Genomic DNA, 110,075 nt, shown 5'->3' with positions numbered 1-110,075 from the left:
TTCGCCCTGAGCTTGTCGAAGGGCGGTTCTTTCTCGACAGCGCCGAAAACAAGAACGGTGCTTCGACAAGCTCAGCACGAACGGAATTTGTTGGTTCTGCCGCCTTACCGGAAATTGTCGGCGTAAGCCTGTATCTTCAACGTCCGCACCGGCGGCGCGACCACCTCGGCGTCGATGCCGTTGCGTTCCGCATAAGCGACCGCCTCGGCCTGGCTGGCAAAGCCGAGCCGGATCTGGCGCTGGGTATCACCGCTGCCCGCCCAGCCCATCAACGGGTCGGCGCGGCGCGCTTCGGCAGGGGCGAATTCCAGCGTCCAGCGCTGGGTTCCGGCACGCCCCGACTGCATCGCATTTTTGGGTTTCTGGAAAATGCGCGCTTTCATCGGGAATGTCCTGCGTTGGTTGGGCTGCCCGTGCCTTAGCGGCTTGGCGGGCCGACGAAAAGAGCCAACCTTATGCCCCGTCGCGCCGCGCCTGCGCCGCCTTGGTCAGCAGGGTCGGACGCGCCGTCGCGGGATCATCGGGCCAGCTGTGTTTGGGATAACGGCCGCGCATCTCGCGCGCCACATCGTGCCAGCTGCCGCCCCAAAAGCTGACGAGATCGCGCGTCGTCTGGATCGGGCGGTGCGCGGGCGAGGTCAGCGCCAGCACCAATGGCACCGGCGGATCGCCAATCGCCGGATGCCGCGCCAGCCCGAACAGTTCCTGCACCCGCACCGCGACCGTCGGCCCGCCGTCGGCGCCATAATCGATCGGGTGACGGCTCCCGACCGGCGTGACATAGTCGGCGGGCGCATGTTTTTCGAGCAGCTGGCGCGCCGACCAGTCGAGCAATCCCAGCAGCGCGTCGGTCAGCTTGCGGTCGCCAATGTCGCGCAGGCCGCGGCAGCCCGCAAGCAGCGGCTCCAGCCAGATTTCTAGGCTGTCGGCAAGCGCGCCGGTCGACAAGGTATCCACCCCGGCAAAGGAAGCACGCTGGCGCAGCGCCTGCGCCGCCGGTCCCCAGCCGATCAGCCCGAGCCCCTTGGTGCGCACCGCCGCCAGCCGCAGCGCGACATCGTCATCGGCATTGTCGCTGCGCCCCGCCTGCCCGCTGGTCAGCGCGATCGCGCCGAGCCGCCGTTCGCGGCGGTGATCGACGCGGTCGCTCGCGGCGTCATAGCTGCTCGTGGCATGCGCGATGATCCGACCCGCAAAGATCGCTTCGACCTCGGCCTGGTCGATCGGCGCGGCAGCGAGGATGCGGACTCCGGCAGCATGGCCCTGTGCGTCGGCGATCGCGAGCCATTCGCAACCGCTAAGCGGTTCGACCGGGTCGATGCGATAGGCGCGGCCGCCGACGCTGAGATATTCACCGCGCTGGCCCGCGCGCTGCCGCGCCACCCGGTCGGGCCAGGCGGTCGCGATCCAGCCGCCGATCGAGCGCGGCGCCTCCTCGCCCGCGTCCACCGCCAGCTTGCCACCGATCCCCGCCAGCCGCCGTGCCAGCCGGACCGCGCCTTCGCTGCGGTCGCCGCGCTGGCCGCGCCAGCGCCCAAGCCGCGCCTCGACATCGACGCCGCGCCCGCCGAGCCCCGGTTCGGTGAGCAGCACCGCGAGCCGTCCCGCCATCTCGCCCTCGCCGGCGCGCGCCGCGTCGAGCAGCATATGCGCGAGCGGCACCGGCAGCGGGATCGCGGCGAGCGCCTTGCCATGCGCGGTGATCCGGCCGTCGTCGGCCAGCGCGCCGATCGACTGCAAGCGCATTTTGGCATCGGCGATCGCGGCGGGCGACGGCGGGTCGAGCCAGCCCAATTGGCGCGGATCGATGATCCCCCAGCTCGCGCAATCGAGTACCACGGGCATCAGGTCGTTTTCGTGGATTTCGGGCGGGTCGAATGGCGGCATGCCCGTCGTCGCCGCGCCTTCCCACAGGCGGTAAGCGACCCCCGGCCCCTGCCGCGCGGCGCGGCCGGCGCGCTGGGTCGCCGATGCCTGGCTGGCGCGTTCGGTGACCAGCCGGGCAATCCCAGCCGCCTTGTCGAAGCGCGGCCGCCGCGACAGTCCGGCATCGATAACGATCCGTACCCCGTCGATGGTCAGGCTGGTTTCGGCGATGCTCGTCGCGAGGATCAGCTTGCGCCCGCCATCGGGGTCGCGGACGAGCGCCTTGCGCTGGAGCATCGGGTCGATCTGGCCGTGCAGGCGGTGAACGACGAGCGGCAGCCCCGCCGCCTCGACCGCCACCGCGGCGCGTTCGATGTCGGCGGCGCCGGGCAGGAAGGCGAGCATGTCGCCCCCCCTCTCTTCGGCGCCCTCGTCGGCCATCGCCTGCCGCACCGCGACCAATACGCTTGCTTCCAGTCGATCCTCGGCACGGCGGCCAATATGGCGGAGGTCGAGCGGAAAAATCTTGCCCTCGCTTCGCACCACCGGCGCGTTGCCGAGCAGCGCCCCGAAGCGCGCGCCGTCGAGCGTCGCCGACATGGCGATCAACCGCAGATCGTCGCGCAGCCCCTGCTGGGCATCGATTGCCAGCGCGAGCGCGAAATCGCCATCGAGGCTGCGTTCGTGCACCTCGTCGAACAACACCGCCGACACACCGGTGAGTTCGGGATCGGCGAGGATGCGGTTGCGGAACAGCCCGGGGGTCATCACCAACAGCCGCGTCGCCGCCGATTGTTTGCTGTCGAGCCGTGTCGCATAGCCGACCTTGCCGCCGACCGGCTCGCCCATCTCGTCGGCGATCCGCTCGGCCGCGGCGCGCGCCGCCAGCCGACGGGGCGACAGCAGCCAGACATCGCCGCTGCACCATGGCTGAGCGAGCAGCGCGGGCGCGACGCGCGTCGTCTTGCCCGCCCCCGGCGGCGCCACGACGACGGCATTGGGTTTGAGCACCAGCGCCGCCATGATGTCGGGCAAGACCTGATCGATCGGGAGCGGCTGCATCACGCCCGCGCCGCGGGATTGCCCAGTTCGGCGTTGAGGCGATGCGCCGCGGCGGCGAGGTGCGCGACCTGTTCGGCGATGACCTCGGTCGCTTCGGTCAGCACCAGATTGCCGAGTTCATATTTGCCGCTCGCCTTGATCCGCGGCTCGATCGCTCGCAGCCGCTTGCCGCGCCAGAAGCCGAGCAGGACGCGCTGTTCCTCAGCGCGGATCAGGATGCACGGCCCGTTCGCCATGAAAACCAGGTTGGTCCATTTGATCGTTTCGGCGAACGGCGCGGTGCTCATGATTGCCGCGCGCATCATTTCGGCACGGTCGCGCTGCCAGCCCGACAGCGCGGCGATATAGGCATCGGGAGTTTCCGCGACCGGACCCATTCCCATTGCCATCGCGCGGCTCAATAGGCGCGCGCGACGGCGAAGGCGACCGCCTCGGTCAGCGCCGCCTTCGCGTGGCTGGCGCGAAAGCCGCCGATCGCATCGACCGCGCGCTGACCATAGTGGCGCGCCCGCGCCAGCGTATCGTCGATCGTGCCATGTTGACGGAGCAGCCGGGTCGCGTGGGCGAGATCTTCGTCCGACGTGCGATGGCCAGTGATCGCGAGCTTCCAAAAGTCGCGCTCCTCGGCGCTGCCACGCGCATAGGCGAGGATCACCGGCAGCGTGACCTTGCCGTCGCGGAAATCGTCGCCGACCCCCTTGCCCATCGTTTCGGCGTCCGAGACATAGTCGATCGCATCGTCGACCAGCTGGAACGCGATGCCGAGGTTGCGGCCATAGGCGTCGAGCGCGGCTTCGGTCGCCTCGTCGCGTTCGGCGACGACCGCGGCGATCTTGCACGCCGCAGCAAACAGCTCGGCGGTTTTGGCGTTGATGATCGCGAGATACTGGTCCTCGCTCGTTTCGATCCGGCGCTGCGCCGAGAGCTGGTTAACCTCGCCCTCGGCGATCACCGCCGAGGCGCGCGACAGGATTTTGAGCACCTTCAGCGACCCGTCCTCGACCATCACCTCGAACGCGCGGCTGAACAGGAAATCGCCGACCAGCACCGACGCGCTGTTGCCCCAGATCAGGTTCGCGGTCTTGCGGCCGCGGCGCAGGTCCGATTTGTCGACGACATCGTCGTGGAGCAAGGTCGCAGTGTGGATGAATTCGACCGCCGCTGCCAGTTTGCAGTGGCGGCGGCCCGGATAGTCGAGCAGCTTGCCGCACGCGAGCGTCAGCATCGGGCGCATGCGCTTGCCGCCGCCGGCGATCAGGTGGCCGGCGAGTTCGGGGATCAGCGGCACTTCGGATTGCATGCGGTCGAGAATGACCGAATTCACCTCGTTCATATCGGCGGCGACAAGCGCCATCATCGGGTCGAGCGAGGGGGGCCGTTCGCCGTAGAGCTGGTGGATTTCGGCAGTCATGATGCGGCGAGCCTTGGCCGCGCGGCCGCGATTTTGCAACGACTTTCGGCTTGCCAGCAGGCCCTTGCCGGTGCCAAGCGTGCCCCGAACGAGAGGAGCCGCGCATGGACGACCAACTGAGCCGTTATCGCCAAAGCATCGACAATATCGACGCGGCGCTTGTCTATATGCTGGCCGAGCGGTTCAAGGTGACCAAGGCGGTCGGCGAGTTGAAAGCGCGCGACGGCCTGCCCCCCGCCGATCCGGGCCGCGAGGAGCGGCAGATCGAGCGGCTGCGGTCGCTGGCGCGCGACGCCGACCTCGACCCCGAATTCAGCGAGAAGTTCCTGCGCTTCATCATCGAGGAAGTGATCCGCCATCACCAGCAGGTGCGCGAGGCAGGCACGTGAGCGCGCCGCATCCGATCTTCGCGCGCTGGCCGGCGCAATATCCTGATCGGCTCCAGCTGTTTTCCGCGCCGACGCCGAACGGCGTCAAAGCAGCGATCATGCTCGAGGAAACGGGGCTGCCCTATGAAGCGCACCGCATCGACATCATGGCGAACGAAAGCCATGATCCGGCCTTTCTGGCGCTCAATCCAAACGGCAAGATTCCGGCGATCTATGACCCCGGCGGCCCCGGCGGCGTTCCGCTGGCGCTATGGGAATCGGGAGCGATCCTGATCTATCTTGCCGACAAGAGCGGGCAGTTGCTGCCCGCCGATCCCGGCGCGCGTTACGAAACGATCCAGTGGGTGATGTGGCAGATGGGCGGCGTCGGCCCGATGTTCGGCCAGCTCGGCTTTTTCCACAAATTTGCCGGGCGCGCATATGAGGACAAGCGCCCGCGCGACCGTTATGCGGCGGAATCGGCGCGGCTGCTTGGCGTGCTCGATGCGCGGCTGGCCGATCGGCCGTGGGTCATGGGCAGAGATTACAGCATCGCCGACATTTCGCTGCTCGGCTGGGTGCGCAACCTGATCGGCTTTTACGAAGCCGCCGAGATCGTCGGTTTCGACCGTTTCACGCAGGTCCAGCGCTGGCTCGATGCCGGGCTGGCGCGGCCGGCGGTGCAGCGCGGACTGGTGGTCACCGCGGCCTGAGCGATCACTTAAGCCAAGAACCCGGGGGGCGGCGACCCTGCCCCCCGAGCGCTTTAACGCTTAAAGGCCATCGAGCCCCTTGCTGACGAGGATATTCACCGCCACGCGGCGGTTCTGCGCCTTGCCTTCGGGGGTCATATTGTCCGCCGCCGGGTCGGCTTCGGCCATCCCGGTGGGGGTCAGCATGCGATAGGGTTTCCAGCCGCAAGCCTGCTGGAGATGATTGACGACGCGGCCGGCGCGCTTTTCGCTCAGCTCCTGGTTAAGTTCCTGGCTGCCGGTGGAATCGGTGTAGCCGACGACGAGCAGCAGGGCGTTGTCCATCCCCTCGGCCTGATTTGCAGCGGTGCACAGATCGGCCTTGGCCTGTTCGGACAGCACCGCCTTGCCGGTGTCGAAATTCACGTTGGTCGTGGCTTTGACATTATATTGGTCGATGTCGCCGACGCGGCTGCGCAGCGCCTCGGTCGCCGCGGTCTGTTCGGCAAAGCGCTGGTCGGTGCCGGTATGGATCATCGACGCGGTGCGCAGATCCTTGCTCTTCAGATCGACCTGGCTAGCGACGAGGCCGCCGTCCCATTGCAGCGTGTCGACCGTCACCGGCAGGCCGTTGAGCAGCGAATCGGCGGCCAGCTTGTTGCTGCTCAGGCCCAGGAAGCCGCCCTTCGACTTGATCTTGGTATAATCGGCGATCGCGATCGTCGTATTGTTGCCGTCGGCGGTGCGGATCCGCATCCGACCGTCGCTGCGTGCCGCGATGATGCCTTCGACCTGCGGTCCCTTGGTCATCTGGTCGGGCGACGGCAGCGTGCCATAAACGGTCGCCATGACGTCACCGTCGGCCTGCTCCTGTGCCGGTTCTTGGGCCGGTTCCTGCGACTGGGCCGCAAGGCTGACGGGCGCTGCCCCGGCCAGCATGGCGAGCAACAACAAAGTTTTTGGATTTTTCGAAATGGTACGCATGACCCTACTCCTTCAATGAGCCGCCCCCGCGTATTCCCGCCGCCCCTTCTGGCAACTCGCCGCGCGCCGCAAGACGGGACTGTCGCTTGCGCGGACAATTGGAGCGGATTGTGCGGCGAACCGATGCCGAGCGCCCCAAAATGGCGACGATTTGGGGCCTTCGCCGGGTGTGATCGAGCGATTTGGGAGGTCTGGCCGAACCGCGGCTCCTCCCCGACGCGGCTAACCGGCGGGCAGCCGCAGCCGCACCAGCAACCCACCCAGATCCTCGCTCTCTTCCAGCGCGATGCTGCCGCCATAGATTTCGGCGACGTCGCGCACGATCGCGAGGCCCAGCCCGGTTCCCGGCTTGCCGCTGTCGAGCCGCACGCCGCGGTCGAAGATGCGGGTCCGGTCGGCGGGCGAGATGCCGGGGCCGTCGTCCTCGATCAGGATTTCGGCCATCGTGCCGTCGCGCTGAATCGTTACGAAAACGCTGCCCCCGCCATATTTGGCGGCATTTTCAAGCAAATTGCCGACGAGTTCGTCGAGATCCTGGCGTTCGACGCGCGCGACCAGCTGCTTGTCGCCCGCCGCGTCGAGCCGCGCCTGCGGATAGAGCAGCGCCACCGCGCGCGTCACGCTGTCGACGCTATCGCGGACGTTGGCGCGCGCCTGCGCCGCGCCGCGGCGTCCGACTGCGCGGGCGCGCGCCAGATGATGCTCGACCTGCCGCTGCATCGTCGCCGCCTCGCGCCGCACCGTGTCGGCCAGCGGCGACGTCTGGCTGGTCGCGCTGTTGAGCAGCACGGTCAGCGGGGTCTTGAGCGCGTGCGCCAGATTGCCCGCGTGCAGCCGCGCTTCCTCGGCCTGTTTTTCGTTATGCGCGAGTAGCGCGTTCAGTTCGTCGACCATCGGCTGCACTTCCAGCGGCAGCGGCGCATCGACGCGCCGGTTCTGCCCGCCGCGCATCGCCGCGATGGCGCGGCGGATATGGCGCAGCGGCCACAGCCCGTAAAAGGTCTGGAGCGCCGCAAGGATGATGAGGCCAAGGCCAAGCAGCGCGAGGCTGGGGATCAGCGTCGCGCGCACCGCGCCGACCTGTACATCCAGGGCCTCGCGCGATTGCGCGATCTGGTACCGCCAGCTGACTTTGCTGCCCGGCAGGATGACATTGCGTTCCAGCACGCGCAGTTCCTCGTCGGGAAACTGGTTGCTGTCATAGGTGTGGATCTGGTCGTCGATATGCGGGGTCGGCGCCTTCAGCGACCGTTCCCACAGCGAACGCGAGCGATACGGCTCCTGATTGCCGCCGCTGATCTGCCAGTACAGGCCGCTATACGGTTCAAGGAACCGCTGATCGCCCAGCGGTTCGACCAGCCGCACCTCGCCGTCGGGGCCGATTTCCGATGAACGAATCATCGCGATCAGCACATATTCCAGGCTGGAATCGAAATTGCGCGTGATCGCGCCGGTCAGCACCCGGTCGAGCGCGAAGCCGCCGCCGATCAGCAGCACCGAAATCCACAGCGCCGCGATCGCGATCATGCGGCGCGCCAGCGAGCCGGTGATGCGGCTGGTCAGCGCGGCGGGTTTTTCCGCTGCATCGGGCGCCGTCGCGGTTGCCGGGGCTGGGTCCATATCGGCCATGGCCGAGCGGTTCAGCCCTGCGGATCGTCGAGCTGGTAGCCCAGACCGCGGATCGTCGTGATGATGTCGGCACCCAGTTTCTTGCGGATACGCGTCACGAACACCTCGATCGTGTTCGAATCGCGGTCAAAATCCTGATCGTAGATATGTTCGATCAACTCGGTGCGCGACACGACCTTGCCCTTGTGGTGGAGCAGGTACGACAAGAGCTTATATTCCTGCGCGGTCAGCTTCACCGGTTCGCCCGCCAGCGTGACCCGGCCCGAGCGGGTGTCGAGCCGGACATCACCCGCGATCAGCTCGCTCGACGCATTACCCGCGGCGCGGCGGATGAGCGCGCGCAGCCGCGCGATCAGTTCCTCGGTCTGAAACGGCTTGGCCAGATAATCGTCAGCGCCCGCGTCGAGCCCTGCGACCTTGTCCGACCAGCTGTCGCGTGCAGTCAGGACCAGCACCGGGAAATTGCGCTTTTCGCGGCGCCAGCGGTCGAGCACGGTCAGCCCGTCGATTTCGGGCAGCCCCAGGTCGAGGATCGCAGCGTCGTAATTTTCGGTCGAACCGAGGAAATGGCCATCCTCGCCATCGGTCGCCAAATCGACGGCATAGCCGGTCGCTTCCAGCGTCGCCTTCAGCTGCGGACCCAGCGTGGGTTCGTCTTCGACAATCAAGATCCGCATTCAGACGCCTTTCCTTGGCGAACCGGACGGGACCGGCCGCATGTTTCGACTGTGTATCAAGTCCGAACGATCATCGCAAAATCTCGTTGCGATGAATCGTTGGCGCCGGGGTTCGGCAGGCTGGAATGTCAGGGTTTGCGGCCGATGATCCGGCCGGTGCGCGCGTCGACATAGACGACGACGACCTGGCTGCCGTCCATGAACTTCAGCGCATAGATCATCCGCCCGGCGTCGAACTGCGGCCCGCCCAGATAGGTCATGCCGCTGTACGGCGCACGCGAACGGACATCGGCGATCAGCCGGTTGAGCGGCACGACCTGTCCCTGCGCCGCCGCTTCGCGCAGATTGTCCTGGTCGCGATCGCTGCGCGCAGCCGCGGGTACCCCGGCGGTGAGCAGCAGGGCAGACGTGAGGGCAAGGGTCAGGGTACGGATCATGGCCGTTTCTCTAATCCAAAGGCATTGAATAGGCGATGAATGATCGCGTCAGCCCCTGTTTCGGTTTTCACCATGGCCAAGGGGCCATGGTGGGCGCGACAGGGATTGAACCTGTGACCCCACCCGTGTGAAGGGTGTGCTCTACCGCTGAGCTACGCGCCCGTTCGGTTGCTGGCCAAAGCCCGACGTCCGAAAGCCGGACGTCCATAGCCGCTGCCACGATGATTGCAACGGGCTTTTGCATGGATTTGACGGCACCGATGCAAATCGGGCCGCGGCTTGCGCCACGGCCCGACATATTCTCACCCAAAGGGAAAGGCCATCAGTTGACGGCGTCCTTGAGGGCCTTGCCGGCCTTGAACTTGGGCTGGTTCGACGCCGCGATGGTCATCGTTTCGCCGGTGCGCGGGTTGCGACCGGTCGACGCCTTGCGCTTGCTGACCGCGAACGTGCCGAAACCAACGAGACGGACTTCGCCGCCCTTCTTGAGCGAACCGGTGATTGCTTCGAAAACGGCTTCAACCGCTTTGCTGGCATCGCCCTTGGTCAGGCCGCTCGAGTCTGCGACGGCGGCGATCAGGTCTTGCTTGTTCATGCCTAAGGAACCCCTGCTTATGGTTGGTTGAATGATTCATGGCCGTGCCATGGCGCGTCACTAACGCCGTTTCGCCCTGCCTTGTCAAAGCAAAAAAGGGCGAAAACCGCCGCTAAACGACGTTTTTGCGACGAAAAGCAGGCGTGCCAGACCCGAAACGACCGGGCTCAGTGACGAATCGTCGTTTCGGGGTCCGCACCGGGCGCCAGCGGCGGCGAAGCGGCGAGTTCGTCGGCTTCGGTCCACTCGATCGGCACGACCGGAGCGACCAGTGCCTCGGCAAGCACCTGATCGACATGGCTGACCGGAATGATCTTGAGCCCGCCGGTGATATTCGCCGGGATTTCGACCAAATCCTTTTCATTTTCTTCCGGAATCAGCACCGTCGTGATGCCGCCGCGCAGCGCCGCGAGCAGCTTTTCCTTGAGCCCGCCGATGGCGAGCACGCGGCCGCGCAGCGTGACTTCGCCGGTCATCGCGACATCGCGGCGCACCGCAATCCCGGTCAGGGTCGAAATCATCGCGGTGACCATGCCGACGCCCGCCGACGGGCCGTCCTTTGGCACCGCACCCTCGGGCAGGTGGATATGGATGTCCTTGCGTGCGAACAGGCTGGGCTTGATGCCATAGCTTGGCGCGCGCGCTTTCACGAACGACAGCGCCGCCTGGACGGATTCGGTCATCACCTCGCCGAGCTTGCCGGTGGTGCGCACCTGGCCCTTGCCCGACGCGGTCACCGCCTCGATCGTCAGCAATTCGCCGCCGACCTCGGTCCACGCCAGGCCCGTGACGGCGCCGATCTGATCCTCCAGATCGCCCATGCCGTGACGATATTTGCGCACACCCGAAAAATCGCTGAGATTTTCGGGCGTGATCGTCACGCTTTCGGCCTTGCCTTCGAGGATGCGACGCAGCGCCTTGCGCGCAAGGCGCGCAATTTCACGTTCGAGGGTGCGGACGCCAGCCTCACGCGTGTAATAGCGGATCAGGTCGCGCAGCGCCTCGTCGGTCAGCGTGAATTCGCCGTCCTTCAGCCCATGCGCCTCGATCTGCTTGGCGATCAGGTGCAATTTGGCGATTTCGACCTTCTCATCCTCGGTATAGCCTTCGAGCCGGATGATTTCCATGCGGTCGAGCAGCGCCTGCGGCAGGTTGAGCGAGTTGGCGGTGGTGACGAACATGATGTCCGACAGGTCGACATCGACCTCCAGATAATGGTCCTGGAACTTGCCGTTCTGTTCGGGGTCGAGCACTTCGAGCAGCGCCGAGGCCGGATCGCCGCGGAAATCCTGACCGAGCTTGTCGATCTCGTCGAGCAGGAACAGCGGGTTCATCGTGCCGGCCTTTTTGAGGTTCGTCACGATCTTGCCCGGCAGCGAGCCGATGTACGTACGGCGGTGGCCGCGGATTTCGGCCTCGTCGCGCACGCCGCCCAGCGACTGGCGAATGAACTCGCGCCCGGTCGCCTTGGCGATCGACTTGCCGAGGCTGGTCTTGCCGACGCCCGGAGGGCCGACGAGGCAGAGGATCGGGCCCTTCAGCTTATTGGTGCGCGCCTGCACCGCCAGATATTCGACGATCCGGTCCTTGACCTTTTCGAGCGCATAATGGTCGTCATCGAGGACCTCCTGCGCCTTCGCGATATCCTTCTTGAGCTTCGACTTCTTGCCCCACGGCAGGCCGATCAGCGTGTCGAGATAGTTGCGGACAACGGTCGCCTCGGCCGACATCGGCGCCATCGCGCGCAGCTTTTTCATTTCAGCCTGCGCCTTGGCCTTGGCTTCCTTCGACATTTTGAGGCTGTCGATCTTGAGCTGCAGCTCGGCGAGGTCGTCGCCGCCCTCGCCATTGTCGTTGCCAAGCTCGCGCTGGATCGCCTTCAACTGTTCGTTGAGATAATATTCGCGCTGGCTCTTTTCCATCTGGCGCTTCACGCGGCCGCGGATCTTCTTTTCGACCTGCAGCACGCCAAGCTCGCCCTCCATGAAAGCGAAGACCATTTCGAGCCGCTTCGACGGCGCATCTTCGACGAGCAAAGCCTGCTTGTCCGAGACCTTGATGTTGAGGTTGCCGGCAACCGAATCGGCGAGGCGCGAGGCGTCCTCGATCTGCGACAACTGCACCGCGGTTTCGGCAGGCATCTTCTTGTTGAGCTTGGCGTAATTTTCGAACTGGTCGACGACCGAGCGCATCAGCGCGGCGGTGTCGACGCTGTCGTCGATCGTGTCGCCGACCGGCTTCACGCTCGCCATCACGGCCTTGTCTTCGTTGGTGAGCGCGAGCAGCTTCGCGCGTTCCTTGCCCTCGACGAGCACGCGGACGGTGCCGTCGGGCAGCTTCAGCAGCTGGAGCACGGTGGCGATCACGCCGACGTCGTACAGATCGTCGCGCTGCGGGTCGTCCTCGCCCGGATCGAGCTGCGCGACGAGGAAGATTTCCTTGTCGGATTCCATCGCGGTCTCGAGCGCGGCGACCGAACGGTCGCGGCCGACGAACAGCGGCACGATCATGTGCGGGAAAACGACGATGTCACGCAGCGGCAGCAGAGGAAAAGATTGCGTCATTACGGCTCCTGGGCGAGCGTCACGACCGGACGCACCGCCCTTCTTATAGGGTGTTCATCGCTAATATGGCGTAACTTGGTACGCATTCAATGTCGCTGCGCTGAACAGCGGGGGCAAAACCGCCTCAAAAGGGCAGCTTGAAGCCCGGCGGCAGGGGCAATCCGCTCGTCATCTTGCCCATTTCTTCGTTGCTGGCGCGGTCGGCCTTTTCGCGCGCGTCGTTGAACGCGGCGGCGAGCAGGTCTTCGAGCATCTGCTTTTCGGCGGGGACGATCAGGCTGTCGTCGATATTGATCGCCTTGATCCGCCCCTTCGCGCTGGCCAATATGCGCACCAGCCCGCCGCCCGACACGCCCTCGACCTCGACGCTGTCAAGCTTCGCCTGCGCCTCCTGCATCTGCGCCTGCACCGTGGCGGCGGCTTCTTGCGCCGCCTTCATCATCTCTTCGATCGATTTCATGGGTTGGACTTATGGCGATTGTCGGCGGGGTCTTCAAGGCTGGCGTCGGGAAAAGCCGCGAGCGCCGCTTTCACCACCGGCAGTTCGCGGATCCGCGCGTCATTGTCGGCCGCGGTGGCGGCGCGCACCTCGCCGAGGCTCGGTCGCGCCTCGCCCTCGCCGGTGCGGACATACCAGCGGCTGCCGGTCGCAGCGAACAAGGCGTCGCCAAGGTCGCGCGGAAAGGCCTCCGACAGCGCCGGGGTCGGGGCAAAGACCAGCTGTCCCGGTTCGAGGGTGATGACCCGCAGATGATCGTGAACCTCGACCGCCAGCCGGTGATGCCCGCTGCTTTCGAGCAATTGGTGGATCTGCGCGATCGTCAGCGACGCCGCCGGAACCTCGGCGGCGGGCGGTGCCGCTGCGACCGGCGCCGCTACGGCAGTCTCCTGCCCCGCCGCGGGCGGTACCGCGAGCGGCATCGTCGGCAGCCGTCCCGATTCGAGCAGTTTGGCGAGTTCGCCGGGGTCGGGCATCGCGGCGGCATAGATCACGCGCAGCAACAGCATTTCCAGATGCTCGAGCGGATTGTTCGCGCGCAGCACCTCGTCATGCCCCTTGAGCAGCAATTGCCACAGCCGATTCAGCGGCGCGAAGCCCAGCTTTTGGGCCCAGTCGCCAATGCGTTCGCGGTCGGCCTCGGCCAGCGCGGGGTCGTCATGCCGCGCCACCTTGGCGAGCGTCACCGCATGGGCCAGGTCCATCAACCCGCGCACCATCGCGACGGGCTCGATCCCGAGCGCATATTGCGCGCGCGCCAGATCGATCGCCGCGCCAGCATCGCCGCTCAGGATCGCTCCCATCAACTGCGTGATCGCCGAGCGGTCGGACAGCCCGAGCATGATCCGCACCTGGTCGGCGCTCACCCGGCCCCCGCCATCGAGGTCGGCGTGCGCGATCGCCTGGTCCAGGATCGACAGGCCGTCGCGCACCGATCCTTCGGCGGCATTGGCGATCAGCCAGATTGCCGGCGCCTCGGCCTCGACGCCTTCCTTTTGCAGGATCGCGCTGAAATGCGCGAACAGCATGTCGGGGGTGATGCGGCGCAGATCGAACCGCTGGCAGCGCGACAGCACCGTCACCGGCACCTTGTTGACCTCGGTCGTCGCGAACAGGAATTTGACGTGCGGCGGCGGCTCTTCGAGCGTTTTCAGAAGCGCATTGAAGGCGTTACGCGACAACATATGCACTTCGTCGATGATGTAGATCTTGTAGCGCGCCGACACCGCGGCATAGCGCACCGCCTCGATAATCTCGCGCACATCGTCGACGCCGGTGTTCGACGCGGCGTCCATTTCGATGACGTCGATGTGGCGCCCTTCGGTGATCGCACGGCAGGGTTCGCACACACCGCACGGATCGATCGTCGGCCCGCCCTGCCCGTCGGGTCCGATGCAGTTTAATGCCTTCGCGATCAAGCGCGCGGTCGAGGTCTTGCCGACCCCGCGCACGCCGGTCATCAGAAAGGCATGCGCCAGCCGGTCGCGCGCAATCGCATTGCCCAGCGTGCGCACCATCGCATCCTGGCCGATCAGTTCGGCAAAGGTTTGCGGGCGATATTTGCGGGCAAGTACGCGGTACGGGCCGACGGACGCCTGCGGCTTCACCTCGGGCAGGTCCATTCCCAGCATCGGGGGTTCGTCGTCGGCGGAATCGCTCATGGCATCGTCTTAGCCACGACCCGTCGAAAGACGAAGAGCTTAATCCAGCCCGACGCCCAATCGCGCCGCTTCCGCCGCCCAGACCGCGCTGAGGCGCTTCGACCGCTCGGTTCGTTGCAACAGATCGCTCGTCAGCAAGGCGGCGGTTTCGGCATAAGCTGCGCATATCTGGCGAGCATCATTAGATTTCCGGGCATCCTCGAGCTGCGGTATCGATATGATCAGCCCCAGCACCGCGGCGAGCGGGTCTGCCGGCGCGTCTTCGCGGCTCGCATCTTCCGCCGCAAACTGCAGTTCGTCGAGCTGCGCGGCATCGGCCTTGCCCGACTTTTCAAGGCGCCAGCGGAACCATCGTGCCAGCCGGTCCCAATAGGCGCGCTGGTCGGTCACCTGATCGACATAGGGGTCGGCGCCGCCGTTGAACACGGCCGTTGTCAGATCCCGTGTCGCGGCGTCCTTGCACTGGTCGGCGGTAATCGGCGTCGCCGTTATGGGCGACGGCGGTACGGGGCGCTGCGCCCCATCGGGCAGAACGCCTTCCGCTTCGCGTCGATCGAGCGCCAGCAAGTCCGCCCGCGCGCAAGCCAGCGTCAGCCGCCCACCACGCCAGCTCAGGCCCGCGTAGAGCAGCCCCGGCGCTCCGTCGCCGTCGATCGTCCTGCTGTAGAGACGGCTGGCGTCGGCAATTTCAGGGGCAGAGGGTGCGGGCTCGCGAGGCGCATCGCGGGCAATGGTCCAACCGGCCTTTTCGAGCGCCGATGCCACGCCCGCCTCGGCGGCAAGTCCGGCTTCCGCTTCAGCGATCTTGGCACGAAATTCGACCAGCATGACCGCATCGGACCAGCTCGTCGTAACGAGATTTGCGCCCGTGAAAGGGGCATATACGCGATCGAGCGTCACCCCCGCCGGACCTGGCCGCGCTTCGGCCCTTGGCGCGCCGAACCGGAATGGTCCCGCCTGTTCCCATCCGCACAGTCCGGGCAATGCCGATCCCGCAACGACGGGTTCGGCCGCGGCCGCCGACCCCGACGCCACCGTCAGCACCGCCGCTGCAACAAATCCCCACCGACGCATATCATCCCCCACCAAGTCCGACACGGAGTTGGCGGGCCATATGGGTCAAAGCAAGGCCCGTGATGTACCGGTCGGCTGGCGATGATTTTTGGGAGGGTGGAAGCCGGAACGACCCGCGGCGAATTCGTTGCGGCTGCTTCCTTCCGGACCTGACCGGGTTGGCGAAGACCACGTCCGCCCGACTTCCGCAGCGCATATGGCGGGGGATGGAGTGAAATGCAAGTTGTCATCCGAAAGCTCTCGCGTAGCTCAGCGCGGCCCCTGCATGTTGTGGCTTTCGCCCGGGATGTGCACGGTCAGGCCGTCCAGCGCCTCGGTGAGCAAAATCTGGCACGCGAGGCGGCTGGTGCGGCGCACGCCGGCGGCGAGGTCGAGCATATCCTCTTCCATCTCGCTTGCCGGCGGCAGGCGGTCGAAGTCCTCTTTCGCGACGATGACGTGGCAGGTCGAACAGGCCATCTGGCCTTCGCACGTTCCCTCCAGCGGCATCAGATGCGCCTGCGCGACGTCGAGCAGGATCGAGCCCGGTTCGGCGTCGGCATCGGTGCGGCCTTTGCCATCGGCGTGAATGAAGGTGACGCGCATCAATTGATCCCCTGTAACCGGGCCGCGGCCTTGATCGCGGTCAGCCCGTCGCGCAATTGCCCTTCGCTGGTGTAGCGGCCCCAGCCGAGGCGGATCGAGGCGCGGGCATCGGCTTCGCTGACGCCCATCGCGCGCAGTACATGGCTGACCTTGCCCGAGCCGCTGCCGCACGCGCTGCCGAGCGAAAAGGCGATGTCGCGCGCGTCGGACATCAGGCGAAGGCCGTTCACGCCCTCGCGGCGGATGTTGAGGTTGCCGTGATACCGCGCGCCCTCCGCGCCATTGAGCGTCCATTCGGGCAGCATGTCGCGGGCGAGCGACCAGAGGCGCTCGACGTGCTCGGCATCCTTGTCGAACCGCTCAGCCGCAAGCGCCGCGGCGGCACCAAACCCGGCGCACAGCGCGGGCGAGACGGTGCCCGAGCGCATCCCCTGCTCCTGCGCGCCGCCGAACATCAGCGGCGGCAGGTCGATGCCGTCCTTTACCCACAGCGCACCGATGCCCTTGGGACCGTGAATCTTGTGCGCCGAAATGGCGATCAGGTCGGCATCTTCCGGGATTGCGACGCGGCCATAGCCCTGCACCGCGTCGCAGAGCAGCAGGCTGTTCTTCGCATGCGCGGCGGCGGCGAAATCGGCGACCGGCTGGATCGTTCCGACCTCGTTGTTGACCAGCATCGCCGCGACGATGCCGCCTTCGGGGATCAGAGCGGGGTCGGGTGGCAACGCGACGCCATCGGCGTTCACCGGCAGGATCGTGGCGTGCAACCGTTCGAGGCATTGCAGCGACGCGGCATGTTCGATGCTCAGTCCCGCAACGCCGCCCGGCATCACCTCGGCGCCGCGCAGCAGCGCCCAATTGAGCGCCTCGGTCGCGCCCGAAGTGAAGAAGGTGCGTCCACCCTTCGGCAACAGCGCCGCGACCTGGTCGCGGGCAACCTCAACCGCGGCCGCCGCAGCGCGCCCGGCCTTGTGCGTGCTTGACGGGTTGGCAAAGCCCCCAAGGTCATTGGCGCCTTCCCCCTGCCCCGCCAGCCAGCGCAGCATCGCTTCGCGCGCCTCGGGAGCGAGCGGCGTTGTCGCTTGATAGTCGAGGTAGATCATGGGCGGCATCTGCCCCCTTATCCCGTTCGTGTCGAGCGAAGTCGAGACACGTTGGGTCGCGCACGTCTTCACGTGTCTCGACTTCGCTCGACACGAACGGACGAGAGGCAGCCTTTAGAACAAGTCTTATTGCGAACGATTCGCAAAAGTTGCAACATGCAACGCAATTTCTATATAGGCGCCATCTTCGCTTCGCCACCCCGCCAGCCCGGCGATTCGGCGGCCAGCCATAAAAGATAAGAGGTGCTCCCATGCCCGACGTGATTTTCCCCGGCCCTGAGGGCCGTATCGAAGGCCGCTTCTCGCCGCCGCCGCGCCCGCGCGCGCCGGTTGCGCTGATCCTGCACCCGCACCCGCAGGGCGGTGGCACGATGAACGACCGCATCACCCAGGCGATGTACAAAAGCTTTGTCGCGCGCGGCTTCGCCGTGCTCCGCTTCAACTTCCGCGGCGTCGGCCGCAGCCAGGGGACGTTCGACAATGGCATCGGCGAGCTCTCCGATGCCGCGTCGGCGCTCGACTGGGTCCAGTCGATCCATCCCGAGGCGCAGACGACGTGGATCGCAGGTTTCAGCTTCGGAGCGTGGATCGGCATGCAATTGCTGATGCGCCGCCCCGAAATCCGCGGCTTCCTGTCGGTCGCGCCGCCGGCGAACATGTACGACTTCAGCTTCCTCGCCCCCTGCCCCTCGTCGGGCATCATCGTCGCGGGCGGGCAGGACGAGATCGTGCCGCCGGTCGCGGTGCAAAAGCTGGTCGACAAGCTGCGCACCCAAAAGGGTATCACGATCCATCACGACGAAATCCCGCGCGCCAACCATTTCTTCGAGCATGAGCTCGACCAGTTGATGAAGTCGCTCGATAACTATCTGGATATGCGGCTCGCGCCCGATTCGCCGATCCGATGATATTGCCTGTAGCCCCCGCAAAAGCGGGGGCGACAAGAGCTATTTCACCGGCACCAGCCACACCGCCACATTGGCGAACATCACCAGCGCCGCGACCAGCATCAGCAGCGCGCGACGCTTGTCGCCGTTACGAAACACATAAGCAGCGCCGCCGGTCAGAACGACCCCGGTGAGCATCAGCACGGATATGACAGTGTCGGACATGCCGCGGCTTTATCGGCCGCGTCACAAATTTGCCACCTCGCTTATGGCCAATCCGCGCGGCTTCGCCTAAAGCGCGCTCATCGATTCCCTTGACCCAAGCGGGAGCCGCGCCGATGCGCATCGCGATTGCCTCTGACCATGCCGCTTACGAACTGAAGGCGCTGCTCGCCGACTGGCTGCGTGCCGAAGGTCATGCGGTCGAGGATCTGGGCACCAACGGGCCCGACAGCGTCGATTACCCCGATTATGGCTATGCGCTGGGCGAAGCGATGGCCGCGGGCCGCGCCGAGCGCGGCGTCGCGCTGTGCGGATCGGGGATCGGCATCTCGATCTCGGTCAACCGCAACCCCGCCGCGCGCTGCGCGCTGGTGTCCGAACCGCTGTCGGCCAAGCTGGCGCGCGAGCATAATGACGCCAATGTCATCGCGATGGGCGCGCGGCTGACCGGCATCGACATGGCCAAGGCGTGCCTCGCCGCCTTCCTGGCCACCGACTTCGCCGGCGATCGCCACGCGCGCCGCGTCGATAAACTATCGAATCCGCCTCAACTGGAGACCAGCCGATGACGACCAACACGCTCGACAAGCCCATCAAATCGGCCGGCTATTTCACCGACGGCGTCGGCACTGTGGACCCCGCGGTCGCCGCGGCGATGAAGCATGAGCTCGAACGCGAACAATATCAGATCGAACTGATCGCAAGCGAAAACATCGTCTCGAAAGCCGTGCTGGAAGCGCAGGGCAGCGTGTTCACCAACAAATATGCCGAGGGTTACCCCGGCCGCCGCTATTATCAGGGCTGCGCGCCGTCGGACGAGGTCGAAACGCTCGCCATCGACCGCGCCAAAAAGCTGTTCGATTGCGGCTTTGCCAATGTCCAGCCGCATTCGGGCGCGCAGGCGAACGGCGCGGTGATGCTGGCGCTGACCAAGCCCGGCGCGACGATCCTGGGGATGAGCCTCGACGCTGGCGGTCACCTGACCCATGGCGCGCCGCCTGCGATGTCGGGCAAATGGTTCAACGCGGTGCAATATGGCGTCCGCGCCGACGACCATCTGGTCGATTTCGACCAGGTCGAGGCGCTGGCCAAGGAACATCGCCCGGCGCTCATCATCGCGGGTGGCTCGGCCTATCCGCGCACCCTCGACTTCGCGCGCTTCCGCGCCATCGCCGACGATGTCGGCGCGCTGCTGATGGTCGACATGGCGCATTTCGCGGGCCTCGTCGCCGGCGGCGCGCATCCCTCGCCGATGGAGCATGCGCATGTCGTCACCACCACGACGCACAAGACGCTGCGCGGCCCGCGCGGCGGCATGATCCTGACCAATGACGAAGCGATCGCCAAGCGGATCAATTCGGCGGTGTTCCCCGGCCTGCAGGGCGGCCCGCTGATGCACGTCATCGCCGCGAAAGCGGTGGCGTTCGGCGAAGCGCTGCGCCCCGATTTCAAGGATTATGCCAAAGCCACCGTCGCCAACGCGCAGGCGCTGGCGGCGCGGCTGAAGGCGCGCGGCGCCGACATCGTCGCGGGCGGCACCGACACCCATCTGGCGCTCGTCGACCTCCGCCCGCTGGGCATTACCGGCCGCGATGCCGACGAGGCGCTGGAGCGCAGCGCGATCACCTGCAACAAGAATGGCGTGCCTTTCGATCCGCTGCCGCCGGTCAAGACCAGCGGCATCCGCGTCGGATCGCCCGCCGGCACGACGCGCGGCTTCGGCATCGCCGAGTTCGAGGAAATCGGCGACATGGTCGCCGACGTGCTCGAAGCGCTGCGCGACAAGGGCGAGCACGGCGATGCCGACGTCGAGGCCGATGTGCGCGGCCGCGTCCGCGCGCTGTGCGAACGCTTTCCGATCTATCAGGGCTGACGCCGATGGCCCGGCAACATCCCGAGGAACCGACGCTGGCCGAGCTGACGATCGAAGAGGTCAAGGCGATGGCCAAGCAGGGCATGGCGCATCCGTCGACCCGCCCGGTGCTGGTCGGCGGCGGCGTCGGCGCGGCGGTCGGCCTGCTGCTCGACGCGATCACTTGGCCGGTCGGACTGTTCGCAGGCGCCGCGATTGCGCTGCTGATGCGGGTGCGTCGCTAACCCATGCGCTGTCCCTATTGCGGCCATGAAGACAGCCAGGTGAAGGATAGCCGTCCGACCGAGGACGGCGCCGCGATTCGCCGCCGCCGCCAGTGCGAGGATTGCGGCGCGCGCTTCACGACATTCGAACGGATCCAGCTGCGCGACGTCGCGGTGCTCAAGGCCGGTGGCGGACGCGAGCCGTTCGATCGCGAAAAACTGATGCGCAGCGTCCAGATCGCGTGCCGCAAGCGCCCGATCGACGGGGCGCGGATCGAACGACTGGTGTCGGGCATCCAGCGCCAGCTCGAAACATCGGGCGACAATGAAGTGCAGGCGGCACAAATCGGCGCGATGGTAATGGAAGCGCTGAAGGGCTTCGACAATGTCGCCTATATCCGCTTTGCCAGCGTCTATCGGGACTTCACCGAGGCCAAGGATTTCGAGGAATTTGCTTCGTCGATCACCGAGGCGGCGCGGCCGTCGAAATGACGGCCGTCGCCCCTCTCCCGGTTATCGTCCTCGTCCGTCCGCAGCTGGGTGAAAATATCGGCAAGGCAGCGCGGGCGATGCTCAATTTCGGGCTGACCGAATTGCGGCTGGTCACCCCGCGCGATGGCTGGCCGAATCCCGATGCGGGGCCGGCGGCGGCGGGGGCCGATGTCGTGCTGGCCGAAGCCCGGGTGTTCGATAGCCTGGCCGAGGCGGTCGCCGATTGCACCACCATCTATGCCACCACGGTGCGGCGGCGCGGCGTCAACAAGCCGGTGCTGACCCCCGAAGCCGCAGCGCGCGCGGTGCATGCCGACGCCGGGCGCTCGGCCTATATCTTTGGTGCCGAACGATCGGGTCTCGACACCGACGATGTCGCGCTCGCGCACAATATCGTCACGGTGCCGATCAATCCGAAATTCGGATCGCTCAACCTGGCGCAGGCGGTGATCCTGCTCGCCTATGAATGGTCGAAGCATGCCCCGGGCGAAGCCGAGGGAGGCGTGGCATTGGCAAGCCCGCCGGAGGTGCCGCTGGATCCGGTGGCGCCGCATGCCGAGCTGGAGGAGCTGATCCAGCATCTGGTCCGCGACCTAGACGCCAGCGGCTATTTCACACCGCCCGAACGTACCGAGGCGACGCTCCGCACGCTGCGCACCGCGTTGACCAAGACCGGCTGGTCGCACAATGATATCAGGATGATGCACGGGATCATAACCAGTCTTGGCAGAAAGCCGCGAGCGCGATAACAGGCTCATCCCCTCCCTGGAGTCAAATCGTCCATGCTTACCCTGATGATGTCGCTGGCCCTTTCCGCAGCGACCGCCGAAACCCCCGCCGCACAGCCGACGACCGAAACCGCTGCCGAACCCGAAAAAACCAAGCCAAAGCTGGTCTGCCGCCGCATCGCCGACACCGGCAGCCGCCTGCCCCAGCGCGAATGCCGCACGCAGGAGGACTGGGACCGTCAGGCCGATTCGATCAGCAAGCGGCTGAACGGCGACAAATAATTCAGCTAACGCCGCCGCTGGCCAGGCCCGCGGCGGCGGCTCGATCGGGGCGTCAGCCGTCGGCGCGGATGCGATCCCACTCGGCCGCTTCATATGCGATCGATTGCTCGATCAGTTCGTCCCATACCGCGCGCAGCCGTGCGGGCGACAGCCCCGCGGCCGCGGCTTCGCGCGCGACATTGTCGAGCACCTCGGCCTTGCGCGCTTCGTCGCGGACGGTGGCGCGATCACTCTTGATGCGCGCGGCGGCGTCCATATAGCCAAACCGGCGGACCAGCAGCGCGACGAGCTGGCGGTCGACGTCGTCGACCCCGGCGCGCACGTCGGTCATGGTTTCGCAATGTTCGGGAGATTTGGCAGCAGTCATGCGCGCTGCCTTTAGCGGTTTTTGCGATGCTGTCGAGGCACCGTCCGGCCCGCGCCGTCACGCTTGACTTTGTGCCGCCTCCCGTCTAACCGCGCGCCTTCGCAATGGACCCCGCACCCCGGTGAAGCGGCGGTCGCATATGGCTCTTGCCCATATGGTGCGACCCGGGAACCGCCGAAATCCTTCGGCACACAGCATATTGGAGACGACATATGTCGAAGCGCCAGAGCGCCAAGTATAAACTCGACCGCCGGATGGGCGAAAACATCTGGGGTCGCCCGAAGAGCCCGGTCAACCGCCGCGAATATGGCCCCGGCCAGCACGGCCAGCGCCGCAAGGGCAAGGTGTCGGATTTCGGCATCCAGCTGCGCGCGAAGCAGAAGCTCAAGGGTTATTACGGCGACATCACCGAAAAGCAGTTCAAGAAGAATTATTTCGAAGCCAGCCGCATGAAGGGCGACACCGGCCAGAATCTGATCGGCCTGCTCGAACGCCGCCTCGACGCGGTGGTCTATCGCTCGAAATTCACCCCGACGATCTTCTCGGCGCGCCAGCTGGTCAGCCACGGTCACGTTTATGTGAACGGCGTGAAGTGCAACGTCGCCAGCCGCCTGGTGAAGCCGGGTGACGAAATCACCTTGGGCAAGAAGGCGCAGGAAATGGCGCTGGTCGCCGAAGCGCAGAGCCTGCCCGAGCGCGACCTGCCCGAATATCTGGCGATCGACGGCACCAAGGCGACCTACGTCCGCGTCCCGACGCTCGACGAAGTGCCCTATCCGGTGAAGATGGAACCGAATCTGGTCGTCGAATTCTATTCGCGCTGATCGGGGTTTTCCTCCACCATATCGCAAAGGGGCGGTCCGGCAACGGGCCGCCCTTTTTCGTTCGGGTATCGATGCGCCCTGGCGGTCTGGGCCGCCGCTGGAAAGTGGCGGAAATCTGTGCAACTTCACTCGCGATTTGATGTTCGAGGTGCGCGGCGAGCAGCCGACATCGCTTATCTCGTCACCCTGAACTTGTTTCAGGGTCCATGGCCTGCCTTTTCCTTCGACGCGGCGTAGAACAAGAGCTCGGGCCAGGGATGCTGAAACAAGGTCAGCATGACGAAATTGGGTGACCGCTTGCCACCGCAGAGCCGCCGTCCACGCCTGAATGCGCCCCGGCCTGTTCTGTTTGGCCTCGCTTCCCGGCGCAAAAACCGCGCAAAACTGCGCAACTTCACGCGCGATTCGTGGTGCGCGGGCGGCATTCCAGCGCAGTTCGCACGGTGCAGCGGGTAAACCGGCGGGAGCGCCGCGTGGATCGGGGAAACAGAAGGTCGTCATCCACCAGTTTGAAGCATGGCGGAAAATTATAGGAAAGCGCTTTTCACAGATCATCGACCTGCGCCGTAGTGGTGCAGTTCCCCGCTTGCAGTCGGCGCCGCCGCCCGCCACAAGACGGCATGACGAACCGGCTTTATTATGGTGACAATCTGGATGTGCTGCGCGATCATATCGGCAGCGAGACGATCGATCTGGTCTATCTGGACCCGCCGTTCAATTCGAACGCCAATTACAACATTCTCTTCAAGTGGGGGGGCCGCCCCCCCCCCCCCCGCAATGGATCACAAGCCATTGAATCTACGTCACAAATTGAAGCGTTCGAAGACACTTGGCATTGGAATGACAAGTCCGAACTGGCCTTTCATGATGTGATGACCAGCGGCAACACCGACGTTGCCGAACTGCTCCGCGCGATGCGCGGGTTTTTGAAAGAGAATGACATGATGGCCTATCTGGCCATGATGGCGGTGCGCCTGATCGAATTGCACCGGGTACTGAAACCGACGGGGTCGCTGTATCTGCACTGCGACCCGACCGCGAGCCATTATCTGAAGCTGTTGCTGGATGGGGTATTTGGCGGGGGCGCATTCCAGAATGAGATCATCTGGAGTTATCGTCGATGGCCGACGAAGGCAAACCGGTTCCAGCGGATGCACGATGTGATTCTATTCTATGCCAAATCCGACGGCACACAGACCTTCAATACCCTTCTGGAACCGCCAACTGCGAGTTCCATGAAGCGTTGGAAGGGAAAAGTTCAAAAGGTTACATTTGACGATGCAGGCAAACGAAATCCAACTTTAGAAGTCGATGAAGATTCAGCAGGCGTCGCTATGAACGCAGTTTGGTCTATTCCGATAATCGCGCCCGTCGCGAAAGAACGCCTCGGCTACCCTACCCAAAAACCTCTCGCGCTGCTCGAACGCATCATCGCCGCCTCATCGAACGAAGGCGATGTCGTGCTCGATCCCTTCTGCGGCTGCGGCACCGCGGTCGATGCGGCCCAGAAATTGGGGCGGCGATGGATCGGGATTGACGTCACCCATTTGTCGATCGGCCTGATCGAGCGGCGGATGCAGGATCGTTATGGCGACGCGCTCTATTATGAGGTGATCGGCACGCCGAACGACACCGACAGCGCGCTGCGGCTGGCGGCGGAGGAACCGCATCAGTTCCAATATTGGATCACCCAGGCGATCGGCGGCCAGCCGTTCCAGGGTGGGCGCAAGGGCATGGATCGCGGCATCGACGGTTATATCTATTTCACCAAGACGGGCGACACGCTGGGCAAATCATCGACCGAGGCGGCGATCATCTCGGTCAAGGCGGGGCAGCGCGTCGGGGTGGCGATGGTCCGCGACCTGAAAGGCGTGATGGAGCGCGAGAAGGCCGACATCGGCATTTTCGTGTGCGTGATCCAGCCGACGCGCGAGATGGAGCGCGAGGCGGCGGCGGCGGGGGTCTATACCGACCCCGGCACGCAGCAGACCTATCCGCGCCTGCAAATATACACGCTGGCAGAGTATTTCGCGGGCCTGCGGCCCAAGGTGCCGATGCTGGACCGGCAGGCGGGGTATAAGAAGGCTGGGCGCGCCGATGCGAACGAAGGGCGGCAGGGGAGTTTGCTGTAGCGGAGCGAGCGGCGGCGGCTTTGCCGTGATGTGCTGCCTTTCAAATCTCGTCATGCTGAACTTGTTTCAGCATCCATGACCTGATCTCTCGTCCGGCGCAGCGCCCAAGGAAACGGCGGACCATGGATCCTGAAACAAGTTCAGGATGACAATGCAATAAATGTCCTGTTTGGCCCGAGAGCGGCGTTTCCACAGTTCCGGACGCGCATCCCCCCACCCTTGCATCCCCTCCCCCGCGCTGGCACAAGCCCGTTCGTCGCAAATGAAACTTTCCGAGGACATTTTCCATGCTTCGCTTCCCCCGCGCCGCCGCGGCTTTCGCCGTCCTTCTTTCCGTCGCCGCGTGCAACGCGACCGACAAGGACGCGGCGACCGCCCCCGCGCTGCCCGATGTCCAGATCCCCGAACTGTCGCTCGCGACGTTGCAGGAGGTGACGAAGGAACTGTCGCTCGACGCCTATGAAGGCCGCGCCCCCGGCACCCCGGGCGAGGAAAAGACCGTCGCCTATATCATCAAGAAATATCAGGAAGCGGGGCTGAAACCCGGCAATAACGGCAGCTGGACGCAGGATGTGCCGCTGGTCGAAATTACCGCGAAAAATGCGACGCCGCTGACCTTTACCGGCGGCAAGGCGCCCGTCACCGCGCAATATGCCAAGGATTATGTGGCGTTCAGCTATCGCGTCCAGCCGACGACCGCGGTCAAGGACAGCGATGTCGTGTTTGTTGGCTATGGCATCAACGCCCCCGAAAAGGGCTGGAACGATTATGCGGGCCTTGATGTGAAGGGGAAGACGGTGGTCGTCCTCGTCAACGACCCCGACTGGCAGACACCCGAAGCCAAGGGCGAATTCAACGGCCGCGCGATGACCTATTACGGCCGCTGGTCGTATAAATATGAGGAAGCCGCGCGGCAGGGCGCCGCCGCGGTGCTGATCGTCCATGACACCGAACCCGCCGCTTATGGCTGGAACGTCGTCGAATCGAGCAACACCGGCACCAATTACCTCGCCGAAAGCAAGGATGGCGGCGCCGACCAGACCGTCGCCAACGGCTGGATCCAGCTTCCGAAAGCGAAAGAGCTATTTGCCAGCGCCGGGCAGGATTTCGACAAGCTGCGCGCCGCCGCGGGCAAAAAGGGCTTCAAACCCGTGGCATTCACGGGCGTGAAGGCGAATTTCGGCTTCGACAATCAGATTTCGAAGAAGATGTCGCGCAACGTCATCGGCGTGCTGCCGGGCGCCAAGCGGCCCGACGAATATGTCCTCTACACCGGCCATTGGGATCACCTCGGCCGCTGCACGCCGGTCGCTGGCGACGACATCTGCAACGGCGCGGTCGACAATGCGAGCGGCATCGCGGGCCTGGTGACGCTGGCGCAGGCCTTCCAAAAGGCGGGCGCGCCCGACCGCAGCATCGTGTTCCTGGCGGTCACCGCCGAGGAATCGGGGCTGCTCGGGTCGAAATATTATGCCGAAAACCCGGTCTTCCCGCTCGCGCAGACCGTCGGCGGGGTGAATATGGACGCGCTCAACGCGGTCGGCCCGGCGAAGGACATCGTCGTCGTTGGCCGCGGCAAGTCCGAACTCGACGCCTATCTGGCCAAGATCGCGGCCGCCGAAAAACGCACCGTCGTCGACGAACCGACCCCCGAGAAGGGCTTCTACTATCGCTCGGATCATTTCAGCTTTGCCAAGCTGGGTGTGCCGATGTTCAACTTCGGCAGCGGCGACGACCTGGTCGAGGGCGGGGTCGAGGCGGGCAAGAAGGCCGCCGAAGATTATGAAAAGAACCGCTATCACGCACCCGGCGACGAATATGAGGCGATCACCAACTGGGGCGGGATGATGGCCGACCTGCGCCTTTATTACGCCGCGGGCCGCATGCTGGCGATGACCGACGCCTGGCCGAACTGGATGGAAGGCGACGAATTCCGCGCCGCCCGCGACAAGTCGCGCGGCGCCGCGAAATAGAATATCGTCATCGCGAGCGAAGCGAAGCAATCCAGAGCGGCTTACGCTACCGCTGGATGGCCGCGTCGCTTCGCTCCTCGCGATGACGAGGTTTAAGAACTGAGGACGATCGACCCCATGACCCTACGCATGCCCGCCGAATGGGCACCGCACGAAGCGGTGTGGATCGGCTTTCCGCACCTTGCCGAAGAATGGTCGGGGCAGATCGACGCCGCGCGGCGCGATGTCGCTGCCTTTGCCAACGCCGTCCACGATGGCGGACGCGGCGAAGAGGTGCGGCTGGTGGTAAACGACGCGCGGCAGGCGGAGATCGCCGCCGCGCTCGTCGATCCAGGTGTGCGCATCCTCGTCCAACCACTCGGCGACATCTGGCTGCGCGATACCGGGCCGATCATCGCCGGAACCGGTGCGGCACGCCGCGCTCGCAATTTCGAATTCAACTGGTGGGGCGAGAAGTTCGTCATGCCGGGTGACCAAGAGGTTGGCGCCGCGCTCGCGGCCGAAAGCGGCCTTCCGGTCGACGATCAGGACTGGGTACTCGAAGGCGGCGGGATCGACGTCGATGGCACGGGGCTGTGCGTCACCACCGAAGAATGCCTGCTCAACAGCAACCGCAATCCCGCCCTGACGCGCGAGGACATATCGGTACGCCTGCACCAGTCGCTGGGCATCGACCGGCTGCTGTGGCTCGGTAACGGGCTGGTCGGTGACCATACCGACGGCCATGTCGACAATCTGGCGCGCTTCGTCGGCGAGGGCCGCCTCGCGCTGCCCATTGCGGCGGGCCATGACGATCCCAACGCGCATATCTATGCCGACGCGCGCGCGCGAACCGCGGCGTTCGGTGGGGTCGAGATCGTCGACCTCCCCTCGCCCGGCCGGATCGAGATCGACGGCGAGATCGCGGCGGCGAGCTATATGAATTTCTACATCGGCAACAGCGTCGTGGTCGTGCCGACCTATGACGCCGCGAACGATCAGGCCGCGGTCGATGCGCTGGCGACGCTTTTTCCGGGTCGCCGCGCCATCGGCGTCCCCGCACGCGGTATCATCGCCGGCGGCGGCAGCTTCCATTGCTCGAGCCAGCAGCTTCCGGCATAGCGCACCCATGACCCGCACGATCACCGTCGCCGCCCTGCAACTGCCCCTGCCCGGCCCCGTCCAGCCGAATATCGACGCGGTCACCGCGCTCGTCGAGGACGCCGCGGGACAAGGCGCGCAGATCATCCTGCCGCCCGAACTCTTCGAAGGCCCCTATTTCTGCCAAGTCGAGGATGAGGCCCTGTTCGCCTCGGCGCGCCCGACCGCCGAGCATCCGAGCGTCGTCGCAATGCGGGCGCTCGCCGCGAAGCTCAAGGTCGCGATCCCGACGAGCTTCTTCGAGAAGGACGGGCCGCATTATTACAACACGCTGGCGATGATCGGCGCCGACGGCGACATCATGGGGACGTATCGCAAGAGCCACATTCCCGACGGGCCGGGCTATGAAGAGAAATATTATTTCCGCCCCGGCAATACCGGATTCAAGGTGTGGGATGTCTTCGGCACACGCATCGGTGTCGGGGTGTGTTGGGACCAATGGTATCCCGAATGCGCGCGCGCGATGGCGCTGATGGGCGCCGAGCTCCTCTTCTATCCGACCGCGATCGGCAGCGAGCCCTATGACGCCGATCTCGACACCAGCCGCATGTGGCGGCGCGCGATGCAGGGGCATAGCGTGTCGAACTGCATGCCGGTGATCGCCGCCAACCGCATCGGGACCGAGGGCGACGCCAATTTCTATGGCCACAGCTTCATCAGCGACGAATGGGGCGATTTGACGCAGGCGTTCGGCGCTAGCGAAACCGGGGTGCTGGTCGAAACGATCGACCTTGATCGCACTGCGAAGCATCGCGCCGGCATGGGGTTTTTCCGCGACCGCCGCCCGCAGCTTTACGGACGGCTGGTCGAGGACATCTGATCGGGCGAAGCGGCGTCAGCTTTCGAAGCGGCGGATGCTTTCCAGATCGGCGCGATCGAGCGGCTGGGTCAGCCACAGCCCGCCGCGCCCGGCCCGCGACCAGCGCACGATGGCGCGGCGCTTGACCCCGCCCGCCAAGATCAGGTCGAGCTCCTTGCCGACGTCGAAATGGCCGTCGTGGAGGAAACCCGCGCCATGCTGCGACAGGTCGACAAGTTCGATATTGCCCGTGCCCTCGTCGGTCACCGCCTGCGCGCGGCTGTGCACCGGCAGGCGCGGCTGGCGATAGCCCGTCGCGCGCTGTTCGGCGGCGAGCTGCTTGAGCACGTCGGCGACGTCGACTTCCTTGTCGAACGCCACGCCGCAGCGCCCGTCATTCGACCACACCACACGGCCGCGCAGCGTAACCGTGTCGGATAGGGAAATTTCCAGTGCTTCGCCGACACGAACCGGGACATCGGCGGCGAGCATCATGCCGCGATCGGACATATTGCGGACGCGCCACAGTCCGGCATCGCCGTTGCGCACAACCTTGGCGATGCGCCACACCGTCCGGTAACGATCGGCGCCACGGCGATCGGTCGCGGCGGCGGCAATATCTTGCTCCTCCGCCGGGTCGGACAAGCGATGTTGATTCATGTCATCCACCTTATCGGAGCAGCGTGAGACGGAAACGACAAGTCGCGATCAATGCCGCAAATACGCAAATCAAGCTTGTCGCTCGTACCGGAAAACTCATTATTATTCAACGCTATTACAGATCATGGTTAATCCAAATCCAACGACTGTGGCTAAGTCTAACGCAAGCTTGATCGTCAACGGTGAATAAACTTCATATTTTGCACATTTTAACGGTGCCAGGATGGCGACATTAAGCGCCAAAGTGGGAGTATTGCGGGCAAAGACCCGCTATCGCGCGCGCCATCCGGCGTTGCGCGCCGCACGCTCGGCGTCGGCGTCGAGCGGCTCGCCGATCATCATCGCCGCGGCCGCGGCGGCGAGTTCGCCTGCCGACGCCTGCCGGTAATCGCCCCGCACCTGTCCGTGCTGGGTGCGTTCAAGCTGCCAGCGATCATCGTCGCGGCAACCGATGCCGTCGATCGTGGCGCTTTCGAAGCTTCTGCAATACCGTCCGTCGCGGTCGCGAAAGCTCAGCCCGATGCGCACCGCGGCATCGGCGGGCTGGTTCGACGCCAGCCGGGTGTCGAGCGCATCGGCCAGCGGCCCCGACGCGACGAGTACGCCATTGTCGCTCGCGACATCGGCGGCGGGCAGCCATGGCCGCAGCCCGATCGTCAGCCCGAGCACCAGCGAGGCCGCCAGCGCGCCCCAGTGGATGGGTTCAAAGCGCGCCCGCCTCGCCGCGCGGCGGTCGCTCAAACTGGTGTCGACCGTGTCCGCGCCGGCCAACAGCGCGCGCAGCCGTTCGGGCACCGCTTCCTCGGCGATCGGCGCATAATGCGCGGTCAGCTGGGCTTTCAGCGCGCGGTGGCGCGCGATTTCGGCCGCCAGTGCGGCGTCGTTTGCGGCCTCGCGTTCGATGCGGCGCGCGGTCAAATCGTCGAGTTCGCCATCGACAAAGGCCGCGATGGTGTCCGGGTCCACGCTCATGCTGCCTCTCCCAGATAGTGCATCAACGTCTCGCGCCCGCGCGCCAGCCGCGACGTGACGGTGCCGATCGGCACCTCCAATATGTCGGCGGCCTCGCGGTAGGCATAGCCTTCGACCAGGACGAGCATCACCACCTCGCGCTGTTCGTCGGGCAGCCGCGCCATCGCGCCGTCGACGTCGCCGCGCAGCGCGCCGGCCTCGACCTCGGCCGCGCCGTCGCCCGCGATCTGCGTCGCGGCGTCGTCGATCGGGCTATGAATGCCGCGGCGACCGGCGGCGCGGCGCTCGTCGATCCAAATATTTCGGGTGATGCGATACATCCAGCTATCCAGTCTCGTTCCCTCTTGCCACTGGCCGCGCGATTTCAGCGCGCGTTCGATGGCGGCCTGGCACAAATCGTCGGCGTCGCTCGGGTGGCGCGCCAGACCGCGCGCGAACCGGCGCAAGCGCGGTAACAATGCCACCAGTTCCTCTTCGAAGCGCATAATCGCCTTTTCATCGTTGCCGGGGAAGAAACGACACCACCCTATCGTTTCTTCCGCGACATGCTAAATTTTTCGAACAGTCCGGATCGCCGCCTACCGATCCGACCGAAACAAGGACACTCGATGCGCGTTCTGATCACCCTGACCCTGACAATATCGCTGCTGATTATCGGCATGGCGGCGCGCGTCGATGCGCAGATCGCGGTGCCGTCGGTCCAGCTGCCCGATGCGGCCCGCAACCTGCCGTCGCTGCCCGACATCGGCGCCGAGCCGTTGATCGCCGTCGGCGATACGCTGGCGCAGGCGCGCATCGATCGGATCACCGGCCTGCTGCGCGACCGCCGCGACCGTGTCGAGCCCGACCGCTATGGCCAGCCCGCGGTGCGCGGGGTGCTGGTCGCGACTGGCATAAACGACGCGATGATCGCCCGCGCGCAGCAAGACGGCTTCGCCCTGATCGACCGCGAGCGGATTGCCGGGCTCGATCTCGACATTGCGCGCTTTGCGGTGCCGCGGGGGCAAAGCCTGGCGCGCGCGCAAAAACGCCTCGCCAAGCGCCTGCCCGATGCCGCGATCGATGCAGACCATCTCTATTTTGCGAGCGGGCCGGGCGGCACGCTGCCCGCCGCAACGCTGGCCAGCGCGCCCGCGTCACCGGCTGGCGCGCCGCTCGGACTGATCGACGGCGGCGTCGCGGCGCACCCGTCGGTCGCCGGCCGCGTCGAACAGCGCGGCTTTGCCAGCGGCGCCCCCGCCGCTAGCCGCCATGGCACCGCGGTCGCATCGCTGCTGATCGGCGACGGCACCGTGCGCGGCGCCGCCCCCGGACGACGCCTCGCCGCCGCCGACGTCTATGGCAGCGATCCGGCGGGCGGCAACGCCAGCGCCATCGCGCGCGCGCTCGGCTGGCTGGCCGAGCGCGGGGTCGCGGTCACGACGATCAGCCTTGTCGGCCCCGACAATAAGCTGCTGGCGATCGCGGTATCGCGGGCACAGCAGCGGGGGATGCTGATCGTCGCGGCGGTCGGCAACGACGGCCCTGCTGCGCCGCCGGCCTATCCGGCATCCTACAAGGGCGTCTTCGCGGTGACCGGTGTCGATGCCCGCGATCGCGCGCTGCCCGAGGCTGGCCGCGCGCTGCATGTCGATTTCGCCGCCCCCGGCGCCGGGGTGCTCGCCGCCACCGGCGGCGCCAGCACCGATCGGCTGCGCGGCACCTCCTTTGCCGCGCCGCTGGTCGCTGGGCGGCTGGCGCAGCGCTATGCCGCGCCGGCAACCGGCCAGATCGCCGCCGCGGTTACCGCGCTGGTGCTGGAAGCGCGCGACCTGGGCAAAAAGGGCCGCGACAAAATCTATGGCCATGGCCTGATCTGCGGCACCTGCGGCGGCCGCTGACCCCGATCCGAAATTTCTCGGAAGAAATTCGCAAGCGCCATCGTTCTCTTGTCAGGCCCATCGCTTTGGGCCGCAAATTCAGGAGAAGAGCAATGGCTAAACATATCTTCATTTCGGCCCTCGCAATCGCTGCGTCGGCCATGACCTTTTCGGCGCCGGCTTCGGCGCAGCTGCTGGGCGGCAGCGGCGGGCTGGGTGGTGGCCTGGGCGGCGGGCTTGGTAGCGGTCTGGGCGGTACGCTCGGCAACCCCACCGGCCCGATCGGCGGCACCCTGGGTTCCGCTGGCGATCTCAGCGGCTCGGGCCGCGGCGACGCGAATGTCGATCGCCGTTCGGGCCGTGTGCAGGGCAAGGGCAGCGCCGACGCCAACGGCCGGGGTTCGGCCAACGGCAATGGCGACTTGCTGGGCAACAGCATCGGCGGCACCGCCAATGGGTCGGGTAGCGCCGCGGGCAGCGGCAGCATCGACGCCCAGGCGGTCGGCACCGATTTCGTCGGCCAGACCGCCCACGGCGCCGTCGGCACCGCACGGGGCACCGCTTCGACCGTATCCGGCACCGCACAGGGTGCGGTCGGGACTGTCCGCGATCGGACCGGCGGCGCGCTGTCAGGCGTCTCAGGCAGTGCCAGCGGCGCCGGATCGGTCGCGGGCAGCTTCCAGGGCAGCCTGGGCCAGCTTGCTGCCGCAGGCAGCGGCGCAGCGAATGGCAATGGCATGTTCGCGGTTGAACCCGGCATGCCCGTCACCGACCCGCGCGGCAAGGTGATCGGCCATGTCCAGGAGCTCCGCCAGACCGGACGCGGCGTCGTCCAGGCGGTGACCGTCGAAGTCGGCGACCGCGTCGCGACCCTTCCCGCCGCCAGCTTCGCCGGATCGGGCGACGTGCTGGTCACGGGGATGACCAAGGGTCAGCTGAAAAAAGCCGCGGAACAGCAGGAAACTGCCGAGTAAGCAATCGAACGGGGCGACCGGCGATGACCCCAAGCACGCCGGTCAAAACCTTGGCGGGCCGCAGCGCGGCTCGCCATTTTTTTGTCGTTCGCGGCAGCGAATGGATCGGTGATGGTGCCCCTGGCCGGACTCGAACCAGCACTCCTTGCGGAACCGCATTTTGAGTGCGGCGCGTCTACCAATTTCACCACAGGGGCCCGTGGACGGCGCCCCAGCCGGGAACTGATTCCCGCCGGGCGACCGATGCGGAGGAGCCGTTGCCACAGAAAGGTGGTTTTAGTCTAGTGGATAAGCGGTATCGTGCATAAGACGGGGGCATGACCGACAAGACCAAGACGGCCGCTGCCCGCTCCGCACCCCCCGCCGCCCGCGCCAAGCCCGCTCCCGCCGTGCCGTTCGGGCCCGGCCGGATCGCGATGGCGGCGGTGACCGTCATCGCGATCGTCGGCGTCGCATGGCTGGCGATCACCCTGACCCGCTTTTTCATGCTGGTGTTCGCCGCGATCGTGCTGGGGGCGATCTTTGACGCGATCGCCGGCTGGCTCGTTCGCCGGACCAAGATGAGTCGCGGGTTTGCGCTCGCACTGTCGGTCGCGGGCATCGTTGCCATCTTTGCCGGCGCCTTCATCCTGTTCGGGTCGCAGCTCGCGCGCGAAATCGACACCATCCGCGAGCAGGTGCCGCAAGCGCTGCGCGGCGTCGAAGCCTTTCTCGACCGCTACGGCCTCGGCGCGCGGGTGCGCGAACTGGCCGAGGTCGGCAGCAACGACATCTCGCAGATCGTTTCGCAAGCGGGCGGCTATGCGCTGGCGGCGGGCAGCGGCATCGCCGATTTCGTGCTGGTGCTGGTCGCCGCGATCTTCCTTGCCAGCGATCCCGCGACCTATCGCCGCGGGCTTTTGCTGCTGATGCCCGCCCGAGCCGAAGCCACCGCCGAGCTGGCGCTGGGCGATGCGGCGCGCGGGCTAAAGGGGTGGATGGTCGGCCAGGCGGTATCGTCGCTGGTCGTCGCAGCGCTGACCGGCGCCGGGCTGGCGCTGCTTGGGGTGCCCGCCGCGGGCGGCCTCGGCCTGATCGCCGGCCTGCTCGACGTCATCCCGATGATCGGCCCGATCATCGCCGGCCTGCCCGCGGTGCTACTCGCCTTTACCGTCTCGCCCGCCACCGCGCTGTGGACGCTGGTGCTGTTCCTGGTGATCCAGCAGTTGCAGGGCAATTTCCTGCAACCGATGATCCAGAAACAGGCGGTCGATGTGCCGCCCGCGGTGCTGCTGTTCGCGGTGGTCGCGGCAGGGGTGCTGTTCGGTTTCCTCGGTGTGCTGCTGGCGGCGCCGCTGACAGTGGTGGTCTATGTGCTGGTGCAGCGGGTCTATGTGAAGACGCTGCTGGGCAAGGACATCAAGATCGCCGGGCAGGACTAGCGCTAATTCCGTTCGCATCGAGCGACGTCGAGATGCCCATAAGGCATGCGCCGACGATGGGTGTCTCGACTTCGCTCGACACGAACGGAATCTTGAACTTTATTTCTTCAATTCCTTCGCCAGCGTCTTTGCCGTCGCCTTGCCATAGGGCGGCTTGAACCCCGCCAGCCCGGCGACGTCCAGCTTTGGCTGGCGGTACACCGCGCGCGGGTGGCTGAAGGTGCGGAAGCCGTCGATCCCGTGATAATTGCCCATGCCCGACGGCCCGACCCCGCCGAACGGCAGATCCTCCATCGCATTGTGGAACAACACGTCGTTGACCGTCACGCCGCCCGAGATCGTCCGCGTCAGCACGCGGTCCTCTTCGCTCTTATCCTGCCCGAAATAATAGAGGCCGAGCGGGCGGTCGTTCGCGTTCACATAATCGATCGCCTCGTCGATATTCTTGTAGGTTTTGACCGGCAGGATCGGGCCAAAGATTTCCTCCTGCATCACCTTCATGTCGCCCGTGGGATTGCGTACGATATGCAGCGGCATCTTGTGGCCGTTCGAGCTCGCAAAATCCTCACCGCCCGGATTGACCTCAATCACCTCGGCGCCCTTCTCGCGCGCGTCGGCGAGGTAGGATTGCAGCCGGTCGTAATTGCGCGTGTTCACCACCGACGTATAGTCGTCGTTCGCAAGCAGGGTCGGATAGAGCGCGGCCGCGCCCTTGGTCACGCTGTCGATCACCGCGCCTTCCTGGTCCTCGGCGACGAGCAGGTAATCGGGCGCGAGGCAGATCTGCCCCGCATTCATCATCTTGCCGAGCGCGACGCGCTGGCCGACCAGATCCTTGTTGGCGCTGCGCCCGATAAAGGTCGGCGACTTGCCGCCGAGTTCGAGCGTCACCGGAACGAGATTATCGGCGGCGGCGCGCATGATATGCTTGCCCACGCTCGTCGCGCCGGTGAAGATCATATGGTCGAAGGCAAGCTTCGAAAAGGCAACCCCGACGTCGGAATCGCCAGTGAATACCGCTATTTCGCTCTCGTCGAAATAATCGGGCACCAGCCGCGCCATCAGCGCCGAGACATTTTCGGTGAACTCGCTCGGCTTGATCATCGCGCGATTGCCCGCCGCCAGGATCCCCGCCATCGGCACGAACACCATCCCGACCGGGAAATTCCACGGTGCGACGACGCCGACGACACCCTTGGGCTGATAGACCACTTCGGCCTTGGCGCCGAGCAGTCCAAGCGGAAAGGTCGGCTTGCGCTTCTCGCCCTTTGCCCAGGCGGCCATATGTTTCTTCGCATGTTTGAGCGCGCTGACCGAGGGCATGATGTCGGTCATCAGCGTCTGCTCACGGCTGCGATGCCCAAAATCCTCGCTCACCGCCTTGGCAAAATCTTCGGCATTGTCAACGAGCAGCGCGATCGCGCGGTCGATGCGGTCGCGGCGAACCGCCAGGCTTTCGGGCATCGCCGCGGTAAAGCTGGCCTTTTGCGCCGCAAGCACGGCCGCCATGCGCTGCGTTTCACCGCTGATATTGGTTGCGACCGTTGCCATTGCCCATCTCCCTGATTTGATGGCGCGTGTTTGACCATGAGCCGCGGCGGGTTGCAAGATGAAACCGGCTCCCCATCTCGCGGATGCCCCTTTCGCAAGTGCAGCAATTCCGCTAATCGGGCCGCCGAACCCTGTTCCCTTACGGAGTCTTGTCCCATGACCGCCACCGATCCCGTCGTCTTCCTGTCCTATGCCCGCACCCCGATGGGCAGCATGCAGGGCAGCCTGTCGGACGCCAGCGCGACCGACCTCGGCGCCACCGCGGTCAAGGCGGCGGTGGCGCGCGCCGGCGTCAGCGGCGACGACATCGAGCGTATTTACATGGGCTGCGTCCTTCCCGCCGGGCTGGGCCAGGCACCCGCACGGCAGGCCGCGATCAAGGCAGGCCTGCCCAAATCGGTGCAGGCGACGACCGTCAACAAGGTGTGCGGTTCCGGCATGCAGACCGTCATCATGGGCGCCGAAGCGCTCGCCGCGGGCAGCGTCGACCTGATCGTCGCGGGCGGCATGGAATCGATGACCAACGCGCCTTATCTGCTCAAGAAGCATCGCGGCGGCGCGCGCATCGGCCACGACACCGCCTATGACCATATGTTCCTCGACGGGCTGGAAGATGCCTATGAGACGGGCCGCGCCATGGGCACCTTTGCGCAGGATACCGCCGATGCCTATCAGCTGTCGCGTCAGGCGCAGGATGATTATACGCTGGCATCGCTCAGCCGCGCCAAGGCCGCAATCACCGACGGCGCCTTCGCCGCCGAGATCGCGCCGGTGACGATTGCGGGCCGCAAGGGCGATGTCGTCGTCGATACCGACGAAGCCCCCAGCAAGGCGATGCCCGACAAGATCCCGACGCTGAAGCCGGCCTTTGCCAAAGACGGCACGATCACCGCCGCGACCAGCAGCTCGATTTCGGACGGCGCCGCCGCGGTCGTCCTGACCCGCCAGTCGGTCGCCGATGCCAAGGGCGCGAAGCCCGTCGCGCGCCTCGTCGCGCATGCCGCCCACGCGCAGGAGCCCAAGGATTTCACCATCGCTCCCGTCGGCGCGATCAACAAGGTGCTGGCCAAGGCCGGCTGGAGCATCGGCGACGTCGACCTGTTCGAGGTGAACGAAGCCTTCGCCTGCGTCGCGATGTTCGCGATGCACGACCTGGGCATCGCGCATGACAAGATCAACGTCCACGGCGGCGCCACCGCGCTCGGCCACCCGATCGGCGCCAGCGGCACCCGCATCATCACGACGCTGATCGCGGCGCTGCAGCGCCACGGCAAGACGCGCGGCATCGCCAGCCTGTGCATCGGCGGCGGCGAAGCGACGGCGGTGGCGGTCGAACTGGTCTAAGGCCGCTCAAGCCGCGTCATTAAGAGCGTAGCGAAGCAATCCAGAGCGGCTTTCACGCCCTGGATTGCTTCGCTGCGCTCGCGATGACGACGCCGAAAGGTTGCAGGAGCTGGCCGCACCAACCGCGCGCCCCATCGCTATCTTCGCGACAATTTGCGACACTAATGTCCTGAAAATAAACGCCGCATTCCGGCATCGTTCAAACGGGCTCGCCTATTCCATGTTTGTCATCGGGCAGATCCCCTCCCCCTGACCGATTGAAAGGAATGGCACATGAAGACCAAATTTCTCACCGCCGGCCTGATCGCCGCGATGATGGTCCCCGCCGCCGCGCAGGCCCAGACCCGCGAGATCCGGGAAGACCGCCGCGACGTTCGTGAAGAAAAACGCGAACTACGCGACGCCCAGCGTTATGGCGACCGCGACGACGTCCGCGAGGAAAGCCGCGAATATCGCGACGCCCGTCGGGATTTGCGCGACAGCCGCCAGGATTGGCGCCAGGACCGTCGCTATTCGAACTATCGCGCGCCGTTCCGTTACCAGCAGTTCCGCGTCGGCGCGACGCTCCGCTCGAACTATTACGCCCCGGCGTATCGTCCGAGCTATGACAGCCGCTGGGGCGTGCCGCGCGCCGGTCGCAACCTGACCTATGTGCGTCACTACAACGACCTGCTGCTCGTCAACGAGCGCAACGGCCGAGTGGTGAGAGTTTACCGCAACCACTTCAACTGGCGGCGCTAAGCGATAGAATTTGCGAGGGCCGGGCGGGAAACCGTCCGGCCCTTTTCGTGCGACCGGTCAATCGCCCCAGATATGGTCGGTCTGGATCCAGCCCTTGCGCCCCTTGACGTCGAACCGGCACCAGCCATCGCCACATTCGGTGATCCGCCCGACGACGCCGGGTTCGGCGCGATAGGCCACCGCCGCCGCCGCGCTGGCTTCTTCGCGCAGCGGGCGAATGTCGCCGGTGACGATCGCGGTGCGCGTGCGGCTCAGCAACCGCGCCGCCATCCACCCCTGCGTCCCGTCGGGATCCTCGATCTTGCGCCAGCTTTCGTGACGCGCGACGACCTTGACCGGCAGATCCTTGCGCCGATATTCCCAGATCACCGGCACGTCGGGCGACGGCCCCTTGCGCATCCGCGCCTCGTCGACGCTGATCGACGCCCAATAGGGCAATTTCGGGTCGGATTGGGCCGATGCCGGTCCCACGACGGCAAGGCTGAGCAAAATCAGGGCAGTTGTTCGGCTGGTCATGCGTCTGCCTTGTCAAAATCGCCCCGGCTTTTCAACCGCTCACCGCGCCAAAGGCTGCACTCGTCCACAAGCTTTTGCGCGAGCAGCCCCTTGACCACCGCCCATCGGCGCGCTCTATCGGCGGCCATGCCCGATTCCACCCGCCCGAAACGCCCGCGCGTCATCGTCACCCGCCAGTTGATGCCGCATGTCGAAGCGCGCATGGCCGAATTGTTCGACGTCGCGCTGTCGGCGCACGACCACGCCTTCACCAAGGACGAGCTGAAGGCCGCGGTCGCCGACTGCGACGTCTTTGTCCCGACGGTCACCGACGAGATCGACGCCGAGGTGCTGGCATCGGCAGGCGAAAGGCTCAAACTGATCGCCAACTTCGGCGCCGGGGTCGATCATATCGACCTGTCTGCGGCACGCGCGAAGGGAATCATGGTGTCGAACACCCCGGGGGTGTTTACCGAGGATACCGCCGACATGACGATGGCGCTGATCCTGTCGGTGCCGCGGCGATTGGCCGAGGGCGAGAAGCTAATGCGATCGGGACAATGGGCGGGCTGGGCGCCCAGCGCGATGCTCGGCCACCGCGTCGGCGGCAAATTGCTCGGCATCATCGGCATGGGGCGCATCGGCCTCGCGGTCGCTCGCCGCGCGCGCGCCTTCGGCCTGTCGATCCATTATCACAATCGCCGCCGCCTGCCCGAAGCGATCGAGGAGGAATTGGGCGCGAGCTATCACGCGAGCGTCGATACCTTGCTGCGGATCAGCGACATCGTGACGCTGCACTGCCCGCACACCGCCGAGACGCACGAGATGGTCAATGCGGCGCGCATCGGATCGATGAAGCCCACCGCATATCTGATCAACACCGCGCGCGGCGAGATCGTCGACGAAAAGGCGCTGATCGCGGCGCTTCAGACCGGCCGTATCGCGGGCGCTGGGCTCGATGTTTACACCCACGAACCCGCGGTCGACCCGGCGCTGCTCGCGCTCGACAATGTCGTGCTGCTCCCGCACCTGGGGTCGGCGACGATCGAGGGCCGCGAGGCGTCGGGCGAAAAGGTGATCGCCAACATCCGCGCCTGGTGCGACGGCCATCGTCCGGCCGATCAGGTGCTGGAGGGTTGGGCCTGACCGGGCCGCTCAGTCGAGCGGCTTGTTCTTCACCGCGGTCTGATCGGCTTTTTCCATCGCGTTGTCATAAAGCGCGATCAGCTCGTCGAACTTGCTTCGGAAGGCGATGGCTTCCCGCGCAAACGGAATTCCGCTCCCCTCCGCAATCGCATCGGACAACAGCCAGTCGAGATGCCGGTTCGCCGCGCCTTCGCGATCGCCCTGCGCGGTGTCGCGCTTGAGCGTCAGCATGGCGTCTTCGACCAGCTGATAGCGCTCGCGCCACACTTTGAGCCAGTTGTCACCCTGCTCGCCATAGCGCCGCAGCCAGACGATCTGCGGATCGTCGGGATCGATTTCGTCCGCCGTCGCGAGCACGACCCTGATCCGAGCATAGAGCAATTCCTGGAATAGCTGGTCGGGTTCGCGTTTCCACCGATCGAGCATCAGCGGGTCGGGATTATGATAATCGCCATCGGGAAAAAGGAAGCGGTCGACAAAGATCGGGTGGTCGAACGTGAGCGGCCGCAGCTCGGGAAATTCCAGATACACCGCCATTTCGGTATAGGTGCTCGCCTCGCGCTCGTTGCGGAAATTTTTGGCCTCGAGCGTTGCGAGGTTGATGGCCGCGATATGGGGCATGTTCGCGGCATGATAGATTTCGTGCAGATAGCGCAGATCGCGGATCACCGGATTGGCGTAATCGCACAGCAGGATGCCGCCCCACCAAGCCGAAAAATGGGTCCATTCGGCCTTTTCGTTCGATGCCTCGTAAAAAAGGCGCGGGACGCGGGCAAAGCGTTCGATCAGTTTGTGGACCGCCCCTCCGTTTTCGTGCGAGCGGCGGATGGGGCCGTCCGACCACAGCCCCTTTACATAGTCATGGATATCACAGGGCTGCATCAAAAGGCGGATCGTGTCGGTTTTCACGCGCGGAAATCCTCCTCGTTCGCCCACCGGGCCAACAGCGACGGCGCGCTGAGCGGCGCCATCGCCGGGTCGATCAGGCACGTCATGCTGGGCGTCAGGCATAGGCGCACGACGCGCTCATTGCCGCTGCCGCGAAACACGTTCCGGACCAAATCGCCCTGCCCCTCGTGGGCCGGCGCGATGCCGAGCAGCATCACATCGGCGGGCGCCAATTCCGGGACGTCGAGCGCCCGGCCCACGCGCCGCGCCGCTTCTTCCTGCACCGCGCGATATTTCAGCGACAGGTCGAATACCCCGTGGCGGGTCATCATTTCGGTAGCCCAGGCGAGCGACTGAAGATTTTTGAACCATTTGTTCCCAAAGAGCGACGGCAGTTCGCTCCGCGAAAAGACGCCGCCGACCCGGTGATAATAGCCGCCGAACGGCTTGCTGTGGCTGATGACGAAAGCGGGAATGTTGGGCGCGTGGAGATCCACCGAAAAGGCGCGCGCGACGCTGCCGACATAGGTCAGGTCGGGGATCACCGCGACATCGGGCCGCGCGCGCGCCATTCGTTCGATGAAAGGGCCGAAATCGTCCCAGACCATGCCATCGATCGCCGAGGGCTGGCTGATCCAGAACATCGCGCGCCCGCCTAATACTGCGGGGACATCGCGCCAGTTCGCCCGTTCATGGCGCACCACATCGATGCCAAGCGAGCCCGCATAGGCCGGAAAGCCTTCATATTCGCCGTCGAATATATGGATCGACGGATCGCTGCCGTCACGCCGGCACGCGACGAGATATTCGGCCATGATCTTGAATATTCCCTCGCTCGCCCCCGCGGTCGGGTAGCGAAAGGGAAAGATCGCGGCCGGAAAATCGACGATCGGACGCGACCATTGGATCCATTTGTCGAAATAGGCGACGTGCATGTCGTCCTGCTTTTGCGACCATGGCTCGCGATACATGTCGAAATATCGGCGGCGCGCATCGACGATGGCCGCGAGCGCCGCTTCGGATTCGGGCATCACCAGCGAATAGATCGTGCCCGACGCCCCGGCAGCGAGCAGCGCCGCCTTGATATGGGCGTCGGTATAGGCCGGCAGCTCGCCGGTCATGCTGGGCTCAATCCCCCGTCAAAATCCGGTCGACGAGCTGCTTCACCGTCGGGGTGAAGTTGTTCGAGTAAAAGGGATCGGTCTTGAAATTGAACGCGGCGTGGCCCGCAAACATCAGATTCTGCTCGGGATCGCCGCCGTGCGCGATGTCCTGCAGCGTCTTTTGGATGCAAAAGCTGCGCGGGTCGGCGAGGTAGCCGGTGGTGTAATCGTCATGGTCCTTCCACGACGAAAAGCCGCAATGCGACAGGCAGCCCATGCAGTCGGTCTGGTCCTTGCGGATCACCGCCTTGTCGTCGGGGGTCACAAACACCACCGTGTTATCGGGGGTCTTCAGCGCCTCGGTATAGCCCTCGGCCGCCCAGTCGCGCGCCCTTGCCCGGTCATGCGGGGTGACCCAGAAATTCTTGCCCTTCACCCCGACGTCGAGCTGGACGATATGATCGCCCGCTTCTTGTTTCGAGTAAGGAATTTGGCGCTCCGACCGCGCTTCGAGATCGCGCAGGAACGGGGTGCGCACCGCGCTGGAGTAAAAACCGGTGGGCGAAAAGCGGTGCAGCAGCACGTCGCCGTCGTCGAGGGTGCGGAGGCGATCCTTCCACGCCTGCGGGATCGGGCTTTCTTCGGTCAGCAGCGGGCGGGTGCCGTACTGGAACACGATCTGGCCAAGCTCGGGATTGTCGATCCAGTTTTCCCAATCGCGCAGATACCAGACGCCGCCCGCCATCACGATCGGCACAGAGTCGGCGATCCCCTCGGCGCGCATCGTTTCGCGCACCGCGGCGACGCGCGGATAGGGATCCTGCGGGACCAGAGGGTCTTCGGCGTTCGAAAGGCCGTTGTGCCCGCCCGCGAGCCACGGATCCTCATAAACCACCGCGCCCAGCAGATGCGGCACCTTGTGATAGGCGCGCTTCCACAGCGCGCGAAAGGCGCGGGCCGAGCTGATGATCGGCAGATACATGACATTGTGGCGCTCGGCGATTTCGCTGAGCTTGTAGGGCATCCCGGCGCCGCAGGTGACCCCCGCGACCATGCCCTTGGTCCGCGCCAGCACGCCTTCCAATATCTGCTGGGCGCCGCCCATTTCCCACAATACGTTGATGTTGATCGCGCCCTTGCCGCCCGACACCTCATAAGCGCGCTCGACCTGCGCCACCGCGCCTTCGATGCCGTAGTGGATCAGTTCCTCGTGGCGTTCCTTGCGGGTCAGCGACTTGTAAACCTGCGGGACGATCTTGCCCTCGGCGTCATAGCTGTCGGCGTTGACCGCCGACACGGTGCCGATACCGCCCGCCGCGGCCCAGGCCCCGCTCGACATATGGTTGGTCGCCGACACGCCCTTGCCGCCCTCGACCAACGGCCAGACTTCACGTCCGCCGTAAAGGATGGGCTTCAATCCTTTGAACATTTTAAATCTCTTTCTCTCCACCGGCCGTTCCCTTTCCGGCCAGTCCCCGTGCCGGTTCCGTAAGCGGAAGCGCGCGGCGAAAGTCAATGGTTCCGCGGCTGGCTAACCCGCAAACAGGCGGCGGCCTTTGAGCGCTTTACCATAGAGTTTTTGATACGCCGCGACCATCGTCGATTCATCGAACCGCTGAGCCGCCACGCGCCGGTTTGCGGTGCCGATCCGGGCGCGCAGCTCGCCGTCGGCGACCAGTGCAGCCAAGGCAGCGCGAAAAGCCGTTTCGTCGTTGGCGACAAAGCGCCGGTTGTCGGGCGCCACCATCGCCGCGACATCGCCGACATCGGGGCTCGCCACGGGCAGGCCCGCCGCCATCGCCTCGATCACCGCGATCGGCGCCTGCTCGCTTTGCGACGACAGCGCGAGCAAATCGAAATGGCCGATCCAGCACGCGGGCTGGGCCATGAACCCCGGCATCACCAGCCGATCGGCGATCCCGCACGCCGCCGCTTCGGCGGCAATCGCCGCGCGCTCCGGTCCCTCGCCGACAATGACCAGCCTGACGTTCGCGGGCAAAGCGGCAACCGCGCGCACCAGCCGCGGCAGATCCTTGACCTTGCGCAGCCCGGCGACGGTGCCGATCACCACCTCGCCCGCGCGCCGCTCCAGCCCCGGAATCGCCACCGACGGTTCGGCGCCATAGGCCGCGGTGTCGATACCGTTGCGGATCACCACCGTCCGTCGCCGCGCGCGCCATTCGTCGGCGGCGATCCGTTCGAGCAGCGTCGACGGCACCACGAGCGCCTCGGCCGTCGGCAGCGCGAGACGGCGAAAGCCATTGCGTTTCCAGTTGCGCCGGACGCTCTCATCCTCGTTGAACCCGTCCTCGTGGTGGATCAGCGGCGGCAAATCGCGGAACGGCGCCAGGACGCGGTGCGCCATCACCCCGTCCATCGCCCCCCAATTATAGCTGAGCACCAGGTCGAACTGTTGCATATAGGCGGCAAGGTTTCGGTAGCGCGCCGGTCCCGGCTTGCCGTGCAGCGGCGGGGCGTCAGCCGGAAATTCGACGTCGATCGCCGGGGCGATTGCATCGCGCGCGCCCATCGCATCGGGCACTGCCGACAATATGCTGTGACGCGCGCGCGGCCCCATCAGGTTCATCAGCCGAACGGCGCGCGCCTCCTTGCCGCCCAGTGAAAAGCTGGAATGCAGGTGCAGCAGGCGCACAGGAGCCTTGGCGCCGGTCACGCGGCGGGCAGCGCCGCCAGCCAGGCGTCGATCGCCGCGACCGCTTCGGGTTCGTCCATCGTCGGCGCGTGGCCGACCCCCGACACCTCGACCAGCCGCGCGTACGGCAGCGCGGCGACCATCTTCTCGCCCGCCGACCGCGCCAAAATATCCGACAGTTCGCCGCGCAGGATCAGCAACGGACCGTCGCCGAGCGCGCGATAGACCGGCCAGAGGTCGAAAGGCGCCTCGCCCCCAGGGGTACGCAGCGGCGCCGCGATTTGCTTGTCATAATCGGTGACGATGCGGCCTTCGGGGGTCAGTCGGTGGGTGCGCTTGGTCAGGCGCAGCCAGTCGTGGATACCGAAATGCGGATAGATCGCACCGTTGAGATCGGCATAAGCGCGCGCCGCGTGCATCCACGTGGGCTGGCTGCCCCCTGCGCCGATATAATCGCGGATCCGCTCCAGCCCGGCGGTTTGCAGTTCGGGTCCAACGTCGTTCAAAACGGCACCGACGAGCCGTCCCGGCAGCGTCGCCGCCATCAACATCGACACCAGCCCGCCCAGCGAGGTGCCGATCGTTGCGAAACGATCGATGCCCAGTTCATCGAGCAGCGCGACGACATCCTGGACATAGGTCAGCGGCACATAGGTCATCGGATCCTTGGCATAAGCGCTTTCACCGCGGCCGCGGAATTCGATGACAATCGTCTTGCGGTGCCGGGCGACGTGCGGCGCGAGCAGCTCGAAATCGCGGGCGTTGCGGGCGAGACCCGGCATGCACAGCACGGGTGGCGCCGTCCCGGCCCCCTCCGGCCCCGCATAGACGCGCGCATGCAGCCGCACACCGTCGCCCGACCACCAATATTGGTCCGACCAGTCGCGGCGGCTGTCCTGCTTGGCCAATATGGCACATCCCCTTGGCTGATGTCCTTGCGCGTCCCGGCGCGCTGGAGTCGCTTGCGTCTATCGCCAACCACGCCGCGCGGTGCAAGCAATCCGTCATAGCAAACCGCAGCGCAGGTTGCCGCCACCGCCTTTCACCGATAAGACCCGATCGACCATGAGCGAACCCCTGCTTTCCTTCGAACCCGCAACCGGCGAAGAACTGTGGCGCGGCGCGGTCAGCCATGTCGATGACGAAGTGGACATCGCGCGGCGCGCCTGGCCCGAATGGGCGGCCAAACCCGTTACCTTCCGCACCGAAACGCTGCGCCGCTTCGCCGATCGGGTCAAAGCCGAAGGCGAGGTTTTCGCCGACCTGATCGCGCGTGAAACCGGCAAGCCATTGTGGGAAGCGCGCACCGAGGTCGAATCGGTGGTGAACAAGGTCAATATTTCGGTCACCGCTTACGCCGAGCGCACCCCGAACCGGCGGATCGAAGGCGCGATGGGGCTGCGCAACGCGGTGCGCCACAAACCGCATGGCGCGCTCGCGGTACTCGGCCCGTATAATTTCCCCGCGCATCTGCCGAACGGCCATATTGTCCCGGCGCTGATCGCGGGCAATTCGGTGCTGTTCAAACCGTCGGAAAAGACCCCCGCGGTCGGCGCCAAGCTGGTCGAACTGTTCCACAGCGCCGGGGTGCCGGAAGCGGTGCTGCGCCTGATCGTCGGCGGCCCCGACACGGGCAAGGCGCTGGCGGGGCATGCGGGCATCGACGGCCTGCTGTTCACCGGCTCGGCGCGCACCGGCCTGGCGCTCAACCGCCAGTTCGCCGACCAGCCGGGCAAGATGCTGGCGCTGGAGATGGGCGGCAACAATCCGATCGTCGTGTGGGACACCGCCGACATCCGCACCGCCGCGATCCTGGTGGTCCAGTCGGCGTTCCTCAGCGCCGGGCAACGGTGCAGCAATGCGCGGCGGCTGATCGTGCGTGACAGCCTGGCCGACGCGCTGCTTGAAGAGGTCAAGACGCTCGCGGGCCGGCTCATCGTCGATCATCCGCACGCCGACCCCGCGCCCTATATGGGGCCGGTGATCGACAATGAGGCCGCCGATCACCTGACCGAAAGCTTTCTGATCCTGATGTCGAACGGCGGCCAGGTGATCCGCCACATGACGCGGCCGATCGCCGGGCGCCCGTTCCTGACCCCCGGCATCATCGACGTGACCGGCATGCCCGAACGCCCCGACATCGAGCTGTTCGGCCCGTTGCTGCAAGTGATCCGCGTCGACAGTTTCGAGGCGGCGATCGCCGAGGCGAACAACACCGCCTTTGGCCTGTCGGCGGCGCTGATCGGCGGGACGCCGCAGCTGTACGACCAGTTCTGGGCCAATGCCCGCGCCGGGGTGATCAACTGGAACCGCCCGACCAACGGCGCCTCGTCGGCCGCGCCTTTTGGCGGCGTCGGCCTGTCGGGCAATCACCGCCCCAGCGCCTTTTACGCCGCCGATTATTGCGCCTATCCGGTCGCGAGCAGCGAAAGCGACGCGATGCGCGCGTCGATCGGCGTGGGACTGCGCGATCCCGAAGGGTCGCAGCTGGTGACGAAGAAATATTTATAGACCCTATATTCCCCGTTCGTGCTGAGCTTGTCGAAGCACCGTTCTTCTTGTGAACGTCGCAAGGGAAGAACGGCCCTTCGACAAGCTCAGGGCAAACGGGTTCTGGACGCCCAATTTTACCTACACCCCCGTCAACAAAGCCTGCTTTGCGCTTTCCGGGTACGTGAACCATCTTCGCCAGCATGGAAAAGACTCTCCCCTCGGCTGGCAAGCTCTGGCTGGTCGGCGCTGGTCCAGGCGACCCCGATCTGCTGACGCTGCGCGCGGCGCGGTTGCTGGCGAGCGCCGATCTGGTCGTCCATGACGGACTGGTCGGTGACGGCGTGCTCGCGCTGATCCCGGCGCATGTGGAGCGGATCAGCGTCGCCAAGCAGCGCAGCCGCCACACGATGAAGCAGGAATTGATCAACGAACTGCTCGTCCGCGAAACGCGGGCGGGCAAGCAGGTCGTGCGGCTGAAGGGCGGCGATCCGTTCATCTTCGGGCGCGGCGGCGAAGAACTGGGCGCCGCGCGTGCCGCCGGAGTCGCGTGCGAGGTCGTCCCCGGCATCACCGCCGCAGCCGGTTGCGCGGCGCAGGCGGGGCTCCCCCTCACCCATCGCGATGACGCCAGCGCGGTCAGCTTCGTGGCCGGTCAGTGCAAGGATCTGTCCGATCAGGACTGGTCGGGGCTCGCGGGTCATGGCCGCACCCTCGTCATCTACATGGGCCTCGCGACCGCGCACGCCATTGCCGACAAGCTGATTGCCGACGGCGTGTCGCCGGACCTCCCCGTCGCGGTAATCGAGCGTGGCACCACCGCCGACGCCCGCGTCCTGCGCACGCTGCTGACCGATCTTGGCGACCTTGTCGCACGCGAGGCGGTGAAGAGTCCGGCGCTGATCATCGTCGGCAAGGTCGCGGCGCGCGCTGACGCGCTCGACTGCCTCGGCGCCCCCGGCGTTGCCGAAAAACTAGGGAATTTTGCATGAAATTGCTCACGGGCAACGACCTGAAAACAGGTTTCGTCACCTGGTGGACCGGCGCCGACTGGTCGCTGCATATCGAGGACGCCGCGGACGTCGGCGAGCATGGCGAGGCGATCCTTGCGGTCGAGGAAGCCGCGCGCCGCGTCAATGCGCCCTATATCATCGCGGGCGAAGCCACCGCCGACGGCCCGCGCCCCGCGCATATCAAGGACCGCATCCGCGCATTGGGTCCGACCGTGCGCCCCGACCTGACATTGAAACCCGCCGACCCCGCGGCCGGCGACTGGGTGATCTGATATGTATAAATATGACGAATATGACCAGCAGATGGTCGACGCACGCGTCGCCGAATTCGCCGATCAGGTAAAGCGCCGCCTGGCGGGCGAAATCACCGAGGATCAGTTCAAGCCGCTGCGCCTGATGAACGGCCTGTATCTCCAGCTTCACGCCTACATGCTGCGCGTCGCAGTGCCCTATGGCACGCTCGACGGGCGTCAGTTGCGGTTGCTCGCGCACATCGCGCGCAAATATGACCGCGATTACGGCCATTTCACTACCCGCCAGAATATCCAGTATAACTGGATCAAGCTGGAGGATGCCCCAGCGATCCTCGAAGACCTGGCGTCGGTCGAGATGCACGCGATCCAGACCAGCGGCAATTGCATCCGCAACATCAGCTCCGACCAGTGGGCGGGCGCCGCCGCCGACGAGCGGACCGATCCGCGTCCGTGGGCCGAACTGCTCCGCCAATGGTCGAGCTTTCACCCCGAATTCAGCTATCTGCCGCGCAAGTTCAAGATCGCGGTCATCGCCGCCGACGAAGATCGCGCCGCGATGCGGCTCCACGACATCGGCATCCAGATCGTCGAGCGTGACGGCGTGCACGGTGCCGCTTTCTATGTCGGCGGCGGCATGGGCCGCACCCCGATGATCGCGCCGCTGATCAAGGATTTCGTGCCGCTGGACGATCTGCTGAGCTACGCCGAGGCGTGCCTGCGCGTCTACAACCGCTATGGCCGCCGCGACAATATCTACAAGGCGCGGATCAAGATCCTGATCCACGAACTCGGCGCCGACGAATATCGCCGCCAGGTCGATGCCGAATGGGCGCATGTGAAGTCGCTCGGCATCGATCCGCCCAAGGCCGAATTCGACCGCATCGCGGCGCAATTCGCCATGCCGCCGCTCGATACCAGCGCACCCGATGCGATCGATCGCAGCGACCCCGATTTCGCAGTCTGGGTCGACCAGAATGTCGCGGCGCACAAGGTGCCGGGCCACGCGATCGTCAACATCAGCCTGAAGCCCATCGGCGGCATCCCCGGCGACGCCAGCTCGGCGCAGATCGACCTGATGGCCGACCTCGCCGAGAAATACAGCCATGACGAGCTGCGCGTCACCCACGCGCAGAACATCGTCCTGCCCCACGTCCGCAAGGCCGATCTTTACGCGATCTGGCAGGCGCTCGACGGCGCAGGTCTCGCGACGCCGAACCTCGACCTGATCAGCGACATCATCGCCTGCCCCGGGCTCGATTATTGCAGCCTCGCCAACGCGCGCTCGATCCCGGTCGCGCAGAAGATCGCGCAGCGCTTTGCCGACCCGGCGCGGCAGCGCGACCTCGGCGAGCTCAAGCTCAAGATTTCGGGCTGCATCAACGCCTGCGGCCATCACCACGCCGGGCATATCGGCATATTGGGCGTCGACCGCAAAGGCACCGAAAACTACCAGCTGCTGCTCGGCGGCTCGGGCGCGGAGGACGTCTCGCTCGGCACGATCACCGGCCCCGGTTTCGACGAGGACGGTATCGTCGACGCGATCGAACGCGTCACGGACAAATATCTCAGCGAACGCACCGACGGCGAACGCTTCGTCGACACCTTCCGCCGCGTCGGCATGGCGCCGTTCAAGGAGGCGATCTATGGTTGAGCATCTGCACAGCGATGGCGAGGAGCCCTGCGTCACCCTCGACGCCTTTCTCGACCAGTCGAACGCGACCGCGGTGCGGCTCGAATCGGATGAGGACGCGCGCGCGCTGATTCCGCATCTCGATCGGCTCGCGCTGATCGAGGTTGCGTTTCCGAAATTCCGCGACGGCCGCGGCTATTCGTCGGCGCGCATCCTGCGCGAGGCGGGCTATACCGGCGAACTGCGCGCGCAGGGCGACGTGCTGGTCGACCAGATCGCCTATCTGAAACGCTGCGGTTTCGACAGCTTCGCACCCGAAAAATCGCTCAATCCCGCCGATGTCGAGGCCGCGCTCAGCCGCTGGCCCGAACATTATCAAACCGCCGCCGACGCTGCGGTGCCGATCTGGAAGCTGAGGCATGGCTGACGTGAAGGCCTCTCCCGCCACAGGCCGCGAAGACCGCACCCGCGATCGTATCGACGTTGCGCCGCGTTTCACCGACGCCGACGTGATCCGCCTGAACAATCTGTTCCGCGGTCAGGACGCCGCCGAGGTGGTCGCCAGCGTCATCGGCGCGGGCCTGCTCGGCGACACCGCGATCGTCTCCAGCTTTGGCGCCGAAAGCGCCGTGCTGCTGCATCTGGTGGCCCAGGTCGCGCCCGACATGCCGGTGCTGTTTCTCGACACCGGCAAGCATTTCCCCGAAACTTTGGCCTATCGCGACATCCTCGCCGCTCGGCTCGGGCTCAATATCGTCAACCTGACCCCCGACACCGACGATCTCGCGGCCAAGGACGCAACCGAATTGCGCTGGTCCTATGACCCCGACGGCTGCTGCGAAATCCGCAAGGTCAAACCGCTCGAAAAGGCGCTCGCCGATTTCGATGCGTCGATCACCGGGCGCAAGGGCTTCCAGTCATCGACGCGACAGGGCCTGCCGCGCTTCGAGCTCGATGGCACGACCGGCCGTTTGAAATTCAATCCGCTCGCAAACTGGACGCGCGCCGATCTCGACGCCTATTTCGACGCGCACGACCTGCCGCGCCACCCGCTGGAGGCCCAAGGCTATCCGTCGATTGGCTGCTCGCCGTGCACGTCAAAGGTTCAGCCGGGCGAAGATCCCCGCTCGGGTCGCTGGCGCGGCTGGGACAAGACCGAATGCGGCATCCACGAAACGGTGTCGCCGATCGGTGACGACCCGGCGAACGATCCGGCATTCTGACCCTTGCGTCACCCCGGCGAGGGATGACGACGGCAGCTACTCATAATCCTCATACGCCATGCCATTGTCGGCAAGGTCGCTGAATTTCGTGATATGCGATTCGAACCGCAACCTTATCCGACCGGTCGAACCATGGCGCTGCTTGGCGATGATCAGCTCCGCCGTTCCATGGACGCGCTCCATTTTTTCGTGCCAGTCCACATAGGCCTGTTGCAGCTTCGTATCATTCTGGTCGGGTTCCTGCGCGGCGAGGTAATAATCTTCGCGGAACACGAACATCACCATATCGGCGTCCTGTTCGATCGAGCCTGATTCGCGCAAGTCCGACAGCAGCGGGCGCTTGTCCTCGCGCTGCTCGACCGCGCGGCTAAGCTGCGACAGCGCCATCACCGGGACGTTCAATTCCTTCGCCAGCGTCTTTAAACCGCGCGAAATTTCCGAAATTTCCTGCACGCGGTTGTCGCCCGCTTTTGACGTTCCCTGAAGCAGCTGCAGATAGTCGACGATGATCAGACCGATGCCGTGCCGCCGCTGCAAGCGCCGCGCGCGCGTTCGCAGGCCCGCGATGGTCAACCCCGGCGTGTCGTCGATGAACAGCGGCAGCGTCTGAAGCTGCTGCGCCGCGCGCGACAGCTTTTGAAACTGTTCCTTGCTGATCTTACCCATGCGCAGCGCTTCGCCCGACACTTCCGACTGTTCGGCGAGCACGCGGGTCGCAAGCTGGTCGGCGGACATTTCCAGGCTGAAGAACGCGACCTTGGCGCCCATATTCTTTTCGGGCGGGATGCCGTCGCCTTCGTCGCGGCGGAACCGCTCGGCCGCATTATAGGCGATGTTGGTGGCAAGCGAGGTCTTGCCCATACCCGGACGCCCCGCCAGGATCATCAAGTCGGAATTGTGCATGCCGCCGATCTTGGCATTCATGCTGGAAAGACCGGTGGTAACGCCCGACAGGTGACCGCCCGAATTGAGCGCGCGCTCGGCCCCGTCGAGCGCCATCTTGGACGCCTGGCTAAAGCTTTTGACCGTCCCCATCTCGGCCTCGCCGCCCGCGACGCGATACAGCGCGGTTTCGGCTTCCTCGATCTGCGACTGCGGATCAACGCGTTCGCTGGTGTCGAGCGCATTGTCGACGAGCACCCGGCCAACCCCGACCAGTTCGCGCAGCAGCGCGAGGTCGAAAATCTGTCGCGCAAAATCGCGCGCGCCGATCAGGCCGGCGCCGCTGCCGGTCAGCTGCGCGAGATAGCCCGGGCCGCCGACCGCCTTCATTGCTTCGTCGCTGTCAAAAAACGGCTTCAGCGTCACCGGGGTCGCGATGCTGTTGCGCTCGATCAGCGCCATCGCCTGCTGGAAAATCCGGCCGTGCAGCGGCTCAAAGAAATGATCGGGTGTGAGCGCCACCGGCAGATCCTCGACGACTCGGTTGTCGATCAGGATCGCGCCGAGAAACGCAGCCTCGGCCTCGATATTGCGCGGCAATTGGCGTTCGTCGCCGGCGGACGCCGACGGAGAGAGGCGGACAACATCTAACATGGTCGCTTCATGCTCTGTCGCTGCGCGAGGCGCAACCGGCCAGGCGATTCCTTTCTGCGCCGCCGTGGAGGCATCTGGGGATAAGTCCGAAATTCCGTTCGTGTCGAGCGAAGTCGAGACACGTTGGGTCGCGCACGTCTTCGCGTGTCTCGACTTCGCTCGACACGAACGGGAGCAGGGGGATCTTTACGCCCCCTTGCCCTTCGCCCCGCGCCAAGTAGAAGCACAGGCAGTATGGCCGACGCAGACCCTTCCCGACAGCGCATCATTTCGGTCGAACTCGACGAGGGTTCGATCGTCTGGCGCAACCCCGATGTTGAACAGGAACGCCGCGTCGCGATCTTCGACCTGATCGAGGATAATAAATTCGTGCCGCAACGCGGCCACCCCGATGGCTATGCCGGTCCTTACCGCCTGATGCTGCGCGTCGAGGAAGGGCGGCTGATCTTTGAAATCTCGCGCGAAGACGGCTCGCCGCTCGAAGCGATCATCTTGGGGCTGGGGCGTTTCCGCCGCCCGATCCGCGACTATTTTGCAATTTGCGACTCTTATTATCAGGCGATCAAGACTTCGACCGCGCAGCAGATCGAAACCGTCGATATGGCACGCCGCGGCCTGCATAACGAGGCGGCCGAGATGCTGATGGACCGGCTCGACGGCAAGATCGCGGTCGATTTCGACACGGCGAGACGGCTGTTCACGCTGATCTGCGTCTTGCACATCAAGGGTTGACGCGTGGCGACGGGGGCCATCAAACGCAAGGGTCCGGCCAGCCTGGGCAGCAATTGGCGCGCCGCGGTCGCGCGCCTGCTGCGACGCATCGGCGCGGCGATCGTGCTGACGCTGCTCGCGGCGGGCCTGTCGCTGTGGTGGGCGGCGCGATGGATCCCCGACCGGGCTCTCTATCCGACGCAGGGGGTGACGATCGACGCGGGCAATGGCGACGTCCAATGGGGATCGATCAAGGCCGCAGGCGCCGATTTTGCCTATGTCATGGGGACCGATGGCACCCGCGGCATCGACGCCAAATTCGCCCGCAACATGGCCGCGGCGCGCGAGGCGGGGGTGCAGACCGGTGCGATCCACCGTTACAGCCTGTGCCAGCTGGCGACCGACCAGGCGGCCAATTTCATCCGCCACGTTCCGCGCCGCGCCGACGCGCTGCCCGCGGTGGTGTGGCTCGACTATGATGATCGCTGCCCCGACCGCCCCACCCGCGCGCTGCTATTGTCCGAACTCGCGACCTTTCTGGCGCAGATCGAGGCGCATATGGGCAAGCGCAGCCTGATCGCGCCCGGCCCGGCGTTCGAGAGCGACTATCAGGTGACCAAAGGCATCGCGCGCACCATCTGGCTGCGCCGCGATTTTTTCGAACCCGATTACGCCGCGCACCCCTGGGCGATGTGGCAGGCGAATGATTATGTCCGCCTGTCGGGGGCCGATGGCACCGTCGGGTGGAACGTCGTCCGCCCCGAAGGAGACTCGCGATGACCGAAGCCCGTGACGAACTGATTGCCGCCGCCCGCGATGCCGCGAGCCGCGCCTATGCACCCTATTCGGGCTTTCACGTCGGCGCGGCGCTGCTGCTCAAGAACGGCGATGTCGTCACCGGGGCGAATGTCGAAAACGCCAGCTATGGCCTGACCCTCTGCGCCGAGACCGCCGCGGTCGCCAAGATCGCCAACGAGGGCTGGATCGGCGAGCTTGCCGAAGTCGCGATCATCGGCGGCCGTCCCGACGGCGACGCGCTGCTGGGCAGCGACCCGGTCAACCCGTGCGGGCGCTGCCGCCAGATATTGAACGAAGCCGCCGAGCGATCGCAGGCAGACATCCTCGTCCATTGCGCGTCGGGCGACGGGACGTTGGTCAAGACCTACAAACTCAGCGAGCTGCTGCCCGCCGCCTTTGGGCCGAAGGATCTGGGGCTAGTCTGAATTCCCGCTGCACCGTGCCCCTGCGAAGGCAGGGGCCCATCTCCGACCGTGGCATCACGGCGGCGCGGTGGCGAAGGGCGAGAGCTTGGGTGATGGGCCCCTGCCTTCGCAGGGGCGCAGGAATATCGTCGACTGACCGCTTGCGCGAATCTGCGCACGCCGACAAACAGCGGCATGGCCATTCTTTCCGATCGCTGGATTCGCGAAGCCGCCCAGACGCAGGGCATGATCGAACCGTTTGTCGAGGCGCAGCGCCGCGACGGGTGCATCAGCTATGGCCTGTCGTCCTACGGCTATGACGCGCGCGTCGCGCCCGAGTTCAAGATCTTCACCAACGTCGATTCGACGATCGTCGATCCCAAGGATTTTGATCCCAAGAATTTCGTCGACCGCGAAACCGACGTCTGCATCATCCCGCCGAACAGCTTCGCGCTCGCCCGCACCGTCGAATATTTCCGGATACCGCGCGACGTGCTGGTCATTTGCCTCGGCAAATCGACCTATGCGCGCTGCGGCATCATCGTCAACGTCACCCCGCTCGAGCCCGGCTGGGAGGGTCATGTGACGCTGGAGTTTTCCAACACCACCCCCCTGCCCGCCAAGATTTACGCCAATGAGGGCGCGTGCCAGTTCCTGTTCCTCCAGGGCAACGAGCCGTGCGAGACGAGCTACGCCGACCGCGCGGGCAAATATATGGGGCAAAAGGGCGTCACGCTGCCCAAGCTTTGACGCGGAACCTCCACCCGCCCCGCGCGTCCTGACAGGACAAGCGGATGGGGCATCGTTTGGAGGATAGACGCATGTCCATGATTGCCGTTTTTATCGGGCGCCTGTTCATCGCCGTGATTTTTATCGTGTCGGGGATCAACAAGCTGATCCACGTCAACGACACCACCGCCATGATTGCCGCCGCGGGGCTGCCCGGCGGGCTCGCGATCCCGACCGGATTGTTCGAACTCGTCGCCGGGGTGTGTATCGCGCTCGGCATCGCGGTGCGGCTGTGGTCGATCCTGCTCGCGGGCTTCGTCCTCGCGACGATCCTGTTCTTCCACCGCGAATTTACCGATCCCGTGCAAGCCATGGCGGCGATGAAGAATCTCGCGATCGCGGGCGGCCTGCTCAGCCTGTTCGGCTACGGCCATACCCGCTGGAGCTATGACGCACTGCGCCAGCGTCGCCGCGACGAGCTGACAGCGCACAAGGCGCAGCAGCATGCGGCGGAAGCCGAGCTGCGCGCCGCGCGCGCCGAAGGCCGCGCCGAGGCGGTCGGCGCGCCCGTGGTGGTCGAAAAGCGGCCCTTCTGGCGTCGCTGACTCACACTTCACCGGTGCTCCGACGCTTCGCGCTTGGCATCGGCCCCGCGCTGCGCTAGCCTCCCTTTACGTTTACGTAAGGGGAGGCTTTCATGGCCAGCCGGGAATTTGACATCATCGTCTATGGCGCCACCGGGTTCACCGGTCGGCTCGTCGCCGAATATCTTGCCGCACATTATGCGAGCCGCAAGGACGCGCCGAAATGGGCGATGGCGGGGCGCAGCGCCGCCAAGCTCGCCGAAGTGCGCGACCTGATCGGCGCGCCCGTCGATACGCCGTTGGTCGTCGCCGACGCCAGCGATCCCGCGACCCTCGACGCCATGGCGGCGCGCACGCACGTTATCCTGACCACCGTCGGCCCTTATCAGCTGTACGGCAGCGAACTGGTCGCTGCCTGCGTCCAGGCGGGCACCGCCTACGCCGATCTGTGCGGCGAACCGGGCTGGATGCGCGAGATGATCGACGCGCATCAGGATGCGGCCAAAGCGTCGGGCGCGCGGATCACCTTCAGCTGCGGCTTCGATTCGATCCCGTTCGACCTTGGCGTCCATTTCCTGCAAGCCGAAGCGGTGAAGCGCCATGGCAAACCCGCGCCGCGGGTCAAGGGCCGCGTCCGCAAGATGGCGGGCGGCGCATCGGGCGGCACCATCGCCAGCCTGACAGAGACGTTGAAGGCGATCGCCAAAAAGCCCTCGCTCGCGCTGCTCCTCAAATCCAGCTTTGCGCTGACCCCCGGGTTCGAGGGGCCGTCGCAGCCGACCGGGCTGATCCCCGAATATGACAGCGCCACCGGCACCTGGACCGCGCCCTTTGTCATGGCGCCGATCAACACCAAGAATGTCCACCGCACCAACTTCCTGCTCGGCCACACCTGGGGCGCCGATCTGGTCTATGACGAGATGGTCATGACGACGATCGGCGACGCCGGCAAAGCGATGGCCGAAGCAATGGCAAAGGCCAACCCGTTCGGCGAATCCAAGCTCAAACCCGGCGAAGGGCCGAGCCAGGAAGAGCGCGAAAACGGCTTTTACGACATATTGTTCATCGGCGAATATCCCGACGGCACCACCGTTCGTGCCAGTGTCCAGGGCGACCGCGATCCCGGCTATGGCTCGACGTCAAAGATGCTGGCCGAAACCGGCATCGCGCTGCTCGCGAACAAGGGCGACGGCGGGGTGTGGACCCCGGGCGCCTTGCTCGGCGACGCGCTGATCGCGCGGCTGACCGAACATGCCGGACTGACCTTCCAGATCGAGGGCTGACCCCTTGTCCGTTCGTGCTGAGCCTTTCGAAGCACTGTTCTTTCCCTCTCTGCCGGAAAAAGAAAGAACGGCCCTTCGACAAGCTCAGGGCGAACGGCGTTGTTGGATCCAATGAAAAGAACAGAACCCAAATGACCGACCAAACCTCCCCCAGCGCGCTCGACGCGCTGCTTTCGACGCTGCGTACCGAAGGCGGCGTGGCGAAGGCGCATATCGACGACGGCTGGATGCAGGGCCGCACCGCTTATGGCGGGATCAGCTCGGCGGTCGCGCTGGCGGGAACGATGGCGCTCCACCCCACCGACACGCCGCTGCGTTATGCCCAGATCAGCTTCGTCGGCCCGGTCGGCGGCGATTGCACCGTGAACACCCGCGTCCTGCGCCAGTCGAAATCGTCGCTGTTTGTCGAGGCGGGGGTATCGAGCGACGCCGGTTTCGGCACCGCCGCGATGTTTGCGTTCTCGCCCGATCGTCCGAGCCACCTCGATCACAACCGCCTGTCGATGCCCGACTGCCCAGCGCCCGAAACGCTCGCCCCGGTGCCCGACCATCACGCGCGGCCATCGTTCGTGCGCCATTTCGACATGCGCCCGACGACCGGACCGCGCTTTGCGTGGAAAAGCGAGGTCGGCGAATATCTGACGTGGGTGCGCTTTGTCGAGGAACCCGCCTGCCACCCCGCGGTCGCGCTGCTCGCGATGGGCGACGCCCTGCCCCCCGCCGCGATGGCGCTGTTCAGCGAATTCGGCCCGATCAGCTCGATGAACTGGACCGTCAACATGCTGACCGGCGATCCGCAAACCGACGACGGCTGGTGGCTGCTGTCGGCCAAGACCGGCTTTGCCCGCCACGGGCTGTCGGTGCAGGACATGATGTTGTGGAACCGCACCGGCGAACCGGTGCTCAGCGGCAGCCAGGCGATCGCGATTTACGCTTAGGTCGCGGTCGGCAACGCCATCACCGCGTCCAGCCCACAGTCGGCGCGATTGACCAAGGTCAGCGTCCCGCCCTCGCCCTCCGCAATGTCGCGCGCGATCGACAGGCCCAGGCCCGACCCGCCGGTCGCGCGGTTGCGCGAGCCTTCGCCCCGTGCAAAGGGCTCGATCAACGTCCGGATCTGCTCATCGGTCAGGCCGGGGCCGTCATCCGACACGATGATCCGCACCTCGCCCGCGGCGCGTTCGACCGACAGGCGGGCACACACACCATAGGTCGCCGCATTGTCGATCAGATTGCGCAGCGCGCGGCGCAGCAGCAATGGGCGCGCCATCACGGCGGCATCGGCGGCGGCGGCGACCGTCACATCCTTGCCGCGCTCGCGATAATCGGCGGCGAGTTCCTCGACCAGCCCGCGCAGCGCCACCGGCTCGCGCGCCTCGGTCCCCGCCCCCGATCGCGCGAGCGCCAATATATCGGTCAGCATCGCCGCCATTTCCTCGATCGAGGCGACCATCTTGTCGCGCAGCGCGTCGTCATCGACTTGCTCAACCCGCACCCGCAGGCTGGCAAGCGGCGTCCGTAAGTCGTGACCGACCGCGCCGAGCATGCGATCCTTGTCCGACAGCATCGTCGCAATCCGGCCGCGATAGGCGTTGAAGGCAATGATCAGGTCGCGAACGTCCGATGGCCCTTCCTCCTCGATCGGGGTCGCATCGCGCAGCGCCGGATTGGACCGGGCTGCGCGCGTCAGGTCGCGCAGCGGCGCGGCGGCGCGCCAGGCAATGACCATGATCGGAATAAGCAGTAACAGGTAGAGCGACAGCGTTTGCCAGACCAGAAATCCCTGCAGGCGATTGCCGCCGGTCTGGATCCGGCTGCGCACCGCAATGTAGCGATTGTCGATCTTCGCCGACACGATCACCGTGCGGCCGGGGAAATTGGGTCGCAGCCGGGGGCGCTGTGGCAGCGCCCAGGCGTCGACCGCCTGTGCCTGCATATCGGCTTCGTTCAACAGATCGGCAACATAATCAGAGAGTTCGGGCAATCGCACCGCCCCGGTCGGGACGGCAACCGGGCGATCCGAAATCACCAGCTTCCTGGGGTTTTCGCGCTCGTCGTGGGCGCTGCGACGCGGGTCGGGCGCTCCGCGGAAATCGCCGCGTCGGTCGCGATCGACCGCATCGATAATCCGCGCCACCGCCATGCCGCCGCCATGCGCCAAAGTCTGCTGTTTCTGCCCGCGCACCAGCAGCGCGAAATTGATCGCCTGTGCGACGAACAGCATCAGCGCGACGGCAAAGACCAGCTGGCCGATCAGGCTGCGGGGCCACAGGCGGATTTTCACGCTGCCGGTCCCATCCGCTTCACTTCGCACGCCAGCGTATAGCCGCCGCCCCACACCGTCTTGACGATCTGCGGATGCGCTGCGTCGATCTCGATCTTCTTGCGGAGGCGGCTGACCAGGTTGTCGATCGCGCGGTCGAAAATATCGGCCTCGCGCCCGCGCACCAGATCGAGCAGCCGGTCGCGGCTCATCACCTGCCGCGGATGGCGTACCAGCGCATGGAGCAGATGATATTCGCCCGACGATAGTGCGACCTCGTTACCATCGCTGTCGACCAGCACCCGCTCGACTTCGCGGAGCACCCAGTCGGCAAAGGCATAGCTGGTGCCGCCGGGGTCGAGCATCCGCCCGCCCTGCTGCGTCCGCCGCAGCACGGTGCGGATGCGCGCGACCAGCTCGCGCGGGTTGAACGGTTTGACGACATAATCGTCGGCGCCGATCTCCAGCCCGACGATCCGTTCGGTATCCTCGGCGCGCGCGGTCAGCAGAATGACGGGAATACTGCTCGCCTCGCGCAAATGGCGGGTCAATGACAAGCCGTCCTCGCCGGGCATCATGATGTCGCTGACGACCAGGTCGACCGATTGCGCGCGCAGCACCGATCGCGCCTCGGCGGCGCTCGCCGCGGCGGTCACCGCAAAGCCCTGCGCCGCCAGATATTCGGTCAGCGGCTCACGGATCGACGGCTCGTCGTCGATCAGCAGGATGCGCGGGGAATCGGTGTCGGCCATCGTCGATCCATTGGAAATGCTGGTTCGCCCACCGGCCGAAGGGCCGATGGGCGATAGCTGGCAGGGACCAGCGGCAAAGGCAATGCCGGGAGGGGGGAAGAAAGCCTGCCCCGTACCGCTGGCCCCGGCCAAATGCTTATTCGCCGGCGGGGGCGGCCGACGGCGCAGCGCGCTTGGCGCGCCATTCGCCGCGCTGCGCCTGGCGCTCCTCGGCGGTCACCTGACCATCCTTGTTGGCGTCCGCCGCATCGAAGCGCGCGAGCGCAGCGGTCTGGAATTCGGCCTGGCTGATCGCCTTGTCGCCATTGGTGTCGGCCTTGGCCATCATGCCCCCGCGCATGCCGTGGTGGCCGCCGCGCTTGCCATGACCGCGCATGCCGTGGCGCTTGCCTTCACCAGCCTCACCGGCATCGGCGCGCTTGTCGCCACGTTCGGCGCGCTTCGCGGCGCGATCGGCGCGATGCTGGTCCCATTCGGCCTTGCTGATGCTGCCATTGCCGTCGGCATCGATCGCGGCGAACATCTTGGCCTGCCGTTCGGTATGCTGCGCGGCGCGGTCGGCGGGGTCGATCTTGCCGTCCTTGTTCGCATCCATTCGCGCGAACATCTGGGTGGCATGCGCCTGCGCTTCGGCGCGGGTCAGCGTGCCATTCCCGTCGGCATCGCCCTTGGCGCCGGGGGCGGCGATCACAGGCACGGCGATCAGCGCCGCACCCAGCGTCAAAAATGCGATTTTCTTGTTCATGTCCGAACTCCTTCATGGGTGTTCCGGGCAAAGGCCGGATCCCGATGAGGGCGTTCTAGGCGCCATTTGTCCCAGTCGGTTGCCGGATCGGCGCAAAATTGTCGCAAAATGTCGCAATCCGGCCGCGCCGTTCATCGTGGCGCAAAGCGTGCGGGGCCGCGCGGTCGCAAGACGACCGGTCGCACCATCGCGTCGGTCGTCCTGCCAAGGCGCTTACGGGCTGACCGGCGCGTCCTCGTCGCCATCGGCGACCAGCACGATCGCGGTAATCCCCGCGAGCAGGCCGATCAGCCCGATGATCCAGCTCGAATTGCCCTCGAGTTCGCTTTCGCCCGCAACTGCCGATCCGGCGCGCGCGCCCGCGGCGGCCGACGCCGCGACCGGCGTCAACACGGCGGACGATGCCGCCAGGGCGATCACAAGCTTTTTGACCATGCGCATGTCATTCTCCATCGATTGAACAAGAAGGTTGAACCCGAACAACGGCTCGGCGGCGGCGATTGATCCCGCCGCGCGCGGCGTTCGTCGCGTTAATCGGACGGGTGAACCGGAGCGCGGCAAACGCGGGCGGCGCAGATTGGGGATTGCGCAATCGGTCGCGGCTGCGTCTATGCAAGGCGATGACAACAGGAGAGACTATGCCCGCATCGCTACCCCGCCACCTGCTGCTGGCGGCCGCCGGCCTCGGCCTTATCGTTCCCACAGCGACCGGCGCCGAACCCACGCAGGGTACCGCCTGGCTCAACCGTCAGATGGCGGCACTCGCCCAGCGGCACGGCGCCGACGGCTGGCACGTCACACCCAGCGGGCTGCGCTGGCGCCGCATCGCCGGCGACGGCAGCGGCGCGCGGCCCGGCCCGACCGACCGCGTGACGGTCCATTATGTCGGCACTCTCGCCGATGGACAGGAATTCGACAGTTCGATCAAGCGCGGCCTGCCCACGACCTTTCCGCTGAATCGCGTCATCAAGGGGTGGCAGGAAGGGGTCGCGCTGATGGGCGTCGGCGACAAGGTCGAACTCGCGATCCCCTACCAACTCGCCTATGGTGCCGAAGGCAAAGGCCCGATCCCGGGCACGGCGACCTTGCTATTCACGGTCGAGCTGCTGGGCGTCGAAACGATGGAATGATTGGCGAAGTCTGGAGGTAGCGGGAACAGAAATTGTTGTCGACCATGGCGACGATCTGCCTAGGCTTTTTGATCCATCGCCACCGTCGGCGCTTGCAACTCGCCATCGATACGCCTCGAAAGGCGCCATGGATTGCTGTCCCGAAGCGCCGGCGGCAGCATTTCTTCCGGGAGATTCTGAAAGCAGAACGGACGCAGGAAGCGCGTGATCGCAAGCGATCCGACGGAGGTTGAGCGAATATCTGAGGTGGCCGGGAATGGCCCCCCGTGCACCATCGCATGGGTCACTTCGACCCCCGTTGGCCAGCCGTTGACCAACAGCCGGCCCGATTTGCCAGCAAGCAATGGTACCAGCGCCTGCGCGGCCGCCATGTCGCCGTCATCCATGTGGATCGTCGCGGTCAGCTGGCCTTCCATGCCCGCAACGACGGCCGCAACCTCGGCAAGGTCGCGGCACCGGATGACGACCGCCGCGGCCCCGAACACCTCCTCGCCGATCGACGCATCCCGCGCATAGGCTTCCGCCGTCGTGTCGAACAGCGCCGGAGCGCAGCGGTTGTAGGCGGCACCGCGCATGCACACAAGGTCCATGACGCTGCGCTGCGCGCCGACGGCAAGCAGGTCGTCGACCTGACCCCCGCGGCGATCGGTCCCTATACGATCCCGACCGTCAACGGTGAGGACAATCTCGACGCGGGCAACGTCAATATGGTGACCTGCGGCGGACAGGCGACGATCCCGATGGTCGCCGCGGTCAGCCAGGTCGCGACCGTCCATTACGCCGAGATCGTCGCGTCGGTCTCGTCGCGCTCGGCGGGCCCCGGCACGCGCGCCAATATCGACGAATTCACCCGCACGACTGCCGGAGCCATCGAAAAGGTCGGCGGCGCGGCGCAGGGCAAGGCGATCATCATCCTCAACCCCGCCGAACCGCCGATGATCATGCGCGACACGGTGTTCACCCTGTCCGAAGGCGCCAACGAGGACACGATCCGCGCGTCGGTCGAGGCGATGGTGAAAAAGGTGCAGGCCTATGTGCCCGGTTACCGCCTGAAGCAGGAGGTGCAGTTCGAGCGCTTCGGCGACAACAACAAGCTCAAGATTCCCGGGCGCGGCGAGTTTACGGGCATCAAGACGATGATCCTGCTCGAGGTCGAGGGCGCGGGCGACTATCTGCCCAGCTATTCGGGCAATCTCGACATCATGACCGCCGCCGCCAAGGCGACCGGCGAACTGCTCGCGGAGCGTATCCGCGAAGGAAAGAAGGTGACCGCATGACGAAGACATTCAACGTCGAGGCGGGCGACAAGCTCTATATCCAGGACGTCACGCTGCGCGACGGGATGCACGCGATCCGCCATATGTATGGCATCGACGACGTGAAGGCGATCGCCAAGGCGCTCGACGACGCGGGGGTCGACGCGATCGAGGTCGCGCATGGCGATGGCCTCAGCGGCGCAAGCTTCAACTATGGCTTCGGCGCGCACACCGACTGGGAATGGCTGGAAGCGGTCGCTTCGGTGCTGACGAAGTCGGTGCTCACCACGCTGATCCTGCCCGGCGTCGGCATGGTCGAGGAACTCCGCCGCGCCTATGACCTCGGCGTGCGCTCGGTGCGCGTCGCGACGCATTGCACCGAGGCCGATGTGTCGAAACAGCATATCGGTATTGCGCGCGATCTTGGCATGGACGTCGCGGGCTTCCTGATGATGAGCCATATGATCGAGCCCGAGGCGCTCGCGCAGCAGGCCCAGCTGATGGAAAGCTATGGCGTCCAGTGCGTCTATGTCACCGACAGCGGCGGCGCGCTCGACATGGACGGCGTCAAGGCGCGGCTCGAAGCCTATGACCGCGTGCTGAAACCCGAAACGCAGCGCGGCATTCACGCGCACCACAACCTCTCGCTCGGCGTCGCGAACAGCATCGTCGCGGCGCAAGCCGGCGCGGTGCGCATCGACGCCTCGCTCACCGGCATGGGCGCGGGCGCGGGCAACGCGCCGCTCGAGGTGTTCATCGCCGCCGCCGACCGCAAGGGCTGGAATCATGGCTGCGACGTCAATGCGCTGATGGACGCGGCGGAGGATCTGGTGCGTCCGCTTCAGGATCGCCCGGTCCGCGTCGACCGCGAAACGCTCGCGCTCGGCTATGCCGGCGTCTATTCGAGCTTCCTGCGTCATGCCGAAAAGGCGGCCGAGACCTACGGCCTCGACACGCGCACGATCCTCGTCGAACTCGGCCGCCGCAAGATGGTCGGCGGGCAGGAAGATATGATCGTCGACGTCGCGCTCGACATGCTGAAGGCGCGCGAGACCGCCGCATGAGCGATTTCTCCGCCGCTCGCCCCTTTTCTCACGAACAGGTCGAGCGCTGGGACGGCGAAACCGATGTCGCGATCGTCGGCTTCGGCGCCGCGGGCGCCTGCGCCGCGATCGAGGCGGCCGAGGGCGGCGCCACGGTGACGCTGTTCGAGGCAGCGTCGGGCAGCGGCGGCGCCTCGGCGCTTTCGGGCGGCGAAATCTATCTCGGCGGCGGCGGCGGCACCGACGCGCAGCGCGCCGCGGGCTTTACCGACACCACCGAAGCGCTCGAAGCCTATCTGATGATGGCGGGCGGCCCCGATGCCGATGCCGCCAAGGTCGCGCTCTATGCGCGCGAAAGCCTCGGCCATCATCAATGGCTCAAGGATCAGGGGATCCCGTACAAGGGGAGCTTCCTTCCCGGCAAGATCATCGAGCCCGCCGAAGACGACACGCTGATCTGGTCAGGCAGCGAGGCGGCCTGGCCCTTTTCCGAGGCCGCGATGCCCGCGCCGCGCGGGCACACGATCCAGTTCATGGGCTGGGGCGGCGGGCGCATGCTAATGGACATATTCGAGGCGCGAGTTCGCGCGAGCGGCGTCGATGTCCGCTGCGACGCGCGCGTGCTGTCGCTGATCGCCGACGCCGGCGGCCAGGTTACCGGGCTCGTCGTGCGCATCGACGGCACCCCGCAATTCATCCGCGCCCGCCGCGGCGTCATCCTCGCCACCGGCGGGTTCTGCATGAATCAGGACATGCTCCGCCGCTATACGCCGCAGACGCTGCGCCTCGCGAACCCCATCGGCGAAAACGACAATGGTTCGGGCATAATGATGGGCATGGGCGCCGGCGGCGACGCGATCCATATGGACGAATTTTTCACCACCTGCCCGTGGATCATTCCCGAAAGCCTGGTGATGGGCATTTTCGTCAACGAACGCGGGCAGCGCTTCATCAACGAGGACTGCTATCACGGGCGCGTCAGCCGAACGATGCTCGACCAGCCAGGCGACCGCGTCTTCCTCCTCGTCGACAATGCGATTTTCGCGCGGCCGCTCGACCTCGCGCGGATCGAGATTGCCGCGGTGGGCGACAGCTGGGAGGAGGTCGAACGCGAGCTCGGCCTGCCCGAAAACACGCTGGCGCCGACCGTCCACACCTTCAATCGCTATGCCGCCGAAGGTCATGACCCGATCTTCAACAAGGCGCCTCAATGGTTGAAGGTGTTGAACGAAGGGCCTTTCGCGGCGCTGGAACTCAACATCCGCACCAGCTTCTTTTCCTTCTTCACGCTGGGCGGCCTCAACACCCGCCCGTCGGGCGAGGTGCTCGATCGCGCCGGCCAGATCGTTCCCGGCCTCTATGCCGCCGGCCGCGCCACGTCGGGCCTGCCGCGCTGGGGGCATGGCTATAGCTCGGGTCTCAGCCTCGCCGACTGCACCTTTTTCGGGCGCATGGCGGGGCGGGCCGCTGCGTCGGTTTGAAGCAAGATCGCGAACCTTCCCCCTCAATGGGGGAAGGATATGGAGCCTTATCGCGAAGCGATTAGGCGCAGTTGGATGGGGGTGACGCTGCGCCCTCGCACCGTCAGCTTCAGGCCGACACCGTACCCCCACCGCTGCGACTAGCGAACAAGTTCGCAAGTCTCGCTGCCTCCCCCATCAAGGGGGAGGGCCGAACTTTCCTAATACACCACTGCGGGGTTCGGCTCGCGCGGGCTGCCGAGCATCTCGCGGTGCGAGGGCGGCATCTTGCCGCGATCGGTGATGCCATAGCGTCCAGCGATCTCGGCGCCGATGACCGTGTGCCCCGACAGCTCGTCGCCCTTGGGGTCGGTGGCGATCGCGTGGATGATATGCCCGGTGAACTGCGGCATCTCGGCCATCGCCATGAAGCCTTCATATTGCTCCTTGTGGACTTCGGCCGCGCCCAGCGCCCGTTCGGTGATCTGCGGCCCCAGCCAGATCGAGACGGTACGGACGCCATGCGGCCTGAAATCGACCGCCATATCGTGCGCGAACTTGTCGACGCCCGCCTTTTGCGCGCCATAGGCCGCGCCGTGCATGTAGCAGCTCGCGCCGAAGGAAGAGGTGAAGGCGATCAGCCCCGATTTCTGCTCGACCATGACCTTTGCGGCGTGCCAGCTCGCGACATAGGCCGAGCGCAGTCCGACGTTGAGAATCTCCACCGCCGCAAGCTCCTTTTCCCAGAAAGGCGCCTGCGTGATGAGCTGGTGATGGATATAGGTGGCGTTGTTCACGAGGATGTCGAGCCGCCCCGATTCCTTCCGCACCCGTTCGAAAAGCGCCGCGACCTGCGTATCGTCGGCGTGGTCGCAGGCGACCGCGATGCCCTTGCCGCCCGCAGCGGTCACCGCCTCGGCGGTTTCGTGGATGGTCCCCGCGAGCGGGGCGCCGTCCCACCCCGTCGCGTCGCTGCGATCGCTGCTGCGGCCGGTGACATAGACGGTCATCCCCTTTTCGCCGAGACCGATCGCAATGCCCTTGCCCGCGCCGCGGCTGGCGCCCGTCACGACGGCGATTGCCGGATTTGTCATGTCACTCTCCCGATTGCCAATGCCCACGACTGACTCCGCCTTCAGGCGGCAACCTCGGCCTTCACCATTTCGAAATCGTCGAAGTCGGGCTTCGCCATCACATCGGCGAAATGGCCGTAGCTCCACGGCCAGGTCATCGGCACGCCGTCCTTGCCGAGATACCAGCTCGAGCAGCCCGAGGCGAAGATCGTGCCTTTGGCAGCCTCGGTCCGCGCCTCGTCGTAGCGCGCCATCGCATCGGGCGTGACGCAGATTTCGGCGCATTCGCCGCTCGTCACCTTGTCGAGCAATTGTTCGATATAGCCCCACTGGCGCTCGGCGACGTCGATCAGCGAGAAATTGCCGACCGGCCCCGTCGGCCCGTTGAGGAAAAAGAAGTTCGGGAAATCGGGTAGCGAGATCGCGTTGTACGCGGTCGTATGTTTCGCCCACATGTCGTCGAGCGACGCGCCGCCGCGTCCGGTCACGACCGCAGGGCGGATGAAGCGGTCGGCGTGGAAGCCCGTCGCCAAGATGATGAGGTCGAGTTCGTGGAGCACCCCGTCGCTCGTGCGGATACCCTGCGGCTCGATCCGCTCGATCCCCTCGATTACGATGTCGACGTCATGCTGCTGGACGACCTGATAATAGTCGGGCGAGAAGATCAGCCGCTTGCACGCCGCGCGATAGTTCGGGCGCAGCCGTTCGCGTAGCACCGGGTCAGCAACCCCCTGCTCCAGATTGTCACGCACGATCGTCTCGATGATGTGCATCTCTTCGCTGTCGGGCTTGATGATCCCCGCGGTGAAACGCAGCACATTCGCCTGATAGTCGGGATCGTAGCGAACCGCGTCGATCAATGCCGGGTCGCGGCGGAACGCTTCGCGCTGCTCCTCGGTATAGGGCGTGTTCGGCATCGGCATGATCCATTGCGGCGAGCGCTGGAAATGGCCGAGCTTGCTCGCGCGCCCAGCGAGCGCCGAGACGAGCTGGACGCCGGTCGAGCCGCTGCCGACGACGCCGATGCGCTTGCCGTCGAGCGCGATCGTATCGTCCCAGCGCGCGCTGTGCGCAACGGTGCCGGCAAAGCTGTCCAGCCCCTCGATCTCGGGCATGCGCGGATGATGGAGGACGCCGGTCGCGGTGATGACGACATCGGCCTCGACGGTCATCCCCGTCTTGGTCGTGATGGTCCACACACTGTCGGCATAAGTGCAGCTATCGACCTCCTGCCCGAAATGCGCGATCTCGCGCAGGCCGAAACGGTCGGTCACATCCTCGAAATAGTCCTGGATTTCGGGGCCCGGCGCCAGATAACTGCTCCATTCGGCATTGGGCGCGAAGCTGTAGGTATAGGCGTGCGCTGGAACGTCGCAGTTGAGCCCCGGATAGCGATTCTCGCGCCAGGTTCCGCCGATCGTATGCGCCTTTTCCAGCAATATGACGTTGCGGCATCCCGCCTCGCGCAGCCGGATGCTCGCCAATATCCCCGACATGCCCGCCCCGATGACGACATATCGCAAATCCAGATTGCGCTGCACTATCCCACTCCATTTTTCACTTGCTCTTACGCCACTCCCTACGTTTGCCATGCGGCGCCCACATCACTCAAACGGACGAGATCGGCAGTGGAGGAGCAACGCCGCCGGTTAGGATCGGCCTAGGGCTATGGTTGCAATGCAGCATGTCATCTGGCGCGCGAAGACGGGTACGGTCCTGGGCTTGACATAGATTGCTGTCAGCGCCCGGCGAAGATCGCGCGCGGGATCGAAACGCAGGCGTTGTCTAGAAATTGGAGCGGGTAGCGGGAATCGAACCCGCCTAGCTAGCTTGGAAGGCTAGAGCATTACCACTATGCTATACCCGCTCACCAAGGTCGGCGGCGATTGCCAGCTTGCCCCCTCCCCGTCAAGCCCGGCGTCAAGGCCAACGCCAAGCGCATCATTGAGAACATCGTGGCAACATGCTAGGGTGAGCGGGTGGAAGACGCCGCAGAACCCGCCCCCGACGCGCCGCCGGACGCTCCCGTCCGCAAGATCATCCATGTCGATATGGATGCCTTTTACGCGTCGGTGGAACAGCGCGACGACCCGTCGCTGCGCGGCAAGCCGGTCGCGGTCGGCGGCGCGTCACGGCGTGGGGTGGTCGCCGCCGCCAGCTATGAGGCGCGCAAGTTCGGTGTCCGGTCGGCGATGCCCAGCATCACCGCCAAGCGCCAATGCCCCGACCTGATCTTCGTGCCGCCGCGCTTCGACGTCTATCGCGACATCTCGCACCAGATCCGCGCGATCTTCAGCGACTACGCCGACGAGGTCGAGCCGCTGTCGCTCGACGAAGCCTATCTCGACGTCACCGCCGACAAGGCAGGACTGGGCAGCGCGACAGCCGCCGCGAAAGCGATCCGCCGCCGCATCCGCGACGAAACCGGTCTCACCGCTTCGGCGGGTGTGTCGTACAACAAGTTCATCGCCAAGCTGGCGTCGGATCAGAACAAGCCCGACGGGCTGACCGTCATCCCGCCGGGCAAGGGCGCGGCGTTCGTCCAGACGTTGTCGATCCGCCGCTTTCACGGCATCGGCCCGGTGACCGCGGCGAAGATGGAGGGGCTCGGGGTGTTTTCGGGCGCCGATCTGGCAGGCAAAGACCCCGTCTGGCTCGCCGAAAACTTCGGCAACAGCGCCGAATGGCTCTACAACCTGGCGCGCGGTATCGACCATCGGCGGGTCAAGTCGAACCGGCCGCTGAAATCGCTGGGCGGCGAGCGGACCTTTTTCAACGACCTCACCACCGACACCGAAATCCGCGAGGCGCTCGCGCATGTCTGCACCGTGGTGTGGGACCGCGCCGCCAAAAGGGGCGCGCGCGGGCGGACGGTGACGCTCAAGCTGCGCTACGCCGATTTCAAGACGATCACGCGCGCGAAATCGGTGGCGGCGCCGATCCTCGACGGCGCCGCGCTGCTGGCGGCGGGCGAGGCAATTTTGGCACCGCTGCTGCCGACCGAACAGGGAATCCGGTTGCTCGGGCTGACGCTCAGCAAGTTCGAGGGGGAGGAGGATGAGGCGGATGGGGCCGATGTGGCCGATGTGGCCGCGAACGACCTGCTGAGTCTCATCTAACGCCGCATTTTTGGTTCGCACAAAGCCACGAAGCCACAAAGATACTATCCACCCGTTCGCCCTGAGCTTGTCGAAGGGCCGTTCTTTCTTGCGACGTCAAAGGAAGAACGGTGCTTCGACGAGCTCAGCACAATCGGATTTGGGTTGAATCTTTGTGGCTTCGTGGCCTTGTGCGAAAAATAATCCTACTCCGCCAAAGCCCCCAACCGCCGTTCCTTGGTCGCCGTAAACCGGATATCCGGATTGCGCTGGGTGATATAGCCCACTTCCCACCCGTCCTTCGCCATGAACACCGGAGCGCCGTCGCGGTCGGTCGCGCTGGCGCCGCGATGTTCGGACTGGAACGTCTTGAGCTTCGCGGCGTCGTCGCTGGCAATCCAGCGCGCGGTTTCCCATGGCGACTGCTCCAGCTTCGCCTCGACCTTATATTCGGCGTCGAGGCGGCTGATCAGCACTTCGAGCTGCAATTGCCCGACGACCCCGACGATCATGTTCGCGCCGATTTCGGGATAGAAGACCTGGATGATCCCCTCCTCGGCCATGTCGTCGAGCGCTTTGCGCAATTTCTTCGTCTGGGTCGGGTCGACCAGCGCGACGCGGCGCAGCAATTCGGGAGCGAAATTGGGCAGCCCGGTGATCGTGATGTCAGTGCGTTCGGACAAGGTATCGCCGACGCGCAGCGTGCCATGGTTCGGGATGCCGATGATGTCGCCCGGAAAGGCTTCCTCGGCCATTTCGCGGTCCTGCGCCAGGAACAGCATCGGGCGGCTGATCGCGATCGCCTTGCCCGTCCCCCCCTGCATCAGCCGCATCCCCCGCTCGAACTTGCCCGAACACAGCCGCATGAACGCGATGCGGTCGCGGTGCGCAGGGTTCATGTTCGCCTGCACCTTGAACACGAAACCGGTGACCGCGTCGTCGGTCGGATCGACCGGCGCCGGTTCGGCGGGCTGCGGCTGCGGGCCGGGCGCATGGTTTGCGAGCGCCGACAGCAGGTCGATGACCCCGAATTCTTTCAGCGCCGAGCCGAAATAGACCGGGGTCAGGTCGCCATTTCGATACGCCGCCGCATCGAAATCGGCATAGCAGGCCGACGCCAGCTCGGTTTCTTCCTTCAAATGCGCGAGCGCACCGGCGCTAAGCTCGGCCGCCAGCGCCGGATCGCCGAGCCCCGCCACCTTGGCGCGGTGGCCCTCATACATCCGCGACGCATCGCCGCCGGGTTTCATGATCGCCGGATCGACCAGATCGTAAATCCCCTCGAACTGCCCGCCCATGCCCGCGGGCCAATTCATCGGGCAGACGTCGAGCGCCAGCCGATCGGCAACCTCGTCAAGCAATTCGAACGGCGGCAGCCCTTCGCGGTCGACCTTGTTGATAAAGGTGATGATCGGCACCGAACGCAGGCGGCACACCTCGAACAGCTTCAGCGTCTGCGGCTCGATGCCCTTCGCGGCATCGATCACCATCACCGCGCTGTCGACCGCGGTCAGGGTGCGATAGGTATCCTCGCTGAAATCCTCGTGCCCCGGGGTGTCGAGCAGGTTGAAGACCAGCCCGGCATGTTCGAACGTCATCACCGACGAGGTGACCGAAATCCCGCGCTGCTGCTCGATCTTCATCCAGTCGGACCGCGCGCGCCGCGCCTGCCCGCGCGCCTTGACCTCACCCGCGATATGGATCGCGCCGCCCGCGACGAGCAATTTCTCGGTCAGCGTCGTCTTGCCCGCGTCGGGGTGCGAAATGATGGCGAAGGTGCGGCGGTCGGGATGGGGAGCAATCATCGCGCGCGCCTAGCAGGGGGGCGGTGATGTGGGAAGGGGGTGGTGGGGTGGCGACGTCAGCATAGATGGCATCTGAGGTTCATGTTTCCGCTCGACACGAACGGAACTGGAAACAGACGCCCATGCCCCCCCTTCCCCCTTGCCATCGCCCGCCAAATGAGTCACAACTTTACGTGAACGTAAAGGTAAAGACGCGAGAGGATTTCTTCCCCATGACCGACATCCCCACCTTCGACACGATCAAACTCGAAATCGCCGACAATGTCGCGACGATCACGCTCAATCGCCCCGATCGGCTCAATTCGATGCCGCCGGCGATGGCCGACGATATTCGTGAGGCGCTCGATCATTTGCCGGGCCTTGGCGCGCGCGCGTTGCTGATCACAGGCGAGGGGCGCGGTTTCTGTTCGGGCGCCGACCTGGCGGGCGACCGGTCGGCGGGCGGCGCGGTCAGCGGCGGCGCGCGCAGCCGCAATGCGCTGCGCGGGCATTATAACCCGATGCTGCTCGCGCTCGCGAACCTCGACATTCCGGTGGTCGTCGCGGTCAATGGCCCCGCGGCGGGCGTCGGGTGCAGCTTTGCGCTGTCGGGCGACTTCACCATCGCGGGCAAGAGCGCCTATTTCCTCCAGGCTTTCGTCAATATCGGCCTCGTTCCCGACGGCGGCTCTTCGTGGCTGCTGCCGCGCCTGGTCGGCGTACCGCGCGCGCTGCAGATGATGATGCTCGGCGAGAAGATTTCGGCCGATCAGGCGGCCGACTGGGGCATGATTTACAAGAGCGTCGAGGATGCCGACTTGCTCGCCGAGGCGAAGGCGCTCGCCGGCCGCCTCGCGAACGGCCCGACGATCGCGCTTGGGACTATGCGCAAGGTGCTGCGCGACGGGCTGACGCAGGATTTCGCGACGACGCTCGACGCCGAAGCCAAGGGCCAGTTCATCGCGGGCGGCACCGCCGACGCGATGGAAGGCATCATGGCGTTCCAGCAGAAGCGCAAGACCGAGTTCAAGGGGAAGTAGGCCGCGACCAGCTTTGTTCGTCATCCCGGCGAAGGCCGGGATCTCGCCGGTGCGTGAACCCGATAGGGTGGGATCCCGGCCTTCGCCGGGATGACAATCGAGGGTAGATGACCGTTGCGGGTAGAGGCTTACTCGGCCGCTTCCTCGACCATCACCTTTTTGTAGATACTGTTCTTCGGATAGCCGCAGACCCGCATCACCATCGGCTCGAAAAACGCCAGCGGTTCGCTGGCGTAGTCGGGATCGAATGCCGGCGCGTCATATTTTTCGCAGAATTCCGCGCATGCCGCATAATGCGTGCTATCCTTGAACTGGTCGCGCATGTCGCGGTCGAGGCCGATGTAGTGGAAGAAATAATGGCCCTGGAAAATCCCGTGGTGCTGGACGATCCACAGATTTTCCTCTGACAGGAACGGCTTCAGGATCGCCGCCGCGACGTCGGGATGGTTGAACGCGCCCAGCGTGTCGCCGATGTCGTGGAGCAACGCCATCACCACATATTCCTCGTCGCGGCCATCGCGGTGCGCGCGGGTAGCGGTTTGCAGGCAATGCTCGAGCCGATCGACCGGGAACCCGCCATAATCGCCGCCGAGCAGCTTGAGGTGATCGAGGATGCGCTTGCCATTCTGCGGCGCGAATTCCTTTTGTTCGCGCGCGATGATGTCCCAATCTTCCTGCGTTCCGTCGATCATCGAGCGGAAGGTCGCATGGTCGTGCGTCATCTCGTTCATGGCAGCCTCTCCTGTCTTTGAGGCCAGCCTATCCTATTCGTTGTTATTTGCAACGTTGTACGATTTGACCTCGGCCTGCGTCAGGCAGCGCCGCGTCGACTTGTCCTCGGCGTTCGCCAGTGCCTTCTGCTGATACATCACCTCGGTCAGCAATTTGCGCGACACCCCCATGCGGATCAGAAAATCATTGTCTTCGCTGGCCAGCAGCGCGGCGTCCTGTTCGATGTCGCCGATCAGCTCGCGCGTCGCGTCGGTGCCCATCGCGACGCTCATGTCGATCGTGCTGCGGTCGCCGGTGCGCGTGAACATATGGACGATGAACAGCCCGCCCGGATCAATGACCCGCGGCTGCCCGCCCATGAAGATGAAATTGCACGCGCTGAAACAGGCCCAGCCCGCCGGGATGCGCGTCACCAGGCCAAAGTTCGAGCGGATGATCCGCCCCGCCGCATTGCCCGCGCGCGCATCGCCGCCCTGCGAACGCAGCCACACTTCGCCGACGTCGGGATTGGCGGCCAGCGCGGCTTTCAACCGGTCGGGCAGCCCGGCGTCGATCCGCCCCTCGGCCAGCAGCACCTTGGCGCCGCCCTTGACCACCGGGGTCAGTTTCATCGTTGTATTGGCCGACCAGTCGGGGGTTAGCGGGCAGGTCGGGTTGGCCGGGTCCATCTTGACCTTCGCAGCGCCGGTCAGGCATGCGAGCAGCCCCGCCGCCAGCGCGATCCGGCCGATCTTACGCGGCAAGGACATAACGTGCCTGGCCCGGTCCTTTGCACATCCGCTTGGATACGCGGGTTTCCTCGCCCTCGACGATTATGATGTCGGTGACATTCATGCACTGGGTGCCGTCGGCCAGCTCGTTCCTGGCCGCGACGGTCGACGATCCGCTGACATTCTCGCGCGTCGCGCTGGTCCAGTTCGATGTCGCGCCGACCGCTTCGCCGCGCGTGACCTCTTCGGTCGCCGCCGCTGCCTGCACCTGCTCGGCGGGATCGAGCCGACACGCGATCGCGTCGGTCAGCGTGCCGCTGACCTCTCCGATCGGCACATAGCTGTACACCCCCGCCTTGCTCGCCGCATCGCCGACCGCATCGTTCAGCACATTGCCCAGGATGTTACGCCCGATGCTGCTGCCCTTCTTGCCCTTCGGACAGCCGCCATTACCCTCTTCGCTCGGTTTCGGGGCCGGGGTCGTCACCTTGCGCAACAGTCCGCCGAACTGCGCCTGCGCGGGGGTCACCGCGAGCATGCACGCCGCCAGCACCGCCGGAGCCGCCAGAAATTTACGCACCATCCACTTTACCCCCAAATCATCGCCACAAACAGCATCTTGGCGGCACTGATACGCGCCGTTCATGCCACCCGCTGTGATTTTCATCAACTCTTGGCGAAATCTCATCCAGACAGGTTGAATTAAGCCTGAATATGTCACAGTAACCCGCCATGCTTTCGCAAAAGACCCGTTATACGATCCGCGCGTTCCAGCATCTTGCCGATCATTGGGGCAAGGGGCAGGTCCAGCTGGCGGATATTGCGGAGGCGCAGAATATTCCGCCCAAATTCCTGACCGTGATCCTGTCCGAAATGGCGCGCGAAGGCCTGCTGATTTCGCAGCGCGGACGCGACGGCGGCTATCAGCTCGCCCTTCCCCCGATCGACATCAGCTATGGCGACCTCGTCCGCCTGACCCGCGGTTCGCTCGCGCTGGTCCCCTGCGCGGCGCGCAACGCGCACGAACATTGCAAAAATTGCCTGCCCGAATCCGAATGCCGCCTGCGCAGCCTGATGCTGAAAGTCCGCGACGACACCGCGTCGATCCTCGACCGCATCACCCTGGCCGACCCGATCGCGCTGGAACCGCTGTTTGATGAGGTTGCGGGGTAAAAACGCCCGCGATCGGACGTCACGACCGGATTCGAGCGGAAGTGGACCTTATCCCCTCCTCTTCAGAGGAGGGGTAGCGAGACTTACGAACTTGTTCGTTAGTCGCAGCGGGGTGGTCATCGAGGCTGGGCGTGATGGCGCGATGACCACCCCGCTCGACTAAAGGCCCGGCTGCGCCGGACCAAGTCTTGCTGCCCCTCCTCTAAAGAGGAGGGGATAGGCAGCGCCCGCCTCCCACCCCAAAGCGGCAATCGACATGGCCAACCCGCGGCACCCCGCAACCAACAAAAAAGGCCCGCTTTCGCGGACCTTTTTGAAGAAGTGGTGGAGCCTAGCGGGATCGAACCGCTGACCTCCTGCATGCCATGCAGGCGCTCTCCCAGCTGAGCTAAGGCCCCACATCTTCGTTTGATCGCCCTACCATTGCGGCTGCTGCGATCGGGTTGCCGCCTTTAACAGTGCGGGCGGGCGATGCAAGGGGCCAAATGCAACTTTCGATGCCTTTTGGACCCTGCACCCGAAAAATCAGGTTTCGACGTCGTCGTCGTCCGCCGTCGCCACACCCAGATCGTCGTCGCCGCCCAGGTCGACGTCGTTGTCGGGCGAATCATTGTCCTCGTCGACATCGACGTCCAGATCCAGATCCTCATCGACGACGACCTCTTCCTTCGCGGCCTTGCCGGGCTTTTCGACCTCGAACGGCATCGGCTGCTTCGATTTCAGCACCGATTCCGGAATCCAGTTGTAACCGCAGCTGATGCAGTTGACCGGGTCATCCTTGGTCAAATCATAGAATCGGGTGGCGCATTTCGGGCAGCTGCGTTTCGTGCCCCATTCAGCCTTGATCATAAATGCCTCGTAACCTTCTGGAAACAGTATCAGAATATTGGAAGAGCGACGGTGTCTGAATAGCTATCCGTCAAATCGGCGTGCGCCTTGCCAGATTGTAAGGGCGCTGTCAAAAGCCGCTCGCCATGATCGATCAAACCGCCACCCCGCGCAGCTTTTCCACCTCCGTCCCGCTCCAGGGCCGGATCGCGATTCCAGGCGACAAAAGCATCTCGCATCGCTCGCTGATGTTGTCGGCGCTGGCGGTCGGGACAAGCCGCGTTACCGGCCTGCTCGAAGGCCATGACGTGCTGGCAACGGCTGCCGCGATGCGGGCGATGGGTGCCAGCATCGAACGCCGCCCCGACAGCGAATGGGTGATCGACGGCGTCGGCGTCGGCGGGCTGCTCCAGCCGCGCGAAGCGCTCGACATGGGCAACAGCGGCACCTCGACCCGGCTGCTGATGGGCCTGGTCGCCAGCCACCCGATCACCGCGACCTTCATCGGCGACGCCAGCCTGTCGGGCCGCCCGATGGGCCGCGTCATCGACCCCTTGTCGCAAATGGGCGCCGACATCTCCGCCTCGCCCGGCGGCCGCCTGCCGTTGATGGTGCGCGGCCTCGCCCCCGCCGTCCCCCTCGCCTACCGCCTGCCCGTCGCCTCGGCGCAGGTAAAAAGCGCGGTGCTGCTCGCCGGGCTCAACACCCCCGGGATCACAGAAGTCATCGAACCCGTCCCCACCCGCGACCATAGCGAACGGATGCTGCGCGGCTTCGGCGCCGACCTGTCCGTCGAATTGGGTGCCGACGGCACCCGCCACATTCGCATCACTGGCGAAGCCGAGCTCAAACCGCAGACGATTATCGTTCCCGGCGATCCGTCGTCGGCGGCGTTTTTCATCGTCGCGGCGCTGCTCGTCCCCGGTTCGGACATCACGATCGCCAATGTCGGACTGAACCCGACGCGCGCCGGGCTGATCGACGTGCTGCGCCAGATGGGCGGCGCCATCGAACTGATCGATCCGCGCGACGTCGGCGGCGAGCCCGTCGCGGACCTCCGCGTCCGCCACAGCGCGCTCACCGGTATCGATGTCGATCCCGCGGTCGCGCCCAGCATGATCGACGAATTCCCGATCCTGTTCGTCGCCGCGGCCCTGGCACAGGGCCGCACGACAACCACCGGCCTCGACGAACTGCGCGTCAAGGAAAGCGACCGCCTCGCGGTGATGGCGACCGGCCTCAAGGCGATCGGAGCGCGCGTCAGCGAAAGCGAGGACGGGCTGGTCATCGACGGCACCGGCGGCGATCCGCTGCCCGGCGGCGCAACGATCGCCGGCCATCTCGACCACCGCATCTGCATGAGCTTTGCCATTGCCGGACTTGTCACCGGGTCACCGGTGACGATTGACGACATGGCCCCGGTGGCGACAAGCTTTCCCAACTTTGAGAGCCTGTTGGGAGAATTGCAGTCATGACGATCCATCGCAAAGCTGCCGCATCGGCGCTGGCCATCGCCGCGCTGCTGATCAGTGCCGTCGGCGCGCATGGCAAGCCCGCCATCGCCGATCCCTTGGTGCGCGCCGATACCAGCTTTTCGCGCTTCGCGCTGAATCAAGTGACCGATCCGAAAGTAATCGGGCGGTTGGTCAACGAACAGGATTGCACGGAAACTGCGATAGATTGCGAATGGCAGGACAGCGCCGGTGTCCGCCACATCATTTTCGGTGAGGCCGTCGCCATCAAAATTATCAACGCGGCCGAAGTTGGCAACCGCGACATTGCCGCGCTGAATATCGGTACCGCCCGCGCGCGGCCCGAGGTCATGGCGCGCGTCCGCGCCTTCCTGCCCGAAATCGCGATCGACTGCCTCGAACCCGGCCAGGCCGGCGAAGGCGACGGCATCTCGTCGTGCGGCGGGTCGTTCAAGCCCGACGGCTGGATCAAATTGCTGTTCGGTCCCGACAACCGGCTGACATTCGTGCGCATCGACGCATTTCAGGGCAACTGATGATTATCGCCGTCGACGGCCCGACCGCATCGGGCAAAGGAACCATCGCCCGCGCGCTCGCCGAACATTTCCGCCTGCCCGTGCTCGACACCGGGCTGCTCTATCGCGCCGTCGGTTACCAGACCCAGCTCGACCATGGCGATGCCGACAATGCCGCCGACGCGCTCGCCGCGTGCGATTTCCCGGCCAGCCTGCTCGATGATCCCGCGCTCCGCTACGAAACCACCGGCGGCCTCGCCAGCCGGGTGTCGGTGCACCCGCAGGTGCGCGCCGCGCTGTTGCAGCGCCAGGTCGATTTCGCGGCGCAGCCCGGCGGCGCGATCCTCGACGGGCGCGACATCGGCACCGTCATCGCGCCGCACGCCAACGCCAAGCTGTTCGTTACCGCCAGCGCCGAGGTGCGCGCGCGCCGCCGCCATGCCGAGATGCTGTCGCGCGGCGTCGATGTGACTTATGACGCGGTGCTGGCGGACGTTCACGCCCGCGATGCGCGCGACACCGGGCGCGCCGACGCGCCGCTGCGGCGCGCGCCCGACGCGATGCTGCTCGACAACAGCGACATGCCGCGCGAGGCGGCGATTGCAGCGGCGATCGCCTTTGTCGAAGCGCGCGTACAGGGCCGCGGCTAAACGGGCTTTCGACCTTGCCTTTGCGGGGTTTGCGGACTATAGGCGCCCCGTCCGACGGGCCATACAGCCGGTCGAGGCATGGACAACCGCCGCCCGAACCGGGCGTCGGGCGTGACGGGCCTGCCCCGCCGCGCCCTTTTTGCTTTGCCCCTGCCCCGTCCGTCCTGGTCCGAAGGATGTTCCGCATCGCATCCGGCGTGTGGGACATATCGGCCACAAGACCAGCGGAACCAACCGCTTGGCCGGAACAAATGAAGTAAGGAACTATCTCTATGGCCACTACGGCTTTCCCGACGCGCGACGATTTCGCCGCGATGCTCGACGAATCGCTGGGTGGTGCCGACGGCGGCTTTGAAGGCCGTGTCGTCAAGGGCACCGTGACCGCGATCGAAAACGACCTGGCAGTGATCGACATCGGCCTGAAGAGCGAAGGCCGCGTGCCGCTTCGCGAATTCGCCATGCCGGGCCAAAAGGCCGACATCAATGTCGGTGACGAAGTCGAAGTCTATGTCGACCGCGTCGAAAACGCCAATGGCGAAACCATGCTGTCCCGCGATCGCGCCCGCCGCGAAGCCGCCTGGGACCGCCTGGAAGAAGAATTCAACAAGGAAGCCCGCGTCGAAGGCGTCATCTTTGGCCGCGTCAAGGGCGGCTTCACCGTCGACCTCGGCGGCGCCGTGGCGTTCCTGCCCGGTTCGCAGGTCGATATCCGCCCGGTGCGCGACGTCGGCCCGCTGATGGACCTGCCGCAGCCGTTCCAGATCCTCAAGATGGATCGCCGCCGCGGCAACATCGTCGTGTCGCGCCGCGCCATCCTCGAAGAAACGCGCGCCGAACAGCGCTCGGGCCTGATCCTCAACCTCGAAGAAGGCCAGATCATCGAAGGCGCGGTCAAGAACATCACCGATTATGGTGCGTTCGTCGACCTCGGCGGCATCGACGGCCTGCTCCATGTCACCGACATGAGCTACAAGCGCGTCAATCACCCGAGCGAAGTCATCAACATCGGTGACACCGTCCGCGTCCAGATCATCCGCATCAACCGCGACACGCAGCGCATCAGCCTCGGCATGAAGCAGCTCGAAAGCGATCCGTGGGAAGGCGTCGCCGCCAAGTACCCCGTCGGTGCGAAGCTGTCGGGTACGGTCACGAACATCACCGATTACGGTGCGTTCGTCGAACTCGAAGCCGGCATCGAAGGCCTGGTCCACGTCAGCGAAATGTCGTGGGTCAAGAAGAACGTCCACCCCGGCAAGATCGTTTCGACCAGCCAGGAAGTCGACGTCATCGTCCTCGAAGTCGACAGCGACAAGCGCCGCATCTCGCTCGGCCTCAAGCAGGCCCAGTCGAACCCGTGGGGCGCATTCGCCGAAACCCACCCGGTCGGCTCGGTCGTCGAAGGCGAAGTCAAGAACGCGACCGAATTCGGCCTGTTCGTCGGCCTGCCGGGTGACGTCGACGGCATGGTTCACATGTCGGACATCGCGTGGGGCATCTCGGGCGAAGAAGCGCTGCACCTCCACCGCAAGGGCGAGGCCGTGCAGGTCGTCGTTCTCGACGTCGACGTCGAGAAGGAACGCATCAGCCTCGGCATCAAGCAGCTTGAAAAGGGCGCTCCGGCCGTTGGCGGCGGTGCCGCTGCTGCGGGTTCGGTGAAGAAGAACGACGTCGTCACCGTCACCGTCCTCGAAGTCCGCGACAACGGCCTCGAAGTCCAGGCTGGCGACGATGGCGCCACTGGCTTCATCAAGCGCGCCGACCTTGGCCGCGACCGCGACGAACAGCGCGCCGAACGCTACCAGGTCGGTCAGAAGTTCGATGCGATGGTCATCGGCTTCGATCGTTCGAAAAAGCCGAACTTCTCGGTCAAGGCGATGCAGATCGCCGAAGAGAAGCAGGCCGTGGCTCAGTACGGTTCGTCGGACTCGGGCGCATCGCTCGGCGACATCCTCGGCGAAGCATTGAAAGCCGGCAAGAAAGATTAATTTCAAACTTGCATAGTGAAACGAACGAAAAGGCCCGCAGAGTGTCCCTCTGCGGGCCTTTTTCTTTCAGTGATATATTTTGACCAAACAGTGATTCATGATACCTTCTGCGCGCGTTGGGAGGGGTCTCACGCAAAGAAAGGACCGGCAACGACCGGACGCCTGCTTCGGCGGGAAACGCGTGATTTATAATAGGGGAAGCCAATGATCCGGTCAGAACTGGTTCAGAAGATCGCGAATGAAAACAGCGATTTGCGGGTCGACGAAGTCGAACGCATCGTGGACACGTTTTTTGATTCCATCGTCGATCAGCTTGCGGCGGGGGGCCGCGTCGAGCTGCGCGGCTTTGGAGCATTCTCGACCCGCGCGCGCGAATCGCGCACCGGTCGCAATCCGCGCACCGGCGCCTCGGTCGATGTGAAGGCAAAAAATGTGCCCTATTTCAAACCCGGCAAGGAAATGCGCGAGCGCCTGAACGACTGACATCGTCGTCCGCAAACAACGTCGGCGCGCTCGCCGGCGTTAACTTTGCGTCCGTTTCAGCCTGCTTTCAATCACATCGAAACACCGCGCGCAGGCACCCGCCGCACGGCGCTCACGGCTGTCCATTGGCCTGACCATGGAGCCGCCGATGGTCTGTCGGCGGCCTCCATGCGGTCCAGTGTCTCGCCCGTCAGGGGGCTTTTACACCGTCGGCGCGCAGCCGGGCCAGCCCGTCGATCGCGTAGCTGTTTTTGGGATCGGCGCCGAGCGACCTGTCGAACATCGCGATTGCCTCGGCCTTGTCGCCCTTCACCGCGGCAATATCGGCGAGCCCGTCATAGCTGTACGCCGACTTCGGATATTGCCGGAGGTTATATTCGAATACCGCCTTCGCTTCGGCCAGCCGTCGAACCTCGAACAGGTCGTATCCCATCGTGACGAGCGTCTCGTCGCCAAAATCATAAGCGGTCGGCGCGGTGCGTTTGAGTTCGGCATGGTGCGCCAGCGCGGCCGCCACACCGCGATCGCGCATGACATTCCACAGCAGATCGCCCAGTTGTTCGACCGGCAATTTATACGGGGCACCAAAGGCGATCGCCGCCAGGTCGTTGCCCACCCGCCCCGCGTTGGTCCGGTCGCTGTTGCTGAGTATGATGACGGTCAAACCATCGGCCGGAAAGCGGGTGATATTGGTCGAAAAGCCGTTGTCGCTGCCCGAATGAAACTGGGCGGCCCGGCCATGTCTTTCGGCCGTGAACCAGCCATAGCCATAGCCGCCCTTGTCGGGGGTGAACATCGCGTCGCGCGATGAGCGCGAGATCAGCCGATCGGCGGCCAGCGCCCTGTCCCACCGCAACATATCACCCACCGTCGAATAGACGCCGCTGGAGCCAAGGTCGACCGTCGGGCTGACCAGCCGCGCGCTGATAAAATCGGTTCCGGCCGAATAATATCCCGTCACCTGGCCGGGCACGAGCGCGCGCGTTTCGCGTGTATTGGTGCGCGCCATGCCGACGGGTTTGAAGATGTTCTCGTGAAGATATTGCTCGTACCGCTGCCCCGAAACGCGTTCGATAATCACCCCGAGCAGCGTATATCCCGAATTGGAATAGTCGAACTTTTCGCCCGGCGCGAAGTCCAGCGGCAAGTCGCGAAATAGCGCGATCAGCTCGGGACGGGTGTAGCTCAGCATCGCCAGTTTCTCGTCCCACCCGGGCAGGCTCGTAAAATTGGGGATGCCCGACGTGTGGGTCAGCAGATGGTGCAGCGTGATCTCCTGCCAGCTTTTCGGACAGGTTTCCAGGTACCGGCAGATCGGATCGCCGACCTTCAGTCTCCCCTGCTCCTGCAATTGCAGGATCGCGACCGCGGTGAACTGCTTGACCACCGATCCCAGCAGATAGCTATTGTCGGCCGTGTTCGGCGCCCCCAATTCGTAATTCGCCATGCCATAGCTTTTGACGAAGATGGGCGCGCCATCGCGGGCGACCAGCGCGGTGCCGCTGAACATATCGTTCCGCATCTGCGCTTGCAGATAGGCATCCATCGCCTGCCATTTCGCGCTGTCGACATCGGCGTGCGACGGCGGCGGGGCTGGCACGACGGCGGGCGCCGCGCTGGCGTGGGCATCCACGGGCGCGGCGACCGACATTAACGCTGCGCAAGACAGCAAAACATGATGGAACCGGGTCATCTTCACACTAGCCACTCGATCGATCTCCACGCCAGAATATTGCCAGAGGGATTTATCTTCATATAAAGATTAATTGCAACGGATGACCTCGGACGAAGCACCGGTACATATGACGACACCGCCCGATCTGATCGACAATCTGGTCGCCGACTGGCGGCGCGAGCGGCCCGCGTCGGACGCCGAGGCAATGCAGGTCGTCGGCCGGATCATCCGGCTCGGCCGCACTTATGAGCAAGAGGTGTCGCAGTTGTTGCGCCCCCACGGCATGAGCTATTCGGACTTCGACGTGCTGGCGACACTGCGCCGCTCGGGACCGCCCTATGAAAGCGCCCCGACCCAGCTACAACATAATGTATTGCTGACATCGGGGGCGATGACCGCCTGTTTGCGGCGGCTCGAAAGCGCCGGCCTGATCGTGCGTGGAACCTCGCCGCAGGATCGGCGCCGATTGTCTGCAAAATTGACGCCGAAAGGCATCGCACTGGTCGACGGCCTCATCGACCGCCGCTTCGCCTTGGCCCGGCAATCGCTCGCCGGGGTCACCGCGGATCAGATCGCCGCAGCGGAAGGCCTGCTGCGCGGCCTCGGCAGCTGATCGACGGTCAGTTCTTGAGCCGGTACCCGGTACGGAACATCCAGAAGATAACGCCCAGGCACAGCGCCAGGAACAGCGCGACTGCGCCCATGCTCACCCCGATTCCGACGTCGCCCTGACCAAAGAAGGTCCAGCGAAAGCCGCTGATCAGATAGACGACGGGGTTGAACAGGGTCACCGTGCGCCACGCCGCGGGCAGCATGTCGAGCGAGTAAAAGGCGCCGCCCAAAAAGGTCAGCGGATAGATGACGAGCATCGGGATCACCTGCAACTGCTCGAAACTCTGCGCCCAGATGCCGATGATGAAACCGAACAGGCAAAAGGTCACCGCCATCAGCAGCATGAAGCCGACCATCAGCAGCGGGTGCGCGACCTGGACGTCGACGAACAGATGCGCGGTCGCAAAGATGATCGATCCGATGATCACCGACTTGGTCGCCGCGGCGCCGACATAGGCGATCACTGTTTCCAGCGGCGACAGCGGCGCCGACAGCATCTCGTAAATCGTCCCGGTCCATTTCGGCATATAGATGCCGAACGACGCGTTGCTGATGCTTTCGGTGAACATCGTGAGCATCATCAGCCCCGGTACGATGAACGCGCCATAAGGCACGCTGCCGACTTCGCTCATCCGGCTGCCGATCGCCGATCCGAACACGACGAAATAGAGCGCGGTGGTGATGACGGGCAGCGCCAGGCTGGTCCACACGGTGCGCCCGAAGCGCGCCAGTTCGAACGCATAGATTGCGCGCACGCCGCGCCAGTTCGCGGTCATGCGGCCTCTCCCTTGGTTTCATGCACCAGCCCGACGAAAATATCCTCGAGCGAGCTTTGTTTCGTATGCAGATCCTTGAACGCCACCCCGATGTCGGTCATCCGCCGCAGCAACGACGGCACCCCCGTCGCCTCGGCGTGGCTGTCGAATTCATAGACGAGCTCGTGCCCGTCGCCCGCCAGCGCCAAATTCCAGTCGGCCAGCTCGGCGGGCACCGCCTCGACCGGCTCGGCCAGGTTGAGCGTCAGCGTCTTGCGCCCCAGTTTCTTGATCAGCGCGTGCTTTTCCTCGACCAGGATCAACCGCCCGCCGGTGATCACCCCGACGCGGTCGGCCATTTCCTCGGCCTCTTCGATATAATGGGTGGTCAGGATGATCGTCACCCCGCGCTCGCGCAGCCCATGGACCATCTGCCACATGTCGCGGCGCAGTTCGACATCGACCCCCGCGGTCGGCTCGTCGAGGAACAGGATTTCGGGTTCGTGAGAGAGCGCCTTGGCGATCATCACCCGGCGCTTCATGCCCCCCGACAGCTCCATGATCTTCGACGTGCGCTTGTCCCACAGCGACAGGTCGCGCAGCAATTGTTCGATGAACGCCGGATCCCTGGGCTTGCCGAACAGCCCGCGCGAAAAGCTGACCGTCGCCAGCACCGTTTCGAACGCGTCGGTGTGCAGTTCCTGCGGTACCAGCCCGATCATCGTGCGCGCCGCACGATAATCGCGCGCATGGTCATGCCCCGCGACGGTCACCGTCCCCGCGCTGGCGGTCACGATACCGCAGACGATGCTGATCAGCGTCGTCTTGCCCGCGCCGTTCGGCCCGAGCAGCGCGAAAATCTCGCCCTTGTTGATCGAAAGATCGACATCGCTGAGGGCAACGTGACCGCTTTTATAGGTTTTCCCGAGGCCGGAAATTTCAAGGACTGCTGTCATGCCCCGCCGTCTAGCCGAGCGGGGTCGCCGGGTGAAGCGGCAAACAGCGCTTGACCTCCCCCGGCCCATCGGCTTGACCGGCAGGCCAAGCGGACGTGGCGAAATCGGTAGACGCAGCAGACTTAAAATCTGCCATCCTCTGGGTATGCGGGTTCAAGTCCCGCCGTCCGCACCATCATCATCGTGAGCACCGCAGGCGCGCCGGATGTCCCTTCCGGTTTCGCGCCTTATGGCTATGATGGGGCGATGATGCCGACAGCAGACAGCGTGAAAAACCGGCGGCCGATCGCCGCCGCGGCGGGCCTCATCCTGCTCACCCTCGCCAGCTGCGGCCTGTTCGGCGAGCGCGGGCCGGTCAAAATCGCCGCGATGGGACCGCTCAACCCCGCCGCCACGCCGCTCGCGGGGGAATTGTCGGCGGCCAACACCGCGCTGCTCGATGCCACGTCGCAGGGGCTGGTCAGCTATGATGGCGAGGGACAGATCGACACCGGCCTCGCCGATCGCTGGACGGTGACGACCGACGGGCGAAGCTATATCTTCCGCCTGCGCGAGGCGAAATGGAGCAACGGTCGCAAGGTCACGGCGCAGGATGTCGCGGCGATCCTGCGCTCCTATCTCACCCCCGCCAGTCGCCACATATTGAAAAGCGATTTTCCCGAGATCGAGACGATCAAGGCGATGACCGACACGGTGATCGAAATCCGCCTGTCGGTGCCGCAGCCCGCGATCCTCGAACTGCTCGCGCAACCGTCGATGGCGATCGTCAACCGCGGCATGGGCTGGGGTCCGATGCGCGCGCGCAAGATCGGCCGCGCCATATTGCTCTCGCCCGTCCCCGACCCGCTCGCCGAAGACCAGGCGGCCGCCGAAGCCGCCGCGAACGATCCCGCCGCGTCGATCGAGCTTGTCGGCACCTCGCCCGCGGGGGCGCTGGCGCGGTTCAAGAATGGCTATGCCGACGGCGTCATCGGCGGCCGTTTCTCTACCCTGCCCTATTTCGCCGCGTCGAACATCGGCCGGTCCCGGCTGGTTGTCGATCCCGCCCCGGGGCTGTTCGGCCTGTCATTCGTCCGCGCCGAAGGCTTTCTGGCGACCGACGCCAATCGCGACGCGTTGACCCGCGCGATCCGGCGCGAGCGGCTGGTCGAAGCCTTCGGGCTGGAGGAATGGCAGCCGCAGCTGACGCTGCGCCCCGCGGTGCATGTTCGCGACGGCGGCCCCACCCCGCTGCGCCCGGCGTGGGCCGATTATGACGATGCGTCGCGGCAGGCGCAGGCAAAGCGCGTCGTCGATGCCTGGCGCGCGGCGGGGCGCGAGATCGAACCGCTGCGCATCGCGGTCCCCGATTCGCCGGGCGGCCGCATCCTGTTTGCCTATATCGCCGCCGATTTCGCCGCGATCGGGGTGCCCAGCCGCCGCGTCGCGATGGCATCGACCGCCGACCTCCGCCTGATCGACGAGGTAGCCCCCAATGACGATGCACTGTGGGCGCTGCGCCGTCTGTCGTGCCGGCGCGATACGCTGTGCAATCGCGAAGCACAGGAACTGATCGAACAGGCGATGCGCAACATCGACGTCGGCCAGCGCGCTGCGCAGGTCACCGAAGCCGAAGTCGTGCTCGCCCGCTACGTCCCCTTCATCCCGCTCGCCACCCCGCTGCGCTGGTCGGTCGCGTCGCAGCGGCTGACCGGCCTGCGCCCCAACCCCCGCGCCCAGCACCCATTGAATCATGTCATCGCCGCTCCCAACTAAAATGATGGCGCCGATACTGGCGCTTTAGGAAAGCACGCCCATGGCCCCCTCGCCGCCCAATCCCGACGCCATTTTCGACGCGCTGATCCAGAACCGGAACGACCCGGCGGCGCTGCGCAAGCGCGTCGAGACGCTGGAAATCCTGCTCGAACGCAGTTTCGTCATCCCCGGCATCAACCGCCCCGTCGGCCTCGACGCGATCGTCGGCCTGGTCCCCGTCGTCGGCGACGTCATCGCCGCGACGATGGGCGCCTACCTGATCTGGGAAGCGCGCAACCTCGGCATGCCGAAATGGAAGATCTGGCGGATGGTCGGCAATCTCGGCGTCGACACCGCGCTCGGCGCGGTGCCGCTGGTCGGCGACGCCTTCGACTTTTTCTTCCGCTCGAACACGCGCAATCTCAAGATCATCAAGCGCCATCTCGACAAGCATCATCCGGGGACGATCATCATCGATCAGTGATTTTTCCTGTCATCCCGGCGAAGGCCGGGATCTCGACGTCGAGTAAAATCGCAGCGATGAGATCCCGGCCTTGGCCGGGATGACAGGTGCTTCCTTGTACTGTGTGACGGTGCTAGCACAGCGCCACCACACCCCAGGGGAGATTATCGGATGATCCGCGCCAGCCTTGCCGCGCTTGCCCTCAGCTGTTCGCTTACCGCCACCGCCGCCGCCGCGCAGGACGCCGATCCCTATCTCTGGCTCGAAGACATCGAGGGTAAAAAGGCACTCGATTGGGTGGGCCGGGAAAATGCCGCGACCGCCGAGCTGATCACGACCCGCCCGGGGTTCGAGGCCGACCGCCAGCGCGCCCGCGCCATCCTCGACGATGATCGCCAGATCGCGATGCCCGGTGAAGTCATGGGCGATATCATCACCAATTTCTGGCGCGACGCCGCGAATCCGCGCGGCATCTGGCGCCAGAGCCCGCTCGACGCCTATCTCGCGGGCAAGCCGCTGTGGACGACGCTGATCGACGTCGATGCGCTGGGCAAGGCCGAGAAACAAAGCTGGGTGTGGCACGGCGCCGACTGCCTCGCGCCCGACTACCGACGCTGCCTCGTTTCGCTCAGCCCCGGCGGCACCGATTCGGACATCGTGCGCGAATGGGACCGCACGGCCAAAAGCTTCGTCTCGGACGGCTTCACCCTGCCGCAGGCGAAAAGCAGCGTGACGTGGGAAAATGCCGACACCCTGCTCGTCGCGACCGACTATGGCGCGGGCAGCATGACCGCGTCGGGCTATCCGCGGATCGTCAAGCGCTGGAAACGCGGCACGCCGCTGGCGTCGGCCGAAACCGTCGCCGAGGGCGAAGCCGAAGACGTCGGCATGAACGTCTTTGCCTTTACCGACGGCGACAAGCGCTGGCCGATGATCAGCCGCGGCAAGACCTTTTACACCGCCGACATCAAGCTGCCGAATATCGACGCCTCGCGCTATATCTCGACGATCATTCCCGACACCGCGAGCGTCCGCGACGTCATCGACGGCCAGCTCATCATTTTTCTCAACCAGGATTGGTCGGGCATCCCGGCAGGCTCGCTTGTCTCGCTCTCGCTCGCCGACATGGCGGCGGGCCGTCAGGTGCCGATCGTCACCGCGATGACCCCGACCAAGGCACAGGCGATCGAAAATGTCGCGGCCACCGACACTATCCTGTGGGTCAAGGCGCTCGACGATGTCGAGGGCAAGTTGTTCGCGCTGCGCCGCGACGCAGCGACGGGCAAATGGAGCCAGAAGGAGGTGCCGCTCGCCGCCAACGCCACCGTCGGGATCGCCGGAACGATCGGCAAGCGCGACATCCTGCTGGCGACCGCCGAGACGATGCTGACGCCGCCGACGCTCTACGCCATGTCCGAAGGCCAGGCGCCGCAGCCGGTCCAGAGCCTGCCCGCGACCTTCGACGCCAAGGACATGCGCGTTGAAAAGCGCTTCGCGACGTCAAAGGACGGCACCAAAATCCCCTATTTCCTCGTCCGCAAGGCGGGCGCGACCGGGCCCGTTCCGGCGCTCGTCCATGCCTATGGCGGCTTCCGCGCCGCGCAGACGCCGGGCTACCTGACGGGCCAGCCGTACCGCGCCGGTCCGCTCGGGCTGTTCTGGGTCGAGGGCGGCAACGCCTATGTCCTCGCCAATATCCGCGGCGGCGGCGAATATGGCCCCGCCTGGCATCAGGCGGCGCTGCGCGAAAAACGCCAGAACAGCTTCGACGATCTCCATGCGGTGGCCGAGGATCTCGTCGCCACCGGGATCAGCGCCAAGGGCAAGATCGCCATCTCGGGCCGCTCGAACGGCGGTGTCCTCGTCGGCGCCGCGATGACGCAGCGCCCCGATCTTTACGGCGCGGTGATCTCGGGCTCGCCGCTCAAGGATATGTGGCGGTATGACAAGATGCTCGCCGGGGCATCATGGGTCGCCGAATATGGCGATCCAGACGTTCCCGCCGACTGGGCGTTTCTGTCGAAATATTCGCCCTATCAGGCGCTGCGTAGGGGCGTGACCTATCCGCCGATCTTCCTCTATCTGTCGACCAAGGACGACCGCGTCCACCCCGGCCATGCGCGCAAATATGCCGCGCGGCTCAAGGAACTGGGCAACGCGGTCTATTACCACGAATATGTCGAGGGCGGCCATTCGGTCGGCGCCGATCACGCCGAGGACGCGGTGCGCGCCGCGATGCTCCACGCCTTCCTGCTGCGCGAACTGGTGGAGAAGAAATAGCGCCGTTGGGGTCGAGGCGCCCGCCCCTCGGGGCGGTGGTGGACAGGGCTGGATTCGAACCAGCGTACGGAAACCCGGGCAGATTTACAGTCTGCTGCCTTTAACCACTCGGCCACCTGTCCATGGGGTCCGCTTTGGGAAGCGGTCCAATGGCGAAACGATGCTTGCCTGTCAATGGCAGTCGTGGGAAAGGCGCGTCGTTATGCGTCAATTTTCCCGTCATCGCCGCCCCGCCGGTCAAAGCCCGCGCGGTCAGGCCATTCGCTTCTGGGGCCGCCACGCCGTCCTCGCCGCGCTCGCCAACCCCGAACGCACCGTGAAGCGCATCTGGGGCACCCGCGACGCGCTCGGCGAGCTCGACCTGCCGCCGGTCGTTCCCATTTCTTATGCCGAGGTCACCGACCTCGCGCGACTCGTCGCGCGCGACGCGCCGCATCAGGGGCTGGTGATCGAGGTCGACCCGCTCGAGGGCGTCTATCTGGGCGATTTGTTGCAGGCCGAGGTCGATGCCGACAGCTGCCGCCCGCTCATCGTCCTCGACCAGGTCACCGACCCGCACAATATCGGCGCGGTGCTGCGCTCGGCGGCCGCGTTCGACGCCGCGGCGATCATCACCCAGGACCGCCACAGCCCGCCCGAAAGCGGCGTCATCGCGCGCTCGGCGTCGGGCGCGCTCGAAATCGTGCCGTGGATCCGCGTCGTCAACCTGTCGCGCGCGCTCGAAGAAGTCGCCGAGGCGCAATATTGGCGCATCGGGCTGATGGGCGACACCGAAACGACGCTCGGCTCGACCCTCGACGGCAGCCGCGTCGCGCTGGTGCTCGGTTCTGAAGGCGACGGAATGCGCCACAATGTGATGGAACATTGCGACGTGCTGGCAAAACTGCCGATCTCGCCGCGCATGGAAAGCCTGAATATCTCGAACGCCGCGGCGATCGCGCTCTATGCGGTGGCGACGGCGGCAAAGTAAATCGTCGCCCCGCGGAGGCGGGGGGCCGTTGGCAACCACAATCCATCTTGTTCCCCGGCGAAGGCCGGGGTCCAGGGCGTTAGAGAGCAAGCGTTGCCCTGTTGCGCTCTGGACCCCGGCCTTCGCCGGGGAACAAAAGTGCAATGCTGCGTAAACCGCTTGCGGCCAGTGAAGGGTTGGACATGCCCCCGGCATGTCCAAGGGTTGTCCGGGGGACAATCCGACCCTTCACTCTTCCGCTGGGGCGACGGTTTTAATCCTCCGCCGCGATCCGCACCTTCAACCCGTCGAGCGCTTCGCTGAACGGCAGTTGGCACGACAGGCGCGAGCCCGCATCGCGGTCGGTGGTCGAATCGAGGAGGTCGTTCTCGTCCTCGCTCATCGCGGGCAGCTGGTCGGTCGCCCCCGCCTCGACATGGACATGGCACGTCGCGCACGAACAGCAACCGCCGCACAGCGCCAGCAGTTCGTCGAACCCGGCGTCGCGGATATTTTCCATCACCGTCAGGCTGGTGTCGCCTTCGATCTCATGTTCGGTTCCGTCACGCGTCACTACAATCAGCTTGGCCATGCTAGTCCCCATATCTTCTCTGTCGCTGGCGCTATGTCGCGCGTTGCGCGGCAAATCAAGCACTGCTAGTGATAGCCAAAGGAACAAAAGGGGAATATGATATGGGCCTGACGCAGGAGCAGCTGAACGCCGGAATCGACGCGCTGGCGGCGCATGATGCGAATTTCGCGCGGGCGCTCGGCAACGCCGGCTACCCCGAACCGCGCATCCGGGCGCCGGGATATACCACCCTGCTCCGCACGATCGTCGGCCAACAGGTCAGCGTCGCCGCCGCCACTTCGATCTGGAACAAGCTCGAGGCGCAATTTGGCGAAGGCTGCCCGGCGCAGGTCGTCGCGGCGGCCGATTTCGACACGCTGCGCGCCTGCGGTCTGTCGGGCCAGAAACAGGGCTATGCGAAAAGCCTCGCGCAACTGATCCTCGACGGCGAACTGAAATTCGACGCCCTGCCCGCCGACGACGAAGAAGCGATCGCGCTGCTCACCAAGGTCAAGGGCATCGGCCGCTGGTCGGCCGAAATCTATCTGCTGTTCGCCGAGGGACGCCCCGACATCTGGCCCGCCGGCGACCTGGCGGTCCAGGAAGCCGTCGGCCGCATCCTCCAGCTCGGCGCAAGGCCGAGCGAAAAGGCCGCGCGCGAACTCGCCGAACCCTGGCGCCCCCACCGCGGCGCCGCGGCGATTTTCAGCTGGCATTGCTACAATATGGCGGTGATTTGAAATGCTTTTCTCCGGTAACCCTGATGGAGCAAGCTATTGCTCAGTTGGGCTCCACCCATGGCGCGGCGATCCGGCACTAGTATCTTTGCGGCGTTCAAATGGGCCTGAAAGGTCGTTACACCCACGACCGATATGCATCCCGCGAACCGATGACGCGGGTCAGGAGGCAAAAAGATGATCCGACTTCTCGTTGCGCTCGCAGCATCCATGTCGGTCGCTGCCAATGCCGCCGTAATTCGTCACGATGTTGACGATGCAAAGTATCGAATCGCTGCGTCGGAGTTTACGGCGCTGGTCGACATGCCTGGCGCTGGGCACGGTACGCTTATTGCGCCGCGCTGGGTGGTCACTGCGGCCCACACCATTCAGCCAGGCCAAGTGCTCAAGCAGGTGGTTATCAACGGGCAACCGCGAGCAGTGGAGCGGGTCGTCGTGCATCCTGGCTACAAAGCAGTGCCCCAGGATCTTATTGATCAGGCAATGGCGACGGGCGAAGCGGTGCTGATCCTTACTTTTCTCGCGGCTTCCGACGACATCGCCCTTATCAAACTCAAAGATCCAGTCAGCGGCGTCGAACCTGTCAGACTATACACGGGAAACGATGAATTTGGGCAGATAATCCGATTACTGGGCAAAGGTGCAACGGGCGTCGGAACTGAAGGGCACAGCGCCGCGGCCCCGCAGCGCACGGAGCTTAGGCAAGGCTTCAACAAGGTCACAAGTGCTCACGATCGCTGGTTCTGTTATCAGTTTGACAAGGGCCTGGCCGCGCTGCCGCTCGAGGCAATTGGCGGCAATGGAGACAGCGGGGGGCCGGCCCTTATCCAGGCCAATGGCCAATGGCTACTCGCGGGCATGATGTCATGGAAATTTGTGGAAGGGGATGTCCGCACATCAAGGCCGGGCCGTTACGGCCAGATCAACTGCAACGTCCGCCTTTCGCACTACAGGCTCTGGATCGAGAGCGAGATGGCTTCCATCGCGAATGAGAGCTAACTGGTGAGCAGTTCCGCGCAAGCGGAAACAGAAGAGAGGGGAAACAAAAAAGGCCGGGTGGAGCATCCTCCACCCGGCCTTTTTTGTTGATCGTCAGCCGCCGCTTATTTCTTCGCAGCGGGCTTTTTCGCCGGAGCCTTTTTCGCCGCCGGCTTGTCCTCGGCGGCCTTCGCCGGCGCAGCCTTCTTCGCGGCAGAAGGCTTTTCTTCGGTCTTGGCTTCAGCCTTCTTCGCCGGTGCCTTCTTCGCAGGCGCAGCCTCGGCGGCTTCTTCCTTCACATCGGCCTTTTTCGCAGCAGGCTTTTTCGCCGCCGCCTTCTTGGCCGGCTTGTGGTCGTGATCATGGTCGTGGCCACAGCCCGGCCCGTGGACATGGCCGCTGTCGTCATCGGCTTCGATCGCCGCTTCCAGCTCCTCGCGGGTGGTTTCGCGGTCGCTGATCTCGGCCTTTTCGAACAGGAAGTCGACGACCTTGTCCTCATACAGCGGAGCACGCAGCTGTGCCGCGGCGAGCGCGTCCTGCTGGACATATTCCATGAAACGGCCGCGATCTTCGGGGCGATACTGCTGCGCCGCCTGCATGATCAGCCGCTGCATTTCTTGGCTGCTGACCTGCACGCCATGCGCCTGGCCGATTTCGGACAGCAGCAGGCCCAGGCGAACGCGGCGCACCGCGATCGCGTGATAATCGTCGCGGTCGGCTTCCAGCTCGGCCTTCGCCGCGGCGGGATCGTCCTCGCGTTCGACTTCCTGCTCCAGCTGCTGCCAGATCTGGGCGAACTCGGCCTCGACCATCGTCGGCGGCACGTCGAAATCATGCGCCGCGGCCAGCTGGTCGAGCAGCTTGCGCTTCATATAGGTGCGCGTCAGGCCGTTCAGTTCCTGCTCGACCTGATCCTTCATCAGCTCTTTCAGCTTGTTGAGGCTTTCGAGGCCAAGCGATTTGGCGAACTCGTCGTCGATCTTCGACGCCGCCGGAACCTTCACTCCCTTCACCGTCACGGCGAATTCGGCCTTGGCACCCTTGAGGTTCTCGACCGGATATTCGTCGGGGAAGGTCACCTTGACGGTCTTGTCGTCGCCGACCTTGGCGCCGATCAGCTGGTCCTCGAAACCGGGGATCAGCTGGCCCGAACCGATTTCGACCGCCATGTCTTCGCCGGTGCCGCCGTCAAAGGCGACGCCGTCGACGCTGCCGGCGAAATCGATGATGACCTGGTCGCCCGCCGCAGCCTTCTTGGTCTTCGGCGCGTCTTCGAAGCGCTTCATCTGCGCGGCGAATTCTTCGATCTTCGCCATCACCGCCTTGTCGTCGGTGGGAACGGTCAGCCGCTCCAGCTTCAGCCCGTCGATCGACGGTGCCTTGATGTCGGGCAGCACTTCCAGCGCCACGGTAACCTCGGCGTCCTGGCCGGTTTCATAACCATCGGCCAGCGTCACCGCGGGCTGCAGCGCCGGGCGCAGCTTTTCCTTGGCCATCAGGTCGCGAACCCCGGCGTCGATCGCCTTGTTCAGCGCGTCGGCCGACAGCGCCGGGCCGTGCATCTTGCGGATCAGGTTCGGCGGCACCTTGCCGGGGCGGAAGCCGGGCATACGGACGGTCGGGGCGATGCTCTTCACCTCGTCGTCGACGCGCGCGTCGATATCCTTGGCGGTGATGGTCACGCGATATTCGCGCTTCAGGCCTTCGTTCAGCGTTTCGACGGTCTTCATTGCCTTGGTCTTATCCTTGCTCAAAATCTCGTATCGATGAACCCCGGCCACATGGCGGGGTTCCCCTATCCCGGCTCCATCCCCATCAGATCGTCAGAACTGGTGCGGGCGAAGGGACTCGAACCCCCACATCTTGCGATACTGGTACCTAAAACCAGCGCGTCTACCAATTCCGCCACGCCCGCAGGAGCTGTCGGCCGGGTGCACAAAGCCGCGCGCTATGCCGCGCACGCCCGTGCGGGCCGCGCGGGGCTATAGCAGACGCGGCGCACAGGGCAAGCGCGGAAAGCCCGCCATTTCGCGGGCGGAACATGCGCCGCGGCCGTTCGTTGATAGCGTCAAGGAGAACCCCGATGACCTATGCGTCCAACCTGCACGTCCGCGCCACCGACCCCTTGCCCAAACCCAAGCCCGACATCATCGAACCGATGGCGCCGCCCGAACATCCCGCCCAGCCGACCCCGCAGGAAGACCCCGCCGGCCAGCCGCTCGAAATCCCCGGCAGCCCCGGCGGCGGCGACATCGACGAACCGGGCCGCGGCCCCGACGAAATGCCGCCGCAGCAGGTGTAGCCGCCTCTCAAAGCCGCGTCAGCCGGTGCAGAAAGCGATAAACTCTTTGATCACCTGCTTGCCGCGCGCGGTGCCCGCCATGGCGACCGTCCCGCGGCCGTCGGTCATCCGCAGCCAGCCGTTCGCGGCAAAGGCCCGGATCAGCGGAGCGTCCCCGGCGATTTCGTCGGAGGAGAAAAAGGGCATTTCGTCGACCTCGGTGGTCCCGACTACGCGCAGCGTCACATCGCCCGACATCAGCCCGATTGCCTTGAGGTCGGGCGAATTGCCCGAAATCCCGGCAAAGATGCGGTTGCCGCCCTCTTCGCAGGTGAAGTTGAGCGGCTGATCGTCGGTGCCGTCAACCTCATAGGCTAGGATCGCGCTCGCCGCGCGGTCCTCGTCATTGACCCGCATCGCCCAGTCGTAACCCGCGTTCACCGCGGGCGCCGGCGCCGCATTCGCCGCGCCGCTTAGCGCCACCGTCCCGACCAATAGCAAAACGCGCTTCATCATCATTCCGTCCTTCGTCATCAATATCGGCATCCTGCCGACGCCTATGACATCGAAGCAACTGAATTTGCTGTGAACTCGATCACTTGTGACCTGCCCTGAAGGAACGATCAGGCGAGTGCCTTTTTGAGCAGCTCGTTGACGACCTGCGGGTTCGCCTTGCCCTGCATCGCCTTCATCGTCTGCCCGACGAAGAAGCCGAACAGCGCTTCCTTGCCGCCCTTATACTGCTCGACCTTGTCGGCATTGGCGGTCAGAATCTTGGCGATTTCGGCTTCGATCGCGCCGGTGTCGCTGGTCTGCTTCAGCCCGTCGCGCTCGACGATCACGCCGGCGCCATCACCGCTCTCCAGCATCTTTTCAAACACCGCCTTGGCGATCGTCCCCGAAATCGTGCCGTCGGCAACCAGCCCCAGCAATTCGGCCGCCTGCGCGGGCGATACCGGCGAATCGGTCAGGTCGCGGCCCATGCGGTTGAGCGCCCCGAACAGCTCGCTCGTCACCCAGTTCGCCGCCGCGACCGGCTTGGCGCCCGCCTCCAGCAGCGTATCGAACCAGCGCGCCGCCTCGACCTCCGCCGTCAGCACATCGGCATTATAGGCCGAAATCCCCAGCGCCAGATAGCGCGCACGCTTGGCGTCGGGCAGTTCGGGCAAGCTGTCACGGCATTCGGCCAGAAACGCATCGTCGAGTTCGAGCGGCAACAGATCGGGATCGGGGAAATAGCGGTAATCATGCGCATCTTCCTTCGACCGCATCGACCGCGTCTCGTTGCGGTCGGGATCGTAGAGCCGCGTTTCCTGCACCACCGTGCCGCCGCTTTCGATCAGCGCGACCTGGCGCTTCGCTTCACCCTCGATCACCGCCATCACGAAGCGCACCGAATTGACGTTCTTCGTCTCTGTTCGCGTCCCGAATTCGTCGCCGGGCCTCCGCACGCTGACGTTGACGTCGGCGCGCATCGAGCCTTCTTCCATATTGCCGTCGCACGACCCGACATAGCGCAGGATCGCACGCAGCTTGCGCACATAGGCCCCGGCTTCCGCGGGCGAGCGCATGTCGGGCTTCGACACGATCTCCATAAGCGCAACGCCGCTGCGGTTCAAATCGACATAGGACATCGTCGGATGCTGGTCGTGCATCAGCTTGCCGGCGTCCTGCTCGACATGGATACGCTCGATCCCGATCACCTTGTCGCCGGGGATCCCCGCCTTTTCATCGGCTGCGATCGTCAGCGAACCTTCGCCGACAAGCGGATGATAAAGCTGCGAAATCTGGTAACCCTGCGGCAGGTCGGCATAGAAATAATTCTTGCGGTCGAACCGCGACCAGCGATTGATCTGCGCCTCGATCGCCATGCCCGTGCGCACCGCCTGGCGGATGCACTCGCGGTTCGGTACCGGCAGCATCCCCGGCATCGCGGCATCGACCAGCGACACCTGCGTGTTCGGCTCGGCCCCGAACGCCGTCGCGGCGCCCGAGAACAGCTTGGCGTTGGTGGTGATCTGGGCGTGAACCTCCAGCCCGATCACGACCTCCCACTCGCCGGTTTCGCCCTTGATGCGATAATCGCTCATCTTACCACCACTTCTCGGCACGCGCCGTAAAGCCCGCCCGCTCTTCAATTGCCAGCCCGGCGTTCAGCACGCCCTGCTCGTCGAATGCCTTGCCGATGATTTGCAGCCCCAGCGGTAGCCCTTCGCGATTCAGCGCCGCGGGCACCGACATCGCGGGCAGCCCCGCGAGGCTCGCGGGCACCGCGAACACGTCGTTGAGGTACATCGCCAGCGGATCGGCGGTCTTTTCGCCCAGCCCGAACGCCGCCGACGGCGCGGTCGGCGCGAGGATCACGTCGCACCCCCCGAACGCCTGCTCGAAATCGCGCGCGATCAGCGTCCGCACCTTCTGCGCCTGCGTATAGTACGCATCATAGAAGCCCGCCGACAGCACATAGGTGCCGATCATGATGCGGCGCTTGACCTCGGGCCCGAAACCGTCGGCGCGCGTCGCGGCGTACATGTCCTGCAACCCTGCCCCATCGGGCAAATCGCGCAGCCCGTAACGCACGCCATCATAGCGGGCGAGGTTCGACGACGCCTCGGCGGGCGCGATGATATAATAAGCGGGCAGCGCATATTTCGTGTGCGGCAGGCTGATCTCGACGACCGCCGCCCCCGCATCCTTCAGCATCGCGATCCCGGCATCCCACATCGCGTCGATGTCGGGGTCGATGCCTTCGAGGCGATATTCCTTGGGAATCCCGACCGTCTTGCCCTTGAGATCACTCGACAAAGCCGCTTCCCAATTGGGCACCGCCATGTTCAGGCTCGTCGCGTCCTTCGGATCGAAGCCCGCCATATTCTCGAGCATGATCGCGCAATCCTTGACGTCGCGCGCCATCGGCCCCGCCTGATCGAGCGAACTGGCGAACGTCACGATGCCCCAGCGCGAGCAGCGGCCATAGGTCGGCTTGATCCCCGAAATCCCCACGAACGCCGCAGGCTGGCGGATCGATCCGCCGGTGTCGGTCCCCGTCGCCGCCGGACATAGCCGCGCCGCGATCGCGGTCGAGCTGCCGCCCGATGAGCCACCGGGCGCGAGCGCGGCATTGCCGCCATCCTTGCGCTTCCACGGGCTGATGACATTGCCGAAATAGCTCGTCTCGTTCGACGACCCCATCGCGAACTGATCAAGGTTCAGCTTGCCCAGCATCCCCGCGCCCGCGTCCCACAATTTCTGGCTGACGGTCGATTCATAGCGCGGGACAAAGCCCTCCAGCATGTGGCTCGCCGCGGTCGTCTGCACCCCATCGGTGCAGAACAGATCCTTCATCCCGATCGGCACGCCCGACAGGGGCTTCAGCATCCCCGCCGCGCGATCGGCGTCGGCCGCCTTTGCCGCGCTCAGCGCATGCTCGGGTGTCTCGACGATAAACGCATTCAGCGCCTTCGCGCCCGCGACATTGGCGCTGAACGCCTCGGCCACTTCCACCGCGCTGAAATCGCCCGCGCGGTGGCCGTCGCGGATTTGGGCTACTGTTAGATTCGTAAGATCAGTCATCATCAAAACCCGTTCGTGCTGAGCTTGTCGAAGCACCGTACTTCTCTGCTCAGACGGGAAAGAAAAGAACGGCCCTTCGACAAGCTCAGGGCGAACGGAGAGAGGGGCCAAAGCATCACTCGATCACCTTGGGAACACCAAAGAACCCGTGCATCGCCGCTGGCGCGTTCGCCAGTACATCGTCGCGGCGGCCGCCGCCGGTCAGCGGGTCGGCGTCGATCACATCGTCGCGCAGCCGCAGCTGGTTCGGGATCACCGCGGTCATCGGCTCGACCCCGGTCACATCGACCTCGCCGAGTTGCTCGACCCAGCCCAAGATGCCGTTCAATTCGCCTTCCATCGCGGCGGCTTCGGCATCGCTGATCGCGATGCGCGCCAGCGACGCTATTTTTCTGACCGTTGTCTGATCGATTGTCATTGGGTTCCTGCCTTTGCGGGGAAGCCGCGCCGCTAGCATTCCCGCCGGATCGCTTCAACCTCCGTCGAACACCAGCATGCCCTCCCCCTAGATGGGGGAAGGATACGAAGCCTTATCGCGCAGCGATGAGGCGGAGTTGGATGGGGGTGATGGCGCGTCCTTGCGCCGTCACGTCAGGACGAGCGCAGACTCCCACCGCGGCCTCTGCCGTAAAGGGGGAGGAAACTCACTCGAACGCCCCCGATTCCGGCACGCCATTCACCAAAATCCGCCGCTGCTCGACCGTCTCGACCGTTACCGTCGCTTTCGATAGATCGACCGCGGGCCGCGGCGCCCCGGCTTCGCGGCCAAGGTCGCCCTGCACCCAGCGCCCGTCCTTGTTGCGCGACACAAAATCGAAATTCGTCGCCTCGCCCGGCTCATTCTGCCCCAGCACCCCGATCCGCTCGGCGCCCAGCCACACCGCGACGCACGCCTTGGCGCGGCTGCACATATAGGTGCCGGCGATCCGCTCCAGCGCCTCGGCGGGCAATGCGCGCTCGGCGGGGATCACGCGCAGCCGCTCGGCAAGCGGCTTAAGCAGCACTGGCCCTTTCGGCCCGGTCAGATCCCAACGGTTTTTCGCCGCCAGCGCCGCCTTTGCTGCGTCGGCACGCGCCTTTTGCGGCGAGCGCGCCAGTTGCTTGAGCGCGGCGCGCCCCTTGGGCCCGAAATCATAGGCCATCGCGGCCCAGTCGAACTTGTCCACCGGCGTTGTCCCCGCCGTCAGCCGCGCCAGCTGGTCGCGCGTCGAAATCGCGCCGAAATCGACGATCGGCAGCGCCAGCAGCAACGCCAGCAACGCCACCCCGATCGCCAGCTTCTGCTGCAACGGGCGCAGCACATCGTCGAAATCGCGCCGCCCCCTCACCACCGCCCACAGCCCCGCCAGCCCATAGGCCAGTGCGATCGCGGCCGCGATCACCCCCCAGATGCGCTCGGGGGTCCAGCCGTACTGGATCACGCGCAGGTGCATCGAATAAAAGGCGATTCCGGCGAGCGGCAGCACCGCAACCGCCAGCACCGGCGCCGCCCAGCGCAGCATCGGGTTGGTCGCGCGGTCGTCGGCGCCGTTGCCGATCACCGCATTGGCCAGCAGCACCGCAAAGGCCGCCGCCGCCAGCATCAGCGCCGCGGTCGAAAAGCCCGAATCCCACAGCTTTTGCAGCCCCGTCCCGGCCAGCGAGAGCAGGAACAGCACCAGCGCGACCGCCAGCACCGGCGCCAGCACCGCCAGCACCATCATCACCAACCGCTGCAACGTCGCGACCAGTCTGTCACGCTCGCGCAGTAGGCCCACCGCGCCGCCGAACGCTGCGCCTGCCAGCATCCAGCCGAACCATTCGTCGTTCAGCAGGTCAAAAATCAGGTTGATCCCGATCAGCTTGAACATCTGCCCGATCAGCACCGTGAGCAGGAACGCGATCCCGACAAACGCCAGGCTCGCCGCGCCGATGACCGCGTCGGTCCACGCATGGCTGTGCAGCCGGTCATAGGGCATCGCCCACAGCTTCCAGAACCGCCAGTCGGGCGCGACGTCGCGCCGCGTCTGGAACAGCGGGGTCGCGACCAGCACCGCCAGCATCCCCGACCAGAACGGCCATTCGATCGGATTGCCCTGCAAATTATACGCCGCCGTCTGCCACGCGATCAGCCCCAGCACCGCGCCCCACAGCAGCGCAAAGCCCAGCGCCCAGTGCCAGCGGCGCAGCTCGACCCCCAGCACCAACACCACCGCCGCCACCGCGACCGCGGTCGCCAGCGCGCTGCGCCACTGCGCCAGTGCGTCGTCATAGGATTGATCGACCAGCGCATGAAAGGCGAGCCCCGCCGCGGCGCAGAGCGCCGCCATGATCCACGGCCGCAGCGGCCAGGGCGGATCGCTGTTGTCGAGCCGCTGCGAGGCGGGGCGAGGCGAATCGGGGGCGATCGGCAAAGAGGTGTCGGTCATGCCCGCAATCTGGGCTTGTTTCGCCGGGCGCGGCAAGTCAAAGCTGTGTACCGTTACATGCGACATTCCCCGTTGCCGTTCGTGTCGATCACTGCCGAGACACCCACCGGGATCGCGCCGGACCTGCGAGGCGTCTCGACTTCGTGCGGTGCGAAAGGGTAAAGAGGCCCGAAACCGCTCTCCCCCCTCCCCCATGGAGCCCCCATTTGGCCCGCAAATTTCTTTACGTCATCGCCGCCATCATCCTGCTGATCCTCGCCGCCGGGATCGTGTACCAGCTTTATCCCGGCTGGCTTGCGCGCGTCGCGTTCGTCCCCAGCGCTGAGTTCAAACAACAGGTCGCGGTCGAACCCAACGCCTATGACGACCCCAAAATGTGGTTCGCGCGGCCGGGAATGGACAATGACCCGTCGGCGTGGCGCCCCGCCGCCGAAGGATCGAGCCCGCCGTCACCCGACAGCGCCGCCGCGCAATCGCGCGACCGACTGATCCCGCCCGCCAATGCCGCCGAAACCGCCGCAGCGCCCGTCGAACAGGGCGACGCCGCGGTCTTTTTCGTCCACCCGACCAGCTATTACAGCCGCTCGAGCTGGAACGCCCCGCTCGAGGACCGCGATTCGGACCACCGCGCCAACCTCTTCGTCCAGGGCATGGCCAGCGCCTTTGCCGACGCCGGCGAAATCTGGGCGCCGCGCTACCGCCAGGCGACGCTCGGCGCCTTCCTCGCCGAAGATCGCGTCACCGCGGGCAAGGCGATCGACGCCGCGTACCGCGACGTCGAGGAAGCCTTCGACGCCTTCGTCGCCGCGCAGCCCAAGACCAAACCGATCATCCTCGCCGGGCACAGCCAGGGCGCACTCCACCTCACCACCCTGCTCAAGAACAAGATCGCCGGCACCCCGCTCGCGAAGCGCATCGTCGCCGCCTATGTCATCGGCTGGCCGATCAGCCTCGACACCGACATGGCAGCGCTCGGCCTGCCCGCGTGCGAGACTCCCGAACAGAAAGGCTGCATCCTCGGCTGGGCGAGCTTTGCCGATCCCGCCGACCCCGAAATGGTCACCGCCGCCTATGACGGAACGATCGGCTTCGACGGTCGTCCGCGCGCCGAAACGCGGATGTTGTGCACCAACCCGCTCACCGGCACCCGCGACGCCGAAGCCGCCTCCGACGCCAACCTCGGCACGTTGAAGCCCACCGAGGGTTTCAAGAGCGGGGCGCTGATCGCGGGCAAGATCGGCGCCAAATGCGACGACACGCGCGGCCTGCTGATGATCGGCGATGCCGAGATCGCCAAAAACTATGTCGTCGCGGGCTATGTGCTGCCCGGCAACAATTACCATGTCTATGACATCACCCTGTTCTGGGCGAACGTCCGTGCCGATGCGTTGCGGCGGCTCGCAACCTATGAGGGCAAGCCGTCGCCGGTGCCGCCCGCGGCGGTGCCCATCGCAGCACCGCCTGCAGCCGCAACGCCGAAAACCTAAACCCGTCCGTGTCGAGCCCTTCGACTGCCTTGCAGGCGCTCAGGATAAACTTCGGTTCTTGGCCGAAGTCGAGACACGCTTGGCGCGCGCACCCTTCGACGTGTCTCGACTTCGCTCGACACGAACGGTTAGAGAGGGCGATATGATCACCACCGCCGCCCCCGATTTCGCCGCCAACTTCGCCCATGGCGGCCGGCTCGCGGGCCTCGACGTCGGCACCAAGACGATCGGCGTCGCGACCTGCGATGTGAACTGGAGCTTCGCGACCCCCGACAAAACGATCATCCGCAAGAAATTCGCCGCCGACCTCGCAACGCTCAAGGCGGTCCTGGCCACGCACAGCATCGTCGGCCTCGTCGTCGGGCTGCCGCTCAACATGGACGGCAGCGACAGCCCGCGCACCCAAAGCACCCGCGCCTTTGCGCGCAACCTGCTGCCGCTCGGCCTGCCCATCCTGCTCTGGGACGAACGCTGGTCGACCGCCGCGGTCGAGCGCGCGATGATCGCCGCCGACGTCAGCCGCGCCAAACGCGCCGAACGCGTCGACAGCGCCGCCGCCGCCTTCATCCTGCAAGGCGCGATCGACGCGATGACGCGCGGTTGATCGAATATATCCTCTATTGGCTCGCCGCAGCAAACGGCGTCGCCTTCGGCCTGATGGTCGCCGACAAGCGCCGCGCCGAAGCAGGCGCGCGGCGGATATCCGAAAGCACCCTGCTCGGCTGGTCGTGGCTCGGCGGCGCCATCGGCACCTACGCGGCCTCCCGCATCGTCCGCCACAAAACGCGCAAGCAGCCCTTCGCGACCTGGATGATCACGCTCTGCGCCGCCGAAATCGTGCTGCTCGGGCTCTGGGCGCTTGGGCTACTAGATCCGATTGTCGCCAAAATCTGACCGCGCCCCTGCGAAGGAGTATCGGGTCGGTGCCAGTTAGAACCGGCGGGAGATGGATCCCTGCCTTCGCAGGGATACGGGAACAACCTATGTGCGATTTCCGCACGCAACAACTTGCGATTTCTGCAACTCCTGCGTAGACGCTCCCCTTTAATGACAAGCTCCAACATCCGACCCGCCAGCGACTATCCGCCCGGCGGCGATGCCTTTCGCCATCGCCACCTGATCGGCATCGCCCAGCTGACCCCGTGGGAGATCAGCTACGTCCTCGACGCCGCCGAACAATGGGTCGACCTCAACCGCAGTGGCGCCGCGAAACACGACGACCGCCTCGCGGGTCTCACCATCATCAACGCCTTTTTCGAGAATTCGACGCGCACGTTGCTGTCCTTCGAAATCGCCGGAAAACGCCTCGGCGCCGACGTCGTCAACATGCACGCCGCGCAATCAAGCGTGAAAAAGGGCGAGACGCTGATCGACACCGCGATGACATTGAACGCGATGCGCGCCGATGCGATGGTGATCCGTCACGGCAGCTCGGGCGCCGTCCAGCTGATCGCCGACAAGGTCGACTGCCCCGTGCTCAACGCGGGCGACGGCCGCCACGAGCATCCGACGCAGGCCTTGCTCGACGCGCTCACCATCCGCCGCCGCCTCGGCCGCGTCGAAGGCCTCACCATCGCGATCTGCGGCGACGTCCTGCACAGCCGCGTTGCGCGCTCGAACATCCTCGCGCTGACCCTGCTCGGCAACGAGGTGCGCGTCGTCGCGCCGCCGACGCTCACCCCGCCCGCGATCGACCGCATGCATGTGACGACCTTCACCGACATGGACGAAGGGCTGAAGGACGCCGACGTCGTGATGATGCTCCGCCTCCAGAACGAACGCATGGACGGCGCCTACCTCCCCAGCGCGCGCGAATATCACGCGCTCTACGGCCTCACGCCCAAACGGCTCGAAAAAGCCAAACCCGATGCGATCGTCATGCACCCCGGCCCGATGAACCGCGGGGTCGAAATCGACAGCAGCATCGCCGATCACCCCACGCGCTCGACGATCACCGAGCAGGTCGAAATGGGGGTCGCCGTCCGCATGGCGTGCCTCGACATCCTGACGCGCCGCAAGCGGGGGGTCGCGGGATGGAACTGAAGCCGCTCCTCATCGCGAACGCGCAGCTGATCGACGGCGACACGCCGCGCCAGGGCAGCCTGCTCGTTGTCGATGGCCGCATCGCTGCCATTGACCCGACCGAAATCCCCGACGGCACCGAAACCATCGATGGGAAGGGCCAGTGGCTCGCTCCCGGTATCGTCGATCTTGGCGTTTTCGCTACCGACAAACCCGCCTTTCACTTCGGCGGCATCACCCGCGCCGCGCTGATGCCCGACGCCGGGCCGCTCGACGACCCCGGCCTCGTCGAACGCGCCGCGAAGGGCGGCAAGCCCGACCTGTGGGTCCACCCGCTAGCCGCCGCCACGAAAGGCCTTGCGGGCAAGGAACTCGCCGAAATCGGCCTGATGAAAAGCGCCGGCGCCCGCGCCATCGCTACCGGCCGCGGTCGCATCGCCGACAGCGGCGTCATGCGCCGCGTGCTGTCCTACGCCGCCTCTCTCGGCCTCGTCACGATCATCCATGCCGAGGATGAAGGGCTGACGGCGGGCGCCGTCGCGACCGACGGCGAAATGGCGACGCGCCTCGGCCTCGCCTCGGCCCCTGCTATCGCCGAAGCGATCGCAATCGCGCGCGACCTCGCGCTCGTCGAGGAAACCGGCGCGCCCGTCCATTTCCGCCAGGTCACCACCGCGCGCGGGCTCGATCTGATCCGCGCCGCCAAGGCCAGGGGGCTGCCGGTCCTCTGTGGCATCACCCCCGCGCATCTGTTCCTGTCCGACACTGCGATCGGCGATTTCCGTACCTTCGCGCGCCTGTCGCCGCCGCTGCGCAGCGAGGACGACCGTCACGCGTGCCTCGCCGCGGTCGCCGACGGCACCATCGACGTCCTCTCGTCGGGTCACGACCCGCGCGGTCCCGAGGACAAGCGCCTCCCCTTTGCCGAAGCACTCCCCGGCATGGCGGGCGCCGAAACCCTGCTCGCGCTCGGCCTCAATCTTGTCCGCGACGGCCATGTCGCGCCCGGCCGCCTGTTCGACATGCTCGCCGCCACCCCCGCGTGCCTGCTCGGCCTCAATGCCGGGCGCCTGACCGTGGGCATGGAGGCCGACCTCATCCTGATCGACGACGGCACCCCGTGGCAGGTCGATGCCAAGAAAATGGCGGCCTATGCCGGCAACACCCCCTTCGACGGCATGCCCGTGCAGGGCCGCGCGACGGCGATGTGGAAGGGCGGGCTGCGGGTGCGATAGGGGAGCGGATCCTCCCCGGAACGGGGAGGATCGGCGGTAGCCGCAACCGGTCGATCACCTACCACACCCCATCAAGCCGCCCACTCCCCCGGATCGTCCTCTTCGCCGATCAACGCCAGTCCATGCGCGATCGACGTCAGTTCGCCGCCGCTCGCAATCCGCTCCGCGCCGAACCGCCGCTCGAACAACGCCCGGATCGCGGGGATCAGCGACGATCCGCCGGTCAGGAACACGCGGTCGATGTTTCCCGGCGCCACGGCCGCACGCCCCAGCGCCGCATCCATCGCCGCCTCGATCCGCCGCAGATCGTCGGCGATCCACGCCTCGAAATCGGCACGGCGCACGTCGGCCTCGATTGCGACCCCATCGCCCGAAAAACGAAACGCGGCCTCTTCGGCACTCGACAGCGCGCGCTTCAGCCGCCCGACCGCATCGTACAGCGGAAACCCCTGCTCATGCTCGATCAGCGCGATCATCCGCCCGATCGGTTCGGGATCGACCGCGTCGCGCTGCAACCGCTCGAGTTCGTTCAGCGTCCGCCGGTTGCGCATCAACGCCAGCCGCGACCAGTCGGCAAAATCGCGAAAATATCCGCCCGGAATCTCCAGCAGCTTGTCGAACGAGCGATACATCCCGCCCTTGCCGAGCAAGGGCAGCACCAGCCGGTCGACGATGCGGTAGTCGAAACGGTCGCCCGCAATCGCGACGCCCGATGATGCCAGTGGCACGCAGCGCCGCGGGCTTCCCGGCGCCGCCACCCGCACGATCGAAAAGTCGGTCGTCCCGCCGCCGAAATCGGCGACCAGGATCGTCGCCGGCTCACTCAGTCGCGCCGCATAGCTGTGCGCCGCCCCCAGCGGTTCGTGGACATAATATATTTCGGTGCCGAACGCCTCAAGCATCGCGTCATAACGCTGCCGCGCCAGCGCTGCATCGGGCCGCGCCCCGGCATATTCGACCGGCCGCCCGACGATCACCCGCTGCGGCAGCGTGTCGAGCCGCCCCCCGGCGTGCGCGACCAGCCGCTGGAGGAACAGCCGCCCCAGATCCTCGAACCGGTAAGGCTTGCCCCAAATCAGCGCGCGCTCGAACGACGCGCTCGCCGCGACGCTTTTGAACGACTGGATGAAGCGGCTGTCGAGCGGCGACTGGAGATATTCGGCGATCGCCCAAGGCCCCGCCTCATGCGCCACGCCCTGCCACGCGCGCTCCTCTTCCCAGAAACACAGCGCCGACCGGAACACCGCGCCGGTCGCATCGTCGCCGGCAAATTCGACCAGTTCCGACCCGCCCTGCCCATCGGTCAGCGCGACGACGCTATTGGTCGTCCCGAAATCGAGCCCGAGCGCGCGCGGCGTGGGATGACTGGTCATGGATGCTCCTGTGGGTCCGCCGGGGGGCGGCGCCTATTGCACGCGGCGGTGCGGGGGGCAAGGCGGTGGTGAGTGGTTCGGAAGACACTGCTCCGAATGGTAGCTCAGAGCTCCCTTCCTCTCGTCATCCCGGCGAAGGCCGGGATCTCACCGGTGAGAAAGTCTGAAAGGGCGAGATCCCGGCCTTCGCCGGGATGACGAAAATATTTGGGCGCAACGAATGAATCCTATCCCCCCCAACAGAAAAAGGGGTGCGGCTCTGCGTCCGCACCCCTGTCCTTGAATCCCGCCGACAGGCTGGGAAACTTAAACTACCGCGAAGCCAGCCGCAGCGGGGCCGCTTTCGACGCCCATTGAATGCTCTCGCTGCCGCCCATCGCGCGGATGAAACAGGTCTGACCCTGCGCCTTGAGTTCGCGGCACAGATTGTTCGCATCGGCGCGCGTCGCCAGACCGTTGACCGTCAGGCGATAGAAGGTGCGGCCCTTCACCGTCGCCGCGTGGCTCGATGCCGGGAAATTCGCCAGCACGGCGTTGCGTTTTTTCAGCCCGCCCCATTTTTCCTTCGCAATGCCCAGGCTGTCATAGGCGCCAAGCTGCACCGCCCAGCCGGTCGGCTTTTTGGCGTTGAACGCGATCGCTTTCGGGATCAGCACGGTCGCCAGTTCCAGCGCCTGCTGCTGCGCCGGGCGAATGCGCCCTTCGCCCGCGACGCGCGGTGCGGCGCGATAGGGGGCGGCGTCGGCCAGAATGACGTCGCTCGCGGCCTTCGGCTGCGGCAATTCGGTGACCGGCACGACGCCATCGGCGTTGCGCTCGGGCATCGGCAGTTCGACGCTGCGAATGGCATTGCCCGCATCGGCCAGCACCGGCGCGGCGACCGGCGGCGGCGGTGCATAAGCAGCGACCGGCGCCGGATCGGCACTGGCGAGTTCCACCGGCGCTTCGACGGGCGCCGTTTCGGCCGCAGCCATCTGCGTCTCGCCAAAATTGCTCAACGCCAGGCGCACCGGCATCCCGGCGTCGATCTGCGCTTCGGTGCCGATCAGGCTCGCGACGCGCAGCTGCGCGTTCGGGCTTTCGGCCAGTTTCGACCATTCGGCCATCCGCGTTTCCAGCTTGGCGGCCGACAGATCCTGCGATGCCAGGATACGCGCCTGCGCCCAGCGCCCCGACAGGGCAAAGGCGAGCGCCAGATTCTGCCGCGTGCGCGCCCCCGCATCGGGTGCGCGCGCCGCTTCGGTCAGCACATAGATCGCGCCTTCGCTGTCACCCGCCAGCGCCAGCGCCAGCCCGGTGTCCGACGCCGGCACGGTGTCACGATGCGCCTGGAGCAGCACGATCGCGTCGCCGGTCTTGCCCTGCGCGATCTGCGCCAGCGTCAGCGCGATGATCGTGTTGCTGTCGCTCGCGCCCAATTCCATCGCTTCGGTCAGCGCGCTCGTCGCCGACGCAAAGCGCCCGTCGTTCAGATACGCCTGCCCCAGCAGCGCGCGATAGCTCGCGTCGCGCGGGCTGCCGGCAACCGCGGCTTCGGCCAGGCCGACCGCCTTGCTGACCTTTCCGGCTTCCAGCGCGGCGCGCGCCTGCGTCGCCGATTTGGCGGCGAGCGCGGGCTTGCCCGCGGCGCGCGACGGCGCTTCGGCCATCGCCCCCATTCCGCTGCACCCGGTGGCAACGCCCAGGACAAAGCCCGAAACGGCCAGGTTCATCAGCATCTTGCGGTTCATCACACGGTCCCCCTTATTTGGTTCAGCGCGGCATCGTCTGGCGCGTCGGACGCGCGGCCGGCAGGCGGCTGGCCATCGCGTCGATTTCGGGCAGCGACGACAGATATTCGTCGAGCAGATCGGTCAGGATCACCTGCGACGACCGGTTGGTCACCGCGCTCGCCAACCGCAGGCGCAGATGGCGTTCGGCGTCGAGGCGCAGGGTAAAGGCCGCCTTTTCGCGGGCCCGAAGGGTGCGCGGCGCCTTTTCCTTCTTCGGCTTCGGCACCGGCCGCGCTTCGACCTTGCGCGCCACTGCGGCGACGCGGTCGATCAGCGATTCCTGCTGACGCACGATTTCGGGCACTTCGGGCGCTTCGGCTTCAAACGCGTCGGCGCCATAATCTTCGGCGGCATATTCTTCGGCCACCGCATCGGTCAGCTCGTGGCCGACGCTCTCGTCGACGGCATGTTCGGCCTCGACATTATGC

General features: G+C 65.4%; 112 protein-coding genes, 7 tRNA genes and 1 other RNA gene (1 of these 120 running past the window's edge). 60 read left to right on the top strand and 60 right to left on the bottom strand.

Annotated features, from left to right (window positions below; genetic code table 11):
* Positions 1–104: 104 nt before the first annotated feature.
* From ACTIFP_RS07985 to ACTIFP_RS07970, 4 genes are all read right to left on the bottom strand, one after another.
* Entirely contained in the window at positions 105–383 is a 279-nt protein-coding gene (locus ACTIFP_RS07985) for an ETC complex I subunit (protein ID WP_439568172.1), read from the bottom strand.
* Between the two features lie 70 nt (positions 384–453).
* Positions 454–2,928 carry an ATP-dependent helicase HrpB gene (hrpB, locus tag ACTIFP_RS07980; RefSeq protein WP_439568233.1) on the bottom strand — a complete coding sequence of 825 codons (2,475 nt, stop codon included), beginning with the start codon at positions 2,926–2,928 and terminating at the stop codon, positions 454–456.
* Positions 2,928–3,317 carry a DUF1801 domain-containing protein gene (locus tag ACTIFP_RS07975; RefSeq protein ID WP_439568171.1) on the bottom strand — a complete coding sequence of 130 codons (390 nt, stop codon included), beginning with the start codon at positions 3,315–3,317 and terminating at the stop codon, positions 2,928–2,930. The genes hrpB and ACTIFP_RS07975 overlap by 1 nt, the downstream gene beginning before the upstream one ends.
* Positions 3,318–3,325: 8 nt before the next feature.
* Positions 3,326–4,339, bottom strand: coding sequence for a polyprenyl synthetase family protein (locus tag ACTIFP_RS07970; protein WP_439568170.1), 1,014 nt, complete (start codon positions 4,337–4,339; stop codon positions 3,326–3,328).
* A gap of 104 nt (positions 4,340–4,443) precedes the next feature.
* Between ACTIFP_RS07970 and ACTIFP_RS07965 the strand changes: the two genes are divergently transcribed.
* Positions 4,444–4,728 (top strand): chorismate mutase, encoded by a 285-nt coding sequence (locus ACTIFP_RS07965; protein WP_439568169.1) that lies wholly within the window; start codon positions 4,444–4,446, stop codon positions 4,726–4,728.
* Positions 4,725–5,420: a glutathione S-transferase N-terminal domain-containing protein gene (locus ACTIFP_RS07960; protein WP_439568168.1), complete on the top strand. Its 696-nt coding sequence runs from the start codon at positions 4,725–4,727 to the stop codon at positions 5,418–5,420. Before ACTIFP_RS07965 ends, ACTIFP_RS07960 begins: the two co-directional genes overlap by 4 nt.
* 60 nt (positions 5,421–5,480) lie before the next feature.
* Here ACTIFP_RS07960 and ACTIFP_RS07955 read toward each other — a convergent pair whose 3' ends face one another.
* The 13 genes from ACTIFP_RS07955 to ACTIFP_RS07895 form a co-directional block, all read right to left on the bottom strand.
* On the bottom strand, positions 5,481–6,383 hold the full coding sequence (locus tag ACTIFP_RS07955; RefSeq protein WP_439568167.1) for an OmpA family protein: 903 nt from the start codon (positions 6,381–6,383) through the stop codon (positions 5,481–5,483).
* Between the two features lie 222 nt (positions 6,384–6,605).
* Entirely contained in the window at positions 6,606–7,910 is a 1,305-nt protein-coding gene (locus ACTIFP_RS07950; RefSeq protein ID WP_439568232.1) for a sensor histidine kinase, read from the bottom strand.
* A gap of 113 nt (positions 7,911–8,023) precedes the next feature.
* On the bottom strand, positions 8,024–8,689 hold the full coding sequence (locus ACTIFP_RS07945) for a response regulator transcription factor (protein ID WP_439568166.1): 666 nt from the start codon (positions 8,687–8,689) through the stop codon (positions 8,024–8,026).
* Positions 8,690–8,817: 128 nt separating this feature from the next.
* Positions 8,818–9,126: a PepSY domain-containing protein gene (locus ACTIFP_RS07940; protein ID WP_439568165.1), complete on the bottom strand. Its 309-nt coding sequence runs from the start codon at positions 9,124–9,126 to the stop codon at positions 8,818–8,820.
* 87 nt (positions 9,127–9,213) lie between these two features.
* Positions 9,214–9,288: transfer RNA gene (locus ACTIFP_RS07935), tRNA-Val, on the bottom strand.
* A gap of 160 nt (positions 9,289–9,448) precedes the next feature.
* A complete protein-coding gene (locus tag ACTIFP_RS07930) occupies positions 9,449–9,721 on the bottom strand; it encodes an HU family DNA-binding protein (RefSeq protein ID WP_088441614.1) in 273 nt (90 codons plus the stop codon).
* A gap of 167 nt (positions 9,722–9,888) precedes the next feature.
* Positions 9,889–12,285 (bottom strand): endopeptidase La, encoded by a 2,397-nt coding sequence (gene lon / locus ACTIFP_RS07925; protein WP_439568164.1) that lies wholly within the window; start codon positions 12,283–12,285, stop codon positions 9,889–9,891.
* A gap of 124 nt (positions 12,286–12,409) precedes the next feature.
* On the bottom strand, positions 12,410–12,745 hold the full coding sequence (locus ACTIFP_RS07920) for a YbaB/EbfC family nucleoid-associated protein (protein WP_439568163.1): 336 nt from the start codon (positions 12,743–12,745) through the stop codon (positions 12,410–12,412).
* Positions 12,742–14,445 (bottom strand): DNA polymerase III subunit gamma/tau, encoded by a 1,704-nt coding sequence (locus ACTIFP_RS07915; RefSeq protein WP_439568162.1) that lies wholly within the window; start codon positions 14,443–14,445, stop codon positions 12,742–12,744. Before ACTIFP_RS07915 ends, ACTIFP_RS07920 begins: the two co-directional genes overlap by 4 nt.
* A 39-nt stretch (positions 14,446–14,484) precedes the next feature.
* Positions 14,485–15,519: a hypothetical protein gene (locus ACTIFP_RS07910; protein ID WP_439568161.1), complete on the bottom strand. Its 1,035-nt coding sequence runs from the start codon at positions 15,517–15,519 to the stop codon at positions 14,485–14,487.
* Positions 15,520–15,611: 92 nt separating this feature from the next.
* Positions 15,612–15,709: signal recognition particle sRNA small type (ffs, locus tag ACTIFP_RS07905), an RNA gene on the bottom strand.
* Positions 15,710–15,768: 59 nt separating this feature from the next.
* Complete coding sequence (locus ACTIFP_RS07900) at positions 15,769–16,107, bottom strand: 2Fe-2S iron-sulfur cluster-binding protein (protein ID WP_439568160.1); 339 nt, start codon at positions 16,105–16,107, stop codon at positions 15,769–15,771.
* Positions 16,104–17,207, bottom strand: a complete 1,104-nt coding sequence (locus tag ACTIFP_RS07895) for a cysteine desulfurase family protein (RefSeq protein WP_439568159.1) — start codon at positions 17,205–17,207, stop codon at positions 16,104–16,106. Before ACTIFP_RS07895 ends, ACTIFP_RS07900 begins: the two co-directional genes overlap by 4 nt.
* A 251-nt stretch (positions 17,208–17,458) precedes the next feature.
* On the opposite strand from ACTIFP_RS07895, the gene ACTIFP_RS07890 reads away from it, so the two are divergent.
* Complete coding sequence (locus ACTIFP_RS07890) at positions 17,459–18,115, top strand: alpha/beta hydrolase (RefSeq protein WP_137753710.1); 657 nt, start codon at positions 17,459–17,461, stop codon at positions 18,113–18,115.
* A 39-nt stretch (positions 18,116–18,154) separates the two neighbouring features.
* On the opposite strand, the gene ACTIFP_RS07885 is transcribed toward ACTIFP_RS07890, so the two are convergent.
* Positions 18,155–18,319 carry a hypothetical protein gene (locus ACTIFP_RS07885; RefSeq protein WP_439568158.1) on the bottom strand — a complete coding sequence of 55 codons (165 nt, stop codon included), beginning with the start codon at positions 18,317–18,319 and terminating at the stop codon, positions 18,155–18,157.
* Between the two features lie 113 nt (positions 18,320–18,432).
* Between ACTIFP_RS07885 and rpiB the strand changes: the two genes are divergently transcribed.
* The 6 genes from rpiB to ACTIFP_RS07855 are packed head-to-tail and all read left to right on the top strand — an operon-like array spanning position 18,433 to position 21,894.
* Positions 18,433–18,885, top strand: a complete 453-nt coding sequence (gene rpiB / locus ACTIFP_RS07880) for a ribose 5-phosphate isomerase B (RefSeq protein ID WP_439568157.1) — start codon at positions 18,433–18,435, stop codon at positions 18,883–18,885.
* Entirely contained in the window at positions 18,882–20,189 is a 1,308-nt protein-coding gene (gene glyA, locus ACTIFP_RS07875; RefSeq protein ID WP_439568156.1) for a serine hydroxymethyltransferase, read from the top strand. The genes rpiB and glyA overlap by 4 nt, the downstream gene beginning before the upstream one ends.
* A gap of 5 nt (positions 20,190–20,194) precedes the next feature.
* Positions 20,195–20,413 carry a hypothetical protein gene (locus ACTIFP_RS07870; RefSeq protein WP_439568155.1) on the top strand — a complete coding sequence of 73 codons (219 nt, stop codon included), beginning with the start codon at positions 20,195–20,197 and terminating at the stop codon, positions 20,411–20,413.
* Positions 20,414–20,416: 3 nt separating this feature from the next.
* Positions 20,417–20,884 (top strand): transcriptional regulator NrdR, encoded by a 468-nt coding sequence (gene nrdR, locus ACTIFP_RS07865; RefSeq protein WP_106000489.1) that lies wholly within the window; start codon positions 20,417–20,419, stop codon positions 20,882–20,884.
* Positions 20,881–21,633: an RNA methyltransferase gene (locus ACTIFP_RS07860; RefSeq protein ID WP_439568154.1), complete on the top strand. Its 753-nt coding sequence runs from the start codon at positions 20,881–20,883 to the stop codon at positions 21,631–21,633. Before nrdR ends, ACTIFP_RS07860 begins: the two co-directional genes overlap by 4 nt.
* A gap of 33 nt (positions 21,634–21,666) precedes the next feature.
* Positions 21,667–21,894 carry a hypothetical protein gene (locus ACTIFP_RS07855; RefSeq protein ID WP_439568153.1) on the top strand — a complete coding sequence of 76 codons (228 nt, stop codon included), beginning with the start codon at positions 21,667–21,669 and terminating at the stop codon, positions 21,892–21,894.
* 52 nt (positions 21,895–21,946) lie between these two features.
* On the opposite strand, the gene ACTIFP_RS07850 is transcribed toward ACTIFP_RS07855, so the two are convergent.
* Positions 21,947–22,261, bottom strand: coding sequence for a chorismate mutase (locus ACTIFP_RS07850; RefSeq protein WP_439568152.1), 315 nt, complete (start codon positions 22,259–22,261; stop codon positions 21,947–21,949).
* A 212-nt stretch (positions 22,262–22,473) separates the two neighbouring features.
* Here ACTIFP_RS07850 and rpsD point away from each other — a divergent pair, with 212 nt between their 5' ends.
* The 6 genes from rpsD (at position 22,474) to aguB (ending at position 29,150) form a co-directional block, all read left to right on the top strand.
* Positions 22,474–23,085, top strand: coding sequence for a 30S ribosomal protein S4 (rpsD, locus tag ACTIFP_RS07845; RefSeq protein WP_439568151.1), 612 nt, complete (start codon positions 22,474–22,476; stop codon positions 23,083–23,085).
* A 328-nt stretch (positions 23,086–23,413) separates the two neighbouring features.
* A complete protein-coding gene (locus ACTIFP_RS07840) occupies positions 23,414–23,731 on the top strand; it encodes a hypothetical protein (RefSeq protein WP_439568150.1) in 318 nt (105 codons plus the stop codon).
* The gene (locus ACTIFP_RS07835) at positions 23,706–25,217 is read left to right on the top strand and encodes a DNA methyltransferase (protein ID WP_439568149.1); all 1,512 of its coding nucleotides are present in this window, start codon (positions 23,706–23,708) and stop codon (positions 25,215–25,217) included. Before ACTIFP_RS07840 ends, ACTIFP_RS07835 begins: the two co-directional genes overlap by 26 nt.
* 287 nt (positions 25,218–25,504) lie before the next feature.
* Positions 25,505–27,190: a M28 family metallopeptidase gene (locus tag ACTIFP_RS07830; RefSeq protein WP_439568148.1), complete on the top strand. Its 1,686-nt coding sequence runs from the start codon at positions 25,505–25,507 to the stop codon at positions 27,188–27,190.
* Positions 27,191–27,307: 117 nt separating this feature from the next.
* Complete coding sequence (locus ACTIFP_RS07825) at positions 27,308–28,291, top strand: agmatine deiminase family protein (protein WP_439568147.1); 984 nt, start codon at positions 27,308–27,310, stop codon at positions 28,289–28,291.
* A 7-nt stretch (positions 28,292–28,298) separates the two neighbouring features.
* Positions 28,299–29,150 (top strand): N-carbamoylputrescine amidase, encoded by an 852-nt coding sequence (gene aguB, locus ACTIFP_RS07820; protein ID WP_439568146.1) that lies wholly within the window; start codon positions 28,299–28,301, stop codon positions 29,148–29,150.
* A 15-nt stretch (positions 29,151–29,165) separates the two neighbouring features.
* Here the strand turns inward: aguB and ACTIFP_RS07815 are convergent, their stop codons facing one another.
* The 3 genes from ACTIFP_RS07815 to ACTIFP_RS07805 form a co-directional block, all read right to left on the bottom strand.
* Positions 29,166–29,789, bottom strand: coding sequence for a PilZ domain-containing protein (locus tag ACTIFP_RS07815; protein ID WP_439568145.1), 624 nt, complete (start codon positions 29,787–29,789; stop codon positions 29,166–29,168).
* A gap of 270 nt (positions 29,790–30,059) precedes the next feature.
* Complete coding sequence (locus ACTIFP_RS07810) at positions 30,060–30,761, bottom strand: anti-sigma factor family protein (protein ID WP_439568144.1); 702 nt, start codon at positions 30,759–30,761, stop codon at positions 30,060–30,062.
* The gene (locus ACTIFP_RS07805) at positions 30,758–31,246 is read right to left on the bottom strand and encodes an RNA polymerase sigma factor (protein ID WP_439568143.1); all 489 of its coding nucleotides are present in this window, start codon (positions 31,244–31,246) and stop codon (positions 30,758–30,760) included. The genes ACTIFP_RS07810 and ACTIFP_RS07805 overlap by 4 nt, the downstream gene beginning before the upstream one ends.
* A gap of 123 nt (positions 31,247–31,369) precedes the next feature.
* Between ACTIFP_RS07805 and ACTIFP_RS07800 the strand changes: the two genes are divergently transcribed.
* Positions 31,370–32,641 (top strand): S8 family serine peptidase, encoded by a 1,272-nt coding sequence (locus tag ACTIFP_RS07800; RefSeq protein ID WP_439568142.1) that lies wholly within the window; start codon positions 31,370–31,372, stop codon positions 32,639–32,641.
* Positions 32,642–32,733: 92 nt separating this feature from the next.
* Positions 32,734–33,594, top strand: a complete 861-nt coding sequence (locus ACTIFP_RS07795; protein WP_439568141.1) for a hypothetical protein — start codon at positions 32,734–32,736, stop codon at positions 33,592–33,594.
* Between the two features lie 112 nt (positions 33,595–33,706).
* Here the strand turns inward: ACTIFP_RS07795 and ACTIFP_RS07790 are convergent.
* Positions 33,707–33,791: transfer RNA gene (locus ACTIFP_RS07790), tRNA-Leu, on the bottom strand.
* Positions 33,792–33,911: 120 nt separating this feature from the next.
* Between ACTIFP_RS07790 and ACTIFP_RS07785 the strand changes: the two genes are divergently transcribed.
* Positions 33,912–35,015 carry an AI-2E family transporter gene (locus ACTIFP_RS07785; protein ID WP_439568140.1) on the top strand — a complete coding sequence of 368 codons (1,104 nt, stop codon included), beginning with the start codon at positions 33,912–33,914 and terminating at the stop codon, positions 35,013–35,015.
* A 99-nt stretch (positions 35,016–35,114) separates the two neighbouring features.
* On the opposite strand, the gene ACTIFP_RS07780 is transcribed toward ACTIFP_RS07785, so the two are convergent.
* Complete coding sequence (locus ACTIFP_RS07780; RefSeq protein WP_439568139.1) at positions 35,115–36,566, bottom strand: coniferyl aldehyde dehydrogenase; 1,452 nt, start codon at positions 36,564–36,566, stop codon at positions 35,115–35,117.
* 156 nt (positions 36,567–36,722) lie between these two features.
* Between ACTIFP_RS07780 and ACTIFP_RS07775 the strand changes: the two genes are divergently transcribed.
* Both ACTIFP_RS07775 and ACTIFP_RS07770 read left to right on the top strand, forming a co-directional pair.
* Positions 36,723–37,910, top strand: coding sequence for an acetyl-CoA C-acyltransferase (locus ACTIFP_RS07775; protein WP_439568138.1), 1,188 nt, complete (start codon positions 36,723–36,725; stop codon positions 37,908–37,910).
* A 273-nt stretch (positions 37,911–38,183) separates the two neighbouring features.
* Complete coding sequence (locus ACTIFP_RS07770; RefSeq protein ID WP_439568137.1) at positions 38,184–38,651, top strand: hypothetical protein; 468 nt, start codon at positions 38,184–38,186, stop codon at positions 38,649–38,651.
* A gap of 57 nt (positions 38,652–38,708) precedes the next feature.
* Here the strand turns inward: ACTIFP_RS07770 and ACTIFP_RS07765 are convergent, their stop codons facing one another.
* Entirely contained in the window at positions 38,709–39,167 is a 459-nt protein-coding gene (locus ACTIFP_RS07765; RefSeq protein WP_439568136.1) for an SH3 domain-containing protein, read from the bottom strand.
* Between the two features lie 126 nt (positions 39,168–39,293).
* Between ACTIFP_RS07765 and ACTIFP_RS07760 the strand changes: the two genes are divergently transcribed.
* Positions 39,294–40,292, top strand: coding sequence for a 2-hydroxyacid dehydrogenase (locus tag ACTIFP_RS07760; RefSeq protein WP_439568135.1), 999 nt, complete (start codon positions 39,294–39,296; stop codon positions 40,290–40,292).
* Positions 40,293–40,301: 9 nt separating this feature from the next.
* On the opposite strand, the gene ACTIFP_RS07755 is transcribed toward ACTIFP_RS07760, so the two are convergent.
* From ACTIFP_RS07755 to ACTIFP_RS07735, 5 genes are all read right to left on the bottom strand, one after another.
* On the bottom strand, positions 40,302–41,201 hold the full coding sequence (locus ACTIFP_RS07755) for a hypothetical protein (RefSeq protein WP_439568134.1): 900 nt from the start codon (positions 41,199–41,201) through the stop codon (positions 40,302–40,304).
* Positions 41,198–42,301 carry a hypothetical protein gene (locus ACTIFP_RS07750; protein ID WP_439568133.1) on the bottom strand — a complete coding sequence of 368 codons (1,104 nt, stop codon included), beginning with the start codon at positions 42,299–42,301 and terminating at the stop codon, positions 41,198–41,200. The genes ACTIFP_RS07755 and ACTIFP_RS07750 overlap by 4 nt, the downstream gene beginning before the upstream one ends.
* Positions 42,302–42,308: 7 nt before the next feature.
* Positions 42,309–43,712, bottom strand: coding sequence for an NAD(P)H-dependent flavin oxidoreductase (locus ACTIFP_RS07745; RefSeq protein WP_439568132.1), 1,404 nt, complete (start codon positions 43,710–43,712; stop codon positions 42,309–42,311).
* Positions 43,713–43,814: 102 nt separating this feature from the next.
* Positions 43,815–44,957: a glycosyltransferase family 4 protein gene (locus ACTIFP_RS07740; RefSeq protein ID WP_439568131.1), complete on the bottom strand. Its 1,143-nt coding sequence runs from the start codon at positions 44,955–44,957 to the stop codon at positions 43,815–43,817.
* Positions 44,954–45,844 (bottom strand): alpha/beta fold hydrolase, encoded by an 891-nt coding sequence (locus ACTIFP_RS07735; protein ID WP_439568130.1) that lies wholly within the window; start codon positions 45,842–45,844, stop codon positions 44,954–44,956. The genes ACTIFP_RS07740 and ACTIFP_RS07735 overlap by 4 nt, the downstream gene beginning before the upstream one ends.
* A gap of 157 nt (positions 45,845–46,001) precedes the next feature.
* Here ACTIFP_RS07735 and astD point away from each other — a divergent pair, with 157 nt between their 5' ends.
* The 6 genes from astD (at position 46,002) to ACTIFP_RS07705 (ending at position 51,546) form a co-directional block, all read left to right on the top strand.
* Entirely contained in the window at positions 46,002–47,447 is a 1,446-nt protein-coding gene (gene astD, locus ACTIFP_RS07730) for a succinylglutamate-semialdehyde dehydrogenase (RefSeq protein ID WP_439568129.1), read from the top strand.
* A gap of 182 nt (positions 47,448–47,629) precedes the next feature.
* Positions 47,630–48,418, top strand: coding sequence for a uroporphyrinogen-III C-methyltransferase (cobA, locus tag ACTIFP_RS07725; RefSeq protein ID WP_439568128.1), 789 nt, complete (start codon positions 47,630–47,632; stop codon positions 48,416–48,418).
* On the top strand, positions 48,415–48,711 hold the full coding sequence (locus ACTIFP_RS07720) for a DUF2849 domain-containing protein (RefSeq protein WP_439568127.1): 297 nt from the start codon (positions 48,415–48,417) through the stop codon (positions 48,709–48,711). Before cobA ends, ACTIFP_RS07720 begins: the two co-directional genes overlap by 4 nt.
* Position 48,712: 1 nt before the next feature.
* Entirely contained in the window at positions 48,713–50,344 is a 1,632-nt protein-coding gene (locus ACTIFP_RS07715; RefSeq protein ID WP_439568126.1) for a nitrite/sulfite reductase, read from the top strand.
* A complete protein-coding gene (locus ACTIFP_RS07710) occupies positions 50,337–50,750 on the top strand; it encodes a DUF934 domain-containing protein (protein ID WP_439568125.1) in 414 nt (137 codons plus the stop codon). The genes ACTIFP_RS07715 and ACTIFP_RS07710 overlap by 8 nt, the downstream gene beginning before the upstream one ends.
* Positions 50,743–51,546, top strand: coding sequence for a phosphoadenylyl-sulfate reductase (locus ACTIFP_RS07705; RefSeq protein WP_439568124.1), 804 nt, complete (start codon positions 50,743–50,745; stop codon positions 51,544–51,546). Before ACTIFP_RS07710 ends, ACTIFP_RS07705 begins: the two co-directional genes overlap by 8 nt.
* A gap of 36 nt (positions 51,547–51,582) precedes the next feature.
* Here the strand turns inward: ACTIFP_RS07705 and ACTIFP_RS07700 are convergent, their stop codons facing one another.
* Complete coding sequence (locus ACTIFP_RS07700) at positions 51,583–53,082, bottom strand: replicative DNA helicase (protein WP_439568123.1); 1,500 nt, start codon at positions 53,080–53,082, stop codon at positions 51,583–51,585.
* A gap of 234 nt (positions 53,083–53,316) precedes the next feature.
* On the opposite strand from ACTIFP_RS07700, the gene ACTIFP_RS07695 reads away from it, so the two are divergent.
* The 7 genes from ACTIFP_RS07695 (at position 53,317) to ACTIFP_RS07665 (ending at position 58,529) form a co-directional block, all read left to right on the top strand.
* A complete protein-coding gene (locus ACTIFP_RS07695) occupies positions 53,317–53,814 on the top strand; it encodes a UPF0262 family protein (protein ID WP_310084397.1) in 498 nt (165 codons plus the stop codon).
* 3 nt (positions 53,815–53,817) lie between these two features.
* On the top strand, positions 53,818–54,573 hold the full coding sequence (locus tag ACTIFP_RS07690) for a glycoside hydrolase family 25 protein (protein ID WP_439568122.1): 756 nt from the start codon (positions 53,818–53,820) through the stop codon (positions 54,571–54,573).
* Positions 54,570–55,016 (top strand): cytidine deaminase, encoded by a 447-nt coding sequence (locus ACTIFP_RS07685; protein ID WP_439568121.1) that lies wholly within the window; start codon positions 54,570–54,572, stop codon positions 55,014–55,016. Before ACTIFP_RS07690 ends, ACTIFP_RS07685 begins: the two co-directional genes overlap by 4 nt.
* 174 nt (positions 55,017–55,190) lie before the next feature.
* Entirely contained in the window at positions 55,191–55,745 is a 555-nt protein-coding gene (gene dcd, locus ACTIFP_RS07680) for a dCTP deaminase (protein ID WP_093512738.1), read from the top strand.
* 71 nt (positions 55,746–55,816) lie between these two features.
* Positions 55,817–56,329, top strand: coding sequence for a DoxX family protein (locus ACTIFP_RS07675; RefSeq protein ID WP_439568120.1), 513 nt, complete (start codon positions 55,817–55,819; stop codon positions 56,327–56,329).
* Between the two features lie 92 nt (positions 56,330–56,421).
* Entirely contained in the window at positions 56,422–57,591 is a 1,170-nt protein-coding gene (locus tag ACTIFP_RS07670; protein ID WP_439568119.1) for a saccharopine dehydrogenase family protein, read from the top strand.
* 131 nt (positions 57,592–57,722) lie between these two features.
* Positions 57,723–58,529, top strand: coding sequence for an acyl-CoA thioesterase (locus ACTIFP_RS07665; RefSeq protein WP_439568118.1), 807 nt, complete (start codon positions 57,723–57,725; stop codon positions 58,527–58,529).
* Here ACTIFP_RS07665 and ACTIFP_RS07660 read toward each other — a convergent pair.
* The 4 genes from ACTIFP_RS07660 to ACTIFP_RS07645 form a co-directional block, all read right to left on the bottom strand.
* Entirely contained in the window at positions 58,526–59,875 is a 1,350-nt protein-coding gene (locus ACTIFP_RS07660) for a sensor histidine kinase (RefSeq protein ID WP_439568117.1), read from the bottom strand. The two genes, ACTIFP_RS07665 and ACTIFP_RS07660, sit on opposite strands and share 4 nt — an antisense overlap.
* Positions 59,872–60,606, bottom strand: coding sequence for a response regulator (locus tag ACTIFP_RS07655; RefSeq protein ID WP_439568116.1), 735 nt, complete (start codon positions 60,604–60,606; stop codon positions 59,872–59,874). Before ACTIFP_RS07655 ends, ACTIFP_RS07660 begins: the two co-directional genes overlap by 4 nt.
* A gap of 136 nt (positions 60,607–60,742) precedes the next feature.
* Complete coding sequence (locus ACTIFP_RS07650) at positions 60,743–61,351, bottom strand: EF-hand domain-containing protein (RefSeq protein WP_439568115.1); 609 nt, start codon at positions 61,349–61,351, stop codon at positions 60,743–60,745.
* Between the two features lie 213 nt (positions 61,352–61,564).
* Positions 61,565–61,792 (bottom strand): hypothetical protein, encoded by a 228-nt coding sequence (locus tag ACTIFP_RS07645; protein ID WP_439568114.1) that lies wholly within the window; start codon positions 61,790–61,792, stop codon positions 61,565–61,567.
* A gap of 179 nt (positions 61,793–61,971) precedes the next feature.
* Between ACTIFP_RS07645 and ACTIFP_RS07640 the strand changes: the two genes are divergently transcribed.
* Positions 61,972–62,481: an FKBP-type peptidyl-prolyl cis-trans isomerase gene (locus ACTIFP_RS07640; protein ID WP_439568113.1), complete on the top strand. Its 510-nt coding sequence runs from the start codon at positions 61,972–61,974 to the stop codon at positions 62,479–62,481.
* Between the two features lie 59 nt (positions 62,482–62,540).
* On the opposite strand, the gene ACTIFP_RS07635 is transcribed toward ACTIFP_RS07640, so the two are convergent.
* Positions 62,541–62,897, bottom strand: a complete 357-nt coding sequence (locus tag ACTIFP_RS07635) for a hypothetical protein (RefSeq protein WP_439568112.1) — start codon at positions 62,895–62,897, stop codon at positions 62,541–62,543.
* Between ACTIFP_RS07635 and ACTIFP_RS07630 the strand changes: the two genes are divergently transcribed.
* The 3 genes from ACTIFP_RS07630 to ACTIFP_RS07620 are packed head-to-tail and all read left to right on the top strand — an operon-like array spanning position 62,868 to position 66,261.
* Positions 62,868–63,758, top strand: a complete 891-nt coding sequence (locus ACTIFP_RS07630) for an acetaldehyde dehydrogenase (acetylating) (protein WP_439568111.1) — start codon at positions 62,868–62,870, stop codon at positions 63,756–63,758. The genes ACTIFP_RS07635 and ACTIFP_RS07630 overlap by 30 nt on opposite strands.
* Complete coding sequence (dmpG, locus tag ACTIFP_RS07625; RefSeq protein WP_439568110.1) at positions 63,755–64,801, top strand: 4-hydroxy-2-oxovalerate aldolase; 1,047 nt, start codon at positions 63,755–63,757, stop codon at positions 64,799–64,801. The genes ACTIFP_RS07630 and dmpG overlap by 4 nt, the downstream gene beginning before the upstream one ends.
* Positions 64,798–66,261, top strand: coding sequence for an FAD-dependent oxidoreductase (locus ACTIFP_RS07620; RefSeq protein ID WP_439568109.1), 1,464 nt, complete (start codon positions 64,798–64,800; stop codon positions 66,259–66,261). Before dmpG ends, ACTIFP_RS07620 begins: the two co-directional genes overlap by 4 nt.
* 200 nt (positions 66,262–66,461) lie before the next feature.
* Here ACTIFP_RS07620 and ACTIFP_RS07615 read toward each other — a convergent pair whose 3' ends face one another.
* The 3 genes from ACTIFP_RS07615 to ACTIFP_RS07605 all read right to left on the bottom strand — a co-directional run bounded on the left by ACTIFP_RS07615 (position 66,462) and on the right by ACTIFP_RS07605 (position 69,180).
* Positions 66,462–67,334, bottom strand: a complete 873-nt coding sequence (locus ACTIFP_RS07615) for an SDR family NAD(P)-dependent oxidoreductase (protein ID WP_439568108.1) — start codon at positions 67,332–67,334, stop codon at positions 66,462–66,464.
* A gap of 41 nt (positions 67,335–67,375) precedes the next feature.
* Positions 67,376–68,854 (bottom strand): flavin-containing monooxygenase, encoded by a 1,479-nt coding sequence (locus ACTIFP_RS07610; protein WP_439568107.1) that lies wholly within the window; start codon positions 68,852–68,854, stop codon positions 67,376–67,378.
* 252 nt (positions 68,855–69,106) lie between these two features.
* A tRNA-Gly gene (locus ACTIFP_RS07605) sits at positions 69,107–69,180 on the bottom strand.
* 112 nt (positions 69,181–69,292) lie between these two features.
* Between ACTIFP_RS07605 and dinB the strand changes: the two genes are divergently transcribed.
* Positions 69,293–70,432: a DNA polymerase IV gene (gene dinB / locus ACTIFP_RS07600; protein WP_439568106.1), complete on the top strand. Its 1,140-nt coding sequence runs from the start codon at positions 69,293–69,295 to the stop codon at positions 70,430–70,432.
* Between the two features lie 185 nt (positions 70,433–70,617).
* On the opposite strand, the gene ACTIFP_RS07595 is transcribed toward dinB, so the two are convergent.
* Entirely contained in the window at positions 70,618–72,216 is a 1,599-nt protein-coding gene (locus ACTIFP_RS07595) for a peptide chain release factor 3 (protein ID WP_439568105.1), read from the bottom strand.
* 212 nt (positions 72,217–72,428) lie between these two features.
* Here ACTIFP_RS07595 and ACTIFP_RS07590 point away from each other — a divergent pair, with 212 nt between their 5' ends.
* Complete coding sequence (locus ACTIFP_RS07590) at positions 72,429–73,235, top strand: enoyl-CoA hydratase-related protein (protein ID WP_439568104.1); 807 nt, start codon at positions 72,429–72,431, stop codon at positions 73,233–73,235.
* A 128-nt stretch (positions 73,236–73,363) separates the two neighbouring features.
* Here ACTIFP_RS07590 and ACTIFP_RS07585 read toward each other — a convergent pair whose 3' ends face one another.
* The 3 genes from ACTIFP_RS07585 to ACTIFP_RS07575 are packed head-to-tail and all read right to left on the bottom strand — an operon-like array spanning position 73,364 to position 75,260.
* On the bottom strand, positions 73,364–73,966 hold the full coding sequence (locus ACTIFP_RS07585; RefSeq protein ID WP_439568103.1) for an HD domain-containing protein: 603 nt from the start codon (positions 73,964–73,966) through the stop codon (positions 73,364–73,366).
* Between the two features lie 33 nt (positions 73,967–73,999).
* Entirely contained in the window at positions 74,000–74,710 is a 711-nt protein-coding gene (locus tag ACTIFP_RS07580; RefSeq protein WP_439568102.1) for a hypothetical protein, read from the bottom strand.
* Positions 74,700–75,260 (bottom strand): hypothetical protein, encoded by a 561-nt coding sequence (locus ACTIFP_RS07575; protein ID WP_439568101.1) that lies wholly within the window; start codon positions 75,258–75,260, stop codon positions 74,700–74,702. The genes ACTIFP_RS07580 and ACTIFP_RS07575 overlap by 11 nt, the downstream gene beginning before the upstream one ends.
* A 149-nt stretch (positions 75,261–75,409) precedes the next feature.
* Here ACTIFP_RS07575 and ACTIFP_RS07570 point away from each other — a divergent pair, with 149 nt between their 5' ends.
* Positions 75,410–75,850: an RrF2 family transcriptional regulator gene (locus ACTIFP_RS07570; protein WP_137753875.1), complete on the top strand. Its 441-nt coding sequence runs from the start codon at positions 75,410–75,412 to the stop codon at positions 75,848–75,850.
* A 322-nt stretch (positions 75,851–76,172) separates the two neighbouring features.
* Here the strand turns inward: ACTIFP_RS07570 and ACTIFP_RS07565 are convergent.
* Both ACTIFP_RS07565 and ACTIFP_RS07560 read right to left on the bottom strand, forming a co-directional pair.
* A tRNA-Ala gene (locus ACTIFP_RS07565) sits at positions 76,173–76,248 on the bottom strand.
* Between the two features lie 127 nt (positions 76,249–76,375).
* Positions 76,376–76,699, bottom strand: a complete 324-nt coding sequence (locus ACTIFP_RS07560; RefSeq protein ID WP_439568100.1) for a TIGR02300 family protein — start codon at positions 76,697–76,699, stop codon at positions 76,376–76,378.
* A 125-nt stretch (positions 76,700–76,824) separates the two neighbouring features.
* On the opposite strand from ACTIFP_RS07560, the gene aroA reads away from it, so the two are divergent.
* The 5 genes from aroA to ACTIFP_RS07535 all read left to right on the top strand — a co-directional run bounded on the left by aroA (position 76,825) and on the right by ACTIFP_RS07535 (position 81,783).
* Positions 76,825–78,153 (top strand): 3-phosphoshikimate 1-carboxyvinyltransferase, encoded by a 1,329-nt coding sequence (aroA, locus tag ACTIFP_RS07555; RefSeq protein WP_439568099.1) that lies wholly within the window; start codon positions 76,825–76,827, stop codon positions 78,151–78,153.
* Entirely contained in the window at positions 78,150–78,686 is a 537-nt protein-coding gene (locus ACTIFP_RS07550) for a hypothetical protein (protein WP_439568098.1), read from the top strand. The genes aroA and ACTIFP_RS07550 overlap by 4 nt, the downstream gene beginning before the upstream one ends.
* On the top strand, positions 78,686–79,315 hold the full coding sequence (locus tag ACTIFP_RS07545) for a (d)CMP kinase (RefSeq protein WP_439568097.1): 630 nt from the start codon (positions 78,686–78,688) through the stop codon (positions 79,313–79,315). Before ACTIFP_RS07550 ends, ACTIFP_RS07545 begins: the two co-directional genes overlap by 1 nt.
* Before the next feature lie 272 nt (positions 79,316–79,587).
* A complete protein-coding gene (gene rpsA, locus ACTIFP_RS07540) occupies positions 79,588–81,300 on the top strand; it encodes a 30S ribosomal protein S1 (protein ID WP_439568096.1) in 1,713 nt (570 codons plus the stop codon).
* Between the two features lie 204 nt (positions 81,301–81,504).
* Positions 81,505–81,783: an integration host factor subunit beta gene (locus ACTIFP_RS07535; protein ID WP_439568095.1), complete on the top strand. Its 279-nt coding sequence runs from the start codon at positions 81,505–81,507 to the stop codon at positions 81,781–81,783.
* 190 nt (positions 81,784–81,973) lie between these two features.
* On the opposite strand, the gene ACTIFP_RS07530 is transcribed toward ACTIFP_RS07535, so the two are convergent.
* Complete coding sequence (locus ACTIFP_RS07530) at positions 81,974–83,434, bottom strand: serine hydrolase (RefSeq protein WP_439568094.1); 1,461 nt, start codon at positions 83,432–83,434, stop codon at positions 81,974–81,976.
* 151 nt (positions 83,435–83,585) lie between these two features.
* Between ACTIFP_RS07530 and ACTIFP_RS07525 the strand changes: the two genes are divergently transcribed.
* Positions 83,586–84,071 (top strand): MarR family winged helix-turn-helix transcriptional regulator, encoded by a 486-nt coding sequence (locus ACTIFP_RS07525; RefSeq protein WP_439568093.1) that lies wholly within the window; start codon positions 83,586–83,588, stop codon positions 84,069–84,071.
* Between the two features lie 7 nt (positions 84,072–84,078).
* On the opposite strand, the gene ACTIFP_RS07520 is transcribed toward ACTIFP_RS07525, so the two are convergent.
* Together ACTIFP_RS07520 and ACTIFP_RS07515 are read right to left on the bottom strand one after the other, a co-directional pair.
* A complete protein-coding gene (locus ACTIFP_RS07520; RefSeq protein WP_439568092.1) occupies positions 84,079–84,846 on the bottom strand; it encodes an ABC transporter permease in 768 nt (255 codons plus the stop codon).
* Positions 84,843–85,781: an ABC transporter ATP-binding protein gene (locus ACTIFP_RS07515; RefSeq protein WP_439568091.1), complete on the bottom strand. Its 939-nt coding sequence runs from the start codon at positions 85,779–85,781 to the stop codon at positions 84,843–84,845. Before ACTIFP_RS07515 ends, ACTIFP_RS07520 begins: the two co-directional genes overlap by 4 nt.
* 89 nt (positions 85,782–85,870) lie before the next feature.
* Here ACTIFP_RS07515 and ACTIFP_RS07510 point away from each other — a divergent pair.
* From ACTIFP_RS07510 to ACTIFP_RS07495, 4 genes are all read left to right on the top strand, one after another.
* Positions 85,871–85,956: transfer RNA gene (locus ACTIFP_RS07510), tRNA-Leu, on the top strand.
* Between the two features lie 92 nt (positions 85,957–86,048).
* A complete protein-coding gene (locus ACTIFP_RS07505; RefSeq protein ID WP_439568090.1) occupies positions 86,049–87,536 on the top strand; it encodes an ABC transporter substrate-binding protein in 1,488 nt (495 codons plus the stop codon).
* Between the two features lie 40 nt (positions 87,537–87,576).
* Positions 87,577–87,999: a DUF4112 domain-containing protein gene (locus ACTIFP_RS07500; RefSeq protein WP_439568089.1), complete on the top strand. Its 423-nt coding sequence runs from the start codon at positions 87,577–87,579 to the stop codon at positions 87,997–87,999.
* Between the two features lie 150 nt (positions 88,000–88,149).
* Complete coding sequence (locus tag ACTIFP_RS07495; RefSeq protein ID WP_439568088.1) at positions 88,150–90,258, top strand: prolyl oligopeptidase family serine peptidase; 2,109 nt, start codon at positions 88,150–88,152, stop codon at positions 90,256–90,258.
* A 36-nt stretch (positions 90,259–90,294) separates the two neighbouring features.
* Here the strand turns inward: ACTIFP_RS07495 and ACTIFP_RS07490 are convergent.
* Positions 90,295–90,380, bottom strand: a tRNA-Tyr gene (locus ACTIFP_RS07490).
* A gap of 80 nt (positions 90,381–90,460) precedes the next feature.
* On the opposite strand from ACTIFP_RS07490, the gene rlmB reads away from it, so the two are divergent.
* The gene (rlmB, locus tag ACTIFP_RS07485) at positions 90,461–91,228 is read left to right on the top strand and encodes a 23S rRNA (guanosine(2251)-2'-O)-methyltransferase RlmB (protein WP_439568087.1); all 768 of its coding nucleotides are present in this window, start codon (positions 90,461–90,463) and stop codon (positions 91,226–91,228) included.
* Positions 91,229–91,481: 253 nt separating this feature from the next.
* Here rlmB and ACTIFP_RS07480 read toward each other — a convergent pair whose 3' ends face one another.
* The gene (locus ACTIFP_RS07480; protein ID WP_439568086.1) at positions 91,482–91,799 is read right to left on the bottom strand and encodes a 2Fe-2S iron-sulfur cluster-binding protein; all 318 of its coding nucleotides are present in this window, start codon (positions 91,797–91,799) and stop codon (positions 91,482–91,484) included.
* 101 nt (positions 91,800–91,900) lie between these two features.
* Here ACTIFP_RS07480 and ACTIFP_RS07475 point away from each other — a divergent pair, with 101 nt between their 5' ends.
* Complete coding sequence (locus ACTIFP_RS07475) at positions 91,901–92,518, top strand: DNA-3-methyladenine glycosylase family protein (protein WP_439568085.1); 618 nt, start codon at positions 91,901–91,903, stop codon at positions 92,516–92,518.
* A 174-nt stretch (positions 92,519–92,692) separates the two neighbouring features.
* Complete coding sequence (locus ACTIFP_RS07470; RefSeq protein ID WP_439568084.1) at positions 92,693–93,514, top strand: S1 family peptidase; 822 nt, start codon at positions 92,693–92,695, stop codon at positions 93,512–93,514.
* A gap of 104 nt (positions 93,515–93,618) precedes the next feature.
* Here the strand turns inward: ACTIFP_RS07470 and tig are convergent, their stop codons facing one another.
* Together tig and ACTIFP_RS07460 are read right to left on the bottom strand one after the other, a co-directional pair.
* Positions 93,619–95,226: a trigger factor gene (tig, locus tag ACTIFP_RS07465; RefSeq protein WP_439568083.1), complete on the bottom strand. Its 1,608-nt coding sequence runs from the start codon at positions 95,224–95,226 to the stop codon at positions 93,619–93,621.
* Between the two features lie 100 nt (positions 95,227–95,326).
* Positions 95,327–95,411 (bottom strand) — tRNA-Leu (locus ACTIFP_RS07460).
* Between the two features lie 168 nt (positions 95,412–95,579).
* Between ACTIFP_RS07460 and ACTIFP_RS07455 the strand changes: the two genes are divergently transcribed.
* Entirely contained in the window at positions 95,580–95,798 is a 219-nt protein-coding gene (locus tag ACTIFP_RS07455; RefSeq protein ID WP_439568082.1) for a hypothetical protein, read from the top strand.
* 18 nt (positions 95,799–95,816) lie between these two features.
* On the opposite strand, the gene ACTIFP_RS07450 is transcribed toward ACTIFP_RS07455, so the two are convergent.
* The 5 genes from ACTIFP_RS07450 to ACTIFP_RS07430 form a co-directional block, all read right to left on the bottom strand.
* Positions 95,817–96,311 carry a hypothetical protein gene (locus tag ACTIFP_RS07450; protein WP_439568081.1) on the bottom strand — a complete coding sequence of 165 codons (495 nt, stop codon included), beginning with the start codon at positions 96,309–96,311 and terminating at the stop codon, positions 95,817–95,819.
* A gap of 89 nt (positions 96,312–96,400) precedes the next feature.
* Positions 96,401–97,867 carry an Asp-tRNA(Asn)/Glu-tRNA(Gln) amidotransferase subunit GatB gene (gatB, locus tag ACTIFP_RS07445; protein WP_439568080.1) on the bottom strand — a complete coding sequence of 489 codons (1,467 nt, stop codon included), beginning with the start codon at positions 97,865–97,867 and terminating at the stop codon, positions 96,401–96,403.
* 1 nt (position 97,868) lies between these two features.
* Positions 97,869–99,350 carry an Asp-tRNA(Asn)/Glu-tRNA(Gln) amidotransferase subunit GatA gene (gatA, locus tag ACTIFP_RS07440; RefSeq protein WP_439568079.1) on the bottom strand — a complete coding sequence of 494 codons (1,482 nt, stop codon included), beginning with the start codon at positions 99,348–99,350 and terminating at the stop codon, positions 97,869–97,871.
* Positions 99,351–99,465: 115 nt separating this feature from the next.
* Positions 99,466–99,768 (bottom strand): Asp-tRNA(Asn)/Glu-tRNA(Gln) amidotransferase subunit GatC, encoded by a 303-nt coding sequence (gene gatC / locus ACTIFP_RS07435; RefSeq protein ID WP_439568078.1) that lies wholly within the window; start codon positions 99,766–99,768, stop codon positions 99,466–99,468.
* A 226-nt stretch (positions 99,769–99,994) separates the two neighbouring features.
* Complete coding sequence (locus tag ACTIFP_RS07430; RefSeq protein WP_439568077.1) at positions 99,995–101,758, bottom strand: DUF4153 domain-containing protein; 1,764 nt, start codon at positions 101,756–101,758, stop codon at positions 99,995–99,997.
* Between the two features lie 206 nt (positions 101,759–101,964).
* Between ACTIFP_RS07430 and ACTIFP_RS07425 the strand changes: the two genes are divergently transcribed.
* The 5 genes from ACTIFP_RS07425 (at position 101,965) to ACTIFP_RS07405 (ending at position 106,502) form a co-directional block, all read left to right on the top strand.
* Positions 101,965–103,245, top strand: a complete 1,281-nt coding sequence (locus ACTIFP_RS07425) for a DUF3089 domain-containing protein (protein ID WP_439568076.1) — start codon at positions 101,965–101,967, stop codon at positions 103,243–103,245.
* A 142-nt stretch (positions 103,246–103,387) separates the two neighbouring features.
* Positions 103,388–103,849: a Holliday junction resolvase RuvX gene (gene ruvX / locus ACTIFP_RS07420; RefSeq protein ID WP_439568075.1), complete on the top strand. Its 462-nt coding sequence runs from the start codon at positions 103,388–103,390 to the stop codon at positions 103,847–103,849.
* On the top strand, positions 103,846–104,139 hold the full coding sequence (locus ACTIFP_RS07415) for a DUF1294 domain-containing protein (RefSeq protein ID WP_439568074.1): 294 nt from the start codon (positions 103,846–103,848) through the stop codon (positions 104,137–104,139). The genes ruvX and ACTIFP_RS07415 overlap by 4 nt, the downstream gene beginning before the upstream one ends.
* A gap of 153 nt (positions 104,140–104,292) precedes the next feature.
* On the top strand, positions 104,293–105,288 hold the full coding sequence (locus tag ACTIFP_RS07410; protein WP_439568073.1) for an aspartate carbamoyltransferase catalytic subunit: 996 nt from the start codon (positions 104,293–104,295) through the stop codon (positions 105,286–105,288).
* Positions 105,279–106,502: a dihydroorotase gene (locus tag ACTIFP_RS07405; protein ID WP_439568072.1), complete on the top strand. Its 1,224-nt coding sequence runs from the start codon at positions 105,279–105,281 to the stop codon at positions 106,500–106,502. Before ACTIFP_RS07410 ends, ACTIFP_RS07405 begins: the two co-directional genes overlap by 10 nt.
* 71 nt (positions 106,503–106,573) lie before the next feature.
* Here the strand turns inward: ACTIFP_RS07405 and ACTIFP_RS07400 are convergent, their stop codons facing one another.
* From ACTIFP_RS07400 to ACTIFP_RS07390, 3 genes are all read right to left on the bottom strand, one after another.
* Positions 106,574–107,875: an Hsp70 family protein gene (locus ACTIFP_RS07400; protein ID WP_439568071.1), complete on the bottom strand. Its 1,302-nt coding sequence runs from the start codon at positions 107,873–107,875 to the stop codon at positions 106,574–106,576.
* Between the two features lie 311 nt (positions 107,876–108,186).
* Entirely contained in the window at positions 108,187–109,605 is a 1,419-nt protein-coding gene (locus ACTIFP_RS07395) for an SPOR domain-containing protein (protein WP_439568070.1), read from the bottom strand.
* A 22-nt stretch (positions 109,606–109,627) separates the two neighbouring features.
* Positions 109,628–110,075, bottom strand: the 3' portion of a protein-coding gene (locus ACTIFP_RS07390; RefSeq protein WP_439568069.1) for a hypothetical protein. 233 nt of this gene lie beyond the right edge of the window; 448 of the gene's 681 nt are visible here — the last part of the coding sequence; its start codon lies off the right edge, out of view; it ends in the stop codon at positions 109,628–109,630.

The sequence above is a fragment of the Sphingopyxis sp. genome, assembly GCF_051861155.1.
Classification (GTDB): Bacteria; Pseudomonadota; Alphaproteobacteria; order Sphingomonadales; family Sphingomonadaceae; genus Sphingopyxis.
Note: the sequence above shows the minus strand (reverse complement) of the source record. Positions and strands in the feature narration are given on the sequence as shown.

Bases quoted from the DNA above. Each gene is read 5' to 3' on its own strand.
- ACTIFP_RS07985 (WP_439568172.1), bottom strand. From the start codon at position 383: ATGAAAGCGCGCATTTTCCAGAAACCCAAAAATGCGATGCAGTCGGGG.
- hrpB (WP_439568233.1), bottom strand. From the start codon at position 2,928: ATGCAGCCGCTCCCGATCGATCAGGTCTTGCCCGACATCATGGCGGCG.
- ACTIFP_RS07975 (WP_439568171.1), bottom strand. From the start codon at position 3,317: ATGGCAATGGGAATGGGTCCGGTCGCGGAAACTCCCGATGCCTATATC.
- ACTIFP_RS07970 (WP_439568170.1), bottom strand. From the start codon at position 4,339: ATGACTGCCGAAATCCACCAGCTCTACGGCGAACGGCCCCCCTCGCTC.
- ACTIFP_RS07965 (WP_439568169.1), top strand. From the start codon at position 4,444: ATGGACGACCAACTGAGCCGTTATCGCCAAAGCATCGACAATATCGAC.
- ACTIFP_RS07955 (WP_439568167.1), bottom strand. From the start codon at position 6,383: ATGCGTACCATTTCGAAAAATCCAAAAACTTTGTTGTTGCTCGCCATG.
- ACTIFP_RS07950 (WP_439568232.1), bottom strand. From the start codon at position 7,910: ATGATCGCGATCGCGGCGCTGTGGATTTCGGTGCTGCTGATCGGCGGC.
- ACTIFP_RS07945 (WP_439568166.1), bottom strand. From the start codon at position 8,689: ATGCGGATCTTGATTGTCGAAGACGAACCCACGCTGGGTCCGCAGCTG.
- ACTIFP_RS07940 (WP_439568165.1), bottom strand. From the start codon at position 9,126: ATGATCCGTACCCTGACCCTTGCCCTCACGTCTGCCCTGCTGCTCACC.
- ACTIFP_RS07930 (WP_088441614.1), bottom strand. From the start codon at position 9,721: ATGAACAAGCAAGACCTGATCGCCGCCGTCGCAGACTCGAGCGGCCTG.
- lon (WP_439568164.1), bottom strand. From the start codon at position 12,285: ATGACGCAATCTTTTCCTCTGCTGCCGCTGCGTGACATCGTCGTTTTC.
- ACTIFP_RS07920 (WP_439568163.1), bottom strand. From the start codon at position 12,745: ATGAAATCGATCGAAGAGATGATGAAGGCGGCGCAAGAAGCCGCCGCC.
- ACTIFP_RS07915 (WP_439568162.1), bottom strand. From the start codon at position 14,445: ATGAGCGATTCCGCCGACGACGAACCCCCGATGCTGGGAATGGACCTG.
- ACTIFP_RS07910 (WP_439568161.1), bottom strand. From the start codon at position 15,519: ATGCGTCGGTGGGGATTTGTTGCAGCGGCGGTGCTGACGGTGGCGTCG.
- ACTIFP_RS07895 (WP_439568159.1), bottom strand. From the start codon at position 17,207: ATGATCTACCTCGACTATCAAGCGACAACGCCGCTCGCTCCCGAGGCG.
- ACTIFP_RS07890 (WP_137753710.1), top strand. From the start codon at position 17,459: ATGCCCGACGTGATTTTCCCCGGCCCTGAGGGCCGTATCGAAGGCCGC.
- ACTIFP_RS07885 (WP_439568158.1), bottom strand. From the start codon at position 18,319: ATGTCCGACACTGTCATATCCGTGCTGATGCTCACCGGGGTCGTTCTG.
- rpiB (WP_439568157.1), top strand. From the start codon at position 18,433: ATGCGCATCGCGATTGCCTCTGACCATGCCGCTTACGAACTGAAGGCG.
- glyA (WP_439568156.1), top strand. From the start codon at position 18,882: ATGACGACCAACACGCTCGACAAGCCCATCAAATCGGCCGGCTATTTC.
- ACTIFP_RS07870 (WP_439568155.1), top strand. From the start codon at position 20,195: ATGGCCCGGCAACATCCCGAGGAACCGACGCTGGCCGAGCTGACGATC.
- nrdR (WP_106000489.1), top strand. From the start codon at position 20,417: ATGCGCTGTCCCTATTGCGGCCATGAAGACAGCCAGGTGAAGGATAGC.
- ACTIFP_RS07860 (WP_439568154.1), top strand. From the start codon at position 20,881: ATGACGGCCGTCGCCCCTCTCCCGGTTATCGTCCTCGTCCGTCCGCAG.
- ACTIFP_RS07855 (WP_439568153.1), top strand. From the start codon at position 21,667: ATGCTTACCCTGATGATGTCGCTGGCCCTTTCCGCAGCGACCGCCGAA.
- ACTIFP_RS07850 (WP_439568152.1), bottom strand. From the start codon at position 22,261: ATGACTGCTGCCAAATCTCCCGAACATTGCGAAACCATGACCGACGTG.
- rpsD (WP_439568151.1), top strand. From the start codon at position 22,474: ATGTCGAAGCGCCAGAGCGCCAAGTATAAACTCGACCGCCGGATGGGC.
- ACTIFP_RS07840 (WP_439568150.1), top strand. From the start codon at position 23,414: ATGCGCCCCGGCCTGTTCTGTTTGGCCTCGCTTCCCGGCGCAAAAACC.
- ACTIFP_RS07835 (WP_439568149.1), top strand. From the start codon at position 23,706: ATGACGAACCGGCTTTATTATGGTGACAATCTGGATGTGCTGCGCGAT.
- ACTIFP_RS07830 (WP_439568148.1), top strand. From the start codon at position 25,505: ATGCTTCGCTTCCCCCGCGCCGCCGCGGCTTTCGCCGTCCTTCTTTCC.
- ACTIFP_RS07825 (WP_439568147.1), top strand. From the start codon at position 27,308: ATGACCCTACGCATGCCCGCCGAATGGGCACCGCACGAAGCGGTGTGG.
- aguB (WP_439568146.1), top strand. From the start codon at position 28,299: ATGACCCGCACGATCACCGTCGCCGCCCTGCAACTGCCCCTGCCCGGC.
- ACTIFP_RS07815 (WP_439568145.1), bottom strand. From the start codon at position 29,789: ATGAATCAACATCGCTTGTCCGACCCGGCGGAGGAGCAAGATATTGCC.
- ACTIFP_RS07810 (WP_439568144.1), bottom strand. From the start codon at position 30,761: ATGAGCGTGGACCCGGACACCATCGCGGCCTTTGTCGATGGCGAACTC.
- ACTIFP_RS07805 (WP_439568143.1), bottom strand. From the start codon at position 31,246: ATGCGCTTCGAAGAGGAACTGGTGGCATTGTTACCGCGCTTGCGCCGG.
- ACTIFP_RS07800 (WP_439568142.1), top strand. From the start codon at position 31,370: ATGCGCGTTCTGATCACCCTGACCCTGACAATATCGCTGCTGATTATC.
- ACTIFP_RS07795 (WP_439568141.1), top strand. From the start codon at position 32,734: ATGGCTAAACATATCTTCATTTCGGCCCTCGCAATCGCTGCGTCGGCC.
- ACTIFP_RS07785 (WP_439568140.1), top strand. From the start codon at position 33,912: ATGACCGACAAGACCAAGACGGCCGCTGCCCGCTCCGCACCCCCCGCC.
- ACTIFP_RS07780 (WP_439568139.1), bottom strand. From the start codon at position 36,566: ATGGCAACGGTCGCAACCAATATCAGCGGTGAAACGCAGCGCATGGCG.
- ACTIFP_RS07775 (WP_439568138.1), top strand. From the start codon at position 36,723: ATGACCGCCACCGATCCCGTCGTCTTCCTGTCCTATGCCCGCACCCCG.
- ACTIFP_RS07770 (WP_439568137.1), top strand. From the start codon at position 38,184: ATGAAGACCAAATTTCTCACCGCCGGCCTGATCGCCGCGATGATGGTC.
- ACTIFP_RS07765 (WP_439568136.1), bottom strand. From the start codon at position 39,167: ATGACCAGCCGAACAACTGCCCTGATTTTGCTCAGCCTTGCCGTCGTG.
- ACTIFP_RS07760 (WP_439568135.1), top strand. From the start codon at position 39,294: ATGCCCGATTCCACCCGCCCGAAACGCCCGCGCGTCATCGTCACCCGC.
- ACTIFP_RS07750 (WP_439568133.1), bottom strand. From the start codon at position 42,301: ATGACCGGCGAGCTGCCGGCCTATACCGACGCCCATATCAAGGCGGCG.
- ACTIFP_RS07745 (WP_439568132.1), bottom strand. From the start codon at position 43,712: ATGTTCAAAGGATTGAAGCCCATCCTTTACGGCGGACGTGAAGTCTGG.
- astD (WP_439568129.1), top strand. From the start codon at position 46,002: ATGAGCGAACCCCTGCTTTCCTTCGAACCCGCAACCGGCGAAGAACTG.
- cobA (WP_439568128.1), top strand. From the start codon at position 47,630: ATGGAAAAGACTCTCCCCTCGGCTGGCAAGCTCTGGCTGGTCGGCGCT.
- ACTIFP_RS07720 (WP_439568127.1), top strand. From the start codon at position 48,415: ATGAAATTGCTCACGGGCAACGACCTGAAAACAGGTTTCGTCACCTGG.
- ACTIFP_RS07715 (WP_439568126.1), top strand. From the start codon at position 48,713: ATGTATAAATATGACGAATATGACCAGCAGATGGTCGACGCACGCGTC.
- ACTIFP_RS07710 (WP_439568125.1), top strand. From the start codon at position 50,337: ATGGTTGAGCATCTGCACAGCGATGGCGAGGAGCCCTGCGTCACCCTC.
- ACTIFP_RS07705 (WP_439568124.1), top strand. From the start codon at position 50,743: ATGGCTGACGTGAAGGCCTCTCCCGCCACAGGCCGCGAAGACCGCACC.
- ACTIFP_RS07700 (WP_439568123.1), bottom strand. From the start codon at position 53,082: ATGTTAGATGTTGTCCGCCTCTCTCCGTCGGCGTCCGCCGGCGACGAA.
- ACTIFP_RS07695 (WP_310084397.1), top strand. From the start codon at position 53,317: ATGGCCGACGCAGACCCTTCCCGACAGCGCATCATTTCGGTCGAACTC.
- ACTIFP_RS07685 (WP_439568121.1), top strand. From the start codon at position 54,570: ATGACCGAAGCCCGTGACGAACTGATTGCCGCCGCCCGCGATGCCGCG.
- dcd (WP_093512738.1), top strand. From the start codon at position 55,191: ATGGCCATTCTTTCCGATCGCTGGATTCGCGAAGCCGCCCAGACGCAG.
- ACTIFP_RS07675 (WP_439568120.1), top strand. From the start codon at position 55,817: ATGTCCATGATTGCCGTTTTTATCGGGCGCCTGTTCATCGCCGTGATT.
- ACTIFP_RS07670 (WP_439568119.1), top strand. From the start codon at position 56,422: ATGGCCAGCCGGGAATTTGACATCATCGTCTATGGCGCCACCGGGTTC.
- ACTIFP_RS07665 (WP_439568118.1), top strand. From the start codon at position 57,723: ATGACCGACCAAACCTCCCCCAGCGCGCTCGACGCGCTGCTTTCGACG.
- ACTIFP_RS07655 (WP_439568116.1), bottom strand. From the start codon at position 60,606: ATGGCCGACACCGATTCCCCGCGCATCCTGCTGATCGACGACGAGCCG.
- ACTIFP_RS07650 (WP_439568115.1), bottom strand. From the start codon at position 61,351: ATGAACAAGAAAATCGCATTTTTGACGCTGGGTGCGGCGCTGATCGCC.
- ACTIFP_RS07645 (WP_439568114.1), bottom strand. From the start codon at position 61,792: ATGCGCATGGTCAAAAAGCTTGTGATCGCCCTGGCGGCATCGTCCGCC.
- ACTIFP_RS07640 (WP_439568113.1), top strand. From the start codon at position 61,972: ATGACAACAGGAGAGACTATGCCCGCATCGCTACCCCGCCACCTGCTG.
- ACTIFP_RS07635 (WP_439568112.1), bottom strand. From the start codon at position 62,897: ATGGAAGGCCAGCTGACCGCGACGATCCACATGGATGACGGCGACATG.
- dmpG (WP_439568110.1), top strand. From the start codon at position 63,755: ATGACGAAGACATTCAACGTCGAGGCGGGCGACAAGCTCTATATCCAG.
- ACTIFP_RS07620 (WP_439568109.1), top strand. From the start codon at position 64,798: ATGAGCGATTTCTCCGCCGCTCGCCCCTTTTCTCACGAACAGGTCGAG.
- ACTIFP_RS07615 (WP_439568108.1), bottom strand. From the start codon at position 67,334: ATGACAAATCCGGCAATCGCCGTCGTGACGGGCGCCAGCCGCGGCGCG.
- ACTIFP_RS07595 (WP_439568105.1), bottom strand. From the start codon at position 72,216: ATGATTGCTCCCCATCCCGACCGCCGCACCTTCGCCATCATTTCGCAC.
- ACTIFP_RS07590 (WP_439568104.1), top strand. From the start codon at position 72,429: ATGACCGACATCCCCACCTTCGACACGATCAAACTCGAAATCGCCGAC.
- ACTIFP_RS07585 (WP_439568103.1), bottom strand. From the start codon at position 73,966: ATGAACGAGATGACGCACGACCATGCGACCTTCCGCTCGATGATCGAC.
- ACTIFP_RS07575 (WP_439568101.1), bottom strand. From the start codon at position 75,260: ATGGTGCGTAAATTTCTGGCGGCTCCGGCGGTGCTGGCGGCGTGCATG.
- ACTIFP_RS07570 (WP_137753875.1), top strand. From the start codon at position 75,410: ATGCTTTCGCAAAAGACCCGTTATACGATCCGCGCGTTCCAGCATCTT.
- ACTIFP_RS07560 (WP_439568100.1), bottom strand. From the start codon at position 76,699: ATGATCAAGGCTGAATGGGGCACGAAACGCAGCTGCCCGAAATGCGCC.
- aroA (WP_439568099.1), top strand. From the start codon at position 76,825: ATGATCGATCAAACCGCCACCCCGCGCAGCTTTTCCACCTCCGTCCCG.
- ACTIFP_RS07550 (WP_439568098.1), top strand. From the start codon at position 78,150: ATGACGATCCATCGCAAAGCTGCCGCATCGGCGCTGGCCATCGCCGCG.
- ACTIFP_RS07545 (WP_439568097.1), top strand. From the start codon at position 78,686: ATGATTATCGCCGTCGACGGCCCGACCGCATCGGGCAAAGGAACCATC.
- rpsA (WP_439568096.1), top strand. From the start codon at position 79,588: ATGGCCACTACGGCTTTCCCGACGCGCGACGATTTCGCCGCGATGCTC.
- ACTIFP_RS07535 (WP_439568095.1), top strand. From the start codon at position 81,505: ATGATCCGGTCAGAACTGGTTCAGAAGATCGCGAATGAAAACAGCGAT.
- ACTIFP_RS07530 (WP_439568094.1), bottom strand. From the start codon at position 83,434: ATGTCGGTCGCCGCGCCCGTGGATGCCCACGCCAGCGCGGCGCCCGCC.
- ACTIFP_RS07525 (WP_439568093.1), top strand. From the start codon at position 83,586: ATGACGACACCGCCCGATCTGATCGACAATCTGGTCGCCGACTGGCGG.
- ACTIFP_RS07520 (WP_439568092.1), bottom strand. From the start codon at position 84,846: ATGACCGCGAACTGGCGCGGCGTGCGCGCAATCTATGCGTTCGAACTG.
- ACTIFP_RS07515 (WP_439568091.1), bottom strand. From the start codon at position 85,781: ATGACAGCAGTCCTTGAAATTTCCGGCCTCGGGAAAACCTATAAAAGC.
- ACTIFP_RS07500 (WP_439568089.1), top strand. From the start codon at position 87,577: ATGGCCCCCTCGCCGCCCAATCCCGACGCCATTTTCGACGCGCTGATC.
- ACTIFP_RS07495 (WP_439568088.1), top strand. From the start codon at position 88,150: ATGATCCGCGCCAGCCTTGCCGCGCTTGCCCTCAGCTGTTCGCTTACC.
- rlmB (WP_439568087.1), top strand. From the start codon at position 90,461: ATGCGTCAATTTTCCCGTCATCGCCGCCCCGCCGGTCAAAGCCCGCGC.
- ACTIFP_RS07480 (WP_439568086.1), bottom strand. From the start codon at position 91,799: ATGGCCAAGCTGATTGTAGTGACGCGTGACGGAACCGAACATGAGATC.
- ACTIFP_RS07475 (WP_439568085.1), top strand. From the start codon at position 91,901: ATGGGCCTGACGCAGGAGCAGCTGAACGCCGGAATCGACGCGCTGGCG.
- ACTIFP_RS07470 (WP_439568084.1), top strand. From the start codon at position 92,693: ATGATCCGACTTCTCGTTGCGCTCGCAGCATCCATGTCGGTCGCTGCC.
- tig (WP_439568083.1), bottom strand. From the start codon at position 95,226: ATGAAGACCGTCGAAACGCTGAACGAAGGCCTGAAGCGCGAATATCGC.
- ACTIFP_RS07455 (WP_439568082.1), top strand. From the start codon at position 95,580: ATGACCTATGCGTCCAACCTGCACGTCCGCGCCACCGACCCCTTGCCC.
- ACTIFP_RS07450 (WP_439568081.1), bottom strand. From the start codon at position 96,311: ATGACGAAGGACGGAATGATGATGAAGCGCGTTTTGCTATTGGTCGGG.
- gatB (WP_439568080.1), bottom strand. From the start codon at position 97,867: ATGAGCGATTATCGCATCAAGGGCGAAACCGGCGAGTGGGAGGTCGTG.
- gatA (WP_439568079.1), bottom strand. From the start codon at position 99,350: ATGACTGATCTTACGAATCTAACAGTAGCCCAAATCCGCGACGGCCAC.
- gatC (WP_439568078.1), bottom strand. From the start codon at position 99,768: ATGACAATCGATCAGACAACGGTCAGAAAAATAGCGTCGCTGGCGCGC.
- ACTIFP_RS07430 (WP_439568077.1), bottom strand. From the start codon at position 101,758: ATGACCGACACCTCTTTGCCGATCGCCCCCGATTCGCCTCGCCCCGCC.
- ruvX (WP_439568075.1), top strand. From the start codon at position 103,388: ATGATCACCACCGCCGCCCCCGATTTCGCCGCCAACTTCGCCCATGGC.
- ACTIFP_RS07410 (WP_439568073.1), top strand. From the start codon at position 104,293: ATGACAAGCTCCAACATCCGACCCGCCAGCGACTATCCGCCCGGCGGC.
- ACTIFP_RS07405 (WP_439568072.1), top strand. From the start codon at position 105,279: ATGGAACTGAAGCCGCTCCTCATCGCGAACGCGCAGCTGATCGACGGC.
- ACTIFP_RS07400 (WP_439568071.1), bottom strand. From the start codon at position 107,875: ATGACCAGTCATCCCACGCCGCGCGCGCTCGGGCTCGATTTCGGGACG.
- ACTIFP_RS07395 (WP_439568070.1), bottom strand. From the start codon at position 109,605: ATGAACCGCAAGATGCTGATGAACCTGGCCGTTTCGGGCTTTGTCCTG.